The organism is Providencia sp. 6390, assembly GCF_058148425.1.
The window spans coordinates 115,343-230,685 of the sequence record NZ_JBYVYL010000005.1; the positions used below are offsets into that span (position 1 = coordinate 115,343).

The following is a 115,343-nucleotide window of genomic DNA, read 5'->3' on the forward strand; positions in this document are numbered from 1 at the left end:
ATTTCATCCAGCGAGCGACCTTCCCAGAACGGGGCAATTTCTTCGCGGATCACTTTTTTATCTTCTTCAGAGATCATAAAAGGATCTTGTGGGCGCGTGCTCATGGTATCCAGCTCTTCCACCACCCAGCGCCATGCGATATCAGGAGAGAATGCACCTGCGCGAGGTTTACCACATGGATGCCCCACAATCAGCTCTTCATTTTGGATCAAAATCGGTGCAGTTTCGCAAGCACGACGGAATGCCTTAGCACGCAGCAAAATAGGTGGTAAACCAGGGTTGTGTTTGACAACATCCGTAAAAGCCAAAGCACGATAGATAGAAACGCTTGGACGAGCCTCTAAATAGCGATTGCGCAAGCGCTGTAAGCGTGGTGTTAAGCCTTCCATTACTTTGACTTCAGTTTCAATAGCAGATACTGGAGCAATAAAGTTTGCTTGTGGTGCCGCATACTGAGGCTGGTTGCTCGCTTGACCGCTATACAAACGAACTTTTAAGCCACTGTTAAGAGATGAAAGATTTTCGTGTGCTGATAACAACATGGCTGAGAGCTCGTTAATGCACACGCGTGGATCATTGAGATACATGCCTTGTGTTAATGCATCAAACATTGGGTAACCATCAATCGCTTTGGTTGCGCGAACTTCTGATAATTCAGCCAGTTTCAGCCATAAACTTTCAACGATTTCGTACGCTTGTGCTGGTGTTAAACGACCTTGTTCAATGTCACGTTGATAGAATGGATACACAGCTTTATCAAAGCCCATTGGATTGACTGCATAACTGCCATTTTCCAAATGCAAAATCAGTTGTAAAAGATAAAATGCTTGGCATGCTTCTTTAAAAGTTTGCGCTGGTTTTGCAGGAACATTGCGCAGAATAGCCGCACTATCCAATAACTCAGCTCGACGATATTGGTTGGCTTCCGCTGCCGCCATACTTTCTGCTTTTGCTGCTAATGATTGCGCAAAATTCAAAGCAGCATCACAGGCATAAATCGCGGAGCGGCAATTATTTGCCTCATCCATACTATTACGGCTGACGGCACTACCAATACTTCTCACACGATCTTCTAGTTGTGTTTTTATCGCCAAGAAACCACTATTTAGAACAACTAAATAATCAGGTGCAGCAACACCATGGCTTGAGCTTAAAAATTGATAAATACTTGGGCTGTGAATTTCAGTCTCAGTGTGAAAAATAGCACCTCGTGGTGTGGATGATTGGCTACCAATCAGCAGCTCATCCTGCGCAATAAACACAGGAAAATGGCGGCTAAATTCATAGAAACGTTGTGCAGGTTTTGTCGCCTGCGGAGCACCAGTAAATTGACTTCCCAGTGCTTCAAGAATATTGGCTCGTTCTGTAATAATTGAGCTATTGCGGGCAGTTAAACGTTCAGCCAGCATTTTTACGCGCGGGGTCAAAGCATATTTGTTCATGAGATCCTCGTCAGATGTTCTTTTTTACGTTGTTGTTCATCATGTAAAGATATTAATAGGCTGAAAATGATTGCCGATATAACGCTTCAAGTTGATTCTCATCGACATTTCGTGGATTAGTTGGCGTACAACCATCACGCAGAGCCTGCTCAACCATTTCCCCTAAACGAGTATTAAAATCAAACTCATTGACACCCGTTGAATGAATGTCTTTTGGCATATTCATTTCGTCTTTCAGCACATTGATAGCGACAATCAGGCTTTCAACGCCTTCACGTATCGTGGTCGCAGGTAAACTTAATTGTGTTGCCAATCGCGCATAGCGCTGAGCTGCGGTGTTATTACAGTCACCCTGTAGATCTGCGTTAAATGCAACCACGTGAGCCATCAATAATGCGTTGGCTCGCCCATGTGGAATTTTAAATACTCCACCCAATGCATGCGCTAAGCTGTGAGTAATACCGAGTGAAGCATTCGTGAATGCCATTCCTGCAATACAAGATGCGTTATGCATTTTTTCACGAGCCAGCAAGTTGTCACCTTGGCGATAACAATCAATCAAATGGCCAAAAACTAACTCAACCGCTTTTTCTGCTAGCGCATCCGAAAAATCTGATGCAGTACGTGACACATAGGCTTCGAGCGCATGACATAACACATCCATACCCGTGTCTGCGGTAATGGTAGGAGGCACTGATTTCACTAATACGGGATCTAAGATAGCCACATCTGGCAACATGAATTCATCAACCAAAACCAATTTTTCTGATTGTGATTTGATCACTGAGAACGCAGTCACCTCTGAACCCGTACCACTGGTAGTCGGTATGGCAATGAACTGAGGTTTTTCTCTGTGATGGTCTTTACGGGTGTGCCATAAGGAGTAAATGACGGCTTTAGCTGCATCAATCACTGAACCGCCACCCAATGCGATAACCAAATCTGGGTAATAGCTGTCCATTATTTTCATACCCGCCACAATGGCTGAAATATCAGGATCAGGCACAACATCATCGTAAAGCTGAAAAGCAATGCCACGCTGCTGCAACCTACGTGTGACTTCATTTGCCATCCCAAACTTCACCATCGCTTTATCGGTTACGACAAAAACCTGTTGGGCATTCACTTGAGAGATAAAATCCAACGCGTTTTCGCCAAACTGAACGCTGGGTTTAATCAGAAACTGATTCATCCGTCTTTACTCCTTAGTATCTCGATAAACCTTCTCAACAATGGCAACCACTGACATGGCTTTGTACTTATCTTTATTCAAAGCAAAGTAAGCTTCAGCTAACACAATGTCGTTAATGCCAGCGCCAACGCTGTCTACTGCGACATAGGTTTTGTCTTTCAACGGCTCAAGATCATCACCAAGCGCTGTTACCATTAATAAATTACTACCACTCAGCTCTTGGCATTTCTGAGTTGCTACAACATGTCCGATTACCTTTGCGAGGATCATGGTTTATTCCGCCTTATTTCAATGAATTACTTATTTAGGCGTCCGAGAACTGCCTTGATAATTCGTTCAACATTCTCTTCGGTGATCTCCCCTTGTGTTGCTGCTGCTCCTGCCACAACCGCTACACTTAACGCGCCGCCAAAACGATCATCAATAGTCGTTGAAGCGGTTGTATTCACAGGTTGCTCAGAAGCATGACGGAAGCGATCATCTTCAAAAATGCTAACTGATGATTGGCTAGCACAGACAGGTGAAGCCGGCTGTCTTAGCTCATCAATAGACCGAACCCCATAACCGACTTTACGAATATTCAGCAAATTCATTGGACCAACGTTATCTGAGCTAGAACCACCACCAACGGCACCACATCCCAAGGTTAATGCAGGTGTAATATTGGTTGTTGCACCGATACCGCCTAGTGCGGCTGGGGTATTAATCAAGATACGATTGACAGGTTTTTCGAGTGAAAACTGACGGATAACATCTTCATTCTGAGTGTGGATCACTAATGTGTGGCCTAAACCTTCATTAGTCAGCAAATCAACCACACGGTGACAAGCAGACTTCCAATCCTCTTCGATATACATCCCTAAAATTGGACACAGTTTTTCACGTGAATACGGGTTTTTAGGTGAGACGGTATCTTGTAGCGCAATCAAGACTCGTGTATTGGCAGGCACACTAAAACCTGCGCGTTGGCTTAGGTAAATCGCATCTTTACCAACAACTTCTGGGTTGATGGTGCCATTGCTGCGTAACAGCATGGAAGCCATACGCTTGGCTTCATCTTCATTCATGAAGTAAGCGCCTTGCGCTAACAATTCACGATGTACTTCGTTATAAATGCAACGTTCAACAATGATTGATTGTTCAGAAGCACAAATCACCCCATTATCAAATGTTTTGCTGGTGATAATGTCACTAACCGCTTTTTTGATATCTGCACTGCGTTCAATAAAAGCAGGACCATTACCAGGGCCACCACTGATAGTCGGTGTGCCTGATGCATAAGCGGCACGCACCATGCCTTCACCTCCAGTCGCTAGGATCAGTGACACGTCTTTGCTATGCATTAACTCTTTGGTTGCCTCTAAAGTCAGCATGCTAACGCCGTCGACAATTCCTTCAGGTGCCCCTGCCTCTAGAGCAGCTTTTTTGACGATTTCTAAGGTACGGAAACTACACGCTTTGGCATTGGGGTGTGGGGAGAAGACAATGGCGTTTCCGGCTTTCAGGGCAATTAACGTTTTATAAATGATGGTTGACGTTGGGTTGGTTGATGGCACAAGTGCCGTGATCACCCCTAACGGTACACCAACATCCATGACTTTGTTAATTTTGTCATCATTGATAATGCCAACGGTTTTTAGATCTTTCATGTGTTCATAGACACGCAATGAAGCGAACGTATTTTTGAGGACTTTATCTTGCCACTTACCAAAACCCGTCTCTTCATTTGCCATCTTAGCTAGCTCTTCTGCATGCAGAGAAGCTTCAATCGCAATGTGTTTAACAATACTGTCGATTTTTTCCTGCGAAAATGTTGCATACTCTTTCTGTGCTTGTTTCGCGTTTCTAACTAGCTCTCTTGCCAGTTGTCTGGATTGCAGATCTTTATCTAATGCAACCATGTCTTCCCCCGTATCGGAGTCAAAAAATGAACTAAAAATTTATTACGCTTTATGTTGTTCAGCGATTTTTTCGATATCGTTATGCGGCCTTGCAATCACACGGGAAGTGACGACTGTGCCAATCCGTTTTGCGGCTTCAACACCCGACTCAACCGCAGCGTTCACAGCACCAACATCGCCCTTCACCATCGCTGTCACTAACCCTGAACCTACGTTTTCATAACCAATAAGTTCAACATTCGCCGCTTTGCACATCGCATCAGCCGCTTCAATACATGCCACTAAACCTTTTGTTTCAATAAGACCAAGCGCTTCTTTCATAAGTAAATTCCTGTTTTATTCCGTGACTTTGTACTGGGCGACGATCTTTTGAATATCACTATGAGGACGAGCAATAACCAAAGATGTCACGACAGTGCCGACACGTTTTGCAGCTTCAACACCTGAATCTACGGCGGCTTTGACTGCTCCAACGTCACCTTTCACCATTGCAGTGACTAAACCAGAGCCCACATTTTCATAACCAATCAACACAACATTTGCGGCTTTACACATTGCATCAGCGGCTTCAATGCAAGCCACCAGCCCCTGCGTTTCAATAAGACCTAATGCGTCACCCATGTTTTTTCCTCCGGAAAAAGTTATGCCTTATGTTTAATCACGATTTTGTTGATATCGTTGTGTGGACGAGCAATGACTAATGAGGTCACTACTTCACCTACACGCTGTGCAGATTCAACGCCTGAATCTACAGCGGCTTTTACCGCACCAACATCTCCTTTCACCATAGCGGTAACTAAGCCGGAGCCGACGTTTTCGTAGCCGATTAATTCAACATTCGCTGCTTTACACATGGCGTCAGCTGCTTCAATACAAGCCACCAGACCTTTAGTTTCGATAAGACCTAATGCATCACCCATTGTTAATTCCTCCAAGAAGCCGTTATACGGTTTACATTTTTGCCAACGGTGCCTGCGTGGTGATTTTTTGAACGCAGCCTTTGGCTTCAAAATCACTATAGTCCTCAAAAACAAAAACAAAATATAAATCCAGAAACAAAAACTATTTAGAATATAAGTTCAATAATTGGATTAAATTGCCGTCATTTTTATTTAATTGTCTCGCTAAATCTAAAAATTCACGTAAGTGTATTGGTGGTAAAAATCGTTGAAAGTGAGAAAGAGGTGGAATGATGTGGTTTGTTAAAAAGATATTAGCAAGGTGAAAACCAAGCGTAATTTACCAACAAAGAAGTGTGGTAGGTGTCACCTGCTAATAAGGGAGATGTATGCAGAGTGTTTTTGGGATGGAGTAACAAGATATGTATTTTGAATAATTCGAGATGCAGCTAGCATACTCTAAATAATTCAAGTTGCAGCGAGGCGACAAGAGAATGAGTCGCTAGGAGCATACATAAGTATGTGACTGGCGCGATTGAGCGCAGTCACCATACCTTAACGAAAGACGCTGCGGCTTGAAGTATGACGAGTATTTTAATCAAATTGGCTACTGGGCTTCAAAGTGCAGATATATAACGGTGAGTTAATAGAACTCAATAGTAAAGCTTTATCGTTTAACTTTTGTGCATTAAGAAACAAGCCATCATGGCTATCAGACATTTCTCGCATAAAGTAATCAAATATCACATTCGGTGATTCATCAATTGATGAGGCGCTGGACTCCCATTGGCTAACATAATAATGACGCTCAGTGGGTGAAACGCGTTTGGTAACATAATTAAACTTTACATAGCGTTGCAAATACAACCACCCTGCTTTTGAATCGGTATAACCTTCAACAACAATCGAGCCTTTTCCATTCGCACCAAAGCTAAAGTGAATATTGGCATTCACATTTTCATCAGTCATATTTTCAAAGCGCATGATCCCTTTTGTCGAACATGACATAACGCCTTCACTTTTATTCGCAAATATTACCGATTGAGCATACACCGCCACAGAAACAAACAGTAATGCACTCAAGCCACACAGCCCTTTTCCCGATATTTTCATGATGGCTTCCACGAATAATAAAAGTAATTATCACAATAGCTAAATGGATTATCTTCATTCACTGCGCAATGGGCTAAAAATACCCTTCCCAATCCATTGGTTTGCAATTTATCGCCATAGAAGAAAACAAAGCGCTCTTTATCAGCACAGACTAATTTGAGCTTATCTCTTACCTTGTCAAAGTTTTGCCGATAATTCACAGCAACAGACTCATTAATCATGCTTTCATTTGATAAAGCATCGCATGCATTCTGTTGTAAGGGAGTGAGTAAAATAGGTATAGATGATTGCTGAGAAAAGTAGGTCATCACGCTAATCAGGATTGCAAATAAAACGAATACACCACTGGCTAAATACCAACAAATCTCTTTTCTCTCGGAGCTTAATATAGGCTCTGTTATCGCATCATGCATAACAGCGGTTTTCACGACAGGCAGAGATATTATTGACTCTTCAAGTTCTGCAACATTGGGGAGTAACGTATCTTCATCAAGTATCTCAACTGAAACCTCTGAATTGAGTTCTAGGCGCCCACGAGCGATGGTCACTATAATATTTTCAATGCCATATTGGCGAAATGCCTTTCTTAAAATACTTAAATACTGATTTAAATTACTGTTTGATGATACCAGCCCATTATCATCCCAAACTGACTTCAAAATATCATCACGAGAAACAATGCCTCGATGTTGCATAAAATAATAAAGCAACGCATTTGCTGTAATCGATAACTGTGTATCCACCTCGTCTTTTTTCAATGACAAAGTGCCATCCACAGCATCATAAAAAATGAAGGCATTTAATTTATATTTCACTTTCGCCTCATGTGATTTTTATTAATGGTCTTATTTATTTTTGATGGGCTGGAGCGGGTTCAAATGAAATCAGTGCCAATCGCTCAACGATGGCATCTCGCTCTTGCTGTGATAATGTTTGCCCTTCCGTCAATGCGGAAAGCCATAAACCATCCGCAGCATAGCGTACTAATGCGCCTAAATAGCTATTATCGAACGCATCACCTTGAGCCAAATGTTTTTCAACCCAATCGCGCCAACATTGGCGCAAAATCGGTTCTGTTGGCATAGCAAGTGACAACAATGCAAGTTGAAAACTTTCATCACTGTCTTTTAATTCACCAATGTAATGCAAATAGGCACGTGAAAATCGGCCATTACTATTCGTATCACTCGCCATAATGGTGTTAATACGTACATCCATAATATGAAGCAACTGAATAAATAACGCGTAGATCAATTCCTGTTTGCTCGGGAAATGATGCAATAATCCACCTTTGCTGACGCCAGCTTCACGAGCGACCGCATTAAGCGATAATGAAGTAATCCCCTCTCTCCCTGCGATAGTCCTTGCTGCGTTTAACAATTGCTCTTGAAGTTTGATGGGATCTTTTTTTCTGTGCGGCGTCGTTTTATTCATGCATCGAATGATACCGACCAGTCGGTATGATCCATGTTGATTGAAATCAATTAACCCTTCTATGAATAAGGTCTAAATATGAATACTGTCGTTCGCCTCACATTCTGAATATAGGAAATCACCTAACCACCTAATTTATTTAAATTATTAAAATTTTCATATATACAGTAATCATGATACAGCCCTATTAACCTTAAGTTAAATGCAGTATTTAACGATAAAAATCATACTTATTGCTGCATAAAGCGCTAAGATATAAATACGTTTATACTCTGAATAATTTAAGATGAAGCTAAACGGCAAGCGAATGAGACGCTAGGAGCATAGAAAACACTGTGACTGGCGCGAGTGAGCGATGTCAACACTCCTGCAACTTGAAGTATGACGAGTATTTCCCATTAATGTGAAAAAGGGTTTTAATATGTCAAATCAATATCAAATTGGTGTTGTTGTTGGTAGCTTGCGTTCTGATTCATACAATAAAAAGGTCGCAAATGCTTTGATTAAGCTGTTCCCTAATCATTTCACGTTTAAGTTCATTGATATCAGTGGGCTTCCTTTATACAACCAAGATGCTGATCAGCATGTACCCGCGCCTGTTGCCCAATTTAAATCACAAATCAGTCAGTGTGATGGCATCATTTTTGTCACTCCTGAATATAACCGTTCAATTCCTGGCGTATTAAAAAATGCAATCGACCAAGGCTCTCGTCCATGGGGAGATAATTCATGGAATGGTAAACCCGCTGGCGTACTTGGCGTTTCAATCGGTAATATCAGTACTGCAATTGCACAACAACACCTACGCAACAGCCTAGCATTTTTGAATATGCCAACACTGAATCAGCCTGAATGTTTCTTGAAATGGTTTGATGGAATGGTAGATGAACAAGGTGATTTTGCTCAAAAGAGCAAAGAATTCATCCAAGCATGGGCTGATGCCTATGCGCAGTTTGTGACCAAAAATGTCGCAAAATAGTCTATCTATACTCTAAATAATTCAAGTTGCAGCGAGGCAACAAGAGAATGAGTTGCTAGGAGCATACATAAGTATGTGACTGGCGCGATTGAACGCAGTCAACAAAGCTGCGGCTTGAAGTATGACGAGTATAGATTAGAGGCGGTGATTATCGCCTCTAATTAAAGTAACTAATCACTGTTGTATATTCAATTGGGAATTTTGCCTGACGGGATTTATGCTTAGCCTTATATAAATGAGCCGCCTTAACATGTAGACGGTAAGCTAAGCCATTTTCATAGCTATGAGCTTTACCATGATAAAAACGATAGCAGCCTAACATCTCAATTGATAATAAACGTTCAAGGCGATCCCAATGGTCACTATCCTTCAAGCGAATAGCCAATGCAGGATCAATCCAGTTAAGTACCATTTTCATATTACCCAGCATCTTATTCATGCTCGTAATAGTATGCCTTGGCCTTGTTGGAAAAAAACCGACTCCCCCTGCGCTATTAATTTCAGGGAATTTCAACAAAGAATCATGATGGCCCAATCGATTACGTAACAAGCGAATTTGGGTTAACAGCGGAACAAACTGATTAATAAAAGTTGAATCATGGCTTGGTGCTTTTGGAAACATTTGACCTAATAATGTACTGCGGCGAGTATTATGAGATGCATGGTTAAGCTGTTCTAGCAACTTAGGCCAAAACGCAAACGTTAGCTCAGCCACAACAGCATCAGGAGTTAGCGTTTTCCCATTTGCTATAAGCTGATTTATTGCATCTTGAAGCTTACCTAAGCTACCCGTGTAGTAGATGCTACCGTCACTTTTACTTTTTCTAGCTCCACTTAGGCGATGAATAATATGGTTTGGTGAATGTCTAGCTTGAATAATCGATATTCCCATCCAATCATAGCTATTGCTATTAGTACTATCGTAATAATTTGATAATGCAAAATGAATCGTGTTTCTTAATACAATCTCAAAATCATTCATTACTGCAATAAATGTGGATGAAACAGCTTGATGCCAACGGTAACCCCCCTGCAAATCCAATATACTTGTCGTTTTAAAAAATATTTCAAACGTTTTTTTACGCGGCTCAGAGAGATAGTTATACATAATATTTTAAACATCCGTGTTGATTTTATTAACTTGCCCTTTTATATCAGCACTGATATATTTAAGGTCAGCAAAAAGCCTGCAACGCAGGCTTCTTACTCAATTTTTATAGCAGCACGTCTTTTGGGTAAAAGTTAAAACTGCTATCTCTTCATCTGCGATAGTAATACAAAAATTTAAGGGATGCAAATGCAAACAACATCAGATGGGAAAATCAAAAAAAACTTAATGGATGCCCTAAATAAGCTGATGCAAGTCAATCAGTGGTCTCAAGAAAAAGCAGCAGCTGAACTCGGAATGACGCAACCACGGATCAGTGCAATAAAAAACTATAAATATGAGCAACTGAGCGTTTCCCGCCTTCTAGAAGCGCTCGAAAAAATAGGCTATCAACTTGATTTTCAATATAATAACAATCGGTTATCAAGCCATTTCAATCAAATCAAACATCAAAAAATCTATTCTCCAGTTTTATTAGTCCGTGATCCAACAATTAACCTGAGAGAAAGCCCTATGACAATAATGTGTTATGAGCTACCAAAAAATCAGGAAGAATTTCTAATCAATACATCAGAAGGCTTTAACATTTATCATCACTATAAATGCTTATTTGTTAAGAAAGGGATAGAACATAACATTGATGGTCACATTGCTTGTATTAGAGCGGAATACCTAGGAAGAACGGATAAAATTCAAGGCATCAAAACTATCGGTTACCCATTTTGATGGAATAAAGGCATCGCAATCGCGTGCCTTTACCACTAATTAAATACCATTCAAAATAACCACTAACGGCCTGCTTTTAGCTTTTGGAAGTACTCTTCATACAAAATATTGGTATTGCCAACATCACTTTGCCACTCACCTTTTTTCAATACTTCTTCACTTGGATAGAGTGATGGGTCATTAGCAATTTCTGCAGGTAACATTTTCTTGGCTTCCATGTTTGGTGTTGGATAACCAATCGATTCAGCAACCTGGGCAGCGATTTCTGGGCGTAGCAAGAAGTTAATCAACTTATGTGCACCTTCAGGGTTTTTCGCATTTGCTGGAATAGCTAAGCTATCCATCCAGAAAATACCGCCTTCTTTTGGCCATATCATTTCAATCGGTAAGCCAGCTTGGCGAGCCACAAACGCAGAACCGTTCCACAACATCCCTACATCGACTTCCCCTTCAATAAACGGTGTCGCTGGGTTATCTGAGTTAAAGGCTAAAATATTAGGACGCAGCTTTTGTAGCTCTTTATAAGCTTCTTCTATTTGCTTTGGATCAGTGGTATTTCCTGAATAACCTAATTTGGTGAGAGCGATCTGGAATACTTCGCGAGCATCATCCATCATCAGTAAGCTATTTTTATATTCAGGTTTCCAAAAATCAGCCCAAGAAGTGACAGAAGCAGGGTCAACAGCTTCACCATTAATACCAATACCCGTCGCCCCCCAAATATAAGGCACTGAATAATCATTTTGTGGGTCAAATTCTTTATGTAGCAGGTTAGGATCGAGGTTTTTGAAGTTACTCAGTTTGTCTTTATCGATCTTTTGCAGCATCCCCTCATGACTCATTTTGGAAATAAAATAAGTCGAAGGAACCACCAAGTCATAAGCCCCTTCTTTGTAGGTTTTTAACTTGGTATACATGCTTTCATTTGATTCATAGGTAGAATAAATCACCTTGATCCCAGTTTCTTTAGTAAATTGCTCTAATAAACCAGGGGGAACATATTCTGTCCAGTTATAGAAATACAGTACGTCTTTATTTTCGTCAGCGGCTGTTGCCACGCCAATACTTGCTGCCATCACACCAGCAGCCAGTAGATAGGACCATTTTTTCATTACTGAGCATCCCTCAACCAAGTGTTGTTTATACTCGCCATGCTTCAAGTTACAACTAACCGTTACAAACTCGAATTATTTTCTGATATGTACTCTAAATAATTCGAGGTGCAGCTAGGCGACAAGTGAGTGAGTCGCTAGGAGCATAGAAAACTATGTGACTGGCGCGAATGAACGTAGTCAACAACACTGCAACTTGAAGTATGACGAGTATATATCTTATAGATTCAGTGTGAACCTACCCTCTTCGCCAAACGGCATTGAAATAATTGAGCAACGATAACCGCCACCCGGTATTTATTACCACTTAAAACTATTGTGATTGCTTTGAAAGCTTATCGCGCATCACCCATTGGCTCAAGCACACTAAAATCAGTGACATTAATAACAGTACCGTTGCCAGTGCGTTAACTTCTGGGGAGACACCAACTTTAACCATTGAATAAATTTTTAACGGTAAAATTTCGTAACTTGGCCCAGTGACAAATGATGAAACAACCACATCATCCATTGATAAAGTAAAACTGAGTAGCCAGCCAGCAACCACCGCCGGTAATGCGAGTGGTAAGATAATTTTACGCAAAATGGTAAATTCACCCGCCCCCAAGTCGCGAGCCGCTTCCAACATTTTCACATCAAAATCTTTCAATCTTGCATACACAGTCACCACAACAAAAGGTAAGCAAAAGGTAATATGTGAAAACAGCAGTGACCAAAACCCTAACGAGACACCTAAGATCATAAACAGCACCAGCAAAGAAATCGCCATCACAATATCAGGCGACATCATCACCACAAATAACATTCCACCAACAAATGGCTTACCTCTAAAACGATAACGAAATAACGCAACGGCCGTTAATGTACCGATAATGGTGGCAAACGTTGCCGATAAAACGGCCATAGTTAAGGAATGTCCCGCTGCTTGCAATAGGCTGTCATTATTCATTAACAGTTCGTACCATTTGGTTGAAAAACCTTGCCAATTAATCCCAAAACGCGATTCATTGAAGGAGTTAACAATCAAAATGATAATGGGTATATAAAGATAAGCGTAGACGATGGCCATGAAACCACCTCGTAACGTGCGACCGATCATTCTTCATATGCCTTTTTATTCAGTAGCTTAGCAGCTCGGTAATACACATACAGCAATAGCCCCATCATGACAGTCAAGAAGATGCTAGTTGCCGCACCAAACGGCCAATCGCGAATATTCAGGAACTGGCTCTTAATAACGTTACCTATCAAGAGATTTTTCGCTCCCCCCATTAAATCCGCCACATAAAACAACCCCATCGCAGGCAATAAAACCAGTAAGCAACCCGCTATAATCCCTGGCATGGTTAACGGAATAATGATTTTGACAAATGTCTGGAACTTGCTGGCCCCGAGATCTCTTGCAGCTTCTAAGTAAGATTTATCCAGCTTTTCAATACTGGAGTAGAGCGGCATCACCATAAATGGCAACAAGATGTAGATTAACCCTAATACAACAGCTTCTGGTGTGTACATCAGCCGCATAGGTTTATCAATAATGCCAACCCATAATAAAAAGTCATTTAAATACCCTTTGGTACTTAAAAATACTTTTAGCCCATAGATGCGGATCAATGAGTTAGTCCAAAACGGTACTATCAACAAAAACAGCATTAAAGGCTGAAGGCGCTTCGGTAATTTTGCCAATATAAACGCAAAAGGATAGCCGATAACTAAACAAAAAAAGGTCGCTATTAACGCCATGTTTAGCGAATGAAGCATCACTTCTGCATACATAGGATCAGACAAACGAATATAGTTGTCCCATGTAAAAATCATATCGACGAGGTCAGTATCACTGCGCGTTAAAAAGCTCGCGCCAATAATCATGATATTTGGCAAAAACACAAATAATACTAACCAAGCTACAACACCTGTGATAATAACGTTTTGTAGGATCTTGTGTTTACGCCTGATCATCCAGTACCACCTCCCAGCTTTCAACCCAAGTAACAGCAACTTTTTGGTTTAAGGAGTGGTCGACATCAGGATCATCTTCATTGAAGAATTCGCTGACCATAATGATTTTGCCGTCTTCCATCTCAACAACAGAGTCCAACGTCATGCCTTTATAGTTACGTTCGCGAACATAGCCGATCAAGCCTAGATGATTTTCTGCATCGTTCACTTCTTCTACTCGTAAGTCCTCTGGACGTAGTAGCACATGAACTGATTGGCCTTCTTTCACAGGAAGTGCAGTGAAAATATCACATTCATGCCCTTCTACACAGGCACGGATCCTTTGTTCATCAATACGATAAAGCACTTTTGCATCAAAAATATTGATTTCGCCAATAAATTGAGCCACAAACAGGTTTTTTGGTTCCTCATAGATTTCGCGAGGGGAACCATCTTGCTCAATTTTGCCTTCACGCATGACGATAATACGATCAGACATAGCGAGTGCTTCTTCTTGATCATGCGTCACAAAAATAAAAGTAATACCCAACTTACGCTGTAGCGCTTTTAATTCATTCTGCATCTGCTTGCGCAGCTTATAATCGAGAGCGGATAAGGACTCATCCAGTAACAGGACTTTTGGGCGGTTAACCACTGCACGTGCTATCGCAACACGTTGTTGTTGCCCACCAGATAATTGGGCTGGTTGACGCAGTGCAAAATCGTCGAGCTGCACCATACGCAATGCTTGGTCGACCCGCTTTTGAATTTCATCAGCAGGGGTCTTTTGCATACGCAAGCCAAAAGCCACATTTTCAAATACGGTCATATGCGGGAACAAGGCATAACTTTGGAATACGGTATTCACAAAACGATGTTCCGCAGGAATATCAGTAATATCCTGACCATCAAGAATGATTTTACCATCATCAACATCTTCTAGGCCGGCTATTAAACGTAAAACCGTTGTTTTACCACAACCAGAAGGCCCTAAAATGGTTAAAAACTCACCATTTTGGATAGTTAAGTCAAGCTCAGAAATAATTTGTTTGCCATCAAAAGCTTTGTTTAGTGCTTTTAATTCAACGAGTGGTGTCAGAGAGGTTGTCTCAGTCATTTATATTACACTCTATCCCTACTAATAATGCAGATAGAACCGCTACCGTTAAAGACTGTATAAGCTCATCGGAGATATCCCCAGCAAAGCCCAAAACCAGTAGCGCCATTTAAATTTCATTAAGTGCTGCATGATAAACACAGTTAGTACAAATTGAAAGCCATTTTCGACACTTCGTTTGGCTTTCATTTTGAAAACTCAATGAAATAATTGTCTTTTTGATAAAAATAAGCAACTTAACAGAATTGATAGTGGCCTGACGTTTTTGCCAATTACCCTTCAAGATTCAACCTAAGTTAAATTTATAATTCACATGGTTAAGTCTTATAATGATTTTTATTACACGTAAAATGATAATCAAAACAAATGTTTTATATCTATATATAGATCAGGCTATTTTGCCGTGAAAAATAATGTGTTAATTAGGTTATAGAAAACTCATTAATGACTGAATATTTGATCAATATGAGTCAGGCTGTTTTCATTTAAATTTCATCAACAGATAGTCTTTAACATTAATAACATGTGTTCTTGCGTGACCTGTTGCAAATTTTCACCTTAACAGCAATTTAATATCAATAATATTAATCAATATCATATTATTGAGTCCATTTCATTGAATACAATATCCTTATTAAAAATGGGTATATTATCCGTTTTTACATTATTTATTTCAGTTTTATCGATCACCCAAAATGAAAATTTAATTAGTGATAACAACCGCTCTCATGGAGCTATTTTACTGAATTAATATGTGAGTAAATAACATGCCTAATAAAGAGTTTTTCTATCAAGATCCTTATCCTTTAGCAGAGGATAGCACTGAATATTATCAATTAACTGATAAATACGTTTCGGTACAATCATTTGCTGATAAAGACATATTAAAAATTGAACCTGAAGCCTTAACCGTACTGGCGGCACAAGCCATCTATGACTCTCAATTTTTCTTAAGAACTGCCCACCAAAAACAGGTTGCAGCTATTTTGTCTGATCCTGAAGCCAGTGAAAACGACAAATATGTCGCCCTGCAATTACTACGTAATGCTGAAATTTCTGCAAAAGGGATTTTACCAAATTGCCAAGATACGGGCACAACAACTATTGTGGCAAAAAAAGGCCAACAAGTATGGACCGGCTGTAATGATGCAGAGCAATTATCACGAGGAGTTTATCAGATTTTCCAACAAGAAAATCTACGTTTCTCGCAAAATGCCGCTCTAGACATGTACACCGAAGTTAACACGGGCACCAATCTACCAGCTCAAATTGATATTTTTGCTACTGAAGGTGATGAATATCATTTCTTATTTGTCAATAAAGGTGCTGGTTCCGCGAATAAATCCGCATTATTTCAAGAAACAAAAACAATCTTAGAACCCAGCAAACTCAAAGCATTTTTAATTGAAAAAATGAAAGCATTGGGTACAACCGCATGTCCCCCATACCATATCGCCTTTGTGATTGGTGGTACTTCCGCAGAAGCAACTCTAAAAGCCACTAAACTGGCTTCGACAAAATACTATGATAGCTTGCCCACATCTGGCAATGAGCATGGGCAAGCTTTCCGTGATGTTGAGCTAGAAGAAATACTGTTAGAAGCCACTCGCCATTTCGGTTTTGGTGCTCAATTTGGTGGTAAATATTTTGCCCATGATGTTCGAGTTATTCGTCTGCCTCGCCATGGCGGCTCTTGTCCAATCGGGTTAGCCATTTCTTGTTCCTCTGATCGCAATATTAAAGCCAAGATCAATAAACAAGGAATATGGATTGAAAAAATGGAGCACAATCCCGCGCAATATATTCCTGAATCATTACGCCACCACAATGAAGCTAAAGTGGTGCATATCGATTTAAATCAACCAATGAAAAATATTTTGGCTGAGCTAAGTAAACATCCTGTCTCAACTCGGGTGTCACTCAGTGGGCCACTCATCATTGCGCGAGATATCGCCCATATGAAGCTCAAAGAACGCCTCGATAATGGTGAAGAGCTACCGCAATATTTTAAAGATCATATGGTTTACTATGCAGGACCTGCGAAAAAACCAGAAGATAAAGTTTCTGGCTCTTTAGGGCCAACAACAGGAAATCGAATGGATCCTTATGTTGATCTATTCCAATCTCATGGCGGTAGCATGCTGATGCTCGCAAAAGGCAATCGTACCCAAACAGTCACCGATGCGTGTAAAAAACATGGTGGTTTTTATTTAGGCAGTATTGGTGGTTCAGCGGCGATCCTTGCGCAAGAATATGTCAAAAGCTTAAGCTGTCTTGAATACCCAGAACTCGGCATGGAAGCGGTTTGGAAAATGGAAGTTGAAGGGCTACCTGCCTTTATTTTAGTTGATGATAAAGGCAATAATTTCTTTGAGCAGGTTCAAGATCAAACCTGCAAAAATTGCATTAAATAATTAAAATAGTGGCGGCTAATGCCGCCGCTTCAGACTGCTGACAAACGCATTATGTTTGGCAGCAATCGTTAAGGTTTTGAAATAAATTAAGCCATTCCATGGCATAACGCCTTCCACAAAACACTATTGCTAGTAGTAATTTATTCGTACAATGGTTGAAGCATTGAAGCTTCCCGTTTTTACTGTACTGGCTTTCTTAACCGAAGCATTATAAGTTCGGGTAACTGATGTACTTCCAACCGGTAAGGTGCCAAAAAACTGGAAATAATTAAATTTCACTCGATTGCTTTTATCATCAGTGATAGTCAAATTTGTTCCGTTGCCTAAATCAATCGCATACTCACCATTAAGTTTATCAGTGGTCTCAAAGTTAACATTCATCGAGAAATTATCTAAACATCCTCTTTTCAAAGCTTGCACTTGAAATTGTTTGGTAAACTCTTGGCCCCGATTCAACTCTGTGATCATCATTTGGCCAAAATCGATTTGCTGAGATTCAGGGTAAACTTTAATGTCTGCACCACACTTTAAAAAACGAATGCTACGTAACCCCGAAATGGAATATCTCAGGTTTTTTGCACCGGGCGTTTTATTAATTCCGCCGCTCCCATCAAATTGGAATACTGTAAATTGGTTATCTCCAGGGTAGCTCCCTGATGGCGGAACGACGCCAGTGACCTTAATATACAAGGTAAAAGTGACAGTCACCGTCACACTTTGCCCTTTGCGGATCGGACTAGTCCCTAAATTAACCCGTTGTTCATTTCTTTCTAGTTGCTGCCCTTTATAGTTTGCCCCTAACAATAAACCAGTACCTAATGTTTGTGATGTCGGGTTAAAATACATATGAACAACGTCGACAGCATCTCCTAACACATTATCGCAATAAACGGTGACAGTTAATGGGTTTGATTGCCAAATAATTGAATTTGCAGGCGTATCTGCTGGGATCGCTAATTGTCCAACAGGCACTGCAGGCTTAATCACTACACCTGTACCACTTTCCACACAATCTAAAGCGAATACTTTGGTACTGACAAACATTAACAGCAGCAAAAAGCAGAAACTGCTATATTTGATATATCTGTGTATCATGCGTTATACACCTTAATTAAAGATAGGCAATGCTTAACGTAATTTGTGTTTTAATATTACCTACGGTTAAATCTTTTCGAGGAAGATAGCTTTCTAGCATTGAATAAAGTGTTATTTGCTGGTTATCATCAAAATAAACAGGGTAATTACGATATTCTCCATTTGGCACGGTATTGCCATTTCTATCCATTAAGCGAATGCCGTAACCCTTTAAAAGCGTTTTACCGCCGAATAAGTTGCGATCAGTACTTTCTGTTGGTTCAGAAATAAACATGATCCGCACAATAGGTTCCCTGTCATTGCGGTTAAATGAAGGGAAAATACAGTCATCAAATTTCAATTTAACTTCTTGTTTAGGGCTTCTATCCCCTATTTCATGGAAAAAATTAAGAGAAATTGGCCCTAAATCAATATTCTGATCCAATGATGAAAAACTGATCTTACAAGGTAATGAAACAACTTGACCAGTAAAGTTCAAATCACCTCTCATCATACTGCTATCTGCATAAATATTGCTGGAAAATAGCAGGCAAATAAACAAACTTATTGATGCGTAGCAATTTCTCATCGTCAGTTCCTATTTACTTTCTTTCGCCAATTGGCAAACGGATGCAGCACACTGATATGTCAGCATTTTCATTCCACCATAGTCATCCATATAACCACTGTACAATTGGCTAAAAGGCGTTGCGGGGATCGTGACTGTTTCTTGTGACATTGGCGCTATCATCACACTTTCAAAACCCGGAAAGTTATTAGTTGAATTGCTACTCAAGTACCCCAACGTGACATAATACTTTGTTGGATTCGCAATCACTAAATTATTACCTGAATGGGTATATTTCAGTTCTTTCGCCCATATTTTGTCACTATTATTTTCAATTTGGGCAGGTCGATAAAACATCTTTAGACGGCTTTGAATAGCAATCTGCACCACATTTTCTTTATCGGAAACAGGTGGGATCTCACGAACATTTAAATAAAATAATGACTCTCTGTCTTGAGGTAATTTATCAAGTCCTTCCGTTTTAATAATTTTTATCTGGTTTTTGGCGTTTGGCTCCACTCGTTGCATAGGTGGAAGTACCGTAAAAGGTTCAGAGACTTTGTTACCTTTTTCATCTTCCATCCATGACTGTGCCAAATAAGGCATCGTTTTGCTTTGGTTATTAATCACCAAACTGACGGATTTATCCTGTCCAGGAAAAATAATCCTTGTACGGTCAATATTAATTGCCGCTGATGCGGTTTGCACACTCAGTAATATGAATGCAAGGCAAACAGAGGATTGGTACAATTTATTCATAACACTTTCCTTTAAAGGCAAGGGAGTAAAACTTTATTTTGTTGTTTCTCGGAAAAATTAGTGAAATTCAAACGGCATTGTTCATTTCCAGCAGCCCATTTAACGGAATATTCCTCATCAGGGTTAATGCCTGTCAAATAGACAATGCCATTATCAGCAATGATGCCAACTTCTCTGCCGCTATTTATTTCAACGACACTAGTCCCTAGTGGTGGGTATTTGCCATTTTCTAAACGAACAACAGCTAAAATACGTTTACCTTGATTTGCGCGGATCATTTGGTAACCAATCGCCCCTTCAGTTAGGGTTTTGCCAATGATGTTGTCATTAACATCAACATCATCTGGCAGTGTATTCATATCGATATACACATCTGAATTTGAAAAACTGTTTAAACTGGTTGCCACACCAACCCCAAAACGGTTAGTCACTGACTGACCATTATCAATTGAAATGCCAGCAACATCACCACTATCAATCATGATCCTAGGTTCATTTGCTGTACCATTGCGATGTAAAGCAGCACCATATTTTGTCGCCGTCATCGAACCATACCAACTTCCACCTAACGCCCTATAAGAATTGACGTTATCAGTCCCATTAATATTTAAAACACCGTATGGCGAAGAATATTGATAGCTTCCACTGAGATTTGGCTCCATGCGGCCTAATGCACGCTTATCACCACCCGCACGCAAGCTCCAATAGTTGTTATTAAGGTTTTCACTATAATAGGCAACGGATTGACTTAAACTTTTACCACCATCTGCATATTGCATGTCATAACTGACTGAACCACCGCTCTCCAATGGAATGGAGAATGATAAATAGGCTTGGTTGTCATCCGTTTCCTGATATTTAATTTTATTCAGTGACAATGTTGCCGAAATATTTTTTAGATTTCCTATGCTGAAAATTTTACTAAGACTCATACCAAATGTTGTTGTCGACTCACTATTCCAAAATTGATGATGTGATGCATTGAAATACAAAGTCACATCGAGTGGACTGATATATTGGTTAAATGAGGCGGTATAAACGTTTTTATCACGTCTAAAATCCAACACACCGTTTGCCGCATCAATATACTGCGGCATAGTTAAAAACTCTTTCTCAGAGAATTTATAACCAGCAAAAGTCACTTGCGAATTAGTGGATTCAAAACGTTTGGAGTAATTCAGTCGATAACTGTTACCTGAATAAGTGCCAAAACTTTCCAACCTTGCATTGGTACGCGTGATATCAAATGAGATAGCACCGAATTGGTTCATATTTTGACCAACACCAATGTTAATAGCTTGGTAATCATTATTATTTATTGTTGCGATCAAGCCACCAAATATTGACGTGTTGCTAAATAACCCATAAGACACTTCACCAGCAACAAATCGTGGTTCCACTCGCTGTGAACGCCCAAAAAGGCTTGATTCACCCGCAGAAAACTTATATTGCAACTGACCTTGTCGAGTTAAAAATGGTAATGAGGTCGCAGTCACTTGATAAATTGTTTTACTGCCATTTTCTTCTTCGATGGTAATATCCAACGTTCCCTGTACCGCTTCAGTAATATCCTGAATATTAAACGGGCCAGGCGCTACTCGTTTTTGTTTAATAACACGACCATTCTGTGAAACAATCACTGTTGCATTAGTTTGCGCTATCCCCGTAATTTGTGGCGCATAGCCACGCATAGAAGGAGGTAGCATACGGTTATCACTAAAGAATGATGCCCCAACAAAACGGAAACTATCAAAAATATCCGTTCTAAGATAAGACTCACCTAATAATATTTTTGCACCTAATTCAGGGAGCGCTCTAAAAGCATACAATTGCGTCCAATCAAATCGCTGATTAGTGGTTCCTTGTGAACGATTATATTGATACTGATAATCAGCACGGAAACGCCATGCACCTAAGTTAACTCCAGCGGTGCCATTACTACTTGCGCTGACTGTTTCGCTATTATTTTTGGGTGCAGAATAGTTGGCAAATAAATTGTAATCAATAAATGCGCCAGTTATACCATTTTCCCACTGTGATGGTGGAACCCAATAAGGGTCATCATATTCGAGCCATGCTTGAGGCACCGAAAATAAAATATTTTGGTTTGCCTTATCGAAACGATAGTGAATATCCATTGTTTGAGGCAGTTCAACACACTGATTATTTTCATGTTGCAATATTTCATTCTTAACTTTCTTTTTCAGCGCAAATAACCGCACCATCTCAGGAGTAATACAAAGTGCAGAAGTATCCTTATCAATTTCATTAAATTTAATTAGATACTGCCCCGATAATTTACGGCCATTTAATGTAATGTCAGTGAGATATTCACCAGCAGGAATAAAATCAGGGTTTGAAAATTGGCTGAGATCAATATTGTCTCTATCCTTTGCATCAATAATATTCATATTAAACTCAACTGCATTAGAAACACCTGATACAGACAGTGCTAGCAGAATAGAGAATAATATTTTATTCACTTTAAATTGAGGCGATAAAGACATGTTAATCCCTGTCAAAATAGGTAAACCAATTAAAACAAAAGATGAAAAGTAACAGGCAAATTATTACCTGTTACTTAATACTCTCAAAATAATTTCAATATTATCCAGACGATAAGTAGCCCTTAAACCTAAAAAAATGGGCTCAGTTTAAGTATTTTACTGTATTGATAATAAAATAAATTGGAGTATAACGAGTTAAATTAAAGGTAATTTAATGCGTAAGTTGCTTGAGAGATAATGCTACCTGTTTCAACTTTGCTACCATTCGCTTCAACACGTGCGCTGAAAGTCAGTTTATTAGGGCCAGCAACCATTGGTAATTCAACACTGGTATCACCAACTTTCATGACAGCACCATCAGCGTTAATTAAACGAACACCGACACCCTTAGATGTACCTGTGTTTGCTAACAGCTCAGTTTTTGTTGAATCAGGTGTACCAGAGAAAGTCACTTTAACTTTGCTCACCGCAGGGAACAGAACTTTATCATCAGCATCTTTGACTTCACCTAAGTCACAGTTTTCCAATGCGATAGTATATTGAACACTTTGGCTATATTTATTCCCTGTTTCTAATACTTTATTTGCTACTTGTCCCAAATCGACGTTCACAGTACCATCACCAGGCAGAGTACATGGTGCATTAATCACTTTACCTTTAAAGTTAATAATGCCACTACCTTGATCCACATTTGCTGCATTTGCGATACCAGTTGCAAATGAAGCAGCAATAATTGTAGCTAATGCAATTTTAGATAATTTCATTTTATATTCCTATTTTTAAGAAAGACGACTAACGTACAAACTCCCTAACGATATAAAACCGTTAGGTGGAGCTTAATTTTTATTATGACTATACTCGTTATACTTCAAGTCGCAGCATTGTTGGCGGCGTTTACTCGCACCAGTTACAGTGTTTTCTATGCTCCTAGCGACTCGTTCGCTTGTCGCCTAGCTGCACATCGAATTATTTAAAGTATATAAAACTTTATTAAAAGAAAAATTATAAATAATGATGAGCCATTTTATGCTTCATAGTTTTAGGTTTATTTTCGGTTATACTCTTCGATTCAGAGCAACTTTCAATTGAAAATACATCATCATTAAAAAAAGAAACCAAGTCCGTTTCAAGCGCCTTCGCTAAATTAAGAAGATTATCCAAGGTAATATTACACTCTCCCCTTTCATAGCGAGAAATTTGTTGCTGGCTTACACCGATAAGATCGGCCAACCCAACACCAGAAAGGCCAAGTTTCTTTCTTCTTTTGCGAATTTCTTTACCAACGACCTGGTTTACATTTTTCATTTATTCAGACCCGACCTAATATTAAGCAAACCATAGCATAAATACAAATCAATTAAACTTAACTATGGATAGTTGTTATTTTAAATCTTCCTAATTAAAAGAAACAGCCCAGCTTATAACTATGGAATTTGACTTAATTATAAAATCCATTATTTGAAAGTAAAACTGTTTGTAACGATCGATGCAATCAATCAAATTAGTTAAAACCTATCAAACATACCTATTAAAATATTCTTAAGATTTAAAATAAATTCATTAATAATTTACCAAGTTTACTTGTTTTTATAAAAATAAATTTAAATGCATAACTTTATGATAAATAACATCATTCATTTATACGTATAAAAACTGTAACTATATAAAAAAATACATTAAGCTCTAATTAATAATAAATGCTGGTAACTATTTTAAATAATCACCGATCACCATTGATATATAAAGATAAATTAAAATAAAAATAAAAAAATTTAATTTAAATCACTTATTTTAGATTATAATAATTTTACCATTGACGATGGTTTATTTATTTTATCTGATCTTTACAGGCAGGAAGTTCAGCACTAAATTGATACCCAATAAAGGAGTACAAGAGAAATTAAACACCAAGCCAAGCTTCTTTAGGTACATTTTATATACTTAAGTAACGCTTAGCTGGTTTTAAAACTTGCTATTCTTCATAAATCAGAATGATCCGTTGAGGCTACTAGTATTTCGTTTATTTGACAGTATAATAAATCTTTATAATCAACCGTTTATAACGCCAAATAAGTGTAACAAACTAAGAACGAATGTTTCTATTTGATACTCCTATTATGAATAACCGAAATAAAAAACAAGAAAAAAACGATAATAACCTACGCAATTGATTAAAAAACAGACAATTACTGATAGTACGAAGCAGTTTGCCGCAAAAATTAAAAATCAATCGATGAAATAACAACCATTTTGTTAGTCAATAACTCGAAATACAAACATAAAACACCTCCTTATTTGGCGTTACGTAAAGAAAGAGACTCAGGCTTATCACAGCAAATTACCTTGTTTTTGGAAAGTCGGCAGCTGTCGATCAAATCAGCTCAAGAATCTAATGATATTCAAACCATAATAGCCTTGGTGGCGGTGGCGGCTGGAGTGGGGATCAGCTTATTACCTTATAGCGCTCGACACATTAGTCATCATGATGTTTGCTTTATACCTATTAAAGATCCCCCCCTTTCTCAACATGGCTGATTGATGTGGCTTGGCTTTTATCATTTCCTACCAATTTACAACATATATACTCGTCATACTTCAAGTTGCAGCGGTGTTGACTACCTGCACCTCGAATTATTTAGAGTATAATAACGACCTTACTTGAAGAAACAGGGCATCATTTCAAACCGCTATCCCCTGTTTAAATAGCCGTATTTATCCTATATGACAGGTAAGGAAACTCTGCTATTTATAATACGGACAATGATTTATAAAGGTACGTCTCACTATGCCGAATGGCCTAACTCCAATAAAAATTATTTCATCGGGTATTGCATTGCCTGAAAATAAAATAGAATCATGGCAATTGGATATTAAACTCAACAAACCAAAAGGTTATGTTGCTAAACGTTCCGGTATTGAACATCGTTTCCATGCAAAAGATCATGACTCCCAAGCAGAATTAGCCGCAAAAGCCATACTTCATGCACTAGAAACCCAACAAATTGCCCCACAAAGCATTGATATGTTGATTTCCGCATCGGCTATTTCAGTACAAGCACTACCTTGCACTGCGGCACATATTCTTCAACAGTCCCCTTTAAAACAAGGTATTGCTTGCTTTGATGTGAATGCAAGCTGTGTCAGCTTTATCACCGCACTGCAAGTGGCCGCAGGCTTTCTTGCCACTAGCCAATATCAACGTATTGCTATTGTTTCGGCGGATCTGGCATCACGTGGTATTGATTGGCAAGATCAAGAGTCATCATTGATTTTTGGCGATGGCGCCGCTTGTGTGATCGTCGAAAAAGGGGATGGGACAAGTGGGATAATCTCCTACCACCACGAAACGCATACTCAAGGTATCGAACTGTGTGAGATACGTGCGGGCGGAACACGTAAAAACCCGCGTGCAGGCATGACAGATGATGATTTTTTGTTTCATATGCAAGGCAAAAAGCTGTTCCGTATGGCGTCTTCGCTAGTAGAAGATTTTATGCAACAGGTTTTAACCGATTCAGGGTTACGGCTTAGTCAGATTGGCACGGTTGTTCCCCATCAAGCAAGCCACCTATCTCTTGAGCATATGCGACAACGTTTAGGGGTTAAATCGGAACAATTAATTGACATTTATCGCTTTCGAGGCAATCAAGTCGCGGCGTCGATCCCTTCCGCGCTTCATGAAGCGATTATCAGTGGGCGCTTTTATGGGCAACCTAATGTCATGCTAATCGGTACTGCTGCTGGTCTGGCTTTTTGCTCCATGGTTCTGATCCCATGAAAATTTTAGTTACAGGTGCGACAAGTGGCCTTGGGCGTAATGCCGTTGATTACCTGCTTCAGCAAGGGCATCAAGTAGTAGCTTGTGGGAGAAGCCAAGAAATAGGGGCTTTGCTTTCCCAGCAAGGCGCACAATTTTTCCCTTTTGATCTCGCTAATTTGTCGAATGAAAATGCCAAAACCATGATGGAAGGCTGTGATGCCATTTGGCATTGCGCAGCTTTATCATCACCTTGGGGTAAATATTATGATTTTGCTCGCATCAACTATTATGCAACACAAATTCTAGCTGATACCGCAGGTGAACAACAGATTTCACGATTTGTTCATATCTCAACGCCAGCGATTTATTTTAACTTCACGCATCAACAAGATATTCCTGAATCACAAGCCAATTGTCGTTTTGCCAATCACTATGCAAGCACTAAATATTTAGCAGAAACCGCCATTGCTCGTAGTGTAGCTTACTACCCGCAAACGCGTTATACCGTATTACGGCCTAGAGGGTTGTTTGGCCCTTATGATCGCGTACTTCTGCCACGTTTATTAGCACAAATTAAATCCAGAAACGGCAAACTGATCCTCCCTGATGGTGGTAAAAACGCTTTTGATTTAACTTATGTGGGAAATGTAGTACACAGCATGATGTTAGCAACCACACAAGACAACTTAACCAGTGGTGCTGCCTATAATATTACCAACCAACAACCTCAACCGCTTAGGCTGACATTAGAGCAGCTCTTTAATGAGTTACAATTAAATTGCCAGATCAGTTCCGCGCCATACCCCATGTTGTTTGCACTCGCCACACTACTTGAAGGGATAGCTCATCTTACAGGTAAAGAGCCATTGCTCACCCGTTATAGCTTAGGTGCTGCTTATTTCACTATGACACTGGATAACCACAAAGCCCAACAAGAGCTAGGCTATACCCCTATTTTTAATATGGAAGAAGGGATCCATTTAACCGCACAGTGGCTCAACCAGCAGGAGAGATAATGTTAACTATCCAGCAATTTGAAGTCGGATACTGTACCCACCCCGGCTGTGTGGCACTGAAGGGCGCCAGTTTTAAAGCGTGTAAGTTCCCTGCCAGAGCATGGTTAATACATGATAAAAATCAGCGCTGGTTATTTGATACGGGTTATGCGAACCACTTTTACGATCACACTCGCAATGGGATCATGCGTTTATATCGCACCGTTACCCCAGTCTATTTTGACCCTAAAGATGCACTCATTAACCAATTAGCCAATGAAGGGATCTCTCCCAATGATCTAAATGGCATTATTTTATCGCATTTTCATGGTGACCATATTGCAGGTCTGCGTGACTTCCCAAGTGTTCCAATTCTCTGCTCAGGCGATGGCTGGCAAAAAACCCGTGGACTTACAGGCTTTGCTGCCCTTAAAGGCGCTTTTGTTCGCGGCCTGATCCCTGATGATTTTGAGCCGCGGGCACAGTTTTATGAAGGTTTTGAGGCGGTTGACCTACCTACGGAGTTGCAGATCCTTGGGCAAGGGTTCACGGTTAATTCACAAAAAACACTGTTGATTGTTCCGCTGCCGGGACATGCTCCGGGGCATATCGGCTTATGCGTGCTCACTGAACATGGCTGGATACTGCTGGCAGGAGATGCGGCTTGGTCGCCGACAAACTACCGTGAATTACGCGGCCCGATGGCAATTGCACATATCATCATGGATGATAAACAGGCTTACTATCAAACCCTGAATAAATTACATGAACTTGATAAGCAAAATATTGCCATCCAGTTGTGTCATGAAGGGGAGCTAATGTGATTGTTGCAATGCTATGGCACTATTGGCGTGCACGCCATCGCCATTTTAACGATAGATCTGAGCTTGAAGCCTACCAGCAAAAACAGCTTGCCGCTTTCAAGCACAAAGTACTACGTCATAGCCCCTACTTCAGCGCCTTTATTAATCGCCCTTTAGATCAGTTCCCCATGATGAATAAACAAATCATGATGGATAATTTTGATCAAATGAATACGGCAGGGCTATCCAGCCAAGAGCTATTCCACTGCGCTCAGCAAAGTGAACAATCACGTGATTTTGCACCAAAAGTCGGCAAATACAGTGTCGGCTTGTCCTCTGGAACTTCTGGGCGTCGTGGGTTGTTTGTCGTTAGCCCCCAAGAACAACATATTTGGTCAGGCAGCATGTTAGCCAAAATGCTGCCAAATGGATTATTCAGTGGTGAGCGCGTGGCCTTATTTTTACGCGCCAATAATAATCTCTATGAAAGTGTGAATAATCGTTGGATTTCACTGCGTTTCTACGACTTATATGCTGATTTTCGCCAGCAATTGCTGGCACTAGAACGCTATCAACCATCAATTATTGTCGCGCCCGCTCAAGTCCTGTGTGCAATAGCTCAAGCGATACAAGATCAACATATCAAGCTCAACGTTGATAAAGTCATCTCAGTGGCAGAAGTTTTACAACCTCATGATAAACAACGGTTGCAACAATGTTTCTCTCATGTCGCAGAAGTTTACCAAGCAACTGAAGGTTTTTTAGGTTGTACATGTGCGCATGGCACAATGCACCTTAATGAAGCTTTTTTACATATTGAGCCACATTGGCTAGATGATAGACGCTTTTCACCAATAATCACCGATTTTACTCGCAAGACACAGCCTATTGTTCGTTATCAATTAGATGATATCTTAGTTGTGAAAGATACCCCTTGCCCTTGCGGCGATCCTCAATTAGCTATTGAGCAAATAGAAGGCCGTTGTGATGACCAATTATTACTGCCCGATCATGATGGCAGTTTAGTCACACTGTTCGCAGATCCCATTGCACGTATTATTGTCAATCAATTACCTATCACTGCTGATTTCAGGCTATTTCAGCAAGGCAATCACCTGACATTACAGAGTGAATGCGCTGAACATGAGTTAATGCAATGCCAGAAGCAACTATTGGCCTATTTTACCAAGCAACATATTGATACCAATAAACTTACTTGGACGCTCACCGCTGGATCCATTTTGCAGTCTTTCGCCATCAAGCGCAGAAGGATCACACGTAAAGGTGCTGAATGAATTTTAAAAATATCCTCTTACGCTTGCTTTATTGCCTAATTGGCTGGGGAACAGTCGGCATTGTGTATAACTTTACCGGTAAGATCAGTGAATATGCGACATTACTGTCACCGGGTTGGTTCGATAATGCTGTCGCATACAATACCCATGCGATATGGGCTTATCTCTCTTTTTTCCTATTTATCCCACTTGGTTATCTATTTAGTGCCAACGGTCGTGCACGCCCTTTAATGTTGGCAATGATAGTCTGTGCGTTGGTTTCAGGTGCTGTTTATCTGATGTACCCAACCACCATGCATTATCCAGTTGTTGAATGTATTTCAGCATCTGAGCGAGCACTTTGTGATTTGATGAGTGTCGATAGCCCACAAAACTTATTACCTTCTCTGCATGTCTCATTGACTCTTGTCGTGCTCAATGCATTATGGTCACAACAGCACAAATTTTGCACGGCTATCTATTTACTGTGGGCCATTGCTATCTGCTTTTCTGTTTTAGTACTGAAACGCCACCTATTTATTGATGTGGTTACTGGGGCATTCACGGCAATCGCAGCATTGTATATTGCTCGCTTGATACAAGACCGTTTGCCCATGGAGAAAAATTAAGTGAATGAATTAACTTTTCCAATTATCTTCATGTTACTGGTTGTGACTCTCGAAGGCGTCATCATTGTAAAGACGCAAAGAGGTTCGATCAGCTGGCAAGAATGGGTATTTAACCTCAATTCAGGTCACATCATGCTGTGGCTATTTCGTGGCTTAGAGCTATTTTGCTACGGTTTTGTGGTCAATCACTTTTCATTGGGTGTTGTTGATCACTGGCCTATTGCCTTAGTGTGGGTTTTCACCTTATTTGCATGGGATTTTGGTTTCTATTGGCTACATCGATTACACCATAAATTCCGTTTATTGTGGGCTGTACATGTGGTTCACCATCAAGGTGAACATTTCAATCTCTCACTCGGCGTACGTAATTCATGGTATTCATCATTAACCTCAATTCCCTTTTTTATGGTGTTAGCACTACTTGGCATACCGCTTGATATTTTTATCACCATTTCGATACTGCACTATAGCATCCAGTTTTTTAACCATAGTGCTTTGATACCAAATTTAGGTTGGTGGGAAAAAGTTATGGTCACCCCGCTTCACCATCGAGTCCACCATGTAAAAGAAGGCCATTATTCGAATCGTAATTTTGGCGGCAGTTTTATTTTTTGGGATAAATGGTTTGGCACATTCTCTGAGCTTCCAGATAGCGAGTACCATTATGGTATTAAAGGCGAAGTAGCGACTGAGAATCCTTTCATCGATAATAACCGCCCATTTTGGCGCATATTCAAGGGTAAGCCGCAGTCAATAAAACAAAAAGTTTCACAATATCAAACCAATCAATGGATGCTGGTGTTGGGCACATTATTACTGTTCACATTAGTGATTGGTTATGTGTACTTATATGGTTATGGCTATCAAGGTACCACCAGCCAACAAGTGATACTATTTGTATTACTTGCCGCAGGTACTCTTGCGCTGTCAGGGCTTTCTGACGGTAGCAAAACCGGTCTGTGGGGTTGGTTTGGTATTGCTTCCATATTATTAGTTTGCACACTATTTATTTGGCAATGGCTAACACCATTTTGGCTGCTCTTCACGGCCGCTCTTTGGTTGCATAGTCTACTGCTACTGTTAGGAATTGGTCGACAGCCTGAGCAAGTTAATCATGCGCCCTGATCCACTGAGGCCGCTTGGCTATCAACATCGCCTTGATCAGCAATTTCGTCAAGCGTTGATGAATGCAGCAAACCACTATTTGCAACGACGCAACGACCATCGTTTTGCTGATGGGCGGTTTTACCTGAAAAGTATCTTACTGATTGGCTGCTGCTTAGGGAGTTATATCGCAGCATTGTGGCTAAGTACTGCATGGAGTTTTTTGGTATTTTACCCACTATTTATCTGTTTTGCCTTGCTGCTGGCAATCAATCTTGTTCATGATGCCTCCCACAATGCGATTTTCAAGCAGGCAAAAGCTAATCGTTGGCTCAATTTTTGGGTCACGATCCCTTTAGGCCTCGACCCTGAATGTTGGCGGGTAAGACATATTATTTTCCATCACGCTCACACCAATATTCGCCATTACGATTTAGATATTGAAGAAAATTTTGTGTTGCGACAAACGCCTTATCAACGTTGGTATCCTTTTATGAGAGCGCAACATCTTTATTGGCCACTGGTTGCTGCATTAACTTTTCCAGCGCTAATTTGGTTATTTGATTGGTTAGATCGCTTTCACTTTACGCGTGTTGCTCCGCATATGCGCCATCAAGGACAACGCGGTATCATCGCATTTTTATTCGCAAAACTACTGCATATCATTGTTGCGATTGTCATTCCATTCTATGCTCTCGCCGATAAAAACATAGGTATTGGAACGCTATTGTTGGTCTACTTGTTGAGCCAAATGTTTGCCTCTCTAATATTTGTTGTATTGATCTTAGGAACCCATTGGGCAAAAGCCACATTCTATACCCCGCCTGATCAAGGCAATATGCCACATGGATTTTATTACCATACCTTCTCAACAACCTATGATTGGCACACCACTCCCCGTTGGTTAACGTATTGGCTGGGTGGCTTGAACTTACATCTAACCCATCATTTATTTCCAAACTGGAATCATCGCCATTATCAAGCCTTAGCGCTGATTATTGAAGATACCGCTAAGCAATTCTCAATGGATTATCATTGTATTTCGTCTAAAGAATTGTTTATTTACCAGCAGCGATTCTTGAAGGAGATGGGGCAAGGCAAAAAACATTAACCTTTATATATTGCAGTTGGAACTGTCATAGCCTTAATGAATATTTCAATTGTTCCAGTAACTCATCGATATACTTGATCACTAAAATACTGGCCTGTTCCATCGTAGCTAAATGCGTTTTTAGATTTTCATCATCCGCTCGCCGATAAGCCGCTAATGCTTCTTTACCCGAATGATGAACTTTAGCATGCGGTTCTTCTAGTTGGGCAAACCCTCTAAGATGGCTATAGTTTCTACCTGACTCGCCATAATACCAGCAACCTAAACGGCACTCTGTGTGGCTATTAATCGCTGATGCCATATCTTGTTGCAGTATCAATTCATAAACTTTGATTTTCCAAATAATATGATCAAGCTTAACCGTATTGAGGAACTCTTGAGTGGCGATAAAACGGATCATTTCAGACATATAGGTCGAGCTTTCAATCACTTCAATTAATAATTCACGAGATTGTTTAGCTGCACTATGGATGCTATGAATGGCTTGATTATTCTTTTCTATACTCGAATTAACGTGACTAGCATGCTGATTTATTTCTTGGGTCAAAGTCGTAATATTTTTGGCTTGATTTTGTATTTCGGATGATAATTTCTTAATTTCTTGAGAGATAACAGCAAATCCAGCGGCTTTCACACCGATATGAGCCGATTCAATCGCCGAGTTTATTGCCACTAAGTTAGTTTGCTTTGATAGGCGATCGATACCATCAATATTTTCATGTATACCATTTAAAACCGTCAGCAGTTCTTCAATATAATGACTGCTTTCACCTGTCTGTTGCTCAATTAAATCGACAAGCTGTAACAGCTGTTCCATTCTTTGCCGAGCAAGCTGGTTTTTATGCGTCAGCTCATCAATGGTCGATAACTCTTGCATAAGGTTCTGACTGGATGACAATAATGAATTACGAATAATTTCTATAGCGTTAGTGCCTAATAAAAAATTTTGCCATAATAAATCGGCATGTTGCTCTAGCGTATTCTCTACTTTTTTAGCTTCTGCCTTTGCTTCAGAAGTATCATCTGTTTCACTGCCTTGATCTGAAGTGGCGGTAGTTGCCATTTTGCCTTTTAATAGGCCATATAACTTAAGCTTAATTCCACGTAATAAGTACATTTTTGCCATAAATATCTCGCTCTAAAGAGTCTAATCCATAAGAGAGATATCGGCATCATAAGTATAATATTTATATTTTTTAGCTTTAAATGAGAGATAAATACAGAAAAAAAATAAACCGCAAAGATTTAATCTCTACGATTTATTTATAGTAAGAATGTTATATTAATACGTATTAATTAATAAAATCATTCTACCTATCTACCACAATATTTTCATTGACGATTTCATCACCGCTATTACCAACCATTTGGGCGAATTTTTCAATAGGGTCTGTTTTCAATGCATAGAGCCTTTTTAACGCAAATGGGTTATCACCTAAGCGAACTTTACCTTGAATAGTTGTCACCGCAAGATGTAGACCCGCTTGTTTTGCCGCTACCATCGCAGTTTGGTTAAAACCACCGAACGGATACGCTAAATAACGTTGCTCTGGCTCAAACTTTTGTAGCACCCGCATTGAATGCTGGAAATCAAGAAAAATAGTATGTTCTTTGCGACTAAAAAGAATTGGGCTATTACGATAATCCAACTTATGTAAAAAATGAGTGTGTGACTGAATATTAAAGACATCTTGGCTATCTTTAATTTCTTGTTTACTCATAAATTGCAGTCCATCTGGTGCCCATTTTTGAGGAACCGTTTTGATGCGCGATGAGATAACAAATAAAGTCGCCTGCTGCTGATTATTTTTTAAAATCGGATATGCATAACGATAAACTGACTTTAGGCCATCATCAAAAGTCAATACTACCGATTTAGCGGGTAGATTGACCGATTTATCTAAATAACCTTCAATATCTTCCAATGACAATGTTTGATAACCTGCTTCTTTCAAATAATTCATTTGAGTTTGAAATGCTTCAACTGAAGTAGTGGTCGAGGTATGTTGAAATTTTTTATTTTCACTGTCTCTTAATAGATGATGATAAGTCAGGATTGGGATCCCTTTATCCATCTCAACATCATCTAATTTGATATATCCTAGACGATCACCCAAGCGAATGATCAACCATGCTAGCTTTTCCCCGTCTTTTTCTGTTTTGATCATACGATCTAACACAGGGTAACGTAAATTACCTAATAACATGGCGATTGGCTTGCTATTTTCTTTAGCTGAGCGATAAACCAGCGTATTTTGCGTGGTCAGCAAATAATCATAAATGGGATTATTTAAGTCATTCAACCGGTCATCGACAGGGTTCAAGCGTGGCTTTTGCGTCGATATTGCGTCAACATTTACATAAGCATAATCATTACCAAATTGCATCGGCCGGTAATCACCCGCAGGGCTATATAAATAAAAACCATGATCTGCGTAAAGTTCTGCAACCGCCTTCATTTCACCAGCAATTGGTGCAAAAATAGTTTCATCTTGTTTGACTTGCAAAAGTGTTGGTGGGATATCAGCAAGCCGCCAATCTTCAGTGCTTTGCGGCGGCACTTGCGCATATGCTTTCGATAACAATAACAATATAAAAACAACTAATAACATCAACGACTGATTACGCATACCCTACCCATTGTGACCATCGAAAAAACGGTTTATTTTAAACCTAGTTTCCATTTATCCCTATAGCTAGTAGAAAAAATAGTCTAATCCAGACTTCCCTCGTTTTCTTTAAATTAGTCTATACTCTAAATAATTCGAGATGCAGGTAGGCGACAAGTGAAGATAGACGGGGAGCATAGATAAACACTGTGACTCGGCTAGCTGAACGTAGTCACTTATTCCTCAACAAAAAGCGCTGCATCTTGAAGTATGATGAGTATAACGACATGTATATTTCCCATCAGTTGTCATAGCCAATAAAACGTTCTGACTCCAATTTATTGGCATTATTCTTAAACATGACAATAACAACACCAAAAATTATCGTGAAACGATAATTTTTTTCTTTACTACAATAATTTTTTATTGTAATTTGATAATCAACGCACTAACGCAAAGTCTCTATGTGGATAAACTGAAATGAGCAACAGTAAGAAAAAATTATTTTTTTATTCTAAATCAGTCGCTTTCATCATTTGGATAATGGCAGTCTCTGACCTAGTTGTTGATTACTATTTTTGGGCAACCCGAAAAGAAGCGATGTTATATGGAATAATAGATAGTATTGATCCGACTTTGTTAGAAAAGAATATAGAGCTAAGTTCTATCAGCGTCATATTGCTCATGTTACTTACACATATTCCTATTTTAATTTCATCTATAAGTCTATTTTTCGTTGGTTATTTCTTTTTTGAGGCATCAAAAGGCGAGATTTGGACACAAAGAAACATCAAAACACTCTTTATTGGAGGAATATTAGCTGTCATAACACCTATCATGAATGGCATGTTAGGATCACTAACAAGTTTAGCATTATCAATAAGCTTACCCCCTGGTGAACGTATCTTTGTCTTTTATTTAGGGTTTTCTTTGAGTGCAATGCGTGAGATAATTTATGCTATTATGATCCTCTCTCTTGCACTAATAATGAAAGAAGCTAAAAAAGTTAGTGATGAAAATCAACAGTATATATAACTATGCCGATAATAATAACTCTAGACGTTTTAATGGTTGAGAAAAAAATAAAATCAAAGGATTTAGCTTTAGAGCTGGGGATCACTGAGGCAAACTTGTCCTTGCTCAAAAATGGGAAAATAAAAGGAATTAAATTTTCGACGCTAGAAAAACTCTGCGAGATTTTAGATTGTCAGCCTGGAGATATTATTAAATATACTTAACTATCCATTAGGTTTACTACAATGAAGATAGTTAACCATAAAAATGATTAATCATGAAATGATAGTACTGAAGAATAATCCATCACTTAATATATATCAACAAGTTATATAAGGAACCATGTTATTCAAGCACATGATATAATTAAATGGTAAGGTTACTTTAAATATCATAAAATAGCATAACATCAATATTATTTGAATATATATAAGTATGAAATATGAAAACAAAATATTTTATTTCCATACTATTTTTATACTTTATTTACTATGCTTTAGGCAGTTATATTTTAAATTATAACACCTCAAGCCATATATCAAATGGCTGCATTATATCTTATTTAAAAAAAGAAAATGAATTTAAACAATTCCATTTCTTAATGGAAAAGTTAAATAACATAATTGAAAAAACATTCACTTACAAACATTTAAATTAATTAAATTTTAATTGACCATTATGCCTTTCATAGCATAATAAAATTAAGCAACTATCATATTTAAACCTAAATTAACATGAGACATAAGTTATGGTTAAATTCCTATTTACTTTTATAACCTTTTTTATTTCAGTCAATAGCTTTGCTTTAAATAAAGAATTAAGTGATAATTTCTTTGGAGATGAATTTAATAAGTATAGTTTTAGTTTTCATAATGATAGAAATTCAATTTCCAATGAAAAAAATCGTGAACTCTTTACATCTAAGTCATTATCATCTGACTCGATGGAGTTTAAAACAACACAATCAAAAAACTTTAATTTTAATGGGAATACCAGTAACCAAGATTACCGACAGTATCTTAATGACCGACAAGAACAGTTTTATCAAGGAGGAACTCGAGCACTAAACCACGCTTCAGATGGATTCGAAATAACATTTCCATTCTATTAAACATCAAATCAATGTGCTTTATTGAGTCCAAATAAGCAGATTGCTAGAAAGGTAGTCATGCCCACAACCAGTGTTACTCTTTAACAACCTCAATAGTATAGCTCCACTTAGGAGCTATACTATTCACTAATAATCCTTAACGAAAGAATATCACTTTCTTGGCAACATCAATATTTAGTGATTGCTGCCAATGTGTTAGTGTCAAATGTGCTAACTCTGCTAGGCCAACATAAAAGGGAAAATTAGCATGAGCTTGTAGTTTATTTAGATAATTGAACGCCCAAGGCAATAAGTGCTCAGCGAGTAATTCATTTAATTTAGATGGATTATTTTCAGCAATCCACGCCACCATCATCAACATTAAACCGAAATGGTCTTCAGGCTCATTTTGCGTCAAACAAATATCAATTTGATTGTGCTGCATCCACTCGCGTAATTGCAATGTAGAGTCACCAAAGATCACATTTTCTTTATCCAACCACACGGAGCCCCATGGCGGTGATGGCAGTGCATAAGGACCAATAAATAGCCGCTGGAATGCTTCATCTAATGTTTCATTGTCTATTTGCAGAATAGCCAACTGACCACTGATAGCCTGTTTTTGCTCTGCCGAACCATATGGCCAATCTTCAGCCCATTGGGGCGATGACAGTAAGCCAATAATGTCTTGCACCTCATTTGGCGAATAATAGAACGCGGCGCCAAGGACCCTAGCCGTTAAAGAAATATTGTTCAAAGATTGTTCGTTCATGATGTGCTTCTATACGCTGTTTATTTAATTATTAATCATAAAGAAAATAATGGGCTTAGCAAATAAATGCTAGGCCCATTATTATTTCTTAATTAACTGCCATACCCACTGTCATATGCAGGCCGTAGAAAACACCACGTCCGACAATTTCCCCTACGAATACGAATAAAAAACCAATTATCAGATTCAATACGGATGGATTACGTCTCGCCACTAGCGGCATGATCCAGCAGCCCAATCCCATTGCTATCGCGATAACCTTAATATCCATTAAGATCCCATAATCAGGAACTAAATCAACCGCTCTTTGTACTGGTGTTTCAATACTCGCTAGATCAAAACCTTGTGAGATAGCCACTGCGATACTCACTAGCAGTGCCACAATACTTAACGCAGGCACACGGCGGATACATTGCAAATCGAAACCAGCAATACGCAACAGCAGCGCAGCTAAAATGGGCCCACCAAGGAATGCGGTTAATACAAAGTTGATCATGGTGTAGCTATTATTCCATGTTGGCACCGTTGCAATTTGGTAAACACGTGATATTGCAACAACAAATACGGCAGCTAATACCATAACCACAATCAGCCATAACTTGCCCAGTGCCGCTGGCATCTTATTCAATACCGCCAGTAACCAATACAAGCCACCTAACGCAAAGAACAGAGCCCCACTGGCAATTTCATTACTCAATGAAGAAGACCCTAAGCGGTTAAACGCATTAAAGGCACGTAATGGGCTTCCCATATGCATGGTGGATAGTAAGAAACCAATACCCATCAATAACCAGAGGCCAAACATGCTGTAATGCACTTTGCGATTCAACTCAACCGATAGTTTTCCACTCAGTAGTACTGCCGCCATCATCACAAAAGCCCCTGCCACACTTTGACCAATGACAGTAAAAAACATCAATGGCCATTCATGAATTCCCGATCCCATATTATACCTCCTCCGGGTTAGCCAGATGCCCGGTGGTATCACCGACAGGACGACTATTGGCATTCAATTTTAAAACAATATTTGGGTGCGTATATTCAGCTGATGGCAATGGTGCAATTTCTGCTAGATCGCCATATTTTGCACGAAGCTCCTCGATTGGTGCCATATCTAGTGCACGCAATGGGCAAGACTCGACACAAATTGGTTTTTTACCTTCCGCAACTCGCTCATAGCAACCGTCGCATTTGGTCATATGCCCTTTGACTTCATCGAATTGTGGCGCACCATAAGGGCAAGCCATGCTACAGTAGCGGCAACCAATACACACTTCTTCATTAACCACCACAAAACCATCTTCGCGTTTATGCATTGCACCACTAGGGCACACTTTCGCACAGGCAGGATCGTCACAATGGTTACAGGAAATCGACAAATAATAAGCAAACACATTTTGCCCATACACGCCATCCTGCTCAGTCCAATCACCGCCTGCGTATTCATAAATACGGCGGAAATTGACCTCTGGTGATAAATTTTTAAAGTCTTTACACGCTAGCTCACAGGTTTTGCAGCCAGTGCAACGACTTGAATCGATATAAAAACCATATTGCGTTGACATAACTGGCATCCTTAAGCTTTCACAACTTCAACAAGATTAGAGTGTGATGGGTTACCTTTCGCCAGAGGCGATGGGCGTTGCGTGGTTAGTACGTTAATACTCCCTGCATGGTCCACTCGGTTGCCATCTGGGTCATACCAAGCCCCCTCACCTAAGCCCACAACACCCGGCAAAATACGTGGTGTCACTTTCACTTTAACGCGTACTTCACCGCGATCATTAAATACACGAACGAGATCACCGTGTTTTAAATCACGTTTTGCAGCATCTTGTGGGTTGATCCATAGCTCTTGAGGGCATGCCGCTTTTAAGACATCAACGTTACCGTAGGTTGAGTGTGTACGTGATTTATAATGGAAGCCAGTTAGCTGTAATGGGAATTTCTCCATCAATGGGTCGCCATACTGCTCAAAGCCAACTGAGTAAACAGGCAATGGATGGATTTCATCCTCTGCATTCAGTTCCCATGTTTCTTGCAACTGCGCAAGTTGAGCTGAATAAATTTCAATTTTGCCTGATGGCGTAGTTAATGGATTGGCGACAGGATCTTCACGGAAGCTCTGATAAGCTACATGATGGCCTTTAGGGTCACGTTTTTTGAAAATACCTTGCGCGCGAAACTCTTCAAATGTTGGTAATTCAGGGAGTGCAGCACGGGACTGCTCATACAGATGACGTAACCACTCTTCTTGGGTGCGGTTTTCAGTAAATTGCTCACCAACCCCCATACGCTTAGCAATTTCACTGGTCATTTCATAGATATTGCGGCTTTCAAAGCGGGGTTTAATCACCTGATCGGCAAAGATCACATAAGACATATTACCTGCTGAAGCATCCATACAGAAATCCATCTGTTCTGATGCGGTACAATCAGGCAGAAGAATATCAGCATATTTTGCAGATGCCGTCATGTGGTTATCAATCACTACAATCATTTCGCACTTAGATTCATCTTGTAAGATGTCATGGGTACGGTTAATTTCAGAGTGCTGATTAACCAAGCAGTTACCCGCATAGTTCCACACCATTTTAATAGGCACATCCAGTTTGTCTTTACCGCGAACACCATCACGAGTTGCGGTCATTTCAGAGCCACGTAGAATGGCATCCGTCCACATAAACATGGAGATACTGGTAGTTACTGGGTTAGTTAGTGTTGGCATACGGACAAATGGAATACTATACGACCCTTCACGAGCCCCTGTATTACCGCCATTAATACCAATGTTACCGGTTAAGATCGCCAACATTGAAATTGCTCGGGAAGCTAATTCGCCGTTAGAACGACGTTGAGGACCCCAACCTTGCACAATATAAGCCGGTTTTGCCGTACCAATTTCACGCGCTAATTTGACGATCCTTGATGCTGGGATCCCAGTGATCGCAGCCGCCCATTCAGGCGTTTTTGGTTGGCCATCAGGCCCATCACCAAGAATGTACGCTTTATAATGTGCATTTTCTGGTGCGCCTGCTGGCATTGTTTTTTCGTCGTAACCCACACAATATTTATCAAGGAATGGTTTATCGACTAAATCCTCTTGGATCATCACATAAGCCAACGCACTGACTAATGCTGCATCGGTGCCTGGGCGAATGGGGATCCATTCATCTTCACGACCAGCCCCTGTATCGGTATAGCGCGGATCGATGATGATCATTTTAGCATTGGATTTTTCACGTGCCTGTTCGACGTAATAAGTTACCCCACCGCCACTCATGCGTGTTTCGCCTGGGTTATTGCCGAACATCACGACCAATTTAGAATTTTCAATATCAGAAGGGCTATTGCCATCTGCCCAGCCACCATAGGTATAATTTAAACCTGCGGCAATTTGTGCAGTACTATAGTCACCATAGTGATTTAAATAACCACCACAGCAATTCATTAGGCGCGCAATCAATGTTGCCCCTGGTGGCCATGACTTGGTCATCGTACCACCCAAGGTACCTGTGCCGTAGTTAAGGTAAATGGATTCATTACCGTAGTCTTTAATTAAACGTTTCATATTGTCGGCAATCACATCAAATGCTTCATCCCAACTGATCCGTTTAAATTTACCTTCACCACGTTTACCTACACGCATCATTGGATAACGTAAACGATCTGGGTTATATACACGGCGGCGCATAGAGCGCCCACGTAGGCATGCACGGACTTGATGTAGCTCTTCATAAACATCGTCGCCCGTATTATCCGTTTCAACATATTTGATTTCACCATCAACCACATGCATACGCAGCGGACATCGGCTGCCACAGTTCACGGTGCACGCACTCCAAATGACCTTTTCATCTGCTATTGGTGCAGACGCAGCTTGCTCAGTTGCTGCTGAAGTGCGAAAAGGAAGAGAAAATCCTCCAGCCGCCGCAGCCAAACCCGTGATTGTACCTGCCTTAACAAATCCACGACGGGTCAGAGGAGCAAAAACCGATGCTTTCTCTTTCATATTTGCCATACATAACTCACTCAATTAATTTGCTTAAAGTGTTAGAAGTCGATACTTCTATCAAATATGATGCATGCTATTCGCAATAAAATGATTAGCCGCATAATTGAAGATAATTAAAATTTTGATAGGATTAATAATACCAATCATTAAAATTAACGAGATTGTCTTACATCAATAAACACACCGATTACCAAAGCAATGAATTACGCAAAATCATTGAGTTAGAATATTAATTTCAATGCTTCGTTATATATTTAAATATATAACAGATGCCTATGAAAAATTAGAAATAAAAAGCTAATGTAGAAAGATAATAAACATACGAGGAAAGTAGCTTCTTAGTTAATTATGTTATGACATTTAGATAGGCTCAATCTGAATAATCATTCATAACCCAATTAGCTAACAAAAAATTAATAAATAACATTTAAATAATAATGATTTTTATTTTCATTTACTGCTTTAAACTGTCTATTGTTTCCTTAATTAAACCTCAATAAGTTTAAATCGCCCTTTTCACCATGATCTAAACTTGCTAGCTATTTCCATTAGATAGTAGTCACATTTAGATGTGAATACAGATTTTTAGATAATCACCTTAGAATTAGTCTGATTTTATCTGCTTAAAATCCGATTTAATTAACTTTAAATTAACAATTAACCCTAACCAGTAAAAAAATCATTATAAAACATTAAGTTAATAGAAAAATTAAACATCATTAGTTATCGAGAAAAGATGAAAAAAACAGGATATTGATCCCAATATTTAACTTACAATATAGTCAAATATTGACTCAGTAAGTAAACATCGCTATTAGTTAAATTATTGTTAATTTCTATCGCAATGGTGATAAATTGGAAATATCTCAAGTTGGTGCAAAAAAAGCCGATGTCTCGTTAGATGCAAACGCAAAAGCAAAGTGTATTCGCGGTATTGTTGGTGCCGCATCGGGCAACCTCGTTGAATGGTTTGATTTTTATATTTATGCCGTTTTTGCTGCATATTTTACCAAAGCACTCACGCCGCAAACAATGGATCCTCTCACTCAATCTATCTATGTTTGGGGGGTATTTGCTGCAAGTTTCTTTATGCGCCCGATCGGCAGTTGGCTATTTGGCCGCATCGCCGATCGACACGGTAGAAAACGCTCAATGGTTGCCTCAATCTATTTAATGGGCTTCAGCTCTTTCCTGTTCGCCGTCCTACCAACTTACGCACAAGTCGGTATGTTAGCACCGCTATTGCTACTATTTGTACGCCTGCTACAAGGTTTATCGGTTGGTGGTGAATATGGTGCTGTCGCAACCTATATGAGTGAACTTGGCCTAAAAGGTCAACGTGGCTTTTTTGCTTCGTTTCAATATGTCACCTTGTCAGGCGGGCAATTACTTGCCAGTTTGCTCAGTGTCATCATGTTAGCATTCCTCAGTGAACAACAATTACATGACGGTGCTTGGCGGATCCCATTTGTTCTCGGTGGTTTTGCGGCTATAGTGTCACTGATTGCGCGCAAACGATTAGATGAAACATTAAGCAATGAAGCCTCTGAATCGGAAGAATCTGGATCATTAATTGCCCTACTAAAACAACATTGGCAATCCTTCATATTAGTGATCGGCTACACTGCGGCGGGGTCATTATGCTTTTATATTATTACCGTATACTCAAAAACCTATCTCACCAATATTGGTATTGATAGTAAAGTCGTCGGCTATATTATGACAACTTCGCTGTTTGTGTTTATGATATCTCAACCCTTATTTGGCATCATTTCCGATAAAATAGGCCGTCGTGCCGCCATGATCACCTTCACTTTATCTATGATTGTATTTATCTATCCGGTGATGGTATTAGGCATGCGTCATTTCGCTCAATCACCGGTCATTATCACCTTACTGCTGATATTTTTAATGATGCTACTCAGCTTTTACACGTCGATCAGCGGGTTGGTCAAAGCAGAAATGTTCCCTCCTCATTTACGAGCGCTAGGGGTGGGGGTTTCCTATGCGATAGGTAATGCGATATTTGGTGGTTCAGCACCTTCAGTAGCATTACAATTTAAAGCAAGCGGTGCGGAAAATTCCTTCTTTATTTATGTGATGGTGGTACTGGTGATCTGCTTGTTCTGTTGCTTTAGATTGCCGAAAGAACCTGAATATTTAAATGACCGGCACTAGTCCGGTCACAAAGGGCTTATGTCTTATAGAGAAAACTAGCTATAAGCCCTTAACATTTAAAATTGCCACTTAAACCCAAGAGCAACACTATTGTCTTGATAGTTTGACGATAGGTTGCCTGAATAGTCTAAATACAGTTTGGTATTTTGGTTTATCAACAGATCAGCACCAACTTTTATTACCGCGCTATCTCGCGAAGCAGGAACACTATTCACCGTGAAATCTTGATTTGAACCCTTAAATGCCAGAGACATATCTCGATTAATATTATCAAGTTGGTGTTGCCAACCTAATTCATTATGAAGGTTTAGGTTCAACGTTTGTCCTATTGGTAATTGTGTATCCATTCTTAATCCCAATATTGATACTTTAGCATCTGCACTTTGTTTATTTGCATACAATGATGCAGCACCGCCATGTTCATTAATATTATCACTTTGCACATTCACGTAAGCCAAATTAGCAAAAGGCTCTATATTCATATTGTTAAAGGCGATCTTTTGCCCCATTTCCACAAATACTTGTGAAACATTGACCGAATAACTACCTGTTAAGCGATCCTGTTGTGAGTCATACTGAATAGGACGTTTAGTATCTATATTATATAGAGAATATGTCGCACCAGAACGTATCATCAAATTATCAAAACTTTTACTGCCATAAAGTCCTATATCATATTTACGGCCTTCGGCGCTCGAACCATAGCCACCATCAACAGTCATTTGCGTATAGCCCGTTGCCACCCCGCCTTGCCAGCCGCTATCAGAAACAGAATCAATTCCTAATAGCACACCATAATTTGCTGTTCGATAACCTGTTGCATTCGAGTTCCCTGAAGCATTCCCCCAAGCTCCATGCACCTTCACCCAAGCCCCATTCGGATTGACTTTAATATCCGTGACAGCACTGCTGCCATTAGAGTGCAACAGCCGCTGATTTAATGTATCGCGCAAGTAATAGCTATCATTAATAATTGCAGATGTAATATCCGCATAAATTTGCCCCGATAATTGATGGTATATCTCTCTAACATCGTCTTTGCTATTCAGCATGAGCATGCTTTCATAGATAGGATTACCGGTTGCCATTGAATCAATGGCAGCAGCAACAGAACGCTCATTTCCAGTCAGCGCAATATCGGCAAACAGAACATTATTACGTTTAAAATTTAATATCACAGAGTTTGCTGTATAGCTTAACGGCGTATCTAAAAACAAAGAATAAGGCTCTAATTGACTAAATTCGCCATTCACCCCCTTTTGCGCCGTTAAAATAGTCATCTTTTGATTCAAAATGCTATTAACATTGTCATATTGCAGTAAGTTACCTTGCTCAGAAAGAGAGATAATCAGATCCGCATTATTAATTTGAGCAGAGCCGTCGCTTTGAATTAAATCATTTCCCTGATCAAGGGACGATTGCATTAAATAGAAGGAACCTTCATCAAAGGTCATGTCGCCCTTCACAGTTAAAGTACCAATGCTATTGCCTGGTGCAACGACTGCACCTTTTTCTGCAATCAGAGCTCCTATAGTGCCAGTCCCTGAAAGAATGCCATTCTCTTGAACATCAACTAATGAGTTACCATGGTAACCATTAATAATCAGGCCGCCTTCCATAACCGTTGTTGTGCCTGAAAAACTGTTATTACCGGTTAATTCAAGGACACCAGAGCCATCTTTAATAAAGTGACCTTCGCCACCAATATCGTTCCCCCATGAATCATATGCATTAAAACCACCTTTGCTACTCTCCATAACAATATGGACATCACCATTAAATGCTCCATAACCATCCGCAGCTGCATATAAATTCAATCTAGCCCAACCTGAACCATCATCTAGAGCGTGACCTGATTCAATTTCAGTGGTTGCTAAAACATCTCGCCGTTGTTCATCCGTTAAATAAGGAAAACGAGTCGCGATTAATATTTCAGCGCCTTCAGGAACAACTGGGGCTAAATCAGTCGCACCAACCGCAGGTAAACCGTAAGTTAAACTCCATGTATATTGCTCTTTTTTATTCTGCAATTCATCGGCTGTACTGTCATTTATGATACAATCCGCGATAGTACTATTACACCCTGTTTCGAGTAATGAACGCAGATCTGATTGCGCATCAGCCATTAATGATTGAAAGTCGCTCGACGTTGTTACAGGTTGCCCTAACAGTGATACGGTATTTTGATTTAAATAATCAGGGTTATTATTCAATATTTGCGTCAACGTATACAGCGTCATTATACGCGCACCAATCACATCGAGAGGATAATGAACTCCCAGCACCACGCGACTATTAGCATACTCGGCACCACGATATAAGAACTCTTGAAATAACTCAGGCACCATTTCTGCGAATAGTAAGGTTGTTGTGAACCCAAATGTTGAATGACCACTAGGAAAAGCAGCGTTACTTGTCACCGTTGATAAAATATCATTTTGCCCATTCACGGCATGCCCAAAAAAATCGACGCCATCAAAGCTTTCAATATTATTGGCAGCGACTTGAACTGGGCGAGAGTTTCCTACTGTATTTTTAGTATCATTACCCGGTTGATAGGCGATATCATAAATATTGTAAAAACCGTCTTCTGGAAGTGTGATACCCGAGGCAAGATGATTAAGATCACCATCGATACTGCCATTAGCATAAAAATTTTTGGCGAAAGTGGCATTTGCTTGAGCCAGTGTATTCGCTTCAAGCAATAATTTTTCAAAACTTGATGAGAATGTTGAAGCACTATACGTTTTCTCATTGATGCTATTATTTTCGGCGAAAATCTGACCCATTGTTTCCCCTAACGCATCAGAAACCAATAAGCCATTTGACATGGAACCGAACAATGCAACGATCGTATTATCATAAATCGCTTGTTGCCGTTGTTCTTCGGTTGAATTGTTATTAATAGAGATAACTGTTGAAAGATTTTGGCTGAGAACATCCTTCCCTGCACTCGTATTATTTAATTGACTAAAACTACTTATTAATTCCGTTGCACTTATCACCCTTTCTTCAACTGCATAAGCAGGCGGTAAAGCCCCTAACACCAACAAAAGTAAACATTTTTTCCGTAAAACAAACATTATAAGTTACCCATATTCCGATGTGATAGGTGCAAAACAATACCTTCGGAATATGACTAAATAATTAAATAACTCACCACATGAAAAATTATTGCCACAACAACACAAAAATCCCTTTCTGTTTAGTTTTACCTCTTCAACACACCTAAAAAGTGTTTCAATTGGTAACAAATTGAAACAAATATAAGTTTATATTTAATGTCGACACAAAAAGAAATGACAAACTAATTGACCATAACTGAATACATATTGAATATTATTATAAATAAATATTCGTAAAATGACTATTTTTATCATGGGTTTAATCTTTCAATAACCTTAAAAATTGGGATAAAAAAGACAATTAAGATCGACAAAAACGATCAAAAACCAATTTATGATAGCTATTATCTATCAAAATGACTCAATCTGTTAGGTACAAACATTTTTACACCAGATATTAACTCGCTATAGTAACCCCCCAACATATTCAGCCAACCACGGCCTCATCTTCTCACAGAAAATTTGATAGAAACTAAGTATGGAAGAAAACAGACTGACCACGTTAGCAGGTCTCTTTTTACGCAAAGCTAGAAAAGAAAAAAAAATAACAGGTAAACAACTCGCAAAATTAATGGGAATTAGCCAACAGCAAATTTCCCGCTACGAAAATGGCATAACACCGTTAACACTCGATCTACTGAACCGGTTCTTATTAACCTTAGATCAAGATGGGTTAACTTTTATGCAAAAAATATTTCGCGAATACCACAGTGATAGTGCCTGTAAGCCAAGAACAACATTCAGCCCTCCCCCACTAAGCCAATATATCAAACACTTCATTAAGGAGAAAAATGATTAAATTAAATCAATTATTCCACTTATTGTAATTTATAATTTTACATTTCTTGATGTAATAAAATAATAAATCAACATAAAATAAACCTATGTTTATACGTCGATATTTTGTGCCAACAAATACCCTATAAATAGGACTTTAAATTAAAGTGTTATTACCAAATCATGCTTTGGCACAAAAATTTATTAGGTTTTCATAAAATCAGCATGTTTTATACACAATATCTAATCAAGAAATATGAAAATATGACACCAAAGTGAAATAACAAATTATTTCAAAATAAAAACCCGAATAGAAAATAACCATAAACAAGTTAATGCTATATTTATCGAAACGTGCCATTAACCAAACCTAAATTTAACTATTTCATTAGTGAAATTTATTATCTGAGCACTGAACCTGGGCTAAAGAAAATAGCAAAAACGTACAATAAAAATACAAAAGCAATGTAACATCATGTATACTATACATAAATCAACAATATATATATTTAAGCACTTTATTTTAAAATAGTGTAAACATCATGTGACGCCATTTAAAAATAAAAACAAGACAAAACCAAAATATTATTCAACCTAAGTAAAACCACAGATATTGCGGTATTTAACAAACCTTATACTACAGAAACTTACTTTTCAATCAATACGCCATTACTTAAGAAAAATTAAATTCATCTAGCACGCTTGTTTATTGGATAATTCACAAAACCTCACTCATTAACCACATAAAAAATAATTGATTGCTATTTAACTCATTCAAGTATTTTTATTTATTACTTACCATTTGAAACTGATTTTAATTTCATTTTAGTCAGCACAATAATGATTGTACACTTTACCTGACATCAATCCGCCTTTTTTCCCTGTTTAAAATAGCCCTTTTTATCAAGAAATCTCGCAATCCCTTTACAGGCCTGATTATAACAAGTTACGAATATTAGCATTTCGCTTAATTTAATTAACAAATACTACCGCTAATTAACAACATATTTAATTATGATAATATGATTATCTTAAATTGTAATAATTTACTATATAAAAACTAAGGTTATTATTGAGGTTATAGATGAAAATCTCGAGAAGAAAACTACTTTTAGGGGTCGGTGCTGCGGGTGTTCTCGCAGGGAGTGCTGCGGTTGTTCCAATGATCCGCAGAGAAGGTCGGTTTGAAACTACAAAATCTCGTGTTCCAGCTGTAGCTGGCACTGAAGGTGCACTACCAAAATCCGCCGATGCTGTCGTTATCGGCGCAGGTCTCCAAGGAATAATGACTGCAATTAATCTTACTGAAAGAGGAATGAATGTTGTTATTTGTGAGAAAGGCGTTGTAGGTGGCGAGCAATCAGGCCGTGCATATAGCCAAATCATTAGCTACAAAACGTCACCAGAAATTTTTCCATTACATCATTATGGAAAGATTTTATGGAATGGCATGAATGAAAAAATTGGTGCTGACACCAGTTTCCGCGTTCAAGGCCGCGTAGAAGTTCCTTCTAGTGAAGAAGACTTAGAAATCTCTAGAGAGTGGATCAGAAAAACCGCGGAAAACCCAGGTTTCGACACGCCACTCAGAACCCGTATGATCGAAGGCGATGAGTTAGCTAAACGCCTTGTTGGTGCGCAAACACCATGGAAAATCGCTGGTTTCGAAGAAGACTCAGGCAGCCTTGATCCTGAAGTCGTCACACCAACGATGGCTAACTATGCAAAATCATTGGGGATCCGTATCTACACCAACTGTGCAGTACGCGGTATTGAAACAGCTGGCGGCAAAATCTCTGATGTTGTCACCGAAAAAGGCTCAATCAAAACTTCTAACGTAGTGCTGACTGGGGGTATTTGGTCTCGCCTATTTATGGGTAACCTTGGTGTCGATGTCCCAACACTGAACGTTTACCTATCACAACAGCGTATTACTGGCGTTCCGGGTGCACCAAAAGGTAACGTTCACTTACCAAACGGTATCCACTTCCGTGAACAAGCTGATGGTACTTATGCCGTTGCGCCGCGTATCTTTACTAGCTCAATCGTTAAAGATAGTTTCCTGTTAGGCCCACGCTTTATGCACCTACTACAAGGTGGCGAGCTACCATTAGAATTCTCTATCGGTAAAGATTTATTTAACTCATTCACCATGGCAACTTCATGGCAGTTAGATGAAAAAACGCCATTTGAAGAGTTCCGTACTGCAACCAATACACCAAACACTGAACATCTTGATGGCGTACTGGAAAGACTCAGAAAAGAGTTCCCTGTATTTAAAGAGTCTAAAGTCGTTGAGCGTTGGGGTGGTACTGTTAGTCCAACTGATGATGAAATCCCAATTATCTCTAAAATTGAACAATACCCAGGTCTTGTTATCAACACAGCAACAGGTTGGGGTATGACAGAGAGCCCAGCATCTGGTCAATTAACTGCGGATCTATTAATGGATACCAAACCAGTTATCGACCCACGTCCATATAGGCTATCTCGTTTTACTGAGTAACAGAAACGCTTTTTTACACGTATTTGTTACACTTAATATGCTCTGAATACTTCGAGATGCAGGTAGGCGACAAGTGAATGAGTCACTAATCACATCTATCTGTATGTGGCTAGCGCGAATGAATGAAGTCAACAACTCTGCGGCTTGAAGTATGAGGAGTATATAATTTTGAATAATGTTAAGGAGCTTACATGCGCTATAAAACTTTACTGCTTTCCCTTCCGTTGGTTCTGGGTGTAGCGAGTGCAAATGCTGAAGGTGTTAAAACCCATAAGCTACAAGGAATGCCTATTGCTGAATCCGTAGAAATCAGCGCGAACAACGACATTATTTTCCTTAGTGGAAAAGTACCAACTAAAATCTCTAAAGACGCGCCAGAAGGTGTTCTAGAGTCTTACGGCAACACAGAAGTTCAAACTGTTAACATCATGAATCAAATCAAAGACCACTTAGAAAAATTAGGTCTGACCATGAATGATGTTGTAAAAATGCAAGTTTTCTTGGTAGGTGGCGATGAAACCCAAGGAAATATGGATTTTGCTGGCTTTATGGCTGGATATTCAAAATTCTATAATGACAAATCAGAGAACCTACCTGCTCGTTCAACATTCCAAGTGGCTAAATTAGCTAACCCAGCTTGGCGTGTAGAGATCGAAGTCACAGCCGTTCGCCCTAAGAAGTAATTATATAAGGCCGCATTCAATATACTGAGCGCGGCCTTATTCTATACTCTAAATAATTCGAGGTGCAGTTAGGCGACAAGTGAATGAGTCGCAGGGAGCCTACATAAGTAGGTGACTAGTGTGGGTGAGCGTAGTCAACAACACTGCAACTTGAAGTATGACGAGTATATCTAGTAATACATCGCAATTAACTTATCATCGACAGACTTCACTTCAATCGGCGTATCAAAAATATCTTCGATAATATCCGCCTTCATAATGTCATTCGGCGCCCCATGGTAAGCCAATTTTCCTGATCTCATCGCGATAATATGATCGGAATAAACAGACGCAAAGTTAATGTCGTGGATGACTAAAATAATTGTTTTACCTAACTCATCTGCGGCACGGCGTAATAACTTCATCATGATCACTGCATGTTTCATATCTAAGTTATTCAGCGGCTCGTCCAATAGCACATATTCTGTGTCTTGGCATAATACCATAGCAACATAAGCACGTTGACGCTGGCCACCCGACAGTTCATCCAAATAACGATGACGTAAGTTAGATAAATTTAAAAAATCGAGTGACTCGTCAATTTTCTTTTTATCATCAAGTGTTAAGCGCCCTTTGGTATAAGGGAATCGCCCAAACCCCACCAGCTCTTCGACGGTTAATCGGCTGGCAAATTGATTCTCTTGGCGTAACACCGATAAATAGGTAGCTAATTTATCACTCGGCGTTTTCACAACATCTAATTCATTGACCTTTACATGCCCTGAATCCGCGGTAAGGAGGCGCCCAATGATTGACAATAGTGTTGATTTGCCAGCCCCATTAGGGCCAATAATCGAGGTAATACCACTATTTTTAATGGTGGTGGTGATGTTATCTAAGACCTTAGTATCCTGATAACTTTTCGATATCTGATTAATTTCAATCATACTAAAACCTTCTTAACACCATATAAATAAAGAATATGCCACCGATAAATTCAATTACTACTGAGAGTGTGCCCGCCATATTCAAGCCGTAATCGAGGATCAACTGCCCGCCAATCAATGCAATCACACCTAATAAAAAGGAGACTGGCAATAGATAGCGATGTTGGCTGCTCCCACTAATAAAATAGGCTAAGTTAGCCACCATCAAACCTAAAAAGGTTAACGGCCCAACTAAGGCTGTAGACACGGCCACTAAAATAGAAATCAGTAATAAAATCACCGTCACTTTATGACGATAGTTGATGCCTAAATTAATGGCATTCGCTTGCCCTAACGCCAAAACATCAAAGCAATAACGCATGCGCCACAACAAAATACCGACAACCAATGTGATAACTAGAGTAAATAAAATTAACTCAGGAGTTGCACGTGTAAAGGTGGCAAACATACGGCTTTGCAGGATCGAAAACTCATTGGGATCCATCAAACGTTGCAACAAAGTTGCAGTGCTTTGGAACAAAGTGCCTAAAATAATACCGACCATCAGCACTAGGTTAATATTCAGTTTTGCGGAGACAAACAACCAGCGGTATAGCAGTACAGAAAATAATACCAGCAGAGACGATTCTAACAAAAACTTACCGATATTCAGTAACCAAGACGCTGGTAGACTATCGGTGTAAAACACAAAAATAGTCTGTAATAAAATGAATAACGCTTCCAGCCCCATAATAGAGGGAGTTAAGATTTTATTATTAGCGATAGTTTGGAACAGTACTGTCGAGACCCCAGAAGCAAATGCCACAAGTATCATCGTCAGTACCATATAACCCCGATGAGGTAGAATATAGGCAAGATTATTACCAAGGTTAATTGTCATAAATAACACAATAGCAACAATTGATAACCCTGATAACAGCCATATTCTTTGCAATGGTGTCATGCTTTTTTTAGATGGCACCACTGACGCATTAACTTTTTGCATAACGTTGCTGCTTCAACAATAAAAAAAGGAAAATTATGGCACCAATCACACCTAAAACCACACTAGCAGGGATCTCAAATGGATAACGAACCAAACGGCCGATAATATCGCAAAGTAAAACCAGCCCGCCGCCTGCGATACAAATCCAAGGCAATGTTTTACGGATATTATCCCCCATCACCAAGCTGACAAGGTTTGGAATAATCAATCCCAAAAACGGCAGCGCACCAACCACCACTACGACCACACCGCTGATCAAGGCAATAATTGATAGCCCAATTGTCATCACTTTGCGGTAGTTTAAACCAACGTTGACGGCAAACTCACGCCCCATACCTGCAACGGTAAAGCTATCGGCAATCCAACAGGCTAATAACGTCAGTAACCCAACCAGCCATAACAACTCATAACGACCTTGGATGACGCTAGAAAAATCACCGCTCATCCAAGCGCCTAAAGATTGTAATAAATCGAAAGAATAGGCAGTAAAAATCGTTAGTGCGCTAATCACTGCACCAAGCATGATACCCACTAATGGGACAATTAAAGCTGATTTTAAAATCACTCGGCGCAACAGCAACATAAATAACATGGTGCCAAGCAAGGCAAAACCACTCGCCACCACCATTTTAGTCATGATGCCAGCCGCAGGGAAAAGCACCATCACAAATAACAAGCCCAAGCTCGCTGATTGGGTGGTTCCCGCTAATGAAGGCTCGACAAAACGGTTTTGCGTGAGTAATTGCATGATCAACCCTGCCACGCTCATCGCGCTACCGGCAAGGATTAAAGATACGGTTCGAGGAATTCGGCTGATAAAAAAGATATCTTGCATCTCTGGATCAGTGAAAAGCGAAACGGGTGACACGTCACCCGCTCCGATAAACAAACTAATCACGGCTAATACCAATAATGCGATAATTCCAAAAAAGAGATAAAGCGTTTTCATTGATTAGTGTGTTTGGCTTTTTTCTAATGCGTTATTAACATCGTCCATTAATTGAGAGTATGTTTGGATACCACCCGCAATGTAAACCGCTGTAGGATCAAGGTAAGTCACCTGTTGTTTATTCCATGCAGCGGTTTTTCTCACTAACGCATTATCCAAAACTTGTGCAGCAGGCTGAGCATCAGTGCGGCCGATTGCGCTGTCACGGTCAATCACAAACAACCAATCAGGGTTCAGTTTGACTAACAGCTCTGCGTTAACAATATTACCGTGTCTACCGGTATCATCAGGGAACACATAAGCAGGCTCAAAACCTAATTCATCAAAGATGAAACCAAAACGAGAGCCTGGACCATAAGCAGAGATTTTGCCACCGCTAACCAAGATCACCATCGCTTTGCCTGCGTTTGGTGTTTTTTGTTTAATTTTAGCTATTTTATCTTTGAAATCAGCAACCAGCTGATCAGCTTGCTGCTCTTTACCAAACAACACGCCGAGTTCGGTAGTACGCTCATTTAGGCTATCAATAAAATGCTTATTATCAATATCCATTGAAATGGTTGGTGCGATCGCACTCAATTTGTCATAAGCATCACGAGCACGGCTACCACCTAAAATGAGGTCTGGCTTAGCGTTGCTAATGGTTTCATAAGCAGGCTCGAACAAGGTTCCTGCATTGATATATTCTGAACCACTGTATTTAGAGAGGAATTTAGGAAATTGAACGTTGGTTTGTGGTAGGCCAGCAACTGGAACACCCAATGCATCCATGATATCTAGCGTTTCCATATTCATCACAAACACTTTTTCAGGGTGACGAGGAACGTCCGTTTTACCTTGTGCATGTGTAATTGTCATCACCTGTTTTTCAGCAGGCGCAGACGTTGTTGTGGTTTCTTTCGATTGATCACAACCCGCTAATACCAACGCTGATAACAATACCAACCCTGATGTTAATGATTTTACAAACATCCAATAACCTCCGTCTTTTTCATTCAATAAACACAACCGCTAGCACCGTTCAACGACTAGGTAGGACTCGGGTTGTGCCCATAATACAAATAATGGCGTCTATACTACATCGTCATTAGCACAAATGATATTAGTTTGCATTTGCATTCACAAAAAATGCAATCATCCGCACAAATTCCTAAATGAATTATTTGATTGCATAATACTTCGCTAACTAGGGACTATTTATCTTTGATAGCGAATTTTTTATTCGAAGTATGCAGCACATTATTCAAGACTATTGGATCAATGTTTCTGATTGCTCTAACCATTCATATCGACCGAATACATGTCGTCCTTGCAGCCAACGCTGCAACATATCTAACATCAACATCACACTAACATCCTGTTTTACCTTGGTGCTATGATGACTTGGCATATAACGCACATACTGTGCATAGCTTTGATGCGGTGTATATAAAGCTAAGGCTAAATTGCCATCACGATGATCGCCAATCACTAAACCGATTTGAGCATCTTCTTGCTTAGCTATCGCTTGTGCCTGTGTTATCAGAGCAGATAAACTTTGATTTTCTTGCTGATTAATCACTTTACTGCCATTAAGAGGAGCAGATACCGAATTCAATATCCAAGTCAGCAAACCTGCACTAAACCCTTCGCTGATAGCCACACGGAATTGCTGTTGATTTAAATCACGACAGATAACATTCGCTAAGCCTTCAGTTCCCTCAAAAATCAGGTTTTCACTCACCTCAGATTTGATGGTTTGCCACAACGCTAACATGGACTGCTTTTGGCTTGCAGGCCCTGTCAGCTTCAATTCAATAATTGGCATTGATGAACGATAGCCTAGCACACAGCCTTCAGGAAGGAGCAGAGGATCAAACTGTGCCGCTAAACTGCTTTCGCTACGACCAAAAGTCGTTAAACGTAAACATAACGGCGGTTCACTGAGTGGATATCGCTGACGTAATCGAGGCAAAATTTGCCCATCGACCATCACTTTAAATTCAGACGGAACACCAGGTGTAAAAAACAACCAACAACCATTAAGCTCCATGGCAAAACCACACGCCGTGCCGACAGGGTTATCAATCAGCTCAGCGCCTTCAGGTAACAATGCTTGCTTACGGTTGGTTTCTGGCATCACTCGCTCCCTTGAAGCAAAGTAATTTTCCATCACCACAATCCATTCCGCATGTTCAACTAAAGGGACGCCTGCTGCTGTCGCAGCGGCTAAAGCACTTAAATCATCACTGGTTGGCCCAAGCCCGCCATTAACTATCAAAACATCAGCATGTTTACTACGTTCACACAATGTATTGACCAAGTCATGTAGATTATCACCGGTTGTCGATCGGCCACTTAAAGGAAAGCCTTCTTGGAAAAAACAATCCGCCAACCAAGCTGCATTAGTATCGATAATCTGTCCATGCAGTACTTCATCCCCTGTACTTAACATCTCAACAATTGGCATAGATAGACCCCAGTTTGCAATTAATTATATAATCTAACCTAATTAAGAACACTTTTCCTGTAGCAATTCAACCTCGCTTCCGGTAAAGTTTGCCGCCTTTTTCAGCAATACAAAAAGACTAGGGGGCGAAATGTTTATTGGCTTTGACTATGGTACATCAAACTGTGCTGTCGCAATTATGGATCAAGGGAAACCCACCTTGCTACCATTGGAAGGTCATAGTGCCTACATCCCTTCTACCCTGTGTGCACCAACTCGTGAATCGGTCTCTGAACACCTGTTTCGCCATTTGAATATTGCACCATCCGACGCAGTCGGCGAGCAAATTCTTCGCCGTTCATTAGCTTATAACCGCGAAGAAGGTATTGAATTAGTACCTGAAGATATCGTTTTTGGCCAAGCCGCGTTAGATCTGTACCTTAAAGATCCACGTGATGTTTATTATGTCAAATCACCGAAATCCTTCCTTGGTGCATCTGGTCTACACGAGGTACAAATTAGTTTTTTTGAAGATCTCGTTTGTGCCATGATGGCCAATATCAAACATACCGCAGAACACCATCTTCAGCACATCATCACAGATACCGTCATTGGCCGCCCCATCAATTTCCATGGTCGTGGTGGCGAGCTCGCGAACCAACAAGCGGAAGCGATCCTAATTAAAGCCGCAAAACGAGCTGGCTTTAGACATATTGAATTTCAATTTGAGCCTGTTGCTGCCGGCCTTGAGTATGAAGCGGCTCTGACCCAAGATCAAACCGTGCTGGTCGTCGACATTGGTGGCGGAACCACCGACTGCTCATTGATCAAGATGGGTCCAAGCTACCGAGGCAAAACCGATCGAACCGACAGCCTATTAGCTCATAGTGGTCAACGTGTTGGTGGTAACGATCTGGATATCTATTTAGCGTTAAAACAATTGATGGATCAGTTTGGCATGAGTAGCCAAATGGTATCGGGGATCAAAATGCCGATCAGCCAATTTTGGAACCCAATTGCTATCAATAATGTTGAAGCGCAGAAAGATTTCTATGCAAAACAGAACCTCGCGGCACTTAACCGCTTACGCCAAGATGCGCAAGAACCTGAAAAGATATTACGCTTAATTGAAGTCTACAATGAAACATTAGGCTATAGCCTTGTTCGCCGTGCAGAAGAGGCCAAAATCGCCCTTTCTAAAGATGATAATTACTTAGCACATATAGCGTTAATCAATGAAACACTAGAAGTTGATATTAGCCGAGCACAGATGGTCGATGCGATTGAATCACCAAAAAGTAAAATGATTGAGTTAGTTAAAGAAGCGGTGCCCCAGGCGGGCATTCAGCCCGAGGCTATATTTATGACTGGCGGATCGGCACAATCCCCTGTGCTATGCCAAGCAATTGAACAACAGCTGCCTAATATTCCTATTGTGCGCGGTAATGATTTTGGTTCAGTTACCGCGGGTCTGACTCGTTGGGCTGAAATTTGCTTTAAATAGTCAATTTAAACGGCGTGACATGTCACGCCCCCTCTTTTTCTTTCATTGCACCTAAATGAACTGCCACATAGCGCTGATAACGAGTTGGTTTTAACTTAGTCAGATCCACCAGTACCAACCCATCAATACAATTGTTAAATGCGGGATCAGTACCAAAATCAATAAACTGCACTCCGCCAGGTTCACACAACTCAGTATATTGTTTATACAATGTAGGGATCGAGCTACCAATATTGCTCAATAAGCTTTTCAACCTAATCAAATCATCTTGATAATTATCGCCCGAGAACTGCGCAAGCACCTGTGGTAATGAGGCTGGATAAGGCTGGCGAGACTGTGCCATCGCATGCTCAGGGGAAAAATAGAGACGATAAAAAGCGATTAATAAGTCGCGAGCAGCAATAGGCATGGTTCCTGACATCGAAACAGGGCCAAATAAGTAGCGATACTGCGGATATTTTGCCAAATAAGCACCGATCCCCAACCATAAATAATCGAGACCGCGTTTCCCCCAATAAGCAGGCTGGATAAAACTACGCCCTAGCTCGATACCTTGTTCGAGGATTGGTCGCATTTCTTGATCATAATGAAATAGCGTATAACTATAGATACTTTCAATGCCTTTAGTGGCTAATTGCGTCGCCGTTGGTATAAAGCGATAAGCACCTACAATTTCTAATTCATCTTCATCCCATAATACTAAGTGATAATAATCATCATCATAGCTATCTAAATCACGCCGCCTACCAGAGCCTTCACCAACCGCCCGAAACGCAATTTCACGTAAACGGCCTAATTCTCTCAAAATTGGTGTTCTTGCTTCATTTTTACGGCGATACAGAAAAATAGCCTTACCATCTGGCGCCGTGCCAAGCCGTTCACATGCCATCAATGCTTTCTTCAATTCAAGGCGATCTTCAGGTAAGGCGATCGGCGATTCACTGGTGAATAAACCACTTTTTCCTTGCCCTAATAAATAGACATGGCGTCGAAAACGTTCGGCGAGATCGTGAGCTCGAGTATGGCCATCATGCCAATGCGTAAATGGAATACGACCACCAATACGAATTTTGATCCGTCCACCTTGATGCTTAAACATTTCACGGACTAATAATAGCGTCGACAGTGGACGATAAATAAATGAGGTCAGATAAAATAGATGGCTATTACGGCCACTAATATGAATAGGGACAATGGGTGCGCGCGCTTTGGCGGCTAAACGTAAAAAACCGGTATGCCAATGACGATCACGGATCCCTTTCGCCGTTAAGCGAGAGACTTCACCAGCAGGAAATAAGATCAATGCACCTTGCTGATCCAAATGTGTTTGCATCGCTTCAATTTGTTTGCGGCTAGTGCGGTTACTGAGATTATCGACAGGAACAAATAAATGGCTAAGCGGTTCAATATGGCTCAAGAGCTGATTAGCAACCACTTTCACATCGGGTCTAATGGTTGCGACGGTACGTAATAGCGCCAGCCCATCTAATGAACCAATCGGATGATTAGCCACTAATACCACAGGCCCTTGCGAGGGGATATTTTCGAGGTCGCCCTCAACTAACTCACAACTAATATTAAAGTTCTCGACCACTTGCTCAATTAAATCCAACCCTTTCAGATGTGGATAATCTTCGGCAAATTGCTTAAATTCTTTTTCAAATAACAGGCTTCTGAGTAATTTACGTTGCCAAGCGGGAGGCGCTCGGTCTGGGAATGCATCTTGCAGCAGGGTATCCAAACTAAACATTATCATATCTCCTCGCTTAGTTATTGCAAAACTAAGCCAAAGTAATGACGCTAGCGTGTCAGTTTAATGACAGAATAATGAAGTTATTCAATAAATGACGACCTACTCTTATTTACCCAAATACCCCAGATAATTTATGAGTAAATAAGAGAGACCTTTATATTGTAGCTGATAAATAATTTTAAGAGCTTATGGCGGCTAGAAATATACATAAGTATATGACTAGCGCAAGTGAGTGCAGTCACCATACCTTACGAAAAGCGCTGCAACTTGAAGTATGACGAGTATGTTAGTCGAATGTCGCGATAAGCCAGGCAGACCCCTTATACTCACCGGCGGTCGCATTGCTACCATGAAGGCGACTGTTGATCTTAATTGTCCTCACATCTTGAATTTTCACTTTAAAATCTTTACCTGATTGCCCCGTCACATCATCAACCAACTCCAACTCACTGTAGATCTTTTGACTACTATCAAGGCTATTTGTCATGGGTAGGCGTTTTTGCGGATCGCTGTCTGTTGCATAATCCAGCCGCAGCCTTACCGATGTTGCTTCGGCGAATTTACACTTATAAGTCACATTTTCTGAGACTGTGCTGTCATAATTGACCGTATTTAATGTCCCATGGCGCAAATTAACCGTACTTGGTAACCCTGAGCTCGTTGTTGTTGTGCAGAGTTCAGCAATATTAAATTGCGAAGCAGAGATCCTGATAGGCACTGTTGAATCGCTGATTGACCAAGAAGTATTAGCTGGCGCACTTGCACCGTCCACAAATGCACGCACATAACCCGCCAAATTCATGGGTTGGATGATAATTTGTCCATCGATAATTTTATTACGTATATAAAAGGTGATCGTGATCTGACGTGGAGTATAAAATGATGAAGCACTAACAGAATCCCCTGACTTAGCATTTGAGCACGCTTGAGAATCAGCCAAAAGCCGCCAAGTATCGATAAAACTACTTTCAACCGTCATGTACACATTGGCATTCACATCATACAGTTTTTTTCCCTCAACACTGGCGCCTGTTGGAGGAAGGTAGACAAATAAACGGTGATAGGCATTTGTTCCAAGATTAGTATTTGAGCTTCCCCATTGGGTACCAAGACAATTAGCTCGCCCTCTTACGCTGACAATAGAATTATCATTAATTACAGAAATTGGATTACCAACTTGATAGTATTCCCTACCATCACTGCCGTAAATAGGATCCTGAGCCACACTACTGTTATTAGTTAACTTTAAATAATAACCATCGCTTGGATTTATAATCTTTGGTGCATAATCTGCTTGAGCATAAAAACTATACAGCGTCAGACCACAAGCCAATAATAATGCTGGACGACTCACTATGATTGTCCACCGAATTAAACCAAAAAAATTAAACATGTCGGGAAATCCTATTAATAATACGTCACAGAAAAAGTCACCGCGGAAGTAAATTGGCCGAGCTCCAACTGATCGATAGGCATCGCGCTCACTAGCTTGGCTTGTAAATCAATGCGGTATTTTGTGTCATTAATACGTTCTGGATAGATTTGTTGAGTCTTGCCTGTTTCTAATGGGCGGTTAACATCCCCTGTCGTTTCAGCAAAATCGATACCTAACCCATCGATACTGGTTGCTAAAATATTTTTTCCTTCATAAGGCAACGAATTGGTTCCTTTAGGATCCAAAACAATGGCAAGTGTTCGATTAAAATTACATCCAGAGATATATAAAGAAAAATCTTGTGCCGCATCAGCCTTATTAAGCGTTTCTGTTTTTACCGTACCAAAGTTTATTTTTAATGGTGAATTGTTGTTTTCGCCACGCAAATCACAGATCGGATCCACCATAGTTGCTGTTACATTAACTTCAATATCAGCTTGGCTAGATAAAGGGAAAAAGAGCAATACCCCATAACAATAGTGGCGTATTTGATGATTAAATTTCACTACTCATACTCCACTGCAAAAGTTACCGTCCCCACAAAATCGCCTACTTTGGCATCTGTCGTTGCGGGCTTACGCACGAACACACCGAAATCAAATTGCTGCGCATTATCGACAACAGAAACTACACCTAGTGGCATAGGTTTATTCCATTCAATGGCTTTATTGTCCTGATCAACAAGCCCTAATAAAACGCCGCTATCCCCTTTAGTCACTAAATAGCTTTCCGTTCCGATATTCACTAACTGATTACTTTGCCAAGTTAATTTAATACTTTTTTGTAAGTCTGTTTCACTACACTTATTAATAGCGATTGAAAAAGGCGTTATGGCACTTTTTTCATTTTCATTAATAAATTGCCAGCGTAAGTTATAAAGAGTTATTTTTTGCTTTAATGAATCAGGCGCAACTTGGCATGCCGTACTAATTAGCTCGCCATTAAATTCAACATCTAGGCTATTTGAGGCCCCTGTTATTGAGCTTATGACTAATAACGACAGTAATAGTATGGAACTGGGAACAACCTGATTATTCATATCCCACCTCAAGCCGTAATACCCGATATTGATCGGCATCCCATGGCATGCGGATCGTATTAGTACCATCGATAAGATTGAGGAAGTACCGAGGAAACCGATGTCCTCGCTGCACATCATAAAATTGCACAGCAGCTGGTGTGGTAGTTGTTCCCATAAAATCAGCGCCAGCGCCACATTTGGTCAGAGAAAGATAATGCGATCCTAGCCAAGACAAATTACAAGGAGAATTAAACACAACGGCATTCACCTGTATTTGGCCCGCATGTACAGCCTCATAATCCACTTGATTAACAGGTGTATTGGCAACTGGCGTTGCAGCAATGACGAATTTGCTGGCAAACAAACATAGCAACCACAGCATCGATTTCTTTTTCATTTCACTTCCCTCTAGTGACTTGAATACGAATTATTTTTCACCCGTCACCGAACAGGTTTCACCTTGACAAGAAAATGCCAGTGTTGGCTTTCCACCATAATCATTGATATAAGTCAGGTAAGGTGTGGCCAATGAAGCAGAGGTGATCTCATGGGTTGATTTAGGTGGCACCATCACAACATCAAAAGCATTTTTCTCTGACTGTGATTTACTGTTTCCAAAGCCAATTACAGTTAAATTAAACGGCGTCGTATTATTCAAACGATAGCCTTTCGCCGTTTTAGTCAACGTCACCTTATGTGCCCACTTGGTTTCAGATTCAGACAATATATGGGTGGGGCGATAAAACAGTTTCACTCGCGATTGCAAAGCAATTTGTAATGTATTGCCATCGTTTGATTTAGGTGGAACTTCACGTAAATTGAAATAAAAAACTGATTCTCTATCTTGAGGAAGCTTGCTCACTTCAGGAGTCACACTTAAACGAACAAGGCTATTACTATTAGGTTCAATACGTTGCAAAGGTGGTGTTGCAAGTATTGCCCCTTTGGTTAATTTATTGCCTTGTAAATCTTCAATCCAACTTTGCGCTAAATACGCTTCTTCTGGATTATCATTGGAAATAGTCACATTAATAGAAGGCTTGGAGCCCGGAAAAATAATACGTGTTCTATCGAGTGTCACAGCACTATATGCATTGGTTGTCACCAATAACGTTGCATAAATAAGCGCTGTGCTTAACCCATTACGTAAACTCAAAATGTTTAATTTCATAAAACCTAATCTCATAAATATTAATTAGCGACTGATATACTTTTTAATGGCATAGCATCAGCTAGTGCTGTATTAGCCTCTATCCCGTCATTGTTAATTGTTGAACATGGCAGCAGTAGCATGCTGCTTGAGGTATCTAAATTTTCTGGAAGATGTAATCCACATTGCGGCTTACCGCCCCAATAAACAGAAAGTGTTTCTTGTGGTGAAATACCAACTAACCAAGTCACCCCATCTTCGCCGACAATGCCTAACTCACGGTTCTCCGCATTGCGAACACTCGCACCAAAAGGTGGGTTTTTACCGTTACTCAACGATAAAATGGCAAACAACTTTTCACCTTTCATCACTGATAAGCTACGGTATCCAATCGCCCCTTTGGTCAAGGTGACATCGGTCGTTGAATCCAAAGTGTCTAAATTATCGGGGAGTTGGCTGGTATTAATCGATGCCACTGATTTGCGATAACTATTAATGTTAGGGATCACCGCCAGACCAAATCGATTGGTTTTGATAATGCCATTATCAAGGGGAACACCACCAATACCTGAAGTATCAATCATCAAACGGGTATCACCATTCGCACTACGGTGCATCGCAATGCCATGTGCAGTTACAGTGAACCCACTATTAATCGATCCCCCAATGCTGCGATACTGCTGTGGAACATAACTCGCGTTTGCAGAAATATTGGCCTGAGAGAGATCACGTGAATAGTAACCACTGATACTCGATTCACTGTCTCTGTTTTGCCCGTGGTTATAACCGACGTTCACACTGTAGCTGTCACTATCGTTGTATCCGCTATAACCAATATTGTGGTTATGTTGACTACTCCCCCCTGAACGTGAATACAATTCAGAAAATGTCACACTATGGCCACTATAAAATGGTACGGTTAGATAAAGGTTAATCGAGTCATCTTTATAGCCATGCTCGCGCTCAGTACGCGTCGCCGATAACGACAAAGTGGCATTTTGCTGTGACAAACTAGGAATACTAATATTCGTACTCGCATATAAGCCATACTGTGTTTGAGGCTTGTCTTGCCAATACGTACTATATTGATAATTCAATGAAAGATTAAAATCATCAAAATACTTATTAAGATAAATTTGATAGTTTTCTTTTGCTGCTCGTGGCTGATAGCCAGTACGCTCCTGCTCCATAAATTGGCTTAGTGTTCGGTAATTTCGATCAGCAAATCGGTATCCTGCAAAAGTAATATCGGTACGGATCTCATCGAATGATTTGGCATAATTCAGTCGATAAGAACGACCTTGCAACGTTTGATGGGTTAAATGAGCAATAGATTGCGTGATATCGACAGAGAGTGCACCAAAAGCAAAGAGGTCGCGGCCAATACCAAGCGCAGCCGTTTGATAATCACCATTGAGTTGTGAGCCTCCATATAAAGACCACTCGTTAGATAGACCATAAGAAAGCTCCCCACCAATCACTGGCTTTCCAGTAACATCGTGTCCGTTATAACGTGTTTTACCTGCCACCAATTTATAAATAAATCGGCCAGGACGAGTTAAATAAGGCAATGATGCGGTGTTAACACTAAATTTTTTCTCTTCACCATTTTCTTCACGTACCGTGACATCTAATACCCCACGTACGCCGCTATCCAATGTTTGAATACGAAAAGGTCCCGCAGGAACGGTTGTTTCTAAAAGAACACGATCTTGACTGCGTACAGTGACTGTCGCAGTAGTATTGGCGATCCCAACAATTTCAGGAGCATAGCCCACTAATTTAGGTGGAAGCATACGATCATCACTTTCTAATGAGATCCCACTGTATTGCCATGACTCAAAGACATCTGAATAAAAATAATTTTCACCAATCGTCAAAATCGCAGCGAGGCTTTTAAGAGAAGTAAATGCATACAACCGGCTGAAATCAAACTGGTAAGTTTCTTGTGAATGATGACAACCATGCTGTTTCTGATAAGAAGTATTAAAATCGCCACGTAAACGCCAAGCGCCCAAATTCACACCTGTTGTTCCATTAGCAGATAAATAAACACGTTTATCGCCGCTATTTTCTTCGGTCGCTGAGGCATTAGCGCTGTAATCAACAAATGCACCATTAATACCCTCTTCCCACAGTGCAGGCGGAACCCAATAAGGATCGCGATATTCCATCCATATTTGAGGAATAACGACTTTAAGAGACAAAGTCGATAATTCAACCGTTAGCTGAGTCCCTGTCAATGCAGAAAGATCCAAGCATTTGCCATGATGAAAAAGTGTCACTTTTTCTTTCGCAGAAGAAGTCAAACCAAATAAATCAAGCATCTCTGTTGGAACACAAACGGTTTGCAATGCATTTTGCTCATCGTGACTTTGTTCGAGAACTTCGATATCTCGGGGAACACCTAAACGCTGACCATTCACAAATACAGTTAAAACATAATGGCCGGGTGGCACATACCCAGCAACGGCAAATTGGCTCATATCAACATTCTCAATATCTTCTGCATCTAATACATCCGTATTAAATTCAGTCGCATACGCTGTACATGTCGTCACGCTAAATGCCAATAAAATGGCTTGCCTGAGCTTGCTAAGTTTGAACATCATGCCTATACCATCCCAAATGCCACAAAAACGCCCTTACAATGCCAATCGCATTGCGGCAACTTTTATTTGTTTTTATTGATAATCGATAAAAAAACGGATCAGCCCTTGATAATTCCCTGCTTGAATGGGTTCCCCTGTCAGTTCTAACTGCAAGAAGTAACGTAAAAAAAGTGTCTGCCCTGATTTTTCTTGCCGTAACACACTGTCATACAATGGATAATAGTGGCCTGGCGTGAGTATTTGCTTACTGTCATCTAATACTGAAACACCCAATCCTTTTGAAGGGCCTTGCAAAACAAAAGCATTGATATGTTCGGCACTTTGACCATCAAACCGTACTGACCATGTCTTACTATCAATAAGAGAATAAATACTTCCGCAATCATGCAGCTCAATTTCAAATGGCTGAGAATACTGTTCTCGATAACTTGTCGACGATAATGCAGCTAGTGTTAATGACGAAAAATCCACAGTTTGATAGCGGTCTTTCATAACGATTGAACACGGCGTTGAAATAACACTTCCAACAAGTTGAGCATTTCCTTCATGGCGCATACCGATTTCATTTGCGCTATAAGAAATAGAAATACCACTATGAAAAACTAAAAAACTACTGATTAACTGAAGGATAAAACGCTGACAACGACTCATTGTTTTCTCTTTCTGACGATTGAAGAGCCGCCAGTAAAGACTGACGGCAAATCGAAACACTGACACTTACTGGTAAGTGATACGGAAGTTTGAAATAGCGCTAAATTTACCTTCTGCAACATCTTTAGACGCATCAACGGCTTTAGCTAATGCTTTAAATGTCAAAGTAATATCATCTTGCTTATTACCATTTGGTAATACATTTTTAGCTTTACCAAACTCAAAACCATCGATAGCAATACCTAAGTTATTTGCATTACCTACAGAAGTTGCAAGTAATGTATTTTTATCATCTGCATAATTTTGACCGGTAAATACCAATTGCATTGTTTTCACAGCAACAGGCTTGCCCTCAGTATCTTTATCAAAATTATTAAAATCACAGCCAGTAAACTTAATATCAAAGTCTGCCTCGGCCACATTACCGCCTTCCAGAGCTTTACGTGAAAGTTGTCCGAAATCGACAGTTTGTTTTAACGACGACTGCTCAATATTGCATGGCGTATTAACGACTGAGCCAATAAAATCAATAGAACCCGTGTTATCAGCCATTGAATTAAATGACACAATAGATGCAACAAATGTAGAGGCAATCGCTAATTTAAAACATTTCATGTTATTTCCTTAAAATAAAAGTAATTTGAAATAATGCGCAACATAGGGATCCTATGCTGTTTTAATTTCAATTTTATTGACTACAAAAAATTAATAGAAATTCATCCTTTAATGGTTAAATTCTATTTTTATAAAAAAGATAAAACTAATGTTATAGATATATCTATACTCTAAATAATTCGGGGCGCAGCTAGGCGACAAGTGAACGCATCGCTAAGAGCATAGAAAATACTGTGACTGGCGTGAGTGAACCTAGTCTCGTATACCTTAACGAAAAGCGCTACAACCTGAAATATGATGAGTATATAACATTAAAACTTACATCATTTACTTAAACATTTTTAAGTCATAAACTTCATCTGCATGATTTGCTATTACCGCAAAAAAGAAGTCGGCCCAGTTTCTATCTAAAATCTTCAGCATAATGTCTAAAGACTCAATACTGATACTCGTTTCACCACGTTCATAACGTGATATCTGCTGTTGACTAACATTTAGCAATTGGCCTAATTCAAAACCAGTTAATGATTTATTTATCCGAGATTTCTTTAGGAACAAACCAATATCTATTTTTAGTGGATGTCTACTCTTCATAATATTAAAACCAATAATTAACAGTTTGAAAGCTTCATAACAAAAAAAGAGTTTCTTCAGTATTCGATAAAAACACTTTATTTCTTTATCAAATAAAATAATAAGTGTATGCATCAAATTTGATTTGAAATATAGAGCGATGAAATCATCCTGTAAACACATTTAAAGCAATCAAAAACCAAACTATTGATAGTCAAAATCTATTGAAAACCCTATTTTACTCATTATAAGTGAAAAAACACCTATGAAATAGTAAGTGCTATCAATAAATTATAAGAACTAACTTGAATAAGCAGTACAAGAAATACTATTTAAACCAGTTAAATATTTACTGGTTTAAATAGTATATAGCTCAGCCATTACCAATTTGTTACAATTAAACTTATTTTGAAAAAATAATTTTCTAAAACTATCATAAACAATACTTTTTAAAATAGTAAAAGATACCATCTCATATAGAACAAAAATTTCTTTCCTATATATAGAAATAGAAAAATATTTTGTGTCTATTCTAGATAGTTGCATTTTCAAAAAAATAAAATGCATCTCCAAAACTGTCAAAACCTATTACTGAAAAAAAATTTAGGCGGGTAGTAAAATGTGCATTCTATATAATTTGAGGTGTAGCTAAGCGACAAGTCAATAAGTCGCCAGTAGCATAGATAACTATGTGACTGATGCGAGTGAGCGCAGTCACATCTACCTCAACGAAAGTACTGCAACTTAAATTATGGTGAGTGTATAAAGCAATAATGACCTTTAGTACACCCCAAAAAGAAATAAATATTTAGAAACATTGTTAATTAGTTTTGTAACAAAAAAAATATTGATGATAATATAACAATGTGATTTTAAATTTAAAAGTAATCAATCACGGAAGTTATAAATTTATAAAAAGTTTAATTTACCATTTATTACGTATAAAACGTCATATATTATAGCAATAAATTACGCATTATTGGAGTAATAATAAAATTAAAACCTATAATTTTACTAAAATCAGAATATAAAATTATAATTAGAACTTTTGAAATTATATACTTTCGTTTTCAAAAAATACTTCCTAGAATTACTCCAATGAATTGTATTTTGAATATTACTTGCACATCTCATTTCTAACCTAAGTTAAAATGAATAAAACCATCTTATTCACTATATTATTCATCACCTAGAGTCAAACTTAGCTTTGGGAAAAACATCAGCATAAGAATATCATAAAGTGAGAAAACCATATACGGGTTAATCACTTCTCTAATAGGAAAAATGGAATTTAAAGATGTAAATATTATTGTACTTAAAATGACTATACTTCCTGAGTCTTTATAAACTACAGGAATTATACCTTTATTTTCGACAAATAGTAAAAGACAAACACTCTCTCGCATCGAGAGTATTAACGCTATATTAATAAATTATGGCTTTATTTTATGCATGTAACTGCATAGTTCATGCAATGGATTGAGTTTGTTTGTCACACCTAAGCAGAGTACAATCATACTATGAAGAATGGATATTTAAAGGCAAAAAAAATGGTTTACACAATTAATAGCCAATTAAAATATAATTCTGAGGATGGCAGCATCTATGGTTTAGATGACCTTTCTGAACCTATTACAACATTAACACCTGTATTAAATAGAATATTAAAAGTTCTAGTAGAAAATAAATCACAACTTATGCCAAGAGATCGGATCCTAGAACTAGTATGGGATAAACATGGGTTAGTAAGCTCATCAAATACACTGAATCAATACATTAGCATGCTAAGAAAACTGTTCACTCAGTATCTTAATGTCGATAACGCAATCTTAACCGTTCCTAAAAAAGGAATGATACTGTCATCTGAACTCTTAATTGAAAAAGAAGAACCTAAGATTTTAGATGGTGAGTCAGAGGAAAGCATAAAACACTCACCCAAGAGCACATATGTCATCGACCGAACAAAATTTATAGCGTATTCCTTATGTATCATTTTAATTTTTATTTGTATTTCAATGGGTTTTTATATAGTTATACAGAAAAAATCATTTCAATCTATTGGTTTTTATCAAATCAGTAAAATAAGTACATGCCCTGTTTATGCTTTTAAGGAATATGATGATCAAATGCATGTAATTAACACAATCAATAAACAAGTGACTAATTTTAATATTACTTGTAAAAATGGTGATTACTTTTATTACTACGATAATAACGAAAGTACAGACTATATTAAACATAACTTTCTTGCTAAATGTAATGAGCAAACTTGCATTACAAAGAGGTTTAACTTTTAGAGATTAATATGAAAGCAAAATTATTCTCACTAATATTATTGCTTATGTCTACACCAATATTAGTTTACTATTTTTTATTTCACCAAGAAACAATCTATTGCAATGCTGAGATAGAGTCCGAATTTGTTAAGTTTCCGACATCATATCAGCTAAATTATAGGATCATTTATAAAGGTGATAAAACAGGTTATTTCCGCATCACAGGCTATATACCAAATGAGAAAAGATACATCATACACCGAGTGATGAATTACAAGGTATTAGAAAAGAATAATGACTTACTAACATTACAGATAACTTCTATCAGGAAATCGCCACAAGATAATATACCTGATGAATTATTTAACAAATATTTTAAAGTAGTATCGGATGATGCCATCATGTATTTAAATATAAGTCAACTAAAAGAAGGTGATTATCTAATTTCAGGTACATTAGGCCCATATTTTATCTGTAAATCAGAATAGTTAATCAAAAAAGTATCCAAGTGAGTAAATACTCTAAATAATTCGAGGTGCTGCTAGGCAACAAGTGAACAAGTCGCCAGGAGCATAGATAACACGGTGACTGGCATGAGTGAACGTAGTTGCTTATACCTTAACTAAAAGCGCTGCAACTTGAAGTATGACGAGTATATATTTTTATATTTCAAGTTTAGGAACTAACTAGAAAGGAAAAATTATGAACACAATCAAAGTATTAAATGAAAACCCACAAAAAACATCCATTGCTGTTGGCAAAATACTAAAAAAAGCAAGAAAATCAAAAAACTATACAGGTATTGCACTAGGTAAAAAAATCAATATATCACAACAGCAAATTTCAAGTTATGAAAGAGGTGTCAACAATATTAGTTTGAAATTGCTATTCACTATACTGACAGAATTGGATTTAAATCTAAATGATTTTATTTTTCTTTTGAATAAAGAACTCAAGAAGGATAGCGGAAATTATCACTATTAATAAGTATTTCTTCAGAGGCTCATCCGTCATCATATGATATAAGCCTGCTCCTTTTATTATTCAAACGTCTATTTTCCACTGGATATAACAAGAAGAGGCTTATTTTTTCATGATTATTAGGTTTTTATATTTAAAAATAATCGCAAACATAGCTAAAATAAAATATAAAATAGGCTCAGGAGTCATTACTTTCATTGACAGTATATAATGAGTGATAACCAACAATAATGTAGGATGGAGTAAATAATGGATCCTATTCCACCAAACCCCTAATCGTACCCGAATAAAATTAAATGAACTTACCGCCATCAAAAATAGACTTATCCAACATATCGCACCTATCACCAAATATAAATGAGAAAAAACTTCAGAAAAAAACAATGACAAACTGTTCCACCCAATTTCCAGTAATAAATAACTGCATAAATGCAATAATGCCCAAGTAAAGCACCATAACCCAAGCAGTTTACGCGTTTGGAAAAGCACATTAAATCGCAAAAAATAAGCCAATACAGGGATCAGAGCTATCACAATCAATAAACGTAATGCGATGATCCCCGTGAAGTGCTGAATATCCTTTGCAGGATCAGCCCCTAAAATTTGGCTATTGATTGCATAAATTAACCATAATAGAGGCAATAACGCAGCGATATGAGCAATGCTCTTGGTGCTAAAAACAGCCATACGGCTTTCTTTAAGCATCAGAAATATCTCCGTAAATCCATTCCTTTATATAAATCAGCAACCTGCTCACCATAGCCATTGAACAACAATGTAGGTTGTCGGCTGACTTGCCCAAAACCACCAGCACCAATAAAACGCTCTGTCGCTTGCGACCAACGTGGATGATCTACCTGTGGATTTACATTGGCATAAAACCCATATTCATTTGGCGCAGAAAGATTCCATGTTGTTGGCGGTATCGCATCCGTTAAACGGATTTTTACAATCGATTTAATGCCTTTAAATCCATATTTCCACGGTACCACCAAACGAATGGGCGCCCCATTTTGATTTGGCAGTGACTTACCATACACTCCAGTTGCCAACAAAGTCAGTGGATTCATCGCTTCATCCATTCGCAAACCTTCCACATAAGGGTAAGGTAATCCACCACCAATAAATCGACTCTTTTGACCAGGCATTTCTTCAGGTGCATAACGCGTTTCAAAAGCAACATATTTAGCATTATTGGTTGGTTCAACGAGTGCCAATAATTTTGCTAATGGAAATCCCACCCACGGGATCACCATCGACCAAGCCTCAACACAACGCATACGGTAAATACGTTCTTCTAAGGCGAATTTATTTTGAATGTCATCCAGATTTAATGTCATTGGCCGATTCACTTCCCCCTCGATAGTGACCGTCCATTCATCTGTTTTCATGGTATGTGCATATTCAGCTGGATCAGATTTATTCAAACCAAACTCATAAAAATTATTATATCCAGTAACCTTATCTTCTGGTGTTAATATCAATGAAGATTGATATTCTTCAGGCTGAATAAATGTCAGGGCCTTTCTTTCTGCTTGTGGAACTGCGGGCTTATCATCACTAAACCATGAAAATAAATCAGCTTTGACTGCAGATGATAATGCAATTCCAGATACTCCGACCCCTAACAACTTCAGCAATTTTCTTCGTTTCATAAAAAATACAGATTCAGGGGTAATTTGTGAGGAAGGTATCTTATCTGGCTTTTTCATCATGCTCTCCATTGCTCAAACAAATAGGCTAAGGTTTAAAAAAGAGAAATTACTCTTTCTAGATAGCAGCAGTTATACCTAAACCAAAAGAGAAAACGCTGACATTAAGATGACAAATTTGTCATCTTAATTATTATTGCAGAGGGAAATTCAAAATAATCGTACTTTGCCCAATATGATGTTTAAAAGCGACAGAACCACCATGTAGCTCAATAATTGCCTTCACAATTGATAACCCTAAACCACTCCCTTCAGAAGTGCGTGCATTATCCCCTCGCCAAAAACGCGTAAAAATTTCATCACTATCTGACAACACATCACCATCATTCACAACACTGATAGATAAAGTTCCATGACCTGCTGTGATATTAGTGGTGACCTGCGTATCTGATTTAGCATATTTAATCGCATTGGAAATCACATTCATTAGTACTCTTACTAATAACACTCGGTCGGCATTAAGGCTTAATGAGGATGGCCCACATACTAAAACAATGTTTTTTTCTTCAGCGTAAGAGGTAAATAGCTCATAAACTTCATTAACCAAATCAAATAACGGAAGTTCTTCTCGCTTTAACGCAATATTCCTATTTTCAGCACGAGCGATAAATAGAATGCTTTGAATAATCTGCGCTAATTTGTCTAACTCTTCAATGTTACTGGCAATCACTGATTCATATTCATCAATACTCCGTGAACGCTGTAAAACAATCTCATTTTGAACTCGGATAGCATTAATTGGTGTTCTCAGTTCATGAGCTAAATCATCTGCAAGTTGGGTTAACTTAGTAAAATCGCCCTTCAACCTTGAGCGCATGATGTTAAGAGACTCACCGAGATCTTTTAGCTCGTTTGGAAGCTGCGTAACTTTGATTGGATGATTCAATGCCTGGAGATCTGTATTGGCAGTTGTTTGACTAAGAAACTGAATATCACGTAATCCTTTCTTAATTAACCAAAGGCTGAGTAGGCCCATTAAAAGGATAGATATTAGTGAGATCATTAAACTTTGCGTCAAATACTTAGTTAACACGCTATCACGATCAACGGAGGCTTTGGCTAATACAACATTCAAACGCCCCATTGGTGAATCAATATTAAAACTCACCGCAGAAACAGGGATCCCCGATGACGTTCGCCAATGGGAGATATTGTTTGTATCAAGGGTATCGAGTTGTGCTAATTTTAGATGCTTTAAAGTAAGCATATCGGAATTTGTGGCGACAATAATATTACCTTCTGCATTTGTTATTTGAATAATATCTTGTCGCATGTCCATCATGCGCTGGAAATACATAGGCAGTGTTTTGATATCGATACCGCTAGCGATTAGTTTTGCCAGTTGATCTGCACGATTTATGAGTAAATTATCGTCCCGTTCGATTAATTCATTTTTTAAGGAATGATAAAGCAGCCAAGTCACTAGCCCTGCATTAGCGACCATCAGCAAAATAAAAGCAAGAATGAGCTGAAAGCGTAGTGATTTTTTTTTCATGCGCTTGGCCTATTACAGCGATATCCCATCCCACGAATGGTCTCTATTAATTTAATTTCATAACCATCATCAATTTTTTTTCTTAACCGCCTAATAGCGACATCAATGATATTTGTATCGCTTTCAAAATCGATCCCCCATACCTCACTAGCAATCAGCGTTCTTGGTAAGATCTCATCAGCATGTAATACAAAGAAAAGTAACAGTGAATACTCTTGGCGAGTTAGAATAATTTTGCTTCCTCCACGTTCAACATCATGACGAGTAAGGTCTATTTTTAAATCTGCCAACTCAATATGTGTAGTAGAATGTTGGTTAACCTTAAGCTGATTTTTAACCCTTGCGAGTAATTCTGCAAAAGAAAATGGTTTAACTAAATAGTCATTCGCACCTAATTCGAGCCCTTTAACTCGATCATCAACCGCATCCCTTGCCGTTAAACAAATCACCGGAACTGATTTAGAAGTCCGTAATACTTTTAAAATATCCCAGCCATTCATCCCTGGAAGCATAATATCCAATATCACCAGTTGATAATCGTTTTCCAGCGCAAAATAGAGGCCATCTCTACCATCTGATGCAACATCAACAACGAAACCAGCTTCTTCTAATCCTTTTTTAACCCAACTTTGGGTTTTACTGTGATCTTCAATTAATAGTATCTTCATGCTACCTCCAAGCTCCCCTTGAACAATAATTTACCTGAAGAGCACAAACCACACTAATAACTTATCTTAAATTTATAATGAACTCATAGCTGAATACAGTGATCGCAGCTATTCACAGATAACCATGACCACCTAAGATGATATGCAGACTACTTAACAAACAACTCAATAAGGCAAAAGTTATGTGGTGTTTGAGAGCTAACAACATATTGTAGTGATTTTCCATCATTCTCAATCAGTGCGGTTTCAAATGCGGTTAATTGGCATTGTTTGTCACCAAGGCAAAGATCAAGTTGAGCCGCTGTATTAAAGATAAGTACCCGATCCGCATCACTAATCCATGAAGATAATACTTCCCCGTTGATCCATTGCAAGCGCGCTCGGTATTTATCAGGGTTATAAATCAGGTTAAAATCTCTAATAGGCTCATCAAGTAATTCAGCATGGACATCACTTTCGCCATCAAATGCAAAAAACTGTTTTTGATGCAGTGTGATAGGGGCTTGCTGGTCAATATTCAACACCAGCCCATCCCCACCATCGAGTACACCAATAATCCGTTTTCTATTTGGAAAATAAGAAAATTCCCCTGCCGATTTCACATCAGCAATAGAGACACGCCAGTCAAAATCAGCTAACCCAACACCATGACTACGGGCTATCTCTAAAGTAAAACCTTGCCCATTTTTCCATGGCATTTTTTGATAGTTTTCAGCGGTTAACACTTGGATCATGGTTAAATCAACCTTTAGTTTAATTGTGGTTATTATAGGAACAACAGTCGATTTATTCAGTTTAATCGTTTGATGGTGAATGTGAAGAGAATGGTTTACGTCATTTACCTTAAAAATCGATTAAATGCATTAATGCGGCCTTAATACTGAAACGTAGAGAGTGAAGTTCCCCTTTCATCATTAAAAAGCCTAAAAAACATTATATATAAATGAAATATTCAACATTTACTTAAATTCACTAATACTTTTTGAATAAAAAAATTTCATTTATACAAGTAATATAAATAACCACTGAAAATCATTAGTTATTTTATTGTTCACTAGGTAATTCATCTCAAGGTTATCTTTCTTTTTTCACCCTACAACAAGCATAAAATACTTATTTTTCAGTCTTAAAAAACGATAAGTTGCAGCCGCTTGCTCGAAAGCTTGCTGTGCTGGCAATGCTATTCACTTTATAACCTAACTCCCTCCTATATTCTGTGTATAATTAAGCACTAATCCCAATTTCGTTGAGAGAGCGGCTATGGCTGGTATGAATAAAACTCATCTGACTGAAACAGACATCATTACAAAATATATCCTCCCTGCTGTTAAAGATGCAGGCTGGAACCTGATGTCGCAGATCCGCCAAGAAGTCAAACTTCGTGATGGTAAAGTGGTAGTCCGTGGTAAGTTAGCAGCACGATTGACAGTGAAATCAGCCGACATAGTGCTCTATCATAAGCCAGGTCTACCTCTTGCTGTCATAGAAGCTAAAGCGAATAAACACGAAATGGGAAAAGGTATGCAGCAAGGGCTGGATTACGCACGCCTACTCGACGTTCCTTTTATCTTCGCTTCTAATGGTGATGGTTTTATCTTCCACGATAAAACTAATTCTACGCAGCTTGAATCCGAAATCACACTCGACGATTTTCCAACGCCAGAACAGCTTTGGACTAAATACTGTACTTGGAAAGGTTTTACCGCTGAACAATTACCTGTCATCAGCCAAGACTATTACGATGACAGTAGCGGGAAATCCCCTCGTTATTATCAACTACAAGCCATTAATAAAACCGTAGAAGCCGTTTCTGCTGGGCAAAAACGTGTATTACTCGTGATGGCGACGGGGACTGGCAAAACCTATACCGCATTTCAAATTATCTGGCGCTTATGGAAAGCTAAAAATAAAAAACGCATTCTGTTTCTTGCAGATCGCAATATTCTTGTCGATCAAACTAAAAATAACGACTTCCAACCTTTTGGCAGCGCAATGGCAAAAGTGACAGGTAGAACGATTGATCCAGCCTATGAAATTCAACTTGCGCTCTACCAAGCAATTACCGGCCCAGAAGAACACCAAAAAGCCTTTAAACAAGTGGCCCCCGATTTCTTTGATTTGATTGTTATCGACGAGTGCCACCGCGGTAGCGCATCAGAAAACAGCGCATGGCGAGAAATTCTCGAATACTTCAGCAGTGCTACCCAAATTGGCTTGACCGCAACACCAAAAGAAACCGATGACGTTTCTAGCACTGATTACTTTGGCGACCCCGTTTACACTTATTCACTTAAAGAAGGCATCGAAGACGGCTTCCTAGCACCTTATAAGGTAGTACGAGTCGATATCGATGTTGACTTACAAGGTTGGCGCCCCACAAAAGGCCAAGTTGATAAACAAGGCCAGCTAATTGATGACCGAATTTATAACCAAAAAGACTTTGACCGCACTATGGTGATTGATGAGCGTACCCAGCTGGTAGCGCAAACAATTACTGATTACCTAAGGCGCACCAATCCAATGGATAAAACCATCGTTTTTTGTAACGATGTTGACCACGCTGAACGTATGCGCCGTGCATTGGTAAACCTAAACCCAGAGCAAGTGCGAAAAAATGAGAAATACGTGATGAAAATCACTGGCGATGACGATATCGGCAAGGCGCAACTCGATAATTTCATCAACCCGAAGAAGCCTTACCCAGTGATTGCAACCACCTCAGAACTGATGAGTACGGGTGTGGATGCACAAACCTGCAAACTGGTCGTGCTAGACCAAAACATCCAATCCATGACCAAATTTAAGCAAATCATCGGGCGTGGAACACGTATTAACGAGAAGTTCGATAAACTCTGGTTCACCATTCTCGATTTCAAAAAAGCCACCGAACTGTTTGCAGATGAGCGTTTTGATGGTGTGCCTGAAAAAGTGATCCGCACAACACCTAAAGATATTTCTGATCCCGAGTCTGATTTCAATGATGTACTAGAAGATGAGGTTCCAGAAAACGAAGCGTTAGATAACGATGGATTTACCGGCGCAGAAGAACCGTCCGCTCACTATGGCACCACATCAGAAAGTGCCAACGGTGCTTTCGAAGAGTGCGATGAAAACAGAATTCGCAAATATCATGTCAACGGAGTTACCGTAAAAGTACTGGCAAAACGCGTCCAATATTACGATACCGATGGCAAATTAGTCACCGAGTCCTTTCAGGACTACACCCGTAAAACGCTACTCAAAGATAAAGACTTTGCCTCTCTTGATAACTTCATTCGAAAATGGCACTCTGCCGAACGCAAACAGATTATTATTGATGAACTTCAGCAACTCGGCGTGCTTTGGGAAGTGTTAGCAGAAGAAGTGGGCAAAGACCTTGATCCGTTCGATCTCCTTTGCCATGTGGTTTATGGGCAGCCGCCCCTAACGCGTAAAGAACGGGCTGACAACGTGCGTAAACGTAACTACTTCACTAAATATTCAGAACCTGCTCAGCACGTACTCAATACCTTGCTAGATAAATACGCCGATGAAGGCGTGCAAGAAATCGAAGATATTCAGGTACTAAAACTGAAACCGTTCGACAGCCTAGGCCGTCCGCTAGAAATCATCAAAAGTAGCTTTGGTAATAAACAAGCTTACGAGCAGGCAGTCAATGAACTGGAAGATCAAATTTATCAATTACCACCTCGTCAGGCCTAATAGCCCATATTATTTTACCACCGTGAGTCAACCGCTCTCGGTGGCGTCATTTTTACCAATGGAATACGAACATGTCGATCAGCTCAGTTATTAAATCCTTACAAGACATCATGCGCAAAGATGCGGGTGTAGACGGTGATGCTCAGCGCCTTGGGCAACTGTCTTGGCTATTATTTCTGAAAATATTTGATACTCAGGAAGAAGAGCTTGAACTCGAGCAAAACGATTACCAACTCCCCATCAATGCACGTTATTTGTGGCGTACTTGGGCGGCAAATAGTGAGGGAATGACAGGTGATGAACTACTCGAATTCATCAATGACGATTTATTCCCTGCTTTAAAAAACCTGACCGCGCCTATCGATAAAAACCCACGGGGCTTTGTGGTAAAACAAGCGTTTAGCGATGCCTATAACTACATGAAAAATGGTACGCTCCTACGCCAAGTCATCAATAAGCTGAATGAAATCGACTTCAGCAGTAGCGCCGAGCGCCACTTATTCGGTGACATCTATGAACAAATTCTACGCGACTTACAGAGTGCTGGTAATGCAGGTGAATTCTACACCCCGCGTGCGGTTACACGCTTTATGGTCAATCGTATTGACCCTAAATTAGGTGAGTCGATTATGGACCCTGCATGCGGTACAGGGGGCTTCCTTGCCTGTGCGTTCGACCATGTAAAAGAGCATTACGTTAACACCACTGAAGATCATAAAACGCTACAACAGCAAATCTTTGGTGTAGAGAAAAAACAGCTCCCACATTTGCTGTGTACCACTAATATGCTATTGCATGGTATTGAAGTTCCGGTACAAATTCGTCATGACAACACATTGAACAAGCCGCTGTCCGCTTGGGATCAACAACTCGACGTCATTATTACCAACCCACCGTTTGGTGGTACTGAAGAAGACGGGATCGAGAAAAATTTCCCAGCTGAAATGCAAACCCGCGAAACTGCCGACCTGTTCCTGCAATTGATCATTGAAGTACTGGCTGATAAAGGGCGTGCAGCTGTGGTTCTGCCGGATGGCACATTGTTTGGTGAAGGCGTCAAAACCAAAATCAAAAAACTGCTAACCGAAGAGTGCAATCTACACACCATTGTGCGTTTACCTAATGGCGTGTTTAACCCATACACCGGGATCAAAACCAATATTCTCTTCTTCACCAAAGGCCTGCCAACTAAAGAAATTTGGTTCTATGAACACCCTTACCCTGAGGGAATAAAAAACTACAGCAAAACCAAACCGATGAAGTTTGAAGAATTCCAAACAGAAATCGATTGGTGGGGCAATGAAGCAGATGGTTTTGCCAGCCGAGAAGAGAACAATCAGGCATGGAAAGTCAGTATTGACGAAATCATTGCTCGCAACTTTAACCTTGATATCAAAAACCCGTACCAAGGTGAAACTATCAGCCACGATCCCGACGAATTACTGGCACAGTACCAAACACAACAAGCTGAAATCAGTAAACTACGCCATCAGTTACGCGATATCCTCGGTGCTGCATTAACGGGCAATAAGGAAACAAACTGATGACTGTTGAGAAACTAATTACCGACCATATCGATATCTGGTCCTCTGCGCTGCAAACTCGCTCCACCGCAGGGCGCGGCAGCAACGGTAAAATTGATCTTTATGGTATTAAGAAACTGCGTGAGCTGATCTTAGAACTCGCCGTGCGTGGCAAATTAGTACCGCAAGACCCAAATGATGAACCTGCCTCAGAGCTGTTAAAGCGCATTGAGGCTGAAAAAATGGAGCTCATGAAGCAGGGAAAAATAAAAAAACAAAAGCCACTTCCTGAAATTAGTGACGATGAGAAGCCGTTTGAGTTGCCGACTGGGTGGGAGTGGGTGAGGTTAGGTTTTATTACTAACTATGGCGAGTGTGATAAGGCAGAACCAGCAGATGCGGATGCAGATACGTGGATAGTTGAACTTGAAGATATTGAAAAGAGTACATCCAGACTCTTAAACCGAGTTAAATTCTCTGAGCGTCCATTTAAAAGTTCAAAGAATAAATTTAATAAAAATGATGTCCTCTACGGGAAGTTACGACCGTATCTGGATAAAGTTTTGATTGCTGATGATAGTGGTGTATGTACAACCGAAATTATTCCTATAAAAGTCTACGGCAATATTCTCCCTAGTTACCTTCGCCTTTTACTTAAATCTCCAAGGTTTATTGCTTACGCAAATGAATCAACTCATGGAATGAACTTACCAAGGTTAGGAACCGATAAAGCCATCAATGCAGTTGTTGAATTAACAGCAATTGCAGAACAAGTAAGGATTGTGAATAAAGTTGACGAACTGATGTCCCTTTGCGATCAACTAGAGCAACAATCGCTTACCCACCTTGATGCACATCAACAACTAGTTGAAACTCTGCTAGCAACGCTTACTAATAGCCAAAACGCAAAAGAACTCTCTGAAAACTGGTCGCGAATTAGCCAGCATTTCGATACACTATTTACCACCGAGACGAGCATCGATGCGTTAAAGCAAACCATTTTGCAACTGGCTGTGATGGGTAAACTTGTGCCGCAAGATCCCAACGACGAACCTGCTTCTAAACTGCTGAAATGTGTTGAGCAAGAAAAAGCATTAATGGTGAAAAACGGTAAAATTAAAAAACAAAAACCATTGCCGCCGATTAGTAATGAGGAAAAACCATTTGAATTACCGCAGGGCTGGGAGTGGGTGAGGCTAATCAATATTGTGGCTGACATTCATTATGGATATACAGCTTCTGCAGATGAAACTAAAAAAACAAAGTTATTGAGAATAACTGATATACAAGATAACAAGGTAAACTGGAAAACTGTTCCTGGCTGTGATATTAGTGAAAAAATGGCTGAACAATATAGGCTTGTTAATGATGATATCGTCGTTGCTCGAACAGGTGGAACTGTAGGAAAATCATATCTGGTCGAAAATATAAATGCCCATGCAGTATTTGCTTCTTATTTAATAAGATTGAAATATCTCCGCCCTATGCAAGCTGGATTTACTAAAATATTTTTAGGTAGTCAACTATATTGGAAACAGCTTTATAACGGAACCACTGGTACAGGGCAGCCCAATGTAAATGGTAATACTTTAAAAGCAATGATATTACCTATACCACCTCTCAATGAACAAATGAAAATAACTGCTAAGGCTAATGAATTATTTTCAATCTGCAAGACTCTAAAATCCCGTCTGCAATCCGCCCAACAAACCCAGCTCCACCTAGCGGATGCACTCACTGATGCAGCATTAAACTAAGGAACAAACCATGACAGTTCACTATATGAATGATGTGTGATAGAAACCTCTCACTATTGAATATAACTAGTTTCTTGATCCAGTAATTTAAATTGTTTAATTGCCTGTTTTTAATCAGTTAACTCTAACAACAGAAACAGGCAACTTTAGTATAAATAAGGGCGAAAATGACTAGTGAATTATCAATAATAGTAAATCAACCCTACGCAACATAGCGGCTTCTATCTCTTAATTTATGTAGCTTGCTTCCAAGTTCCATCACGCTCCTTATTGATTGAGTGCTGAACCCAAACTTAAAGTCACTAACATTAATTTCTTCGTTCGCGTATCTACGTATAAAATCGTTTTCATTATTTCCACAGCAAACAACAAATTTCCTATTGATCTAACCTTTAAGAATGGCTATTAACCCATCAATAGCTTGATTAATTGACTTCGAACCATGTTCCGAGGTTAAACGCCAATATTTTGAGCTGTTGGTATCTACCATCAAGTGCATACCATCACCGTCTGTTAATTTATACGATTTATCCAGAGGCTTGGCAGCCCTAACTTTAGCATCAGTAAGGACCATGATTTATCTCCTTCTGTTGGTACAAACTATTATCGTATCGAGAGATACCAACGCATATACCAACGGCAGGTACTTGATGTGGGTTGAGTTGAGTATACTTAGGGAGACTGAAAAGTGAGGAAAAACCTTGCAAACACTGGATTTCAAGCATAAAAAAAGACGCCTTAAGCGTCTAATTTTTGGTGCCGAAGGCCGGACTCGAACCGGCACACCCGAAGGCGGTTGATTTTGAATCAACTGCGTCTACCAATTCCGCCACTCCGGCACGAAGTGATGTATTCCTTGGAAAACGTGGCTATTATACTTGCCTTACCTCGACTAGCAACATTTATCTTGATTATTCAGTTTGTTCGCTTAAAAAAAAAGCATATCCATGCACTCCCTGCGATTTTGTATACCTTCTCTTAAATAATTCAATCTTTCCATTTATTGGGTAATTAATGCTTTTTGTTTACTTATCAGCCCAGCCATATGTTACTTTAGTCAAATATTTGATTTAATTGTTAGCGTCAATCAAGGCTGCTGGCGACTCGATGCAATTTTTGCTAGCGTATGCAGATTCATTAAATGTTACAAGGTACTCATCAATGGGGTTTCTAGGGTGGATAGCGGTAGGAGTGGTTATTGGCATCTTAATCGGTGCTTTGATGAAGGTTTTCTCGAAGAAAAAATAACCTTGGTCTGTTAGACCATTTGCAAAATTACACATCGGCTGGCTTCTAAACATGAAGAAATCATTTCTAAAAATTCTGTCAGTGTCTGCGTTGTCTCTCGCATTAGCGGCCTGTTCAACAACGACAGAGAAACAACCTAAGTTTTTACAAGGCAACAATAGTGATGCCGAATCTAGTGACTGGAAAGTGTTCGAGGGCGATAGAAGAACTTACGAGCGCGTTGCTAAGATTGTCGATTTGTATGCGAACCGTATTTTTAATGAAAGTGATGCCCGCGGTATGGCCATCATTGTTATTGATAATAACCAAACATTGTCACGTTATTATGGTGAAACTGCACCGGGTAATGGTAAAAAACCGGGGCCACATTCGTTGATCCGTATTGCTTCTGTCTCTAAATTAATGACCAGTGAAATCTTAATTAAATTAGAGCAAGACAATAAATTATTGATCACCGATCCGTTACAGCAATATAGCTACAATGGCGTGACCGTGCCGGATAACAATAGCGGGCAGCCGATTCGCTTATATCATTTAGCCAGCCATACTAGCGGTTTGCCAAGAGAGCAGCCCGGCGGTAAATGGGGCCGACCTGTGTTTATTTGGCCAACACAAGATAACCGTTGGGCTTGGTTACGAAATGGTAAGCTCGATGCAACACCGGGTACTGAAGCCTCCTACTCAAACCTTGCTTACGACCTTCTAGCCGATGCGATGATTAAAGCATCTGGGCTATCTTATCCGCAGTTGTTTAGCCGTTATGTCACATCACCCGCTAATATGACTGAGACAACCTACACACCGAATGCATCACAATGCGCTCGGCTGATGGAAGGTACCAAACCAAGTCCGTGCCATAATACACTTGCAGCAGCAGGAAGTGGAGGTGTGTATTCAACACCTGCCGATATGCAAAAGTGGATGCAACAGTTTTTATCGACGGATAAAAACCTCAGAAAAGCTACAGCAGCCCGTGAACAAGGCATTTATTTCCCGAGAGAAAAACTTCTTGATGTGAAAGGGATGGATGTTGCTGGCTACGCTGATGGCATGGGGCTTGGCTGGGTTTATATGAAGCCTCAAAATGGTCGTCCGGGGATTTATCAAAAAACCGGTGGCGGTGGCGGGTTCAATAGCTATATGGCGATGATCCCCCAACAAAATATTGGTGTTTTTGTGGTAATGACGCGTAAGGATGGCAGTAAATTTAGTAAGTTAACAGTTGGAGTTAACGAGATGGTTGCTGCATTATCCGCTAACCATGCGTATGGGAAACATTGAAGGCGTACCGCCGAAGCAGCTGATGCACTGGCGAGCTATGCCCCAACCTTGACACATAATTTAATCAGATTGCTGACGTTAAAATTATCCGCAGTTTGATCAAAACACATCACTATATTTATAAAAAGGTAGGAAATACCCGCAATTTCTTACCTTTTTTTATTCACAATACCAATAATTTTTTTTGAAAGAATCTTTGTGATTTCCCTCCTATGATAGCAATTCCAATTATTCAAGGAGGAAATTAAGTATGACAGATATGATAAGAACACATGGTGTACTTGGATTGCTTCAAACAAGAGATGGCGCTTTGGTAAGAACCACTGACAAAAAACTCGACACTCTGTTTTTAGAAAAAATCACAGCTATTAAGAATAGTCAGAGCCCAAATACCTATTTCAAGCTGTGCAGCTGTAATAGTGCGGATAATGGGTTATTTTCAAATGCGCAAGCCATTGCAAATCGCTATAACATCTGTGTTATGGGCTTTCGTGGCGTCATTAACAAAAACGCGGCAAAACAAGCAGTCGCTCACTCTGACAAACACCCTATTTTTCATCCTCAAACAAATAAATTTGCTCGAAAAATAAGTGAGTTAGGCAATAACTTTATTGGCTGTATGTCCAAAATTCATATTTCAGCTAAGAAGATAAATATCCCCGAGCCATTTCCAAACTAATTATTCCTTTTAATAAAAAAGCCACAACATCTAATGATATTGTGGCTTTCTACAACATAATGATTAACTTTGATTATTTACGCTTCACCAACAACACAATACTGACACCAAGGAATAACAAGCTTGGCAGTAGCGCAGCGATAATGGGAGGTACTGAATAAACCAAGCTCCAGTTACCAAAGCCTTGGTTTAGAATATAGAATAAGAAGCCACCGACGATCCCTGATACGACACGTACCCCCATTGGTACGGTACGCAGAGGGCCAAAAATAAACGATACCGCCATTAGCATCATTACCGCAGCAGACAGTGGCGCTAAGATCTTTTTCCACATGCTCAACTGATAAACCGCAGCGACCTGCCCACTTTCTTTCAGATAAGAAATATATTGATAAAGACCACGAATAGAAAGCGAATCCGCATTGAGAGAAACAATACCCAATTTTTCAGGGGTAAGGTTGGTTTTCCAATCGTAAGTTAAACGTTGGGAGCCCGTAATTTTTTTCTCGCTGCTTAAAATAGACTCATCAACCTGAGATAACACCCACTGTTTGTTGTCTTCATCATAGGAGCCACTTGAAGCAAACATCACGGATTTCAGTTTATGCTGTTCATCAAAGCGGTAAATTGAGACATCTTGAATCGATGTGGTATCAGCAATGCGTTGAATATGAATAAAATCACGTCCATCTTTCGCCCACATCCCTTCATTGGTCACTACTAGTGAGTTACCCACAATTTTCTCTGCGCGATAGTTTCTGGCCCATTGGTCACCCGCTGGAGCGACCCATTCACCAATAAACATGGCAACAATGACCAGTGGGATCGCCGTTTTCATCACTGATAGCGCGATTTGTAAACGGGTAAAGCCCGCGGCTTGCATCACCACCAATTCACTGCGTGACGCTAACGCTCCTAGGCCAAGCAAAGCCCCCAGTAGCGCTGCCATGGGGAAAAAGATATCGATATCTTTAGGGATACTTAACAGTGTAAATACCCCTGCGCCAAGTGCGGTATATTCACCATCTCCCACTTTACGCAGCTGTTCAACAAACTTAATGATCCCTGAAAGGGATACCAGTAAGAACAGAGTCATTAAAATAGAGTTGAGGATCGTGCGTCCAATATACCTGTCTAAAACACCAAACATCAGGCAGCCCCTCTATTGAATTTGACGCGTAAACGGCGCATTGGCACGGTATCCCACAAGTTAAGGATCACCGCGAGAGCAAGGTAACCTATGTTAACCGCCCATAAGGCATATTTCGGGTCGACATCGCCTTTTTCGGCACTATTGCGTAGCGTACTTTGTAGTAGGAAGAAAATAAGATACAACAGCATCGCAGGGAGCATGCTCAGCACTCTTCCCTGACGTGGGTTGACTTCACTTAGCGGTACAACCATCAATGCCATCACCACAACAGAGAAAACAATGGTTAAACGCCAATGGAACTCTGCATTTGAATCAGGATCGTTGGCTTTCCATAGTTCGAACATGGTTTTTTGTTCGACTTTATCGTTGCTGGTATCGCTAGTTTTATGATCGATAACGGCTTGGTAGTTTTGGAAATCGGTAATACGGAAGTCACGCAATAGTGCGGTTCCCTCGTAACGAGTTCCTTCGTCCAGCACGACCACTTGGCGACCATCAGCATCTTCTTTCATGTAACCGCTGTCAGCCACCACCACTGATGGGCGTTGTTCGTTAGCGGTACGCAATTGGGCAAGAAAGACGTTTTTAAAATCATTGCCTTTCACTTCACCAATATACAACACGATGTTGCGGTCTTTAGTGGTTTTAAATTGCCCTTCCACCATAGCAGCAAGGCCTGGGTTAGCTTTAGCATCTGCTAACACTTGCTCCTGATATTGTGAGGACCAAGGCAGCATCCATGTGATATTGCCGATCGCAACCAATGCCGTGATTGTTGCAAGCACCAGAGCCGCTTTAACCAGCACGCTCTTTCCTAGCCCGCAAGCATGCATAACCGTAATTTCACTTTCGGTATACAGTTTACTGTATGTCATTAATAGCCCAAGAAATAGGCTCAAAGGGAGGATCAGCTGCGCCATTTCAGGCACACCCAGTCCCAGCAAAGGTAACACTAAGTTTGAAGGAATATTACCCTGCACCGCAGCCCCGAGGATATCGATGGACTTTTGGCTGAAAAAAATCAACATTAGCACAAAAAGGATAGCTAGCTGACTTTTCAGGGTCTCCCGTACCAAATATCTAATAATGATCACGCTTATACGCCTGTGAAAACTTGTCTTTTGGGTGGAAAATGGCTAAGTTCGTTCAATATCTACCATTTGTTAACATATACTCTGGCTCATTGTATGGATAGAATGATATAAAAGCATTCTCTATACTCTTCATACTTCAAGTTGCAGGGCTGTTTGTTAAGGCATGGTGACTACCGCTTAGCTAGCCGAGTCACATAGTTTATCTATGCACCCCGCCTATCTTCGCTTGTCGCCTACCTGCAACTCGTATTATTTTGAGTATATACTGATTACCCAATCAGAAAATGCTTAATATTATTGAAAAACCAAGTATCCTCTCAGTTTAACATAAAGAGTTCATACTCTATGAGGTAGATTAATGCGGTACGCTAATTTTAGCGGGAGCATGGGCCTTTGTCTTTAAGATTCAGGAGAACGCATGGAGTTTAGTGTAAAAAGTGGTAGCCCGGAAAAACAACGCAGCGCATGTATCGTTGTCGGAGTCTTTGAACCACGCCGTCTGTCCCCTATAGCTGAACAGCTGGACAAAATAAGCGACGGATATATCAGCGCCCTGCTGCGCCGCGGGGAACTTGAAGGTAAAGTAGGCCAGTCCCTACTACTCCATCATGTACCAAATGTCCTATCTGAACGCATTCTACTCATTGGCTGTGGTAAAGAGCGTGAGCTGGATGAACGTCAGTTTAAACAAATCATTCAGAAAACCATTAGTACACTGAATGAAACAGGTTCAATGGAAGCCGTTTGCTTCTTGACTGAACTACACGTCAAAGGCCGTAACAACTACTGGAAAGTGCGCCAAGCTGTCGAAACAGCAAAAGAGTCTCTCTATGTCTTTGATCAACTAAAAAGCAACAAAACCGAGCACCGCCGCCCACTACGTAAATTGGTCTTCAATGTGCCAACCCGTCGTGAGCTACCAAGCGGTGAGCGTGCGATTGCTCATGGCTTAGCGATTGCTTCAGGTGTGAAGGCAGCGAAAGATCTGGGTAATATGCCACCAAACATCTGTAATGCGGCTTACTTAGCATCCCAAGCGCGCCAGCTAGCGGATATTTCAGATAACAGACTGACGACTCGCGTTATCGGCGAAGAGCAAATGAAAGAGTTAGGCATGAATGCCTACCTTGCGGTTGGACAAGGCTCTCAAAACGAGTCACTGATGTCTATCATGGAATACAAAGGCAGCGCTGATCCTGAAGCGAAGCCAATCGTATTGCTCGGTAAGGGGCTAACATTTGACTCCGGTGGTATTTCTATCAAGCCAGCAGATAGCATGGATGAGATGAAATATGATATGTGTGGTGCAGCTACCGTTTATGGTGTGATGCGCTTTATCACCGAGTTACAACTGCCAATTAACGTGGTTGGTGTGCTCGCAGGCTGTGAAAACATGCCAGGTGGCCGCGCTTATCGTCCGGGTGATATTTTGACTACCATGTCAGGCCAAACCGTTGAAGTGCTGAATACCGATGCTGAAGGTCGTTTAGTATTGTGTGATGCGCTGACTTATGTTGAACGTTTTGATCCTGAATTAGTGATTGATATTGCAACACTAACAGGTGCTTGTGTTATCGCATTGGGCAGCCACTATACCGGTTTGATGTCTAACCATAACCCGCTAGCTCATGAGCTGTTAAATGCTTCCGAGCAGGCTGGTGACCGTGCATGGCGCTTACCATTAGCTGACGAATATTTTGACCAAATCACGCCTAATTTTGCTGATTTAGCCAATACAGGTGGCCGTCCTGCGGGCGCAATCACTGCGGGCTGTTTCCTGTCTCGCTTCGCCACTAAGTATAATTGGGCGCACTTGGACATCGCTGGTACTGCATGGCGTTCAGGTAAAGCAAAAGGAGCCACTGGCCGCCCAGTCTCCCTGCTGTCACAGTTTTTACTTAACCGTGTCGGTTTGAATGGTGACGATTAATCTAAATTGATTATCGTTCCTGAAAAATAAGCTAGCTCCCGAATCATGGATGTCTGTGATTCGGGATGTTATTTTTTAGAGGCAGTCAATCAAGCTCTACATGATCGATGCAACCACCAACCGATTTTGAGCCAGCAACAAAACCAGTTATAATTCAAAAAGACAAATGAATGGAGTCACTAGACCTCAACGTAAAGCGCTACGGCACGAAGTATGACGGGGATTTAATGAAAAACGCTACCTTCTACCAACTACAAAACAACTCACCTGAACAGACTGAGCTTGAAGCTCATGAGTGGTTGGCTTGCGAACTTGCAGCGCAGATGTGGCGTAATGGTAAGCGTATATTGCTGGCGTGTGAAACGGCTGAACAAGCAGAAAAACTCGATGAGGCACTTTGGCAAAGGGATCCTCATCAGTTCGTTCCTCACAACCTTGCTGGTGAAGGGCCTCGATATGGAGCACCAATCGAAATTTGCTGGCCGGGAAAACGGGGCAATGCCCAACGAGATGTATTAATTAATCTGCAAAGCCAATTTGCAGATTTTGCCACTGCATTCCATGAAGTGATAGACTTTGTGCCTATCGATGAAACTTTAAAACAGTTGGCGCGTGAACGGTATAAAATTTACCGCAGCGTCGGCTTCAATTTGACTATGGCGACGCCGCCAACTAACTGAATACGATATTAAAGATGGACAAAAAACCAGAGAATGCAATTACCGAGCCTTCGCTCGATAAAACTTATAATCCTGCTGAGATTGAGCAGTCACGCTACGCTCATTGGGAAAAAAGCGGTTATTTCAAACCAAATGGTGATACTAGCAAAGACAGTTTCTGTGTCGTGATCCCACCACCGAACGTTACAGGTAGCCTGCACATGGGGCACGCTTTCCAGCAAACTATCATGGACACCATGATCCGTTACCAACGTATGCAAGGTAAAAATACCTTATGGCAAACGGGTACTGACCATGCAGGTATCGCAACGCAAATGGTTGTTGAGCGTAAAATTGCCGCTGAAGAAAACAAAACACGTTACGATTACGGTCGTGAAGCGTTTATCGACAAGATCTGGCAGTGGAAAGCAGAGTCTGGTGGCAATATTTCTCAACAAATGCGCCGTTTAGGTGATTCAGTTGATTGGGATCGTGAGCGCTTTACTATGGATGAAGGTCTATCCAAAGCGGTTAAAGAAGCCTTCGTTCGTCTGTATAAAGACAACCTAATTTACCGTGGCAAACGCCTTGTTAACTGGGATCCAAAACTGCACACTGCAATTTCTGATCTGGAAGTTGAAAACCGTGAAGTGAAAGGCTCTATGTGGCATCTGCGTTATCCATTAGCGGATGGCGTGAAAACAGCAGAAGGTAAAGACTATCTGGTTGTTGCCACAACGCGTCCTGAAACCATGCTAGGTGATACAGGTGTTGCTGTTAACCCTGAAGATCCACGCTACAAAGATTTAATTGGTAAAGAAATTATTCTACCAATCGTCAATCGCCGTATTCCAATCGTTGGTGATGAACACGCTGACATGGAAAAAGGCACCGGCTGTGTAAAAATCACCCCAGCTCATGACTTTAACGACTATGAAGTCGGTAAACGTCACCAGTTACCAATGGTCAATATGTTAGATCTGGATGGTAACGTTCGCCAAGAAGCTGAAGTTTTTGATACCAACGGTAACCCATCAACCGCTTGCAGTAGCGAAATTCCTGAAGCTTACCGTGGAATGGAACGTTTTGCGGCACGTAAAGCATTAGTGGCTGATTTTGATAAACTTGGCCTATTGGTTGAAGTAAAACCTCACGATTTAACTGTACCTTATGGTGACCGTGGTGGTGTGGTTATCGAGCCAATGCTAACTGACCAATGGTATGTGCGTACTAAACCCTTGGCTGAAAATGCCATCAAAGCGGTTGAAGACGGTCGTATCCAGTTTGTGCCTCGCCAATATGAAAACATGTACTACTCTTGGATGCGTGATATTCAAGACTGGTGTATTTCTCGCCAACTGTGGTGGGGCCACCGTATCCCTGCATGGTATGACGATAAGGGCAATGTTTACGTAGGTCGTGATGAAGAAGAAGTTCGCCGTGAAAACAACCTTGGTGCTGATATTGCACTGCGTCAGGACGATGACGTGTTGGATACTTGGTTCTCTTCTGGTTTATGGACTTTCTCAACATTAGGTTGGCCTGAAAATACCGAAGCACTGAAAACCTTCCATCCAACGGATGTATTAGTCAGTGGATTCGATATTATTTTCTTCTGGATTGCTCGCATGATCATGCTGACCATGCATTTCATCAAAGATGAAAACGGTGTTCCACAAGTGCCGTTTAAGACTGTTTATATGACAGGCCTGATCCGTGATGAAGAAGGTCAGAAAATGTCTAAATCCAAAGGGAACGTTATCGACCCATTGGATATGATCGACGGTATTTCACTGGAAGATTTGCTGGAAAAACGTACTGGCAACATGATGCAGCCGCAATTAGCTGAAAAAATTGCTAAACGTACCCGTAAAGAGTACCCAGATGGCATTGAAGCACATGGTACTGATGCACTGCGTTTCACCTTGGCTGCGTTGGCATCAACCGGTCGTGATATCAATTGGGATATGAAACGTCTGTCTGGTTACCGTAACTTCTGTAATAAGTTGTGGAACGCAAGTCGCTTTGTGTTGATGAACACTGAGAACCAAGACTGCGGCCAAAATGGCGGCGACATGAGCTTCTCTTTGGCTGATCGCTGGATCATGGCGCAGTTTAACCAAACTATCAAAGCCTACCGTGAAGCTCTCGACACTTATCGTTATGATATTGCTGCGGGTATCTTGTATGACTTCACATGGAACGAGTTCTGTGACTGGTACTTAGAGCTATCAAAACCTGCCGTTCATAAAGGTAATGAAGCACAAGTTCGTGCTGCTCGCTTTACCTTGATCGAGGTTCTGGAAGGCTTACTGCGTTTAGCGCACCCTATCATTCCATTTATCACCGAAACCATCTGGCAACGTGTGAAAGTGGTGAAAGGAATTGATGCAGATACCATTATGTTACAGCCATTCCCTGAGTTTGATGCAGCAAAAGTTGATGAATTAGCGTTAAGTGATTTGGAGTGGATCAAAGAAGCTATCATTGCAGTTCGTAATATTCGCGCTGAAATGAATATCTCTCCAGGTAAACCACTCGATGTCATGCTACGCGGTGCATCTGAAGATGCGAAACGCCGTGTGGCAGAAAACGAAAACTTCATTAAATCAATGGCACGTTTGGCAAGTATTCGTGTACTGGCTGATGGCGAAGAAGCACCAGTGTCGGTGACTAAACTGGTTAGCGGCACAGAACTCCTGATCCCAATGGCAGGTCTGATTGATAAAGATGCTGAGCTGGCTCGTCTGGACAAAGAGCTGGATAAAGTCAGCAAAGAGATCGAAGGCATCGAAAGCAAACTCGCAAATGATGGTTTTGTCAGCCGCGCGCCTGCTGCGGTGGTTGAGAAAGAGCGTGAGCGTTTAGCCGCTAACATTGAAGCTAAAAGCAAAATAGAAGCTCAAAAAGTTACTATTGCATCACTGTAATTTATTGCTTTTAAAATAATGACAAGCCCTTATTAATTCGATTAATAAGGGCTTTCTTTTAAAGTCATTGAAATTCGATTATCATCAAATTACTGCATTCGCAGTTCTCAGATTGAAGTTCCCTTCGGTTCTCTCTCACTGAGTTGTAAAAAATAAAAACAATGAGAGTCTGTTATGACAACAAACACAAACCACACCATTCGTTTAATCGAACAAAAAGATAATGCAGGTATTGCTGCGGTGATCCGTGAAGTTTCCGCTGAGCATGGATTAACGGCAGATAAAGGCTTTGCCGTCGCTGATCCTATTTTAGATACCCTCTATGAAGTCTACAGCAAGCCGCGTAGTGCTTATTGGGTGGTTGAAATGGAGGGGAAAATTGTTGGTGGAGGCGGAGTCTCACAAGTAGCTGGTGGTGATCATGAAACCGCAGAACTACAAAAAATGTACTTATCCTCTGTGCTCAGAGGCAAAGGACTCGCTAAACAAATAGTATTGATGTCATTAGAATTTGCCAAATCACAAGGTTATAGCCGTTGCTATCTAGAAACAACCGCGGAATTACAAGCTGCTATCAAATTGTATGAGAAGCTAGGCTTTGAGTTTATTGATGAACCATTGGGTAATACCGGTCACAGTGACTGTGAAATTCGAATGTTAAAAGCATTATAGCTTATCAACAATCAGAGGATAGCCACGCAGCTACCCTCTGATTATCAGTTACGATTAGTGAATGCGTTCGCCTTCTTCTTCATCGTCACCGTCTTCGTCATCATACTCAGCGTCTGGATCCTCAAAATAGGTTCCCCAACCATCGTAGTTAACACCGATTTTTTCTGCCAGTTTCATTAACTGATCAACTTGAGCATCAATCAATTCTGCATTTAGCGCACTTTCGCTGATCACATCGCAACACATCAGTGTCACGCCATTTTCAACTTCTAGCTCTTCAGCATCAGTGACTTCATAGCCTAATTTAAAGGCTTCTACTGCGGCTTTTTCGAGTAGTTCAAAATTATCAGCAGAGAAATGGTGTTCAATTGCATATAATGCATCTGGATCACTGCCATCTTCCAGTAACTCTTCAATAATTAAACGAGTTTCTTCGTATTGAGCTTCTTGTTCAGCTTTATCCACCATGTCCACACCCCTTTTTATCATTATCGCTAGTCTCAAACCCATTCTCCCATAGGGTTGCTACTGAAACCATACTTATGTGAATAATTTCTTTTCTACAGGGGGTTGATTTTGAATTTTTATGAATATAAATTGAATATTAATTCAATTACAAAAGGCTATATTGTATGAACCCCTTCTATAAAAAGCACTTTCTAAGGTTACTTGATTTTACGCCCAATGAAATTCATTCATTACTAAAACTCTCTGCATGGCTGAAAGCACAGAAAAAAGCGGGTCTTGAGCAACCACTTCTCGCAAGCAAAAATATCGCCTTAATTTTTGAAAAAGACTCCACGCGTACTCGTTGTGCATTTGAGGTGGGTGCATTTGATCAAGGTGCTCGCGTCACCTATCTTGGCCCCTCAGGTAGCCAAATTGGTCATAAAGAAACCATGAAAGATACTGCTCGTGTTCTTGGTCGTATGTATGATGGTATTCAGTATCGGGGGTTCAGCCAATCCAATGTTGAAACCCTCGCGGCTCATTCGGGAGTGCCTGTATGGAATGGATTAACAAATGAATTCCATCCCACACAGTTATTGGCCGACCTGCTAACAATTCAAGAGCATCAACCAAACAAACCACTGTCTGAAATTAAATTCGCCTATCTGGGGGATGCACGTAATAACATGGGTAACTCAATGCTAGAAGCGGCTGCATTAACCGGTATGGATATTCGTTTAGTTGCCCCAAAAAGTTGCTGGCCAGAACAAGAATTGATAGAAGAGTGCCAGCAAGCTGCCCTCAAAACAGGCGGTAAAATCACGCTAACAGAAGATGTTGCAGAAGGAGTGAAAGATGCTGATTTCCTTTATACCGATGTGTGGGTTTCTATGGGTGAACCAAAAGCCGTTTGGGCTGAGCGGATCAATTTACTCAAACCCTATCAGGTCAATATGAATGTGATTAAGCTGACAGGTAACCCCGATGTAAAATTCCTACATTGTTTGCCTGCATTCCATAATGAAGACACGACCCTAGGCGCACAACTTGCCGAAGAGTTTGATATGTGGGGTGGATTGGAAGTCACTGAAGAGGTTTTTGAGTCCCCATACAGTATTGTATTTGATGAAGCAGAAAACCGTTTACACACTATCAAAGCCGTGATGGTAGCAACGTTAGTATCTGAATTACCAAAAGACGCGATTTGATAATGCCATGGTTACAAACACCACTGAAAGTGGTGGTGTTTGGTAACAAAATTTTTAGGGTATACCATAAAATAAACTCTGAAAAATTGAAGTTATCATTAATTGATAAAGGATCCATCGTTAAATTTATAGATAACATTCTTTCTATAAAATAAATGAACATTTTAAAATGTAAGCTAGTGTTAATTAATATAAGAAATAATAATTAATAACTAAATATACAAATTAAGGAAAACGCATTAAAGGAGTTAAAAACACAAGAATAGTCTAAATCCAAGTAAAACCATTTGTTGAAAAAATAGTGAAATCAATAAAAATATATTTTTAATATGCGACCCAGCACATTACTAGCCTTACCCCTTCAGTCTAACCACCTTGTCAATACTTTAATTTAAACATCAGGTTAATTAAATCACTCAGCCAACAACTATTAAATCTCAATAGTCATTAAAATAAGAAAATCAATATAAAACATAGCATTAAAACATTATAGAGAATGAGCTTAAATACCCAACATTGGACATTCGCCATCAACAAATAACAATAACTCGTATAAAGAGTTAACTAATATTACATCAATACTCATTTATGATTAATACCATTTTAATTCTTATGCCGACCTTCATATCAATCAAATGATTAACTTGCAGATAGCTGGTCAAATAATAAAATCCCTATTGAGGCTTCATATAAATAAAGTTAGAATTAATACTACCATTACCATTGATTAAATACTCTTTTTTTGAATTTTTATTTACAAAAAAAATACGCCCTATATGAATATATAAGTCGATGTTCCATACATTTCATCATTTATTTATATAAAAAAATGTCAATTATATTGCAAGAATGAGCCCTAACGATATGGATAAAATAAAACAAGCTTTGCAATCTCAACAACAACGACAGTCCCAACAAGAATACTATCGCCAACAGCAACAAGACCACTTAGCACAGCTTTGCCAAGAGGTTTCGCAATGGTTAACGACGTCTAAAACAGTAGAAACACTCACCACCCATGCCAGTGGCCCTGATTACCTTCTTCATCTTCATTATCCTAATGAACATACGCTAGTTCTGCGTTTTTCACCTTTATGGGATAAGAAATCAGAGAAAATTAAAATTGCCTTGTCCATTTTTAATATCGCTACCCCAAAATCTCGCACTCAACTTCAATTAGTATGGCAAGCCAAGCAGCAACAATGGCGGATCACCAAACTAAAGCGCTGTGTTTTTCGCTTCAGTAGTTTTTTTTATAGACGCTTCTTTCAAAAAAATGTGCTTGAACAATATCTTCTTGATTTCTTTAACCGTGCAGGGATGGCTTATTGATGGCAATCACAAGCTATATGTTGTCACAGTGGCACTCAGCTTTTCGCTGGTGGGGACTTGGCCTTGCACTGTTTTTGTTTAGCCTAAATAGCCAAGCACTGCCTTTGAATACACTGACACAACAAGCAGAGCAAGGAGATGCCAATGCACAGCTAGAGCTCGCTAAACGCTACTTCAATGGTATTGGTCTTCCACGGAACTACCAACAAGCATTTGTTTGGCTGAAACTATCTGCGGAGCAAGGTCAGGTTGATGCGCAGTATTATTTAGGTTGGATGTATGCACACGGCAAGGGGCTTGAAAAGGATCCAAATCAAGCATTTTATTGGGTTCAACTCGCCGCTCAACAAAATGATGGCCAAGCACAATATTTACTCGCTCAATTCTATGATAGTGGGTTTGGTGTGGAACAAAATGCAATACAAGCCCATTCGTGGTATCAAAAAGCATGCACACATCGCATTCACCTAGCTTGCCTGAAAGTAAAATCAAAGCTGAAGTAGCTTTCTTCCATATATAAAATATTGATGAGAGTAAACATTAATAACTACCTGTTTGGCCTACTTTATTTAATGTGAATACCAAATAAAAGTAAGCCAATTTGTCAAAAAATGATCAATACAAGACTAAGGTTTTTCACCATTTACTAGCCGTTTATTGATTTTCTCAATAACAGAGGGTAAATCGGCCAATGTATCAACAACATAATGGGCACCCGCGGCAAATAATTTATCCGCCGCTTGTTGACGTAGCTGATTGACTTCTTCGGCTGACATGTTTTGATATTCATCCCATGTTTTGCCAAACTCATTACCTGATAAGGCCAACCCAACGCTCCACATACCTGCGTTACGTCCTTCCTCAATACCCGGTACAGCATCGTCAACTTTCACACAATGGGCAACGGCATCAATGCCTAACTCAATAACATTTTTTAAGGCCATCCAAGGTCCAGGGCGTCCACCAGCAGCGAGTTCATCACTCGCAATCCAATAATCAGGTTTATAGCCTAACAACTCTGCCGCAGGCACTAGTTTTTCCATTACTGCCCGTGGGTAGCCGGAGCATGAGCCAATTTTGATCCCTGATGAGCGCAATAATTTAATTGTGTCGACAACACCTGCAATAGGAGCCGCAAAATCAACCACCTTGGCGATTTGCAATGGCATAAAGGCATTGTAAATCGCATCTATATCATCATGACTCATTGAGCGGCCGAATTTTTGCTGCCAGCGCGCATCTATTGTTGCAAGTTTACCGAGTGCTTCAATATGTTGCCATTTACCCAATCCCATTGGAATTCGTGCTTCTGCAAGGGTGATATCAATACCAAAAGCACTCTGAAATGCTTCGATAAAAATTTGTGTTGGCGCGAAAGAACCAAAATCGACCGTTGTACCCGCCCAATCAAGGATCACTGCATTAATACGTTCCATCATGACTCCTTATTTTCCCAATACATGGCTTTTTCGATCGCCAATAATAAAGCGGCAATATCTTGTTGATAAACTTCACCAATATTACCGATACGGAAGCAATCACTTTTCGAGACTTTCCCCGGATAGATAACAAACCCCTGAACTTTCAACCGCTCATAGAATTGCTTAAAACTGTAGCGTGGCTTTTTTGGTGAATAAAATGCACTGATAATGGGCGAATGCACCGCATCATCAAGCAAGGTTTCAAAACCTAGCTTACGCATACCAGCAACCAATTGGATTTGATTTTGCGAATAGCGATGGTGACGAGCAATCACTCCACCTTCCTGTTCCAGCTCTTTGAGCGCTTGTGCAAACGCTAATACGGTATGAGTGGGTGAAGTAAAACGCCACTTGCCTTGATGTTGCTCCATGCATTGCCACTGTGCATAAAGATCTAAAGACACTGAGCGCGAACGATGTTCACATTGACTCAGCTCATCTGCTCGAGCGATCACAAAAGCAAAACCTGGCACACCTTGAATACATTTGTTGGCTGAACTAATCATAAAATCAATATTCAACTCAGCAATATCCATAGGGATCCCCCCAAAGCTGCTCATTGCATCAAGCAGGTAACGTTTGTTGTAGCGTTTAGCTAATTCCCCCACCTGTGCAATAGGGTTTAAGATCCCTGTAGTGGTTTCACAATGCACCATCGCAATATGGGTAATAGTGTGGTCTTGCTGTAGTAACTGCTCGATATGATCAATGTCAGGCAATGAAACTTCCCCGCAATCATACAAGTCATGGGCAAGCCCCATACGCTGCGCCATTTCAGCCATACGTGCACCATACGCTCCATTACTGATGATCAGTAACTTGTGTTGAGGAGCAATTACACTACCTAATACAGCCTCAACGGCAAAACTGCCACTGCCTTGAAGTAAAACTGACGTGTATCCAGCCGCTTGTGTCGCCAAAGAGACTAGCTGTTGGCGGATCTGTTGTACCACGCCAAGGTTATAATCATCATCCCATGTACAGCTATCAAACAGCATCGCTTGTTTGACCGTTTGTGATGTCGTCAAAGGACCGGGGGTTAATAACAAATAATCGTGTGCAGACATTTCACTCACCTATTGGTCTATACCAGATTATATTATAATGCGTATAATTAGCTTAAAAGGTCAAAGGAAAAGTCACTCTGCAACAAAAAATTCATATAACTCTGTATAATATGAATGATAACTAACGTGGTGAACATCTATGAAATCAACTTCAGAAGAGCTTCCGCAATACCGGCTGATCACCGCTCAATTGCAAACAAAAATTGAAAGTGGCAGCTTGAAAAGTGGCGATAAGCTGCCCTCAGAACGTGAGCTGTGCTCAATATACAACACGACTCGTATCACTATTCGTGAAAGTTTGATGCAATTAGAGTCTAGTGGGGTGATTTACCGATCTGAGCGACGCGGCTGGTTTGTCACGCCTGAGCGCTTATCGCTTGATCCAACACAGAATACCAACTTTCATAAGCTGTGCCTTGAGCAAGGTCGTCAGCCCAAAACCCAATTACTGGAAGGCCGTGTTGTCACTGTCCCAAATCAAGTCAGCAAACCGTTATCATTAGAGCCTTTTGAAAAAATATATTTACTCACTCGGCTACGTTTCGCTGATGATCGTGCTATTTGTTATTGTGAGAACTATTGCTTACCTGCTCGTGTTCCTGAACTACTTAGCCATGATCTGAATGGTAGCCTCACTGAAGTTTATGAAGCTCACTACAATCTGATTTATACTAGTATGCACCTATCGTTTTATCCTACCGCCATGCCTGAGCAAGCTGCCAATGCACTCGGAGTTACCGTCGGTCGCCCCGCGCTACTGCTGCAACGCTTAAACTATGATCAATACGGCCGCATACTAGATTATGATGTGGAATATTGGCGTCATGATAGCTTGCGTATTGAGGTTGATACGCTATAAATTAATGCACCAAAAATACATTTTTTGAAAAAAAAATAGATTTTCATCTTTCTGTCACAATCTCTCGTTAGCGTAAAACCAACTGGTATATACCAGAAAATTATTTCGCTAACAGGAGATCACCATGAAGCTTTCTCGCCTTTCTTGCTTGTTAATGGCAACACTATGTTCAACCCCCGTTTTAGCCGCCCCCGTGGTGACCGTATATTCAGCCGACGGCCTGCATGATGGCAATAATAGTTGGTATCAGAACCAATTTAATGAGTTCACCCAGCAAACTGGCATCAAAGTACAATATGTCGAAGGTGGATCTGGTGCAATTGTTGAGCGTCTTGCTAAAGAACGCACTAACCCACAAGCCGATGTGCTGGTTACCTTACCGCCTTTTATTCAACGTGCCGCCACCAGCAAACTACTCGCTGAATTTACCCCTGATGCCGCCGCAAATATTCCCAACTCAACCACTTATTACACACCTATCGTTAATAATTATCTGACATTTATCTATAACGACAAATTACTAAAAACCGCGCCGAAAAATTGGGATTCATTACTCGATAACCGCTTTAAAAATAAACTTCAGTACTCAACCCCCGGTCAAGCAGGTGATGGTACTGCCGTTATGCTACAGGTGTTCCATAGCTTTGGTAGCAAACAAGCAGGGCTTGATTATCTAGGTAAGTTGCAAGCTAACAACGTCGGTCCTTCTGCGTCGACAGGCAAACTAACCGCGCTGGTTAACAAGGGTGAACTGTATGTTGCTAACGGTGATTTACAGATGAACCTATCACAGATGGAACGTAACCCTAACGTCAAAATCTTTTGGCCTGAAGACCAACAAGGTCAACGCAGTACCCTAATACTGCCTTATGTAGTTGGGTTGGTTGAAGGGGGTCCAGAAACGGAAAATGGCAAAAAACTGATTAATTTCCTATTAGATAAGCAATCCCAAAGCCGTGTTAGTGAGCTTTCTTGGGGGATCCCAGTACGCACCGATATCACCCCTACCGATGAAAAGTATCGTACGGCAATCAAAATGATGGAAGGCGTGAACAGCTGGCAACCTAATTGGGATGAGGTTGCAGTTTCACTTTCAGATGATATTTCACGTTGGCATAAAGCAACCGAAAGTGAGTAATGTTGGCATGTTGATGAAAAGAACGATGAATCCAACGGTAAAAGCGACGGAGCACTCAGGGATCACCCTCGAATCATTGCGGGTTTCCTATCATGACAACGTGGTACTTAAACCGTTATCACTGACTATCGAGCCCGGTGAGATCTTAGTACTCATCGGCCCTTCAGGCTCAGGAAAAACTACCGTTTTGCGGGCGATTGCCGGTTTTGCACAACCAGACAGCGGACGTATTTTACTGGGTGATACGGATATCACCCACCTTCCTCCTTATCAAAGAGGGCTTGGTATGGTGGTACAAAACTATGCACTATTTCCTCATATGAAGGTTGAAGACAATGTGGCTTTTGGCTTACGAGCACAAAAGCAACCGAAATCTTTAATCAATGAACGTGTTGTTGAAGCCTTGAAAATTGTGGGTATGACTGACTATGCAACGCGCTACCCACATCAGCTTTCGGGAGGGCAGCAACAGCGTGTGGCTATCGCTCGAGCTATTGCAGTGCGTCCGCGTGTCTTGTTACTTGATGAGCCTTTATCTGCTCTCGATGCACAGATCCGCCACAATATGGTTGAAGAGATTGCCCGTTTGCATCGCGAATTGCCTGAGTTAACGATCCTTTATGTCACCCACGATCAAACCGAAGCCCTCGCACTAGGTGATAAAATTGGCATTATGAAAGATGGCTATATGGTGGCACATGGTGAGAAAAATGCGCTTTATCACCGCCCACCGAACCGCTTTGCGGCAGAGTTTTTAGGTCGAGCCAATATTTTACCTGCAACCACCCTAGGTGATATCAATCATTCAGGGCAAGTCAGCGTCAGTTGTTTAGGATCGCTGATTGAAGCACAGACTTCGGGTGTACGCTCTAGCGGTCATAAACTTGTTTGCGTTCGCCCACAGCATATTAGTTTGTCTCCACGCTCAGACACCTCAAATCACCTAAACGCCACACTGCGCTCTATCAATTGGAAAGGTGACCTAACTCATTTGATCTGCGATATCGCCAATGAAACCATCAGTGTTGCAGTCACTCATTTGCATCCAAGCCCACGTATTGGCGATCCGCTAACACTGTGGTTTTCCCCCACAAATACGATTTTAATTGAGGCGTGACATGTCACAAACCATCGAAATCCATCGTCCTCCCATTAAAATACAACTGTATTTATGGGTACTATTGCCACTACTGGTGCTCGCTACTTTGTTTTTTTATCCATTGTTGTTGATTGCTGAGCAGGCTTTGCAAAATGAATCAGGGCAGTGGAGCTTAGCCACATTTTGGGAAGTGACTGAGTCTCGTCGCTTTATCAATGGCTTAATCAATACACTGTACATTGCCGTTTTTGCAACGCTGGGTTGTTTGATTATTGGCAGTATTCTCTCTGTGATATTGGTTTTTATCCCTTTTACAGGCAGCCACTTCATCACACAGGTAATTGATACTTTTATCGCATTGCCAACCTTTTTGATCACACTTGCCTTTACCTTTATTTATGGCTCTGCTGGGTTGCTCAATGGCACGCTCATGGCGCTATTTGATTTCGAACTACCACCCGTTGATTTTCTTTACTCGGTTAATGGCGTCATTTTGGCTGAAATTACCGTTTTTACCCCGTTAATAATGCGACCTCTGATGGCAGCACTGCGTCAAATCGATAAAAGCCAACTCGAAGCCGCGAGTGTACTTGGTGCTCACCCTGCTCGTGTGATCCGCCAAGTCATTTTCCCCGCAGCATTACCCGCTTTGCTTGCTGGGGGGAGTCTATGTTTGCTGCTTACCACCAATGAATTTGGCATTGTGTTATTTATTGGTGCTAAAGGCGTCAATACATTGCCGATGATGGTCTATAGCAAAGCCATTTTGGAATCAAATTACGCTGTTGCCTGCATGATCGCGTTAATTAATATCTTACTGTCACTCGGTTTATTTTCTTTATATCGAATGGCTGCGGGTCGCATCAATACGAGGAAATCATCATGCTAATATGGTCATCAAAAGGCCGAGTGGCGGCAGCGGCTATCGCAATTACCTTATTTACCATGATTTTCTTGCTACCACTGGTGATCATATTAATGTCCAGTTTTAGTCAGCAATGGAATGGTATACTGCCTTCAGGGTTCACTTTTATTCACTTCGTCAATGCATTTCGAGGCCCCGCATGGGATGCGATTTTATCGAGTCTTATGATTGGCTTTAGTGCCAGTTTGTTTGCCTTAGTGTGTGGGCTATGGGCGGCTTTAGCATTACGTCGTCATACGCCGAAAATACAAAAATACCTTGGGATTGCCTTCTATTTGCCTAGTGCGATCCCTTCTGTTTCTATCGGACTAGGCATCTTAGTGGCTTTCAGCCAAGGCTATTTGCAGATGAATGGCACATTTTGGATTGTTTTTTCTGCACATTTCGTTCTGATCAGCGCATTTACCTTTAGTAATGTCTCAACGGGTTTGGCACGCATTTCCTCTGATATTGAAAATGTGGCGTTTAGCTTAGGAGCTTCTCCTTGGTATCGTTTATGCCATGTGACATTGCCACTATTAATGCCATGGATGATATCCGCATTAGCATTGAGCCTGTCATTGTCATTAGGCGAACTTGGGGCAACCATGATGCTCTACCCTCCCGGCTGGGCTACGCTGCCAGTATCTATTTTTAGTTTAACCGACCGAGGCAATATCGCTGATGGCTCAGCACTGACGATTGTTTTAGTGGGAATGACATTACTGCTGATGATGAAATTAGAACGCATCGCGAAACGACTGAGCAGCCGATAAATATCTCACTGATTTCGCTCTTTTTACGCAAAACCATATCAATGCCCACATGCCGAAATCACAAAAAAATTTTATTTTTTCTGCATGCAAACGCTTGCGTCGTGAAAAGACACGCGTATAATGCGCCACAATTTGTCAGGAGAAAACATGAACGCTGTCGCTTTATTTGTTACAGAGAATACCTCCACTGCGCTGCCATCTGGCGGTCTGGAGAACCTGTTTTTTCCCTCCGTATTTTATAGAAAGCCCCTCATTGAGGGGCTTTTTTTTGGCCTTTTACCTAAAACATCTTGCTGACACAGGAGAACAACAATGCCGAACCCTTTATATCACCGCGACATAATTTCAATTAATGATTTAGATCGCACCGACCTTGAGCTAGTGCTCAACGTGGCTGCCTCTCTCAAACAGCAACCACAGCCTGAATTTCTGAAACATAAAGTTATCGCAAGTTGTTTCTTTGAAGCATCAACCCGTACCCGCCTCTCTTTTGAGACCGCAATTCATCGCTTAGGAGCATCGGTAGTTGGTTTCTCTGACAGTACTAACACATCATTAGGTAAAAAAGGGGAAACCCTTGCAGATACCATTTCGGTCATCAGCCAATATGTTGATGCGATTGTGATGCGCCATCCGCAAGAAGGTGCAGCACGCCTTGCTAGCCAATTTGCGGGCCATATTCCAGTCATCAACGCAGGTGACGGCTCCAATCAGCACCCAACACAAACTCTGCTTGATCTGTTTACCATTCAAGAAACGCAAGGCCGTTTAGAAAATCTGCAAGTGGCGATGGTGGGTGACCTGAAATATGGCAGAACCGTCCACTCATTAACCCAAGCGCTGTCTAAGTTTGAAGGAAATCATTTTTACTTTATCGCGCCTGAAGCACTTTCCATGCCTGCGCATATTCTGCATCTGCTCGAAGAGAAAGGCTCCACTTACAGCCTACATAATAATATTGATGAAGTGATGCCTGAGCTCGATATTCTCTATATGACCCGTGTACAAAAAGAGCGTTTAGATCCTTCTGAATATGCCAATGTGAAGGCGCAATTTGTGTTACGTGCAGCTGACTTACAAGTAGCAAAACCAAATTTGAAGGTACTACACCCACTGCCACGAATTGATGAAATCACAGTTGATGTTGATAGCACACCTTACGCCTACTATTTTCAACAAGCAGGTAACGGTATTTATGCACGACAAGCCTTGCTATCACTGGTGTTAAATAAAGAATTGGCAATCTGAGGAGAAATCAATCATGACACACGATCATAAATTACAAGTAGAAGCCATCAGCTGCGGTACTGTCATCGACCACATTCCTGCTCAAATTGGTTTCAAATTACTGAGCCTATTCAAGTTAACACTCACCGATGAGCGCATCACCATTGGTTTGAATTTGCCGTCAAATAACTTGGGTAAAAAAGATTTAATCAAAATCGAAAACACATTTTTAACCCCTGAACAAGCAAACCAGCTGGCGATGTATGCACCAGAAGCCACAGTGAATCGTATAGAAGATTACCAAGTAGTTGAGAAGCTTGAATTAAGATTGCCAGAGCATATCGATAATGTACTGGTGTGCCCGAACAGTAACTGTATTAGCCACAATGAACCCGTTTCAAGTAGCTTTAAAGTTAAAAAAGTTGGCAAAGAAGTCGCACTGACCTGTAAATTCTGCGAAAAAGAGTTTGATAGAGACGCCGTGATCAATAATCAATAAAGAATATCAGCGTAGACTGCCGCTTTGTATGTAAGCGGCAAAGCTTTATACTGTACCTTAACGCTAATTTTACCTGATTAAACGGAGTAGTTATGTCATTCGAAATCAATACAGAAAACGCCCCAGCGGCTATCGGCCCTTATGTTCAAGGTGTTGATTTAGGTAGCATGGTGATCACTTCTGGCCAAATCCCTGTAAACCCAAAAACAGGCGAAGTCCCTGAAGATATCGCTGCACAAACTCGCCAATCACTGGCAAATGTGGCAGCAATCTTAGAAAAAGCAGGTCTAACTGCAGCGAATATCGTGAAAACCACCGTATTTGTAAAAGACTTAAATGACTTCGCGACAGTCAATGCGACTTATGAAGAGTTCTTCAAGCAACACAATGCGCCATTCCCTGCGCGTTCTTGTGTTGAAGTGGCTCGCTTACCAAAAGATGTGAAAATCGAAATCGAAGCAATCGCAGTGCGTAAATAATTGCCCTTCGATTGAATAGCCTGCCAGCGCGTTCTGGCAGGCCATCGACTTTCTTGAATTAATGATTATTATCTTTCTTCTGCAAATCATTAAATTCAATACTGTGCCAAATTTTCTCCGCCTTTAGGCCAATAATTACCAGTGAAATGGCTAAGACCAAGAAGAATAATCCCGCGTGTAAACTATCCCAAAAGTACTCAAAAAACCGTGTATATAAATTGATCCCAAGAAACGTTAAGCCAAAGCCACGTAACATGCCATCATCTGTTTTCAAGCTAATATAGATACAAACAATGGCTGCGACTGCAAATAAAATTGCCCACGGTAAGATTTGCAAACGACTGGTACTGTACCAGCTGTCCTCATCGTAATTACCAAAAATCGACATGATCCACAGCGCAATAAATAAGTACAACAGCCCCATGATCTTAGTCATGGTGAAAAGCCGTCTACGCAGCAGAAAACCTTGGAGGAAATAACACAGCAATAGCAAAACGGAGCCAAATAATACAAAGCGGATTGGATAATTCATACCAAGCCAATAAGCTCCCCAGCCTGACATATACCCCGTTTCTGCACCAAACCAATTACCTAATGCGAGTAAAGCAAATAACCACACTAGTGATGAGCGAGAAAAGAAACCAACAATACAGTAAATAATACAGCCAATTAAAAATAGCGGTGCAACATGACCGCTGCCATTATCGAGCAGCACACCTAGTTGCCAAATCGCCACCGCGGTCAGTAACACACCCAAGAAAAGAATAAACTCTGTACTGTAATGCCATTGCTGCTGCAGCGATTGCCGTCTAAAACCCCAATAATAAAAAATTGCCGCCGCAATCAAAGGCAAACCGATACGGCCTAATCCAGATAAGTTAAACAGCTGAATGATATATTCTACTAAGAAGGTGTCGCTCAAGAAGTTACCAATTGCGATCACCAAACAAACAATCGCCGTCCAAAATGCATAACGACCCAAACGCTTCCAATCAAAAGGAACACGAACTAGCGTATTTTTTAAACGAATATGTTCCTCTGCGCTAATATCGCCACACTGTTCCCATCCATTTAAAGCCTCATGAATAACTCGCTCCTGCTTTTTAGTGACATTCATGTTGTCATATCCTTTTCGGCAATCATTACTCGATTCAATGATTAAACAATACTGTTACTTAAACGCAACCAGAAAAAGCTGATAGCAAATTTTTATTTTTCTAGCTCCGCTTTTGATATTCATGCAATTTATTTTTTTCCTTGTTGTGGATCAAAATAAGAGTAGCTAAAAAAAAGCAATGACCTATATATTGTGCTTTAATTACAACCAGACACTACATATAGTATTTATTCACAGTTTTATCCACAATGCCCTGAATCATGCCGTGACCCCCCTCTCGTGCAGTTTCAGCTTGTGGATAACTCAATAAGGAGCATTACAGTGAAAACGGTTGTAATTAAACGTGACGGTTGTCAGGTGAGTTTTGACCTCCAGAGGATTCAGGAAGCCATAAAACGCGCGGCGGCGGCGGTGAATATTCGGGATGATGACTACTGTCTTCAAGTTGCAACAACTGTCACAGAGCTACTTGGCAACCGTGAAAAAGTGGATATCGCTGTGATCCAAGACGCAGTGGAAAACCAACTTATGTCAGGTCCACATAAAGATCTGGCACGTGCTTATATAGAATACCGCCATGATAGAGACAGCGAACGAGAAAAACGCAGTCAGCTGACTCACGATATCCGTGGCCTTATTGAACAAAGTAATGTTTCACTGCTGAATGAAAACGCGAATAAAGATAGCAAAGTGATCCCCACCCAACGTGACTTATTAGCGGGTATTGTCGCGAAGCATTATGCTAAACAACATATTTTGCCCCGTGATGTCGTCATTGCACATGAGCGTGGTGAAATTCATTATCATGATCTCGATTATGCGCCATTTTTCCCCATGTTTAATTGTATGCTGATTGACCTTGAAGACATGTTAACCAATGGTTTTAAAATGGGTAATGCAGAAATTGAACCACCTAAATCAATTTCGACAGCAACAGCCGTCACGGCTCAAATTATCGCACAAGTAGCAAGCCATATTTATGGTGGCACCACCATTAATCGTATTGATGAGATCCTTGCCCCTTATGTTCGTATCAGCTATGAAAAACATCTAAAAACAGCAATGACTTGGGGCATTGAAGACGCTAAAGGCTATGCAGACAACCAAACCGAAAAAGAGTGTTACGATGCCTTCCAATCCCTTGAATACGAAGTCAATACACTGCATACCGCTAATGGTCAAACGCCCTTCGTCACTTTCGGCTTTGGTTTAGGCACCTCTAAAGAAGCACGCCTAATTCAACAATCGATTCTAAAAAATCGTATCGCAGGATTAGGTAAAAATCGCAAAACAGCGGTTTTTCCTAAACTGGTTTTTGCCATCAAAAAAGGGCTTAATCACCAATATGGTGATCCTAACTATGATATCAAGCAGCTAGCATTAGAGTGTGCAAGCAAACGCATGTATCCCGATATCCTAAACTATGACAAAGTGGTCGATGTAACAGGCTCCTTTAAAACACCAATGGGCTGCCGTAGTTTCTTGGGTGTTTACGAAGAAAATGGTCAACAAATTCATGATGGTCGCAACAATTTAGGAGTGATCAGCCTGAACCTACCACGTATTGCCATTGAAGCACAAGGCAGTGAAGACGCGTTTTGGCAACTACTCGAAGAACGACTCACTATCGCCAAAAAAGCCTTGATGACACGCATTGCTCGCCTAGAAAATGTCAAAGCACGCGTTGCACCTATCCTATATATGGAAGGTGCCTGTGGCGTGCGTTTAAAAGCAGATGATAGCGTTGCTGAGATCTTTAAAAACGGTCGCGCATCCATTTCATTAGGCTATATTGGGCTCCATGAAACAATCAACGCACTGTTTGGTACACAACAACATGTGTATGACAATGCATTATTAAGAGAAAAAGCAGTCGCGATTGTTAACCGTTTACGCCAAGCGACTGATGAGTGGAAAGCAGAAACAGGCTACGGCTTTAGCCTTTATAGCACCCCAAGTGAAAACCTCTGTGATCGCTTCTGCCGCCTTGATACCGCAGAGTTTGGTGTTATCGAAGGCGTCACAGAAAAAGGTTACTACACCAACAGTTTTCACCTTGATGTTGAAAAGCGCGTTAATCCATACGATAAAATCGATTTTGAGCAACCCTACCCTGCTCTCGCGAATGGTGGTTTTATTTGCTACGGCGAATATCCAAACTTACAGCACAACTTAAAAGCGCTTGAAGATGTTTGGGACTACAGCTACGAACACGTTCCTTACTATGGAACTAACACACCTATTGATGAATGCTATGAATGTGGATTTACAGGTGAATTTAACTGTACCAGTAAAGGTTTTGCGTGCCCACGTTGTGGTAACCATGACACCAACCGCGTCTCAGTGATCCGCAGAGTGTGTGGTTATCTAGGCAGCCCAGATGCTCGGCCATTTAACGCAGGCAAACAAGAAGAAGTAAAAAGACGTATTAAACATTTAGGAAATGGTCAACTAGGTTAATGCTATGAATTACCATCAATACTATCCAGTTGATGTGGTGAATGGCCCAGGAACACGCTGTACACTGTTTGTTTCTGGTTGCATTCACCAATGCCGAGGTTGCTACAACCAAAGCACATGGCGAGTCGATTCAGGTCTTCCTTTCACCCAAGAAATGGAAGATCAGATCATTCAAGATCTGCAAGATACACGTATCCGTCGACAAGGCTTATCCCTTTCCGGCGGGGATCCACTGCATCCGGCAAACTTACCTGCCATTCTTAAATTAGTAAAACGCGTAAAAGCAGTGTGCCCTGATAAAGATATTTGGTTATGGACGGGTTATTTATTTGCAGAAATGACCATTGAACAACACAAAGTGGTGAGTTTGATCAACGTATTAATCGATGGGAAGTTTGTGCAAGAATTGCATGACCCAGCACTACTTTGGCGCGGAAGCAGTAATCAAGTGATCCATCGACTACGCTAGCCACCACGCTGCCAATACAATTTGCTGCCGAAGCCTAATTTATTATTCACCATTTTGACTTCTTGCAAATCTAATCGCCACACAGGCAACTTTGCTGTTAACGCCACAGGGAAGCGGCGGCAGTAAAAATCACGTGCGGCTTGCTGAGCCTCTTCGGTAATAGCAGCAACATCACCAATAAATTGGATCCCTTGGATTTGACTCACGACTTTAGTTTGCGCGGAAACTGTACCAGCAATACGGCTATTTTGTCGCATTAATTGACCATGACGTGAGTTCACATCTGTCATAAAAAATAGACACATCAACTTAGCATCAAATGCATAGTAGCAACTGGCAGGCCAGATATCATTGCCTTGATAAGTAAATAGAGAAAAGACGTGTTGGCGGGAAAGATAACGCTGGATATGTTGTAAAGATTGTGGGTTATTCATCGCAAAAACCTATGTTAGCCGTTCAGAACACGCTCTTTATACAGTGTTTCATGTCATGGAGCGTGCTTAAGCTGTTCTGAACGTTTGGTATTTGCTAACTACTATAACCTATATAATCTAACTCGTCACAGTGTGACGAATGTCATTATTTATAGATTGCAGCCACACCATTCATTGAGTTTTCACCACCAGCAGAAATTACGCGGAATGAACTTGCTCCAGCTTCATCAGCTTTTTTGGCCAATTGTGCGGTCAGATCATTGACACTCACAGCACCAGTAACAGAAACATAACCTGCAGCAGGTTGACTAGTATGTTGAACTTCTTCAGCAGCCATTGTTCCAAATGAAATAGCACTTAAAGCTAAAGTTGCAGCAACTAATGTTGATTTTTTCATAATGTGTTCCTCATTGATATTCAGTTTTTATCAGGAAGCTTTACTGTCTCCCTGTGATATGGATCATATTATGCACTTTAAAACATAATGAAAATTAGCTAATTTTGCTGTTGTTATTCAAATTATTTGATCTAACTTAAACATTTAGGTTACAAGTTTATGATCATGATGTATCATTTTTTGTTTATAATTTAATAAGTTATATATATCTTTATTCGATAGTTTTTTCGCATTTCTGTGAATTTTTTCTCCATTGATTTCAGCACAGAAAGATAAAAATAGGGCAACAATAGCAGATGAATACGCAAAAAAATTGGTATATATACCTAATTAGAGAGAAAAATAACGGGCTATATTGTGGGATCACTACAGATGTCCAACGTCGTTTTACACAACATCAACAAGGAAAAGGTGCAAAAGCACTGAAAGGTAAATTACCACTCACTTTAGTGTTTAACGGTGTAGTAGGAGATCGTTCGACGGCCTCCAAACTGGAATTTCAGGTAAAAAAACTCACTAAAAAGGCAAAAGAAAGGCTGGTACTCGACCAGCCTAGTAATATCGTTGACTACTTATTGATTCAAACGGCATCAAAATGCGCAGAATAAGTCACTCGCCCTTGATGATCACTTAACGTTCCGTTCTCTAATCCACAGATCATAAAATGCTCTTGTAAGTCGGGCCATTGGCAGATAACACCATGCTTCGAGGCAGGTTCAAAGCCAAAACGACTATAATAATGACTATCACCGAGTACCACAACGGCACCATAACCGAACTCATTCAAACTATCGAGCCCTTCGTAGATTAGTTGGCCACCGATACCTTGCTTCTGAAAGGCTTGCTTCACCGCAAGAGGCGCCAAACCAACCCATTGAACATCTTCATTATTGACATCTACGGGGGTGAAGCCTACATAGCCAATCACTTCACCATCATCATTTGTTGCTACGACACCAAGGGTTAATAGGCCGTCTTCGCGTAGTTTTTGCACCAAATCAGCTTCTGCCTCAGTTGGGAATGTCTCACGTAGCAGCCTGTCGATACCCATGGCATCAACGGGGATCTCAACACGAATTAGCATGAAACAACCACAGAGCTTTTAGGCTCAGTGTCCTCATCTTGTTGGGCAGCTTTGATAAAGTCCGCCAGTTGTAATAATGCAAAACGCAGTGGTGTCGGCATATTTTCTAACTCAAATGCATCCATCAGGTTTTTAACATATAGACCTAGTTCCGTATCACCTTCAATCACCAAACGACGTTGGAAAAAAAGCGTGTCGGGATCTTCCTTACGTGCTGCGATAAGGATCAGATCATTCGCCGTTGCACACACATGCACATCCGCTTGCTCATGAGAGCGTACTATTAATATGCCATTTTGTAGACTAATGAACCAGACTAAGTTTAGGTCACTGACTTCAACTTTCAGCCATTTACCCTCAAGAAAATCCAACTCCCCTTCTTTGACCGACTCACGGAACTGCCAACTGAGCAATTGTTCCAACACTTGGCGTTGTACGGCGAATGGGGTCACTTTTAAAGGCAGTTTCAGTAATGAAGGGCCCTTTGAAATAAGTTGAGAACGAATTTTTCCTAACACGGCACTGACTCCCTTATCATTTTTGCCTATCTGCTAATCGTTATGCACGACCACTCGTCATACTTCAAGTTGCAGCACTTTTCGTTAAGGTATACGAGACTGCGTTCGCTCGCGCCAGTCACAGCATTTTCTATGCTCTTAGCAACTCGTTTGCTTGTCACCTAGCTGCACCTCGAATTATTTAGAGTATAAACAGCGATAAAGCCATTAACAGATACATATATTCAATAACGCAGTATTCATATATTGACAGATAAAATACTTAATCATTTGATCCTATATCAAGATTTGCACATACAACCAGTATTAATTGCTTAGAATATTAAATAAATCATAAAAACCACGTTGCCATTCGCTCAAAATATCAACACCTATTGTTGAAAATAACCACAAATTTATAATGGGTTAATTCTCCATTCACTGCCCCAAATCAAAAATTCGATCTAACGAGTTGACTACAATGTTGAGTTGTTGAAATTTTACTCTGGAATAGACCTTATGGAATTACTCTGCCCAGCTGGTAACCTACCAGCCCTCAAAGCAGCGGTAGATAATGGCGCTGATGCCGTCTATATCGGCCTAAAAAATGATACCAATGCACGCCATTTCGCAGGGCTTAACTTTACTGAAAAGAAACTGCATGAAGCCGAGCGCTATATCCACAGCCGCAAACGTAAGCTCCATATTGCGATCAATACCTTTGCTCACCCTGATGGGTTTCAGCGGTGGAAAGATTCTGTTGATCTCGCTGCATCGCTCGGCGCTGATGCGTTGATCCTCGCCGATCTCGCCATGTTGGAATATGCTGCAAACAAATACCCACATATAGAACGTCATGTATCCGTGCAAGCGTCCGCCACTAATACAGAAGCAATCCGTTTCTATGCACGCAATTTTGATGTGCACAGAGTTGTGCTGCCTCGTGTGTTATCCATTCACCAAGTCAAACAACTGGCAAAAAGCAGCCCAGTCCCCCTAGAGGTTTTTGCTTTTGGTAGCCTCTGCATTATGGCAGAAGGCCGCTGCTATCTGTCTTCTTACCTCACAGGTGAATCACCGAATACCGTTGGTGCTTGCTCCCCTGCTCGCTTTGTTCGCTGGCAACAAACCACTCAAGGAATGGAATCACGCCTAAATGAAGTCCTGATCGACAGCTATCAGAGTAATGAAAATGCAGGCTATCCAACACTCTGCAAAGGCCGCTATTTGGTCGATGATCATAAATACCATGTTCTTGAAGAACCAACCAGCCTCAACACCATCGAACTATTACCAGATCTGATGGCTGCCAATATTGCCTCAGTTAAAATTGAAGGCCGCCAGCGAAGTCCTGCTTATGTCACTGAAGTCACACGTATCTGGCGACAAGCTATCGATAAATACAATGCCAATCCAACCGCATTTGAAGTCAACCCTCAATGGTTAAAAACACTCGGTGGGCTTTCTGAAGGCAGCCAAACCACACTTGGTGCATATCATCGTGAATGGCAATAATAATAAGGATTGAAACATGAAGTACTCATTAGGATCCGTTCTTTATTACTGGCCCAAACACCAACTCTACGATTTTTATCAATTAGCGGCTCAAAGTGATGCTGATATTATTTATCTAGGTGAAACTGTTTGCAGCAAACGACGTGAAATGAAACCTGCTGATTGGATTGACCTTGCCAAACAACTTTCCATCAGTGGTAAACAAATTATTTTAAGTACATTGGCCCTGTTACAAGCTCCTTCAGAACTCAAAGAGATCAGCAAACTAGTTGATAACGGTGATTTTCTGGTTGAAGCACATGACTTCGGCGTTGTTAACATGTTAGCTGAACGCAAGCTGCCTTTTGTTGCTAGCCATGGATTAAATTGTTATAACGCCCAAACACTGAATATTTTATTACGCCAAGGCATGATACGTTGGTGTATGCCAGTTGAGCTATCAAGAGATTGGCTGATTAACTTACTAAATCAGTGTGATGAGTTAGGGATCCGTAATAAATTTGAGGTTGAGGTGATGAGTTACGGGCACCTACCGTTAGCCTACTCCGCACGCTGTTTCACTGCACGCTCTGAAAATCGCGCAAAAGATGATTGTGAAACCTGTTGCATTAATTACCCACAAGGCCGCAAAGTGTTGTCTCAAGAACAACAGCAAGTATTCACCCTCAATGGCCTACAAACACAAAGTGGTTCCTGCTATAACCTAGGCAATGAGCAAACCTCAATGGGTGATTTGGTGGACATTGTGCGTATTTCCCCAGAAAGTGTTGATTCATTGGCTGTATTGGCACAATTTAAGGCCAATCAAACAGGGCAAGCACCACTATCTATTGATAATAAAAATTGTAATGGCTACTGGCGACAAGTAGCAGGGTTAGAGATGGTGGATTAGGGTTTATTTATTACTTCGCCATTGAAAAGTGCTGATTTAGTGTTTTATAAAAATTTAATATCAGCTATCTTTATGAGTACTCGTAAAGATAGCTGTCTTATTTTAAGGAAAATAAATACTAAGGTTAGAGATACATTATCTGAAATAATCAAATAGCTTCAATAAACTAGTATGCTCCCTATTTTTAGATATTTGAATAAATACAAGTATAGCTCCCAGAGCAAATTTATTTAGAAAGTAACAACCGTTTTTAACCCTAATACCCAAGCATCAGAAGTTTGCTTTACACCTCCAGGATTGTGCCAATATTGTAGATCAGGTTGTAATTCTAACCAAGAAACGGGTTTGAAACGGTAATATAGTTCCGCATTCATCGTATTAGAGATAATTGGTCGAAAGAAAGGGTCATGGTAATCCGTAAGACCGAATTGCTGATTATATTGTATTTGACCTTTAGCAAAGTGATCGCTTAATTCAATATAAGAAACCCCTAATCCAATCCAATCTTCTGGCCTTGCATCAAATAATCCTCGATAGCGTAAGGAACTCGAAACTACATAATTCATAAAATTACTGCGCTCATCATGGTAACTACCACTTAAAGACAAACTTAGCCCTCTATTGGGATCGTCTTGGTGACGAGTTAACTGTTGGTTGATACCGCCATAAACAAACCATGTATTGTGATAACTTTTATCTTTATAGAGATCTTGCTGTTTGGCATTGGTATATAAGATTCCTAAATTATATGCGCCTGGTAACCCACTCACGAAAGTGCGATTTTCAATTTCTAAAGGTAATAAAACACCTTTACTTCCCTTAGTTGACCAACTCCATGCATGACTTCTATCAGTAGCTCGAGGGTTTTG

106 protein-coding genes, 1 tRNA gene and 1 pseudogene (2 of these 108 running past the window's edge) are annotated in these 115,343 nt (G+C 40.3%); 47 read left to right on the forward strand and 61 right to left on the reverse strand.

Annotated features, from left to right (window positions below):
• The 10 genes from cutC to AC3Z9T_RS12160 all read right to left on the reverse strand — a co-directional run.
• Positions 1 to 1,442 carry the start of a choline trimethylamine-lyase gene (gene cutC, locus AC3Z9T_RS12115; protein WP_490126383.1) on the reverse strand. It extends 1,990 nt beyond the left edge of the window, so only the first 1,442 of its 3,432 coding nucleotides appear in the window; the start codon lies at positions 1,440 to 1,442; its stop codon lies beyond the left edge, outside the window.
• Between the two features lie 52 nt (positions 1,443 to 1,494).
• A complete protein-coding gene (locus AC3Z9T_RS12120; RefSeq protein WP_490126384.1) occupies positions 1,495 to 2,634 on the reverse strand; it encodes a 1-propanol dehydrogenase PduQ in 1,140 nt (379 codons plus the stop codon).
• Between the two features lie 6 nt (positions 2,635 to 2,640).
• Positions 2,641 to 2,904, reverse strand: coding sequence for a EutN/CcmL family microcompartment protein (locus tag AC3Z9T_RS12125; protein ID WP_490126385.1), 264 nt, complete (start codon positions 2,902 to 2,904; stop codon positions 2,641 to 2,643).
• Between the two features lie 26 nt (positions 2,905 to 2,930).
• Positions 2,931 to 4,535, reverse strand: a complete 1,605-nt coding sequence (locus tag AC3Z9T_RS12130; protein WP_490126386.1) for an acetaldehyde dehydrogenase (acetylating) — start codon at positions 4,533 to 4,535, stop codon at positions 2,931 to 2,933.
• 42 nt (positions 4,536 to 4,577) lie between these two features.
• Positions 4,578 to 4,856, reverse strand: a complete 279-nt coding sequence (locus AC3Z9T_RS12135) for a BMC domain-containing protein (protein ID WP_064721255.1) — start codon at positions 4,854 to 4,856, stop codon at positions 4,578 to 4,580.
• Positions 4,857 to 4,871: 15 nt separating this feature from the next.
• Entirely contained in the window at positions 4,872 to 5,156 is a 285-nt protein-coding gene (locus AC3Z9T_RS12140; RefSeq protein ID WP_490126387.1) for a BMC domain-containing protein, read from the reverse strand.
• Between the two features lie 20 nt (positions 5,157 to 5,176).
• On the reverse strand, positions 5,177 to 5,455 hold the full coding sequence (locus AC3Z9T_RS12145) for a BMC domain-containing protein (protein ID WP_004249182.1): 279 nt from the start codon (positions 5,453 to 5,455) through the stop codon (positions 5,177 to 5,179).
• 573 nt (positions 5,456 to 6,028) lie between these two features.
• Positions 6,029 to 6,547, reverse strand: coding sequence for a FidL-like protein (locus AC3Z9T_RS12150; protein ID WP_490126388.1), 519 nt, complete (start codon positions 6,545 to 6,547; stop codon positions 6,029 to 6,031).
• Positions 6,544 to 7,362 carry a winged helix-turn-helix domain-containing protein gene (locus tag AC3Z9T_RS12155; protein ID WP_490126389.1) on the reverse strand — a complete coding sequence of 273 codons (819 nt, stop codon included), beginning with the start codon at positions 7,360 to 7,362 and terminating at the stop codon, positions 6,544 to 6,546. Before AC3Z9T_RS12155 ends, AC3Z9T_RS12150 begins: the two co-directional genes overlap by 4 nt.
• A gap of 34 nt (positions 7,363 to 7,396) precedes the next feature.
• Positions 7,397 to 7,981, reverse strand: a complete 585-nt coding sequence (locus AC3Z9T_RS12160; protein WP_490126390.1) for a TetR/AcrR family transcriptional regulator — start codon at positions 7,979 to 7,981, stop codon at positions 7,397 to 7,399.
• 421 nt (positions 7,982 to 8,402) lie between these two features.
• Between AC3Z9T_RS12160 and AC3Z9T_RS12165 the strand changes: the two genes are divergently transcribed.
• Positions 8,403 to 8,960, forward strand: a complete 558-nt coding sequence (locus tag AC3Z9T_RS12165; protein ID WP_490126391.1) for an NADPH-dependent FMN reductase — start codon at positions 8,403 to 8,405, stop codon at positions 8,958 to 8,960.
• A gap of 157 nt (positions 8,961 to 9,117) precedes the next feature.
• Here AC3Z9T_RS12165 and AC3Z9T_RS12170 read toward each other — a convergent pair whose 3' ends face one another.
• Complete coding sequence (locus AC3Z9T_RS12170; protein ID WP_490126392.1) at positions 9,118 to 10,068, reverse strand: hypothetical protein; 951 nt, start codon at positions 10,066 to 10,068, stop codon at positions 9,118 to 9,120.
• Between the two features lie 189 nt (positions 10,069 to 10,257).
• On the opposite strand from AC3Z9T_RS12170, the gene AC3Z9T_RS12175 reads away from it, so the two are divergent.
• On the forward strand, positions 10,258 to 10,794 hold the full coding sequence (locus tag AC3Z9T_RS12175) for a helix-turn-helix domain-containing protein (protein WP_490126393.1): 537 nt from the start codon (positions 10,258 to 10,260) through the stop codon (positions 10,792 to 10,794).
• A 62-nt stretch (positions 10,795 to 10,856) separates the two neighbouring features.
• Here the strand turns inward: AC3Z9T_RS12175 and potD are convergent, their stop codons facing one another.
• The 4 genes from potD to potA form a co-directional block, all read right to left on the reverse strand.
• Positions 10,857 to 11,906, reverse strand: a complete 1,050-nt coding sequence (potD, locus tag AC3Z9T_RS12180) for a spermidine/putrescine ABC transporter substrate-binding protein PotD (protein ID WP_490126394.1) — start codon at positions 11,904 to 11,906, stop codon at positions 10,857 to 10,859.
• A gap of 313 nt (positions 11,907 to 12,219) precedes the next feature.
• The gene (potC, locus tag AC3Z9T_RS12185; protein ID WP_490126395.1) at positions 12,220 to 13,005 is read right to left on the reverse strand and encodes a spermidine/putrescine ABC transporter permease PotC; all 786 of its coding nucleotides are present in this window, start codon (positions 13,003 to 13,005) and stop codon (positions 12,220 to 12,222) included.
• Complete coding sequence (gene potB, locus AC3Z9T_RS12190) at positions 13,002 to 13,865, reverse strand: spermidine/putrescine ABC transporter permease PotB (protein WP_490126396.1); 864 nt, start codon at positions 13,863 to 13,865, stop codon at positions 13,002 to 13,004. The genes potC and potB overlap by 4 nt, the downstream gene beginning before the upstream one ends.
• A complete protein-coding gene (gene potA, locus AC3Z9T_RS12195) occupies positions 13,852 to 14,961 on the reverse strand; it encodes a spermidine/putrescine ABC transporter ATP-binding protein PotA (protein WP_490126397.1) in 1,110 nt (369 codons plus the stop codon). Before potA ends, potB begins: the two co-directional genes overlap by 14 nt.
• A gap of 767 nt (positions 14,962 to 15,728) precedes the next feature.
• Here potA and AC3Z9T_RS12200 point away from each other — a divergent pair.
• The gene (locus AC3Z9T_RS12200) at positions 15,729 to 17,375 is read left to right on the forward strand and encodes a fumarate hydratase (protein WP_490126398.1); all 1,647 of its coding nucleotides are present in this window, start codon (positions 15,729 to 15,731) and stop codon (positions 17,373 to 17,375) included.
• A 129-nt stretch (positions 17,376 to 17,504) separates the two neighbouring features.
• Here the strand turns inward: AC3Z9T_RS12200 and AC3Z9T_RS12205 are convergent, their stop codons facing one another.
• From AC3Z9T_RS12205 to AC3Z9T_RS12230, 6 genes are all read right to left on the reverse strand, one after another.
• Entirely contained in the window at positions 17,505 to 18,470 is a 966-nt protein-coding gene (locus AC3Z9T_RS12205) for a fimbrial protein (RefSeq protein WP_490126399.1), read from the reverse strand.
• Between the two features lie 16 nt (positions 18,471 to 18,486).
• Complete coding sequence (locus AC3Z9T_RS12210; RefSeq protein ID WP_490126400.1) at positions 18,487 to 19,038, reverse strand: fimbrial protein; 552 nt, start codon at positions 19,036 to 19,038, stop codon at positions 18,487 to 18,489.
• A 9-nt stretch (positions 19,039 to 19,047) separates the two neighbouring features.
• Positions 19,048 to 19,776 (reverse strand): fimbrial biogenesis chaperone, encoded by a 729-nt coding sequence (locus AC3Z9T_RS12215; RefSeq protein WP_490126401.1) that lies wholly within the window; start codon positions 19,774 to 19,776, stop codon positions 19,048 to 19,050.
• An 11-nt stretch (positions 19,777 to 19,787) separates the two neighbouring features.
• On the reverse strand, positions 19,788 to 22,283 hold the full coding sequence (locus tag AC3Z9T_RS12220) for a fimbria/pilus outer membrane usher protein (RefSeq protein WP_490126402.1): 2,496 nt from the start codon (positions 22,281 to 22,283) through the stop codon (positions 19,788 to 19,790).
• Between the two features lie 200 nt (positions 22,284 to 22,483).
• Positions 22,484 to 23,047: a fimbrial protein gene (locus tag AC3Z9T_RS12225; RefSeq protein ID WP_490126403.1), complete on the reverse strand. Its 564-nt coding sequence runs from the start codon at positions 23,045 to 23,047 to the stop codon at positions 22,484 to 22,486.
• Between the two features lie 238 nt (positions 23,048 to 23,285).
• A complete protein-coding gene (locus AC3Z9T_RS12230) occupies positions 23,286 to 23,588 on the reverse strand; it encodes a helix-turn-helix domain-containing protein (RefSeq protein ID WP_490126404.1) in 303 nt (100 codons plus the stop codon).
• 945 nt (positions 23,589 to 24,533) lie between these two features.
• Here AC3Z9T_RS12230 and AC3Z9T_RS12235 point away from each other — a divergent pair.
• The 8 genes from AC3Z9T_RS12235 (at position 24,534) to AC3Z9T_RS12270 (ending at position 31,959) form a co-directional block, all read left to right on the forward strand.
• Positions 24,534 to 24,818, forward strand: a complete 285-nt coding sequence (locus AC3Z9T_RS12235; RefSeq protein ID WP_490126405.1) for a LysR substrate-binding domain-containing protein — start codon at positions 24,534 to 24,536, stop codon at positions 24,816 to 24,818.
• A 250-nt stretch (positions 24,819 to 25,068) separates the two neighbouring features.
• Positions 25,069 to 26,061: a 3-oxoacyl-[acyl-carrier-protein] synthase III C-terminal domain-containing protein gene (locus AC3Z9T_RS12240; RefSeq protein ID WP_490126406.1), complete on the forward strand. Its 993-nt coding sequence runs from the start codon at positions 25,069 to 25,071 to the stop codon at positions 26,059 to 26,061.
• Entirely contained in the window at positions 26,058 to 27,059 is a 1,002-nt protein-coding gene (locus tag AC3Z9T_RS12245; protein ID WP_490126407.1) for an NAD-dependent epimerase/dehydratase family protein, read from the forward strand. Before AC3Z9T_RS12240 ends, AC3Z9T_RS12245 begins: the two co-directional genes overlap by 4 nt.
• Positions 27,059 to 27,862 carry an MBL fold metallo-hydrolase gene (locus AC3Z9T_RS12250; RefSeq protein WP_490126408.1) on the forward strand — a complete coding sequence of 268 codons (804 nt, stop codon included), beginning with the start codon at positions 27,059 to 27,061 and terminating at the stop codon, positions 27,860 to 27,862. The genes AC3Z9T_RS12245 and AC3Z9T_RS12250 overlap by 1 nt, the downstream gene beginning before the upstream one ends.
• An 8-nt stretch (positions 27,863 to 27,870) precedes the next feature.
• A complete protein-coding gene (locus AC3Z9T_RS12255; protein WP_490126612.1) occupies positions 27,871 to 29,136 on the forward strand; it encodes a F390 synthetase-related protein in 1,266 nt (421 codons plus the stop codon).
• Entirely contained in the window at positions 29,133 to 29,744 is a 612-nt protein-coding gene (locus AC3Z9T_RS12260; RefSeq protein WP_490126409.1) for a phosphatase PAP2 family protein, read from the forward strand. The genes AC3Z9T_RS12255 and AC3Z9T_RS12260 overlap by 4 nt, the downstream gene beginning before the upstream one ends.
• On the forward strand, positions 29,745 to 30,869 hold the full coding sequence (locus tag AC3Z9T_RS12265; protein ID WP_490126410.1) for a sterol desaturase family protein: 1,125 nt from the start codon (positions 29,745 to 29,747) through the stop codon (positions 30,867 to 30,869).
• Complete coding sequence (locus AC3Z9T_RS12270) at positions 30,859 to 31,959, forward strand: fatty acid desaturase family protein (RefSeq protein ID WP_490126411.1); 1,101 nt, start codon at positions 30,859 to 30,861, stop codon at positions 31,957 to 31,959. The genes AC3Z9T_RS12265 and AC3Z9T_RS12270 overlap by 11 nt, the downstream gene beginning before the upstream one ends.
• Before the next feature lie 25 nt (positions 31,960 to 31,984).
• Here the strand turns inward: AC3Z9T_RS12270 and AC3Z9T_RS12275 are convergent, their stop codons facing one another.
• Both AC3Z9T_RS12275 and AC3Z9T_RS12280 read right to left on the reverse strand, forming a co-directional pair.
• The gene (locus tag AC3Z9T_RS12275; protein ID WP_490126412.1) at positions 31,985 to 33,085 is read right to left on the reverse strand and encodes a methyl-accepting chemotaxis protein; all 1,101 of its coding nucleotides are present in this window, start codon (positions 33,083 to 33,085) and stop codon (positions 31,985 to 31,987) included.
• Positions 33,086 to 33,269: 184 nt separating this feature from the next.
• Positions 33,270 to 34,589, reverse strand: coding sequence for a polysaccharide deacetylase family protein (locus AC3Z9T_RS12280; RefSeq protein ID WP_490126413.1), 1,320 nt, complete (start codon positions 34,587 to 34,589; stop codon positions 33,270 to 33,272).
• A gap of 459 nt (positions 34,590 to 35,048) precedes the next feature.
• Here AC3Z9T_RS12280 and AC3Z9T_RS12285 point away from each other — a divergent pair, with 459 nt between their 5' ends.
• The 3 genes from AC3Z9T_RS12285 (at position 35,049) to AC3Z9T_RS12295 (ending at position 36,693) form a co-directional block, all read left to right on the forward strand.
• Positions 35,049 to 35,603, forward strand: coding sequence for a hypothetical protein (locus AC3Z9T_RS12285; protein ID WP_490126414.1), 555 nt, complete (start codon positions 35,049 to 35,051; stop codon positions 35,601 to 35,603).
• Between the two features lie 2 nt (positions 35,604 to 35,605).
• On the forward strand, positions 35,606 to 35,806 hold the full coding sequence (locus tag AC3Z9T_RS12290; protein ID WP_070925360.1) for a helix-turn-helix domain-containing protein: 201 nt from the start codon (positions 35,606 to 35,608) through the stop codon (positions 35,804 to 35,806).
• Positions 35,807 to 36,330: 524 nt separating this feature from the next.
• The gene (locus AC3Z9T_RS12295) at positions 36,331 to 36,693 is read left to right on the forward strand and encodes a hypothetical protein (protein WP_490126415.1); all 363 of its coding nucleotides are present in this window, start codon (positions 36,331 to 36,333) and stop codon (positions 36,691 to 36,693) included.
• Between the two features lie 136 nt (positions 36,694 to 36,829).
• Here the strand turns inward: AC3Z9T_RS12295 and dmsD are convergent, their stop codons facing one another.
• The 4 genes from dmsD to dmsA all read right to left on the reverse strand — a co-directional run bounded on the left by dmsD (position 36,830) and on the right by dmsA (position 41,465).
• Complete coding sequence (gene dmsD, locus AC3Z9T_RS12300) at positions 36,830 to 37,444, reverse strand: Tat proofreading chaperone DmsD (protein ID WP_490126416.1); 615 nt, start codon at positions 37,442 to 37,444, stop codon at positions 36,830 to 36,832.
• 88 nt (positions 37,445 to 37,532) lie between these two features.
• The gene (locus tag AC3Z9T_RS12305; protein WP_490126417.1) at positions 37,533 to 38,390 is read right to left on the reverse strand and encodes a DmsC/YnfH family molybdoenzyme membrane anchor subunit; all 858 of its coding nucleotides are present in this window, start codon (positions 38,388 to 38,390) and stop codon (positions 37,533 to 37,535) included.
• 1 nt (position 38,391) lies between these two features.
• Positions 38,392 to 39,009: a DMSO/selenate family reductase complex B subunit gene (locus tag AC3Z9T_RS12310; protein WP_490126418.1), complete on the reverse strand. Its 618-nt coding sequence runs from the start codon at positions 39,007 to 39,009 to the stop codon at positions 38,392 to 38,394.
• Between the two features lie 11 nt (positions 39,010 to 39,020).
• On the reverse strand, positions 39,021 to 41,465 hold the full coding sequence (gene dmsA / locus AC3Z9T_RS12315) for a dimethylsulfoxide reductase subunit A (RefSeq protein ID WP_490126419.1): 2,445 nt from the start codon (positions 41,463 to 41,465) through the stop codon (positions 39,021 to 39,023).
• 849 nt (positions 41,466 to 42,314) lie between these two features.
• Between dmsA and AC3Z9T_RS12320 the strand changes: the two genes are divergently transcribed.
• Positions 42,315 to 43,637 carry an MFS transporter gene (locus AC3Z9T_RS12320; RefSeq protein WP_490126420.1) on the forward strand — a complete coding sequence of 441 codons (1,323 nt, stop codon included), beginning with the start codon at positions 42,315 to 42,317 and terminating at the stop codon, positions 43,635 to 43,637.
• Between the two features lie 56 nt (positions 43,638 to 43,693).
• On the opposite strand, the gene AC3Z9T_RS12325 is transcribed toward AC3Z9T_RS12320, so the two are convergent.
• The gene (locus tag AC3Z9T_RS12325; protein WP_490126421.1) at positions 43,694 to 46,720 is read right to left on the reverse strand and encodes an autotransporter domain-containing protein; all 3,027 of its coding nucleotides are present in this window, start codon (positions 46,718 to 46,720) and stop codon (positions 43,694 to 43,696) included.
• A 520-nt stretch (positions 46,721 to 47,240) separates the two neighbouring features.
• Here AC3Z9T_RS12325 and AC3Z9T_RS12330 point away from each other — a divergent pair.
• The 3 genes from AC3Z9T_RS12330 to AC3Z9T_RS12340 all read left to right on the forward strand — a co-directional run bounded on the left by AC3Z9T_RS12330 (position 47,241) and on the right by AC3Z9T_RS12340 (position 50,728).
• Positions 47,241 to 47,561, forward strand: a complete 321-nt coding sequence (locus AC3Z9T_RS12330) for a helix-turn-helix domain-containing protein (protein ID WP_490126422.1) — start codon at positions 47,241 to 47,243, stop codon at positions 47,559 to 47,561.
• Positions 47,562 to 48,623: 1,062 nt separating this feature from the next.
• Positions 48,624 to 50,045: an NAD(P)/FAD-dependent oxidoreductase gene (locus AC3Z9T_RS12335; protein ID WP_490126423.1), complete on the forward strand. Its 1,422-nt coding sequence runs from the start codon at positions 48,624 to 48,626 to the stop codon at positions 50,043 to 50,045.
• A gap of 191 nt (positions 50,046 to 50,236) precedes the next feature.
• The gene (locus AC3Z9T_RS12340) at positions 50,237 to 50,728 is read left to right on the forward strand and encodes a RidA family protein (protein WP_490126424.1); all 492 of its coding nucleotides are present in this window, start codon (positions 50,237 to 50,239) and stop codon (positions 50,726 to 50,728) included.
• Between the two features lie 170 nt (positions 50,729 to 50,898).
• Here AC3Z9T_RS12340 and AC3Z9T_RS12345 read toward each other — a convergent pair whose 3' ends face one another.
• From AC3Z9T_RS12345 to AC3Z9T_RS12365, 5 genes are all read right to left on the reverse strand, one after another.
• Entirely contained in the window at positions 50,899 to 51,654 is a 756-nt protein-coding gene (locus tag AC3Z9T_RS12345) for an iron ABC transporter ATP-binding protein (RefSeq protein ID WP_490126425.1), read from the reverse strand.
• Between the two features lies 1 nt (position 51,655).
• On the reverse strand, positions 51,656 to 52,639 hold the full coding sequence (locus AC3Z9T_RS12350; protein ID WP_490126426.1) for an iron chelate uptake ABC transporter family permease subunit: 984 nt from the start codon (positions 52,637 to 52,639) through the stop codon (positions 51,656 to 51,658).
• Positions 52,626 to 53,588, reverse strand: a complete 963-nt coding sequence (locus AC3Z9T_RS12355) for an ABC transporter permease (protein WP_070925348.1) — start codon at positions 53,586 to 53,588, stop codon at positions 52,626 to 52,628. Before AC3Z9T_RS12355 ends, AC3Z9T_RS12350 begins: the two co-directional genes overlap by 14 nt.
• Positions 53,589 to 53,591: 3 nt before the next feature.
• The gene (locus tag AC3Z9T_RS12360) at positions 53,592 to 54,560 is read right to left on the reverse strand and encodes a siderophore ABC transporter substrate-binding protein (RefSeq protein ID WP_490126427.1); all 969 of its coding nucleotides are present in this window, start codon (positions 54,558 to 54,560) and stop codon (positions 53,592 to 53,594) included.
• A 277-nt stretch (positions 54,561 to 54,837) separates the two neighbouring features.
• On the reverse strand, positions 54,838 to 56,037 hold the full coding sequence (locus AC3Z9T_RS12365) for a nicotinamide mononucleotide deamidase-related protein YfaY (RefSeq protein WP_490126428.1): 1,200 nt from the start codon (positions 56,035 to 56,037) through the stop codon (positions 54,838 to 54,840).
• A 130-nt stretch (positions 56,038 to 56,167) separates the two neighbouring features.
• Between AC3Z9T_RS12365 and yegD the strand changes: the two genes are divergently transcribed.
• The gene (yegD, locus tag AC3Z9T_RS12370; protein WP_490126429.1) at positions 56,168 to 57,520 is read left to right on the forward strand and encodes a molecular chaperone; all 1,353 of its coding nucleotides are present in this window, start codon (positions 56,168 to 56,170) and stop codon (positions 57,518 to 57,520) included.
• A 22-nt stretch (positions 57,521 to 57,542) separates the two neighbouring features.
• Here the strand turns inward: yegD and olsF are convergent, their stop codons facing one another.
• From olsF to AC3Z9T_RS12420, 10 genes are all read right to left on the reverse strand, one after another.
• On the reverse strand, positions 57,543 to 59,270 hold the full coding sequence (gene olsF / locus AC3Z9T_RS12375; RefSeq protein WP_490126430.1) for a bifunctional ornithine lipid synthase OlsF: 1,728 nt from the start codon (positions 59,268 to 59,270) through the stop codon (positions 57,543 to 57,545).
• Positions 59,271 to 59,559: 289 nt separating this feature from the next.
• Positions 59,560 to 60,666 (reverse strand): MrpH family fimbial adhesin, encoded by a 1,107-nt coding sequence (locus AC3Z9T_RS12380; RefSeq protein WP_490126431.1) that lies wholly within the window; start codon positions 60,664 to 60,666, stop codon positions 59,560 to 59,562.
• A gap of 14 nt (positions 60,667 to 60,680) precedes the next feature.
• Positions 60,681 to 61,214 (reverse strand): fimbrial protein, encoded by a 534-nt coding sequence (locus AC3Z9T_RS12385; RefSeq protein ID WP_490126432.1) that lies wholly within the window; start codon positions 61,212 to 61,214, stop codon positions 60,681 to 60,683.
• Positions 61,214 to 61,747, reverse strand: coding sequence for a fimbrial protein (locus AC3Z9T_RS12390; RefSeq protein ID WP_490126433.1), 534 nt, complete (start codon positions 61,745 to 61,747; stop codon positions 61,214 to 61,216). Before AC3Z9T_RS12390 ends, AC3Z9T_RS12385 begins: the two co-directional genes overlap by 1 nt.
• The gene (locus tag AC3Z9T_RS12395; RefSeq protein ID WP_490126434.1) at positions 61,740 to 62,126 is read right to left on the reverse strand and encodes a fimbrial protein; all 387 of its coding nucleotides are present in this window, start codon (positions 62,124 to 62,126) and stop codon (positions 61,740 to 61,742) included. The genes AC3Z9T_RS12390 and AC3Z9T_RS12395 overlap by 8 nt, the downstream gene beginning before the upstream one ends.
• 30 nt (positions 62,127 to 62,156) lie before the next feature.
• Positions 62,157 to 62,900, reverse strand: a complete 744-nt coding sequence (locus tag AC3Z9T_RS12400; protein WP_490126435.1) for a fimbrial biogenesis chaperone — start codon at positions 62,898 to 62,900, stop codon at positions 62,157 to 62,159.
• Between the two features lie 20 nt (positions 62,901 to 62,920).
• Positions 62,921 to 65,491, reverse strand: a complete 2,571-nt coding sequence (locus tag AC3Z9T_RS12405; protein WP_490126436.1) for a fimbria/pilus outer membrane usher protein — start codon at positions 65,489 to 65,491, stop codon at positions 62,921 to 62,923.
• Positions 65,492 to 65,563: 72 nt separating this feature from the next.
• Positions 65,564 to 66,142: a fimbrial protein gene (locus AC3Z9T_RS12410; RefSeq protein ID WP_490126437.1), complete on the reverse strand. Its 579-nt coding sequence runs from the start codon at positions 66,140 to 66,142 to the stop codon at positions 65,564 to 65,566.
• 66 nt (positions 66,143 to 66,208) lie between these two features.
• A complete protein-coding gene (locus AC3Z9T_RS12415; protein WP_490126438.1) occupies positions 66,209 to 66,757 on the reverse strand; it encodes a fimbrial protein in 549 nt (182 codons plus the stop codon).
• 327 nt (positions 66,758 to 67,084) lie between these two features.
• Positions 67,085 to 67,351 carry a helix-turn-helix domain-containing protein gene (locus tag AC3Z9T_RS12420; RefSeq protein WP_490126439.1) on the reverse strand — a complete coding sequence of 89 codons (267 nt, stop codon included), beginning with the start codon at positions 67,349 to 67,351 and terminating at the stop codon, positions 67,085 to 67,087.
• Between the two features lie 1,529 nt (positions 67,352 to 68,880).
• On the opposite strand from AC3Z9T_RS12420, the gene AC3Z9T_RS12425 reads away from it, so the two are divergent.
• The 3 genes from AC3Z9T_RS12425 to AC3Z9T_RS12435 all read left to right on the forward strand — a co-directional run bounded on the left by AC3Z9T_RS12425 (position 68,881) and on the right by AC3Z9T_RS12435 (position 70,590).
• Positions 68,881 to 69,627 carry a winged helix-turn-helix domain-containing protein gene (locus AC3Z9T_RS12425; RefSeq protein ID WP_490126440.1) on the forward strand — a complete coding sequence of 249 codons (747 nt, stop codon included), beginning with the start codon at positions 68,881 to 68,883 and terminating at the stop codon, positions 69,625 to 69,627.
• 8 nt (positions 69,628 to 69,635) lie between these two features.
• The gene (locus tag AC3Z9T_RS12430; protein ID WP_490126441.1) at positions 69,636 to 70,094 is read left to right on the forward strand and encodes a FidL-like protein; all 459 of its coding nucleotides are present in this window, start codon (positions 69,636 to 69,638) and stop codon (positions 70,092 to 70,094) included.
• A gap of 214 nt (positions 70,095 to 70,308) precedes the next feature.
• A complete protein-coding gene (locus tag AC3Z9T_RS12435) occupies positions 70,309 to 70,590 on the forward strand; it encodes a helix-turn-helix domain-containing protein (protein WP_490126442.1) in 282 nt (93 codons plus the stop codon).
• Between the two features lie 99 nt (positions 70,591 to 70,689).
• Here AC3Z9T_RS12435 and msrQ read toward each other — a convergent pair whose 3' ends face one another.
• The 5 genes from msrQ to AC3Z9T_RS12460 form a co-directional block, all read right to left on the reverse strand.
• Positions 70,690 to 71,292 (reverse strand): protein-methionine-sulfoxide reductase heme-binding subunit MsrQ, encoded by a 603-nt coding sequence (msrQ, locus tag AC3Z9T_RS12440; protein WP_490126443.1) that lies wholly within the window; start codon positions 71,290 to 71,292, stop codon positions 70,690 to 70,692.
• Positions 71,292 to 72,299: a protein-methionine-sulfoxide reductase catalytic subunit MsrP gene (gene msrP, locus AC3Z9T_RS12445; protein ID WP_490126613.1), complete on the reverse strand. Its 1,008-nt coding sequence runs from the start codon at positions 72,297 to 72,299 to the stop codon at positions 71,292 to 71,294. Before msrP ends, msrQ begins: the two co-directional genes overlap by 1 nt.
• A gap of 133 nt (positions 72,300 to 72,432) precedes the next feature.
• Positions 72,433 to 73,794 carry a heavy metal sensor histidine kinase gene (locus tag AC3Z9T_RS12450; protein WP_490126444.1) on the reverse strand — a complete coding sequence of 454 codons (1,362 nt, stop codon included), beginning with the start codon at positions 73,792 to 73,794 and terminating at the stop codon, positions 72,433 to 72,435.
• Positions 73,791 to 74,462 (reverse strand): heavy metal response regulator transcription factor, encoded by a 672-nt coding sequence (locus AC3Z9T_RS12455; RefSeq protein ID WP_490126445.1) that lies wholly within the window; start codon positions 74,460 to 74,462, stop codon positions 73,791 to 73,793. The genes AC3Z9T_RS12450 and AC3Z9T_RS12455 overlap by 4 nt, the downstream gene beginning before the upstream one ends.
• A gap of 149 nt (positions 74,463 to 74,611) precedes the next feature.
• Positions 74,612 to 75,196 carry a HutD/Ves family protein gene (locus tag AC3Z9T_RS12460; protein WP_490126446.1) on the reverse strand — a complete coding sequence of 195 codons (585 nt, stop codon included), beginning with the start codon at positions 75,194 to 75,196 and terminating at the stop codon, positions 74,612 to 74,614.
• A 526-nt stretch (positions 75,197 to 75,722) separates the two neighbouring features.
• Between AC3Z9T_RS12460 and hsdR the strand changes: the two genes are divergently transcribed.
• The 3 genes from hsdR (at position 75,723) to AC3Z9T_RS12475 (ending at position 81,444) form a co-directional block, all read left to right on the forward strand.
• Entirely contained in the window at positions 75,723 to 78,164 is a 2,442-nt protein-coding gene (gene hsdR, locus AC3Z9T_RS12465; protein WP_490126447.1) for an EcoAI/FtnUII family type I restriction enzme subunit R, read from the forward strand.
• A 71-nt stretch (positions 78,165 to 78,235) separates the two neighbouring features.
• Positions 78,236 to 79,708, forward strand: a complete 1,473-nt coding sequence (locus AC3Z9T_RS12470; RefSeq protein WP_490126448.1) for an N-6 DNA methylase — start codon at positions 78,236 to 78,238, stop codon at positions 79,706 to 79,708.
• Positions 79,708 to 81,444: a restriction endonuclease subunit S gene (locus AC3Z9T_RS12475; RefSeq protein WP_490126449.1), complete on the forward strand. Its 1,737-nt coding sequence runs from the start codon at positions 79,708 to 79,710 to the stop codon at positions 81,442 to 81,444. Before AC3Z9T_RS12470 ends, AC3Z9T_RS12475 begins: the two co-directional genes overlap by 1 nt.
• Before the next feature lie 433 nt (positions 81,445 to 81,877).
• Here the strand turns inward: AC3Z9T_RS12475 and AC3Z9T_RS12480 are convergent.
• Together AC3Z9T_RS12480 and AC3Z9T_RS12485 are read right to left on the reverse strand one after the other, a co-directional pair.
• Positions 81,878 to 82,018, reverse strand: a pseudogene (locus AC3Z9T_RS12480) (Arm DNA-binding domain-containing protein); the annotation flags it as partial.
• A 180-nt stretch (positions 82,019 to 82,198) separates the two neighbouring features.
• A tRNA-Leu gene (locus AC3Z9T_RS12485) sits at positions 82,199 to 82,283 on the reverse strand.
• A gap of 460 nt (positions 82,284 to 82,743) precedes the next feature.
• Between AC3Z9T_RS12485 and ampH the strand changes: the two genes are divergently transcribed.
• Entirely contained in the window at positions 82,744 to 83,973 is a 1,230-nt protein-coding gene (gene ampH / locus AC3Z9T_RS12490; RefSeq protein WP_490126450.1) for a D-alanyl-D-alanine-carboxypeptidase/endopeptidase AmpH, read from the forward strand.
• A 250-nt stretch (positions 83,974 to 84,223) separates the two neighbouring features.
• A complete protein-coding gene (locus AC3Z9T_RS12495; RefSeq protein ID WP_490126451.1) occupies positions 84,224 to 84,652 on the forward strand; it encodes a hypothetical protein in 429 nt (142 codons plus the stop codon).
• A 73-nt stretch (positions 84,653 to 84,725) separates the two neighbouring features.
• On the opposite strand, the gene lptG is transcribed toward AC3Z9T_RS12495, so the two are convergent.
• Positions 84,726 to 85,802, reverse strand: a complete 1,077-nt coding sequence (gene lptG, locus AC3Z9T_RS12500; protein ID WP_490126452.1) for an LPS export ABC transporter permease LptG — start codon at positions 85,800 to 85,802, stop codon at positions 84,726 to 84,728.
• Complete coding sequence (gene lptF, locus AC3Z9T_RS12505; RefSeq protein ID WP_490126453.1) at positions 85,802 to 86,899, reverse strand: LPS export ABC transporter permease LptF; 1,098 nt, start codon at positions 86,897 to 86,899, stop codon at positions 85,802 to 85,804. The genes lptG and lptF overlap by 1 nt, the downstream gene beginning before the upstream one ends.
• A gap of 418 nt (positions 86,900 to 87,317) precedes the next feature.
• Here lptF and pepA point away from each other — a divergent pair, with 418 nt between their 5' ends.
• From pepA to AC3Z9T_RS12525, 4 genes are all read left to right on the forward strand, one after another.
• The gene (pepA, locus tag AC3Z9T_RS12510) at positions 87,318 to 88,829 is read left to right on the forward strand and encodes a leucyl aminopeptidase (RefSeq protein ID WP_490126454.1); all 1,512 of its coding nucleotides are present in this window, start codon (positions 87,318 to 87,320) and stop codon (positions 88,827 to 88,829) included.
• A 227-nt stretch (positions 88,830 to 89,056) separates the two neighbouring features.
• Positions 89,057 to 89,509 carry a DNA polymerase III subunit chi gene (locus AC3Z9T_RS12515; RefSeq protein ID WP_490126455.1) on the forward strand — a complete coding sequence of 151 codons (453 nt, stop codon included), beginning with the start codon at positions 89,057 to 89,059 and terminating at the stop codon, positions 89,507 to 89,509.
• A 14-nt stretch (positions 89,510 to 89,523) separates the two neighbouring features.
• Positions 89,524 to 92,418, forward strand: coding sequence for a valine--tRNA ligase (locus tag AC3Z9T_RS12520; RefSeq protein ID WP_490126456.1), 2,895 nt, complete (start codon positions 89,524 to 89,526; stop codon positions 92,416 to 92,418).
• 174 nt (positions 92,419 to 92,592) lie between these two features.
• On the forward strand, positions 92,593 to 93,090 hold the full coding sequence (locus AC3Z9T_RS12525) for a GNAT family N-acetyltransferase (protein WP_490126457.1): 498 nt from the start codon (positions 92,593 to 92,595) through the stop codon (positions 93,088 to 93,090).
• 54 nt (positions 93,091 to 93,144) lie between these two features.
• Here the strand turns inward: AC3Z9T_RS12525 and rraB are convergent, their stop codons facing one another.
• Complete coding sequence (gene rraB / locus AC3Z9T_RS12530) at positions 93,145 to 93,558, reverse strand: ribonuclease E inhibitor RraB (RefSeq protein ID WP_490126458.1); 414 nt, start codon at positions 93,556 to 93,558, stop codon at positions 93,145 to 93,147.
• Positions 93,559 to 93,722: 164 nt separating this feature from the next.
• On the opposite strand from rraB, the gene argF reads away from it, so the two are divergent.
• The 3 genes from argF to AC3Z9T_RS12545 all read left to right on the forward strand — a co-directional run bounded on the left by argF (position 93,723) and on the right by AC3Z9T_RS12545 (position 96,583).
• Positions 93,723 to 94,748 carry an ornithine carbamoyltransferase gene (gene argF / locus AC3Z9T_RS12535; protein WP_490126459.1) on the forward strand — a complete coding sequence of 342 codons (1,026 nt, stop codon included), beginning with the start codon at positions 93,723 to 93,725 and terminating at the stop codon, positions 94,746 to 94,748.
• Between the two features lie 864 nt (positions 94,749 to 95,612).
• Positions 95,613 to 96,080: a hypothetical protein gene (locus AC3Z9T_RS12540; protein WP_490126460.1), complete on the forward strand. Its 468-nt coding sequence runs from the start codon at positions 95,613 to 95,615 to the stop codon at positions 96,078 to 96,080.
• Complete coding sequence (locus AC3Z9T_RS12545; RefSeq protein ID WP_490126461.1) at positions 96,080 to 96,583, forward strand: tetratricopeptide repeat protein; 504 nt, start codon at positions 96,080 to 96,082, stop codon at positions 96,581 to 96,583. Before AC3Z9T_RS12540 ends, AC3Z9T_RS12545 begins: the two co-directional genes overlap by 1 nt.
• A gap of 123 nt (positions 96,584 to 96,706) precedes the next feature.
• On the opposite strand, the gene phnX is transcribed toward AC3Z9T_RS12545, so the two are convergent.
• Positions 96,707 to 97,516 carry a phosphonoacetaldehyde hydrolase gene (gene phnX, locus AC3Z9T_RS12550; RefSeq protein WP_490126614.1) on the reverse strand — a complete coding sequence of 270 codons (810 nt, stop codon included), beginning with the start codon at positions 97,514 to 97,516 and terminating at the stop codon, positions 96,707 to 96,709.
• A complete protein-coding gene (gene phnW, locus AC3Z9T_RS12555; RefSeq protein WP_490126462.1) occupies positions 97,516 to 98,628 on the reverse strand; it encodes a 2-aminoethylphosphonate--pyruvate transaminase in 1,113 nt (370 codons plus the stop codon). The genes phnX and phnW overlap by 1 nt, the downstream gene beginning before the upstream one ends.
• Before the next feature lie 139 nt (positions 98,629 to 98,767).
• On the opposite strand from phnW, the gene phnR reads away from it, so the two are divergent.
• The 8 genes from phnR to ridA all read left to right on the forward strand — a co-directional run bounded on the left by phnR (position 98,768) and on the right by ridA (position 105,609).
• Complete coding sequence (gene phnR / locus AC3Z9T_RS12560) at positions 98,768 to 99,487, forward strand: phosphonate utilization transcriptional regulator PhnR (protein ID WP_490126463.1); 720 nt, start codon at positions 98,768 to 98,770, stop codon at positions 99,485 to 99,487.
• Between the two features lie 124 nt (positions 99,488 to 99,611).
• Positions 99,612 to 100,625, forward strand: a complete 1,014-nt coding sequence (gene phnS / locus AC3Z9T_RS12565) for a 2-aminoethylphosphonate ABC transporter substrate-binding protein (protein ID WP_490126464.1) — start codon at positions 99,612 to 99,614, stop codon at positions 100,623 to 100,625.
• Positions 100,626 to 100,632: 7 nt separating this feature from the next.
• Positions 100,633 to 101,742, forward strand: a complete 1,110-nt coding sequence (gene phnT / locus AC3Z9T_RS12570; protein WP_490126615.1) for a 2-aminoethylphosphonate ABC transport system ATP-binding subunit PhnT — start codon at positions 100,633 to 100,635, stop codon at positions 101,740 to 101,742.
• 1 nt (position 101,743) lies between these two features.
• On the forward strand, positions 101,744 to 102,613 hold the full coding sequence (gene phnU / locus AC3Z9T_RS12575) for a 2-aminoethylphosphonate ABC transporter permease subunit (protein ID WP_490126465.1): 870 nt from the start codon (positions 101,744 to 101,746) through the stop codon (positions 102,611 to 102,613).
• Positions 102,607 to 103,404 (forward strand): 2-aminoethylphosphonate ABC transport system, membrane component PhnV, encoded by a 798-nt coding sequence (phnV, locus tag AC3Z9T_RS12580; protein ID WP_490126466.1) that lies wholly within the window; start codon positions 102,607 to 102,609, stop codon positions 103,402 to 103,404. Before phnU ends, phnV begins: the two co-directional genes overlap by 7 nt.
• A gap of 312 nt (positions 103,405 to 103,716) precedes the next feature.
• Positions 103,717 to 104,652 carry an aspartate carbamoyltransferase gene (gene pyrB / locus AC3Z9T_RS12585; protein ID WP_490126467.1) on the forward strand — a complete coding sequence of 312 codons (936 nt, stop codon included), beginning with the start codon at positions 103,717 to 103,719 and terminating at the stop codon, positions 104,650 to 104,652.
• A gap of 13 nt (positions 104,653 to 104,665) precedes the next feature.
• On the forward strand, positions 104,666 to 105,130 hold the full coding sequence (gene pyrI, locus AC3Z9T_RS12590; RefSeq protein WP_490126468.1) for an aspartate carbamoyltransferase regulatory subunit: 465 nt from the start codon (positions 104,666 to 104,668) through the stop codon (positions 105,128 to 105,130).
• Between the two features lie 92 nt (positions 105,131 to 105,222).
• The gene (gene ridA, locus AC3Z9T_RS12595) at positions 105,223 to 105,609 is read left to right on the forward strand and encodes a 2-iminobutanoate/2-iminopropanoate deaminase (RefSeq protein WP_490126469.1); all 387 of its coding nucleotides are present in this window, start codon (positions 105,223 to 105,225) and stop codon (positions 105,607 to 105,609) included.
• Positions 105,610 to 105,667: 58 nt separating this feature from the next.
• Here the strand turns inward: ridA and AC3Z9T_RS12600 are convergent, their stop codons facing one another.
• A complete protein-coding gene (locus AC3Z9T_RS12600; RefSeq protein WP_490126470.1) occupies positions 105,668 to 106,726 on the reverse strand; it encodes a DUF2157 domain-containing protein in 1,059 nt (352 codons plus the stop codon).
• 321 nt (positions 106,727 to 107,047) lie between these two features.
• Here AC3Z9T_RS12600 and nrdD point away from each other — a divergent pair, with 321 nt between their 5' ends.
• Together nrdD and nrdG are read left to right on the forward strand one after the other, a co-directional pair.
• Positions 107,048 to 109,186 carry an anaerobic ribonucleoside-triphosphate reductase gene (gene nrdD / locus AC3Z9T_RS12605; RefSeq protein ID WP_490126471.1) on the forward strand — a complete coding sequence of 713 codons (2,139 nt, stop codon included), beginning with the start codon at positions 107,048 to 107,050 and terminating at the stop codon, positions 109,184 to 109,186.
• A gap of 4 nt (positions 109,187 to 109,190) precedes the next feature.
• Positions 109,191 to 109,655 (forward strand): anaerobic ribonucleoside-triphosphate reductase-activating protein, encoded by a 465-nt coding sequence (gene nrdG / locus AC3Z9T_RS12610; RefSeq protein ID WP_490126472.1) that lies wholly within the window; start codon positions 109,191 to 109,193, stop codon positions 109,653 to 109,655.
• Here the strand turns inward: nrdG and AC3Z9T_RS12615 are convergent.
• Both AC3Z9T_RS12615 and AC3Z9T_RS12620 read right to left on the reverse strand, forming a co-directional pair.
• Complete coding sequence (locus AC3Z9T_RS12615) at positions 109,652 to 110,089, reverse strand: YhbP family protein (RefSeq protein WP_490126473.1); 438 nt, start codon at positions 110,087 to 110,089, stop codon at positions 109,652 to 109,654. The two genes, nrdG and AC3Z9T_RS12615, sit on opposite strands and share 4 nt — an antisense overlap.
• Positions 110,090 to 110,234: 145 nt before the next feature.
• A complete protein-coding gene (locus tag AC3Z9T_RS12620) occupies positions 110,235 to 110,486 on the reverse strand; it encodes a YdgH/BhsA/McbA family protein (protein WP_490126474.1) in 252 nt (83 codons plus the stop codon).
• Between the two features lie 296 nt (positions 110,487 to 110,782).
• Between AC3Z9T_RS12620 and AC3Z9T_RS12625 the strand changes: the two genes are divergently transcribed.
• A complete protein-coding gene (locus AC3Z9T_RS12625) occupies positions 110,783 to 111,094 on the forward strand; it encodes a GIY-YIG nuclease family protein (RefSeq protein WP_490126475.1) in 312 nt (103 codons plus the stop codon).
• Here AC3Z9T_RS12625 and AC3Z9T_RS12630 read toward each other — a convergent pair.
• Together AC3Z9T_RS12630 and ubiT are read right to left on the reverse strand one after the other, a co-directional pair.
• Entirely contained in the window at positions 111,067 to 111,570 is a 504-nt protein-coding gene (locus AC3Z9T_RS12630; RefSeq protein WP_490126476.1) for a GNAT family N-acetyltransferase, read from the reverse strand. The two genes, AC3Z9T_RS12625 and AC3Z9T_RS12630, sit on opposite strands and share 28 nt — an antisense overlap.
• The gene (ubiT, locus tag AC3Z9T_RS12635; protein ID WP_490126477.1) at positions 111,564 to 112,088 is read right to left on the reverse strand and encodes a ubiquinone anaerobic biosynthesis accessory factor UbiT; all 525 of its coding nucleotides are present in this window, start codon (positions 112,086 to 112,088) and stop codon (positions 111,564 to 111,566) included. The genes AC3Z9T_RS12630 and ubiT overlap by 7 nt, the downstream gene beginning before the upstream one ends.
• Positions 112,089 to 112,586: 498 nt before the next feature.
• Here ubiT and ubiU point away from each other — a divergent pair, with 498 nt between their 5' ends.
• Positions 112,587 to 113,582 (forward strand): ubiquinone anaerobic biosynthesis protein UbiU, encoded by a 996-nt coding sequence (ubiU, locus tag AC3Z9T_RS12640; RefSeq protein ID WP_490126478.1) that lies wholly within the window; start codon positions 112,587 to 112,589, stop codon positions 113,580 to 113,582.
• Between the two features lie 16 nt (positions 113,583 to 113,598).
• A complete protein-coding gene (locus AC3Z9T_RS12645; RefSeq protein WP_490126479.1) occupies positions 113,599 to 114,474 on the forward strand; it encodes a U32 family peptidase in 876 nt (291 codons plus the stop codon).
• Positions 114,475 to 114,704: 230 nt separating this feature from the next.
• Here the strand turns inward: AC3Z9T_RS12645 and AC3Z9T_RS12650 are convergent, their stop codons facing one another.
• On the reverse strand, positions 114,705 to 115,343 hold the 3' end of the coding sequence (locus AC3Z9T_RS12650; protein ID WP_490126480.1) for a carbohydrate porin. Its footprint extends 666 nt past the window's final position; only the last 639 of its 1,305 coding nucleotides appear in the window; its start codon lies beyond the right edge, outside the window; its stop codon occupies positions 114,705 to 114,707.

Coding starts and splice junctions, on each gene's coding strand:
- AC3Z9T_RS12470 (WP_490126448.1), top strand. CDS start 78,236: ATGTCGATCAGCTCAGTTATTAAATCCTTACAAGACATCATGCGCAAA.
- AC3Z9T_RS12310 (WP_490126418.1), bottom strand. CDS start 39,009: ATGTCAACGCAATATGGTTTTTATATCGATTCAAGTCGTTGCACTGGC.
- AC3Z9T_RS12145 (WP_004249182.1), bottom strand. CDS start 5,455: ATGGGTGATGCATTAGGTCTTATCGAAACTAAAGGTCTGGTGGCTTGT.
- AC3Z9T_RS12380 (WP_490126431.1), bottom strand. CDS start 60,666: ATGTTTAATTTTTTTGGTTTAATTCGGTGGACAATCATAGTGAGTCGT.
- dmsD (WP_490126416.1), bottom strand. CDS start 37,444: ATGAACGAACAATCTTTGAACAATATTTCTTTAACGGCTAGGGTCCTT.
- potA (WP_490126397.1), bottom strand. CDS start 14,961: ATGACTGAGACAACCTCTCTGACACCACTCGTTGAATTAAAAGCACTA.
- AC3Z9T_RS12295 (WP_490126415.1), top strand. CDS start 36,331: ATGGTTAAATTCCTATTTACTTTTATAACCTTTTTTATTTCAGTCAAT.
- AC3Z9T_RS12280 (WP_490126413.1), bottom strand. CDS start 34,589: ATGCGTAATCAGTCGTTGATGTTATTAGTTGTTTTTATATTGTTATTG.
- AC3Z9T_RS12245 (WP_490126407.1), top strand. CDS start 26,058: ATGAAAATTTTAGTTACAGGTGCGACAAGTGGCCTTGGGCGTAATGCC.
- AC3Z9T_RS12345 (WP_490126425.1), bottom strand. CDS start 51,654: ATGATTGAAATTAATCAGATATCGAAAAGTTATCAGGATACTAAGGTC.
- AC3Z9T_RS12350 (WP_490126426.1), bottom strand. CDS start 52,639: ATGCAAAAAGTTAATGCGTCAGTGGTGCCATCTAAAAAAAGCATGACA.
- AC3Z9T_RS12360 (WP_490126427.1), bottom strand. CDS start 54,560: ATGTTTGTAAAATCATTAACATCAGGGTTGGTATTGTTATCAGCGTTG.
- AC3Z9T_RS12400 (WP_490126435.1), bottom strand. CDS start 62,900: ATGAAATTAAACATTTTGAGTTTACGTAATGGGTTAAGCACAGCGCTT.
- AC3Z9T_RS12460 (WP_490126446.1), bottom strand. CDS start 75,196: ATGATCCAAGTGTTAACCGCTGAAAACTATCAAAAAATGCCATGGAAA.
- AC3Z9T_RS12210 (WP_490126400.1), bottom strand. CDS start 19,038: ATGAGAAATTGCTACGCATCAATAAGTTTGTTTATTTGCCTGCTATTT.
- phnT (WP_490126615.1), top strand. CDS start 100,633: ATGTTGATGAAAAGAACGATGAATCCAACGGTAAAAGCGACGGAGCAC.
- AC3Z9T_RS12515 (WP_490126455.1), top strand. CDS start 89,057: ATGAAAAACGCTACCTTCTACCAACTACAAAACAACTCACCTGAACAG.
- msrQ (WP_490126443.1), bottom strand. CDS start 71,292: ATGCTTAAAGAAAGCCGTATGGCTGTTTTTAGCACCAAGAGCATTGCT.
- AC3Z9T_RS12540 (WP_490126460.1), top strand. CDS start 95,613: ATGGATAAAATAAAACAAGCTTTGCAATCTCAACAACAACGACAGTCC.
- pyrB (WP_490126467.1), top strand. CDS start 103,717: ATGCCGAACCCTTTATATCACCGCGACATAATTTCAATTAATGATTTA.
- AC3Z9T_RS12200 (WP_490126398.1), top strand. CDS start 15,729: ATGCCTAATAAAGAGTTTTTCTATCAAGATCCTTATCCTTTAGCAGAG.
- AC3Z9T_RS12220 (WP_490126402.1), bottom strand. CDS start 22,283: ATGTCTTTATCGCCTCAATTTAAAGTGAATAAAATATTATTCTCTATT.
- AC3Z9T_RS12340 (WP_490126424.1), top strand. CDS start 50,237: ATGCGCTATAAAACTTTACTGCTTTCCCTTCCGTTGGTTCTGGGTGTA.
- AC3Z9T_RS12230 (WP_490126404.1), bottom strand. CDS start 23,588: ATGAAAAATGTAAACCAGGTCGTTGGTAAAGAAATTCGCAAAAGAAGA.
- AC3Z9T_RS12620 (WP_490126474.1), bottom strand. CDS start 110,486: ATGAAAAAATCAACATTAGTTGCTGCAACTTTAGCTTTAAGTGCTATT.
- yegD (WP_490126429.1), top strand. CDS start 56,168: ATGTTTATTGGCTTTGACTATGGTACATCAAACTGTGCTGTCGCAATT.
- AC3Z9T_RS12435 (WP_490126442.1), top strand. CDS start 70,309: ATGAACACAATCAAAGTATTAAATGAAAACCCACAAAAAACATCCATT.
- AC3Z9T_RS12285 (WP_490126414.1), top strand. CDS start 35,049: ATGAGCAACAGTAAGAAAAAATTATTTTTTTATTCTAAATCAGTCGCT.
- ampH (WP_490126450.1), top strand. CDS start 82,744: ATGAAGAAATCATTTCTAAAAATTCTGTCAGTGTCTGCGTTGTCTCTC.
- AC3Z9T_RS12525 (WP_490126457.1), top strand. CDS start 92,593: ATGACAACAAACACAAACCACACCATTCGTTTAATCGAACAAAAAGAT.
- AC3Z9T_RS12290 (WP_070925360.1), top strand. CDS start 35,606: ATGCCGATAATAATAACTCTAGACGTTTTAATGGTTGAGAAAAAAATA.
- AC3Z9T_RS12390 (WP_490126433.1), bottom strand. CDS start 61,747: ATGAATAATCAGGTTGTTCCCAGTTCCATACTATTACTGTCGTTATTA.
- msrP (WP_490126613.1), bottom strand. CDS start 72,299: ATGAAAAAGCCAGATAAGATACCTTCCTCACAAATTACCCCTGAATCT.
- phnW (WP_490126462.1), bottom strand. CDS start 98,628: ATGTCTGCACACGATTATTTGTTATTAACCCCCGGTCCTTTGACGACA.
- AC3Z9T_RS12240 (WP_490126406.1), top strand. CDS start 25,069: ATGCCGAATGGCCTAACTCCAATAAAAATTATTTCATCGGGTATTGCA.
- AC3Z9T_RS12365 (WP_490126428.1), bottom strand. CDS start 56,037: ATGCCAATTGTTGAGATGTTAAGTACAGGGGATGAAGTACTGCATGGA.
- AC3Z9T_RS12625 (WP_490126475.1), top strand. CDS start 110,783: ATGAATACGCAAAAAAATTGGTATATATACCTAATTAGAGAGAAAAAT.
- AC3Z9T_RS12260 (WP_490126409.1), top strand. CDS start 29,133: ATGAATTTTAAAAATATCCTCTTACGCTTGCTTTATTGCCTAATTGGC.
- AC3Z9T_RS12130 (WP_490126386.1), bottom strand. CDS start 4,535: ATGGTTGCATTAGATAAAGATCTGCAATCCAGACAACTGGCAAGAGAG.
- AC3Z9T_RS12255 (WP_490126612.1), top strand. CDS start 27,871: ATGCTATGGCACTATTGGCGTGCACGCCATCGCCATTTTAACGATAGA.
- phnX (WP_490126614.1), bottom strand. CDS start 97,516: ATGGAACGTATTAATGCAGTGATCCTTGATTGGGCGGGTACAACGGTC.
- AC3Z9T_RS12150 (WP_490126388.1), bottom strand. CDS start 6,547: ATGAAAATATCGGGAAAAGGGCTGTGTGGCTTGAGTGCATTACTGTTT.
- argF (WP_490126459.1), top strand. CDS start 93,723: ATGAACCCCTTCTATAAAAAGCACTTTCTAAGGTTACTTGATTTTACG.
- AC3Z9T_RS12430 (WP_490126441.1), top strand. CDS start 69,636: ATGAAAGCAAAATTATTCTCACTAATATTATTGCTTATGTCTACACCA.
- AC3Z9T_RS12225 (WP_490126403.1), bottom strand. CDS start 23,047: ATGAAATTATCTAAAATTGCATTAGCTACAATTATTGCTGCTTCATTT.
- potB (WP_490126396.1), bottom strand. CDS start 13,865: ATGATCAGGCGTAAACACAAGATCCTACAAAACGTTATTATCACAGGT.
- AC3Z9T_RS12335 (WP_490126423.1), top strand. CDS start 48,624: ATGAAAATCTCGAGAAGAAAACTACTTTTAGGGGTCGGTGCTGCGGGT.
- AC3Z9T_RS12275 (WP_490126412.1), bottom strand. CDS start 33,085: ATGGCAAAAATGTACTTATTACGTGGAATTAAGCTTAAGTTATATGGC.
- AC3Z9T_RS12615 (WP_490126473.1), bottom strand. CDS start 110,089: ATGAATAACCCACAATCTTTACAACATATCCAGCGTTATCTTTCCCGC.
- AC3Z9T_RS12410 (WP_490126437.1), bottom strand. CDS start 66,142: ATGAGTCGTTGTCAGCGTTTTATCCTTCAGTTAATCAGTAGTTTTTTA.
- AC3Z9T_RS12325 (WP_490126421.1), bottom strand. CDS start 46,720: ATGTTTGTTTTACGGAAAAAATGTTTACTTTTGTTGGTGTTAGGGGCT.
- AC3Z9T_RS12420 (WP_490126439.1), bottom strand. CDS start 67,351: ATGAAGAGTAGACATCCACTAAAAATAGATATTGGTTTGTTCCTAAAG.
- AC3Z9T_RS12415 (WP_490126438.1), bottom strand. CDS start 66,757: ATGAAATGTTTTAAATTAGCGATTGCCTCTACATTTGTTGCATCTATT.
- dmsA (WP_490126419.1), bottom strand. CDS start 41,465: ATGGCAAATATGAAAGAGAAAGCATCGGTTTTTGCTCCTCTGACCCGT.
- AC3Z9T_RS12355 (WP_070925348.1), bottom strand. CDS start 53,588: ATGAAAACGCTTTATCTCTTTTTTGGAATTATCGCATTATTGGTATTA.
- AC3Z9T_RS12175 (WP_490126393.1), top strand. CDS start 10,258: ATGCAAACAACATCAGATGGGAAAATCAAAAAAAACTTAATGGATGCC.
- phnS (WP_490126464.1), top strand. CDS start 99,612: ATGAAGCTTTCTCGCCTTTCTTGCTTGTTAATGGCAACACTATGTTCA.
- AC3Z9T_RS12125 (WP_490126385.1), bottom strand. CDS start 2,904: ATGATCCTCGCAAAGGTAATCGGACATGTTGTAGCAACTCAGAAATGC.
- nrdG (WP_490126472.1), top strand. CDS start 109,191: ATGAATTACCATCAATACTATCCAGTTGATGTGGTGAATGGCCCAGGA.
- AC3Z9T_RS12165 (WP_490126391.1), top strand. CDS start 8,403: ATGTCAAATCAATATCAAATTGGTGTTGTTGTTGGTAGCTTGCGTTCT.
- AC3Z9T_RS12215 (WP_490126401.1), bottom strand. CDS start 19,776: ATGAATAAATTGTACCAATCCTCTGTTTGCCTTGCATTCATATTACTG.
- AC3Z9T_RS12135 (WP_064721255.1), bottom strand. CDS start 4,856: ATGAAAGAAGCGCTTGGTCTTATTGAAACAAAAGGTTTAGTGGCATGT.
- AC3Z9T_RS12330 (WP_490126422.1), top strand. CDS start 47,241: ATGGAAGAAAACAGACTGACCACGTTAGCAGGTCTCTTTTTACGCAAA.
- AC3Z9T_RS12205 (WP_490126399.1), bottom strand. CDS start 18,470: ATGATACACAGATATATCAAATATAGCAGTTTCTGCTTTTTGCTGCTG.
- AC3Z9T_RS12545 (WP_490126461.1), top strand. CDS start 96,080: ATGGCAATCACAAGCTATATGTTGTCACAGTGGCACTCAGCTTTTCGC.
- hsdR (WP_490126447.1), top strand. CDS start 75,723: ATGGCTGGTATGAATAAAACTCATCTGACTGAAACAGACATCATTACA.
- AC3Z9T_RS12405 (WP_490126436.1), bottom strand. CDS start 65,491: ATGATGTTCAAACTTAGCAAGCTCAGGCAAGCCATTTTATTGGCATTT.
- AC3Z9T_RS12120 (WP_490126384.1), bottom strand. CDS start 2,634: ATGAATCAGTTTCTGATTAAACCCAGCGTTCAGTTTGGCGAAAACGCG.
- AC3Z9T_RS12395 (WP_490126434.1), bottom strand. CDS start 62,126: ATGAAAAAGAAATCGATGCTGTGGTTGCTATGTTTGTTTGCCAGCAAA.
- potC (WP_490126395.1), bottom strand. CDS start 13,005: ATGATCGGTCGCACGTTACGAGGTGGTTTCATGGCCATCGTCTACGCT.
- pyrI (WP_490126468.1), top strand. CDS start 104,666: ATGACACACGATCATAAATTACAAGTAGAAGCCATCAGCTGCGGTACT.
- rraB (WP_490126458.1), bottom strand. CDS start 93,558: ATGGTGGATAAAGCTGAACAAGAAGCTCAATACGAAGAAACTCGTTTA.
- AC3Z9T_RS12160 (WP_490126390.1), bottom strand. CDS start 7,981: ATGAATAAAACGACGCCGCACAGAAAAAAAGATCCCATCAAACTTCAA.
- phnU (WP_490126465.1), top strand. CDS start 101,744: ATGTCACAAACCATCGAAATCCATCGTCCTCCCATTAAAATACAACTG.
- ridA (WP_490126469.1), top strand. CDS start 105,223: ATGTCATTCGAAATCAATACAGAAAACGCCCCAGCGGCTATCGGCCCT.
- lptG (WP_490126452.1), bottom strand. CDS start 85,802: ATGTTTGGTGTTTTAGACAGGTATATTGGACGCACGATCCTCAACTCT.
- AC3Z9T_RS12520 (WP_490126456.1), top strand. CDS start 89,524: ATGGACAAAAAACCAGAGAATGCAATTACCGAGCCTTCGCTCGATAAA.
- AC3Z9T_RS12450 (WP_490126444.1), bottom strand. CDS start 73,794: ATGAAAAAAAAATCACTACGCTTTCAGCTCATTCTTGCTTTTATTTTG.
- AC3Z9T_RS12455 (WP_490126445.1), bottom strand. CDS start 74,462: ATGAAGATACTATTAATTGAAGATCACAGTAAAACCCAAAGTTGGGTT.
- AC3Z9T_RS12645 (WP_490126479.1), top strand. CDS start 113,599: ATGAAGTACTCATTAGGATCCGTTCTTTATTACTGGCCCAAACACCAA.
- AC3Z9T_RS12170 (WP_490126392.1), bottom strand. CDS start 10,068: ATGTATAACTATCTCTCTGAGCCGCGTAAAAAAACGTTTGAAATATTT.
- AC3Z9T_RS12305 (WP_490126417.1), bottom strand. CDS start 38,390: ATGGGATCGGGAATTCATGAATGGCCATTGATGTTTTTTACTGTCATT.
- pepA (WP_490126454.1), top strand. CDS start 87,318: ATGGAGTTTAGTGTAAAAAGTGGTAGCCCGGAAAAACAACGCAGCGCA.
- phnR (WP_490126463.1), top strand. CDS start 98,768: ATGAAATCAACTTCAGAAGAGCTTCCGCAATACCGGCTGATCACCGCT.
- AC3Z9T_RS12250 (WP_490126408.1), top strand. CDS start 27,059: ATGTTAACTATCCAGCAATTTGAAGTCGGATACTGTACCCACCCCGGC.
- AC3Z9T_RS12600 (WP_490126470.1), bottom strand. CDS start 106,726: ATGAATGTCACTAAAAAGCAGGAGCGAGTTATTCATGAGGCTTTAAAT.
- potD (WP_490126394.1), bottom strand. CDS start 11,906: ATGAAAAAATGGTCCTATCTACTGGCTGCTGGTGTGATGGCAGCAAGT.
- ubiU (WP_490126478.1), top strand. CDS start 112,587: ATGGAATTACTCTGCCCAGCTGGTAACCTACCAGCCCTCAAAGCAGCG.
- phnV (WP_490126466.1), top strand. CDS start 102,607: ATGCTAATATGGTCATCAAAAGGCCGAGTGGCGGCAGCGGCTATCGCA.
- olsF (WP_490126430.1), bottom strand. CDS start 59,270: ATGTTTAGTTTGGATACCCTGCTGCAAGATGCATTCCCAGACCGAGCG.
- AC3Z9T_RS12140 (WP_490126387.1), bottom strand. CDS start 5,156: ATGGGTGACGCATTAGGTCTTATTGAAACGCAGGGGCTGGTGGCTTGC.
- AC3Z9T_RS12475 (WP_490126449.1), top strand. CDS start 79,708: ATGACTGTTGAGAAACTAATTACCGACCATATCGATATCTGGTCCTCT.
- AC3Z9T_RS12270 (WP_490126411.1), top strand. CDS start 30,859: ATGCGCCCTGATCCACTGAGGCCGCTTGGCTATCAACATCGCCTTGAT.
- AC3Z9T_RS12495 (WP_490126451.1), top strand. CDS start 84,224: ATGACAGATATGATAAGAACACATGGTGTACTTGGATTGCTTCAAACA.
- AC3Z9T_RS12425 (WP_490126440.1), top strand. CDS start 68,881: ATGGTTTACACAATTAATAGCCAATTAAAATATAATTCTGAGGATGGC.
- AC3Z9T_RS12630 (WP_490126476.1), bottom strand. CDS start 111,570: ATGCTAATTCGTGTTGAGATCCCCGTTGATGCCATGGGTATCGACAGG.